Below are 115,343 nucleotides of genomic sequence, written 5' to 3'. Positions count from 1 at the left end.
CCGGGCCGCGCTCCTCTTCGGAGGGGCGCGGCCCTTCGCATGCGACGGCACGTCCGCGCGCCTACACCCAGCCGCGCTGCGCCGCCCGCATCCCCAGCTGGAAGCGGCTCGCCGCGCCCAGCCGCTCCTGCAGATCGCTCACCCGGCGGCGCAGTGTCCGCAGGCTCACCCCCAGGTGACGGGCGACCGCCTCGTCCTTCATCCCGGCGGCCAGCAGCCGGGTCAACGTCCGCTCCCCCTCGGTGAGTTCACCGTCCGCGACCGGCTGGCCGAGCGGCGTCGCCTGCTGCCAGGCCAGCTCGAAGAGCCGCTGCAGGGCGTCGGTCACCGCCGAGTGCCGGATGAGCACCGCACAGTAGCCGCCCGCGTCCGCGGCGGTGAGCGGCAGCATCGCGGTATGCCCGTCGACCACCAGCAGCTTCACAGGCACAGTGGGCAACACCCGTGCCTGTTCGCCGAGTTCGACCATCCGTAACGCGTGCCACAGGACGTCCGGATCCTCCAGCGCGGTGGCCGCGTAGACCGCGCGGTAGGACACGCCGCGGCTCAGCACATCGGCCTGCAGGTCCAACTGCGGGGTGCGTGGGGCGAGATAGGGCGGGGAATCGAAGAGACACACCTCGTGTTCGGCGCGGGCGTACAACTCCTCCAGCCGCGCGGCGTTGGCGCCCTCGCCGTCCACCACCTCGACCAGCCGGGCGGGCCGTTCGCGCAGCAGCCCCGCGTCGTACGCCGTGGACATCTCCTGCGCAGTGGCGGCCAGCAGCTCGGACTCGGTCTCGCGGCGCCGGATCAGGGCACGGATCGCCACCCGCGGGTCGACGGCCCGCAGCCCGCCGACCGAGTCCGGAGGCTGCAGCAGACCCAGGGCCAGCAGCCGTTCGCAGGCGTCCCGGACCTGGGACCGGGAGCCGCCGGTCAGCAGAGCCCAGCCCGCCGTACCCGCGTCGGGCTGGTGCAGGACCGCCCGGTAGAGGCGTTCGTCGAAGGCGGAAACCCCCACCGCGGCCCAGGGGCTCGCGACAGGGGTTCGTCCGAGTGCCGGTTCATAAGCCGTGTTCGCCATGGCCCGGCACGGTAGAGGATCTTTGTTAAGCCTGTTGCACCACTGTGAGCAGTGGTCCTGACCCAGGCCTACTTCAGGCCATACGCCCGCAGCACGGTCTGGTCGACCTGGTTTCCGACGGCGTCGGAGGCCAGCACCCGCACCGACACGAACCGAGCGCCCTTCGGGTGCCTGATCTCCGCCTTGCCGTGCTTGACCCTCACCTCTTTCCAGGACGAGCCGTCGTCGTACGAGACCCAGGCCTTGAGAGCACTGGGCGTGACGCGCCCCTCCTGGTTCCGGACGGTGAGGGAGAGTTCCGAGGTCCGCCTGGCGCCGGCACGGTTGAGGAGGTCGAGTCCGTCCAGGTCATAACCGAGGGAGAGCACCGGCAGCGCGGTCTCCTTGTCCGTGTGTGCCGAGGCGAAGGTCCATTCGGTGTGGGTACTGGTGGAGTACGTCGCCCAGTCGGTCGTGTGCCGCGTGTCGAGCACGAAGCGGTACGCGCCCTTGGCGGCCGGGACGCCGAAGGCGCCGTAGCCGCCGAGTGTGGTGTCGCCGACCAGCTGCCCGTCCGCGTACAGCGTGCCCTTCGCGGTGTCCTGGACACCGTCCACCGACGCGTAGTGGCCCACCGCCTCGTCGCTCAACTCCGGTATCCGGAAGGTGAGTTTGTCCCCGGTGCGGGCGGACAGGCCGTACTGCCCACTGGCCGCCGGGCGGACGACCTGGCGCAGCCAGTCCTCGGCGGGCAGCTTGCCGGCCTCGGTGAAGGTCCGCACGGAATTCCACTGTGGCCTGTTCGCCTGCCAGTCCGGATAGACGGCGTGCCAGATGCGTGTGTCGGCGGAGACGTTGTAGTACTCGGTGCGCACCGTGCCGAGCTGCACCTCGTTGGCGGTCTCGATGTCGGCCGACTGCCGGGGACGGTACCTGTACACGGTGTCCTTGGCGATCTGACCGGCCCGGTTCCCGTGGTACCGGACCGTCTGCCGCACCGTGGTGGAGCTGTCCAGGGGATACGTCTGGTTCTGCGAGACGGCGCCGGTCTGCGGGAACATCACGGTGTAGACGTACGGGCTGACCGGAGTCCCGTCCAGCCTCAGTTTCACCGTCCTGCCGGTCCCCAGCAGACCGGCGAGCCCGGCGCCGTCCTCGCCGGTGGCGATCATCAGCGGGATCGTCGCGCTCTTCACGGAGGCGATCCAGTACCCGGGCGTCTTGCGGTACGCGATGACGTATGTGGCCCCTGCCTTGGTCGCGTTGGCCAGTGCCTCGTCCGGCGTGTCACCGGCGCCCAGCCCGACGACCGCCGCCTTGCCCCGGACGTCGAGCCCCGCGAAGTCGGCCGCGGTGCCGCCGCCCGCGTCCACAGCCCGCACCGTGTGGTCACCGCTGATCTTCATCGGGAAGCCGGTGGAGGTCTGCGCGTAGTCGAGGGGCAGTGCGTACTTCTCCGGGCTGGTGACGCGCGCCGTCAGTTCCTTGGCGTAGAGACGGAACTTGGACGAGAACTCGAAGGTGCCCTCCGTGACCTTCTCGGTCGGCGCGACATAGATGTGGTCGGTCCAAAAACCCTGGCTGTAGGTCAGTCCCCAGGCGCTGCCCGGACCTTCGCGGTGCCAGTTGGTGCTGAATCCCCGGAACTCGGAGTTCTCCTTGGTCTTCGGCTTGATCTCGACGGCCTTGCGGGCGTCGAGGACGACCTCGGTGTCCTTGTCGACCTTGATCTCCGGATCACCGACGACCGAGGTGTTCACCTCCAGCCCGCCCGCGTCCCGGCCCGGGATCCAGGCCGCCGTGGAGTACGTACCGGCCGGCACCTGGAAGGTCCAGCCGCTGCCGATGAACCCGTAGGTGTCCGGATAGGCGCCGTTCAGCTCCTGCAGCATGTAGATCGATGCCGAAGTGGACGGCTTGCCGTCGCGGCCCACCAGCGAGACCTTGAGGTCGTACGTCTTCGGCAGCTTCTCGAAGCCGACGCCCGTGGTGACCAGGACGCCGTCGGCGCTCGCCGTGATGTGGCCCGTGTACCGGCCCTGCGCCTGACCGGCCGGGTCGACCTTGACCGCGACGGTGGCGCTGCCCTTCGCCGGGACGGTCACGGTGTCCGCACCGAGAGCGGCCGCGGTGAGGGTCGAGGCGAGCTTCAACTCCACCGCGTTGTCCGTGGTGTTGGTGTAGGTGATGTCCTTGCTGTCGGCCTCGGTGCCGCCGTCCTCGAACTTGCCGAAGCTCAGCGTCGGCGTCGCGAAAACACCCTGGCCGACCGCCCGCACGGCGTCGACCCGGCCGTCGCCCTGCTGGTAGACATCGGCGTCCGGCTGTGTCTTGGCGGTGCTCGCCAGATCCGCCCTGATCTGTTCGCCGGTCCAGTCCGGATGCGCCTGCGCGACCAGTGCCGCCGCGCCCGCCACGTGCGGGGTCGCCATCGACGTACCGCTCGCGGTGGTGTACTCGTCGTCGACCGGCGTGCCCATGGTGGTGCCGGAGGCGCGGGCCGCGGTGATGTTCACGCCCGGGGCGGTGATCTCCGGCTTGACGGCCGAGTCGCCGAGCCGGGGACCGCGGCTCGAGAACGAGGCCAGCTTGTCGGACTTGTCCACCGCGCCCACGGTCAGCGCCGAGTCGGCGATACCCGGGGTGCCGACGGTCTGGTCGGAGGGGCCGGTGTTACCGGCCGCGATCACGAAGAGGGTGCCTGTGGACGCGGACAGTTCGTCCACGGTCTCGCTGAGTACGTCGGAGGGACCCGACGCCGTACCGCCCAGCGACATCGACACGATCTTCGCGCCGGAGTGTGCCGCCCAGTCCATGCCCGCGAGGATCCAGGAGTCCTGGCCGTAGCCGGTGTTGTCCAGCACCTTGCCGACGAGCAGCTCCGCGCCGGGCGCCACCCCCTTGTACCGGCCGTCCGAGGCCGCGCCCGAGCCGACGATCGTGGACGCCACATGGGTGCCGTGGCCGTGGCCGTCCTGCACCGTCTCGTCAGGCACGAAACTCCTGGACTCCGCGACCTTCCCGGCGAGGTCCGGATGCCCGGCGTCCACGCCCGTGTCCAGGACCGCCACCTTGACGCCCTTGCCGTCATAGCCCGACTTCCACACCTCGGGCGCGCCGATCTGCGGCACGCTCACGTCGAGCGACACCCGCACCTTGGCATCGAGCCAGATCTTGTCGATACCGTCGCCCAACCGCTTCGCGGCCTTGGGGGTGGGCTCGGTGCCGAGGGGCGGGGCGACATCCGCCCAGAAGGCGGTCGACTTCTTCGCGCTCAGCGCGGCGGCGTCGATCCCGGGCAGCGCGAGCGTCCGACGCGCGCCCTCGGGGGTCTCACCGCCCTTCGTGTACGTGGCGATCACCGGGGTGGCACCGGTCTTCGTGTCCGCGTACCCCTGCTCCACCAACTGGGTGACGTTGAACAGGGCCGGATCCAGACGACCCGCCTTCAGTAGGGGGATCGCGTCCGTCGGCAGGACGCTCACCTCGCCGTTGCGCTCGCTCGACAGGAAAGTGGCGGCCTCGCGGCCCTTGCCGCGCTGGACGTCGACGGCGTACTTCCCGTCCGGTCCGGCGGTGAGGGACACGGTGTCGCCGGTGATGAGGGTGACGGTCCGGGTGCTGCCCTGCGCCGTGCCCGGTGGGGCGTCGGGCGAGGGGGTCGGGGCCGCTGCCGAGGGGGCGACCGCACCCGCGAGCAGAGCGGCGGCGCCTGCCATGGCCCAGAGGGCGTGGAGTCTTCGCATCTGTGGGCTTTCCCTTCTCTTGAGAGACCTGGTGAGGTCTGGACCACTGTGCGGGCCGGGGGAGAAGAGGCTCAAGGGATTCCTGTGGCCGGGCCGTGCCAATGCCCCCTTCGGCCACGGGAGTTGGCGAATGGGGCGCCGCTCGGACGGCTGCGGCACCAGCAGTCGCGGGTCCGGCAGAGGCGTCCGTCGAAGGCGAAGACCCCCACCGCGAACCAGGGGCTCGCGGCAGGGGTCCATCGCGTCAGGCCTGTTGCACCGGTGTGAGCGGTGGTCTACTTCAGGCCATAGGCCCGCAGCACGGTCTGGTCGATCCGGTTTCCGGCACTGTCGGAGGCCAGCACCCGCAGCGACACGAACTCCGCTCCCTTCGGGTGCTTGATCTCCGCCCGGCCGTGGCGGACCTTCACCTCCTTCCAGGACGCGCCGTCGTCGTACGACACCCAGGCCTTCAGCGAACCGGCCTTGACGCTCCCCGCCTGGTCCCGGACGGAGAGTCCGAGCTTCGTCTTCTTGTTGGCCTCGGCGCGGTTGAGCAGATCGAGCCCGTGCAGGTCGTAGTCGACGGAGAGCAGGGGCAGCGCCGTCGCCGCGTCGGTGTGTGCCGAGGCGAAGGACCACTCCGTGTGTGTGCTGGTCGAGTACCGCGACCACTCCGCCCGGCGCTGGGCGTCGAGCACGAAGCGGTACGAGGTCTTCGCCGCCGGGACGCCGAAGGTGCCGTAGCCACCGAGCGCCGAGTCGCCGACCAGCTGCCCGTCCGCGTACAGCTTGCCCTTCGCCGTGTCCTGCGTACCGTCCACCTGCCCGTAGTGGCCGGTCATGGAGTCGTTCAACTCCGGTACGGACAAGGCGAGTGTGTCGCCGGTGCGGACGGAGGGGCCGTGCTCCTCGCTGCTCGCCGGGCGGACGACCTGGCGCAGCCAGTCCTCGGCGGGTTCCGTGCCCGCCTTGTCGAAGGTCCGCAGGGGACTCCACTGGCCCTGGTTCGCCCGCCAGTCGGGGTAGACGACGTGCCAGGTGCGGGTGTCGGGGTCGACGTTGTAGTACTCGGTGCGCGCCGTGCCGAGCCGCATGTACTCGCCGGTTTCGAAGCCGTAGATCTGCCAGGGACGGAACGAGTACGCGGTGTCGTAGCCCATCGTGCCGGCCTGGGACCCGTAGTAACGGGCCGTGTGCTTGACCGTGTTGGAGCCGTCGAGGCGGTACGTCTGGTTCGCGGAGATGGCGTCCTTCTGCGCGAACAGCGCGTTGTAGACGTACGGACTGACCGGCGTGCCGCCCAGCTTCAGCGTCACCTTCTTGCCGGTCTGCAGCAGGCTGGTGAGCTTGGCGCCCTCCTCGCCGGTGGCGATCATCAGCGGGACGGTGGTCGCGTGGTCCACGGCTTCGAGCCAGAAACCGGGGGTCTTGCGGTAGGTGATGAGGTAACTCACCCCGGCTGCCGTCGCGTTGGCCAGGGCGCTGTCCGACCGCTCGGTGGCGCCGAGCGCGACCACCGCGACCTTGCCCTTGACGTCGAGCCCCGCGAAGTCGGCCTCCGTGCCGCCGCCCGCGTCCACCGCCCGTACCGTGTGCTCTCCGCTGATCTTCGTCGGGAAGCCGTTGTACGTCTGCGAGTAGTACATCGACAGCGGCAGTTTCTCCGGGCCGACGACGCTCGACGTCAACTCCTTCGCGTACAGGCGGAACTTGGAGTAGAACTCAAAACTTCCCTGAGTGACCTTCTTGAGCGGCGCCACATAGACGTGTTTGTTCCACCAGCCCTGGCTGTAGGACATCCCGAAGGTGCTGCCTGGCCCCTCGCGGTGCCAGGAGGTGGTGAAGCCCTTGAACTCGGAGTCCTCCTTGGTCTTCGGCTTGATCTCCACCGCCTTGCGGGCGTCGAGAGTGATCTCGGTGTCCCCGTCGACCTTGATCTCGGGGTTGCCGACGACCGAGGTACCGACGGGCATGTCGCCCGCGTCGCGGTCGTAGATCCAGGAGACGATGGAGTACGTGCCGGCCGGGACCTGCCAGGTCGAATCGGCGGTCAGGTTTCCGAACTCATTGGGGATCGCGCCGTTCAGCTCCTGCAGGGCGTACCGCCCTATCCCGGAGATCGGCTGCCCGTCGCGGCCCACCAGGTGCACCTTCAGGTTGTACGTCTTCGGCGCCTTCTCGAAGCCGATGCCCGTGGTGACCAGGATGCCGTCGGCGCGCGCCGTGATGTCGCCCGAGTACCGGCCGTCCGTGTCCTTCGACGGGTCGATGGAGACCAGGACCGTGGCGGTGCCGTGCGCCGGTACCGTGACGGTGCCGGCGCCCGGGGTCGCCTCGGAGAGGGTCGATGCGAGCGTCAACTCCACAGCCTTGTCAGTGGTGTTGGTGTACGTGATGTCCTTGCTGTCGACCGCGGTGTCGCCGTCGGCGTACGTGCCGCAGCTCAGGGTCGAGGTGCCGAAGACGCCCTGCTCGACCGCCCGCACGGCGTCCACCCGGCCGTCGCCCTGCTGGAAGACATCCGCGTCCGGCTGCGTCTTGGCGGTACTGGCCAGGGACTCCTTGATCTGCTCGCCCGTCCAGTCCGGATGCGCCTGCGCCACCAGCGCCGCCGCGCCCGCCACGTGCGGGGTCGCCATCGACGTACCGCTCGCGGTGGTGTAGTAGTCGTCGACCGGCGTGCCCATGGTGGTGCCGGCGGCGCGGGCCGCGGTGATGTTCACGCCCGGCGCGGTGATCTCGGGCTTGACCGCCATGTCGCCGAGCCGGGGGCCGCGACTGGAGAAGGGGGCCAGTTTGTCAGACTTGTCCACCGCGCCCACGGTCAGCGCTGAGTCGGCGATACCCGGGGTGCCGACGGTCTGGTCGGAGGGGCCCGCGTTGCCGGCCGCGATGACGAAGAGGGTTCCGGTGGAGGCGGAGAGCCGGTCCACCGTCTCGCTCAGCGGATCCGAGGGGCCGGACGCCGTACCGCCCAGGGACATGGAGACGATCTTCGCACCGGAGTCGGCGGCCCATTCCATGCCGGCGATGATCCAGGATTCCTGGCCGTGTCCGGTGTCGTCGAGGACTTTGCCGATGGCGAGTTCCGCGCCGGGTGCGACGCCCTTGTAGCGGCCGCCGGAGGCTGCGCCGGAGCCGACGATGGTGGAGGCCACGTGTGTTCCGTGGCCGAATCCGTCTTGTATTCCTTCGTCGGGTACGAAGCTCTGGGACTCCGCGATCTTGCCGGCGAGGTCGGGGTGTCCGGTGTCGACGCCGGTGTCGAGGACGGCGATCTTGACGCCCTTGCCGTCGAAGCCGGCCTTCCACACGTCGGGGGCGCCGATCTGCGGGACGCTGACGTCGAGGGACGCCGAGACCTTGGCGTCCAGCCACAGCTTGTCGAGGCCGTCACCGAGCTGCCGGGCCGCCTTCGCGGTGGGCGGGGTGTCGGAGGCCGGGGCGATGTCCGCCCAGAACGTGGTCGCCGCGGTCGACTTCTTCGCGCTCAGCGCGGCGCCGCCGATACCGGGCAGGGCGCGCGTCCGGAGCGCGCCCTCGGGGGTCTCGGTGCCCTTGCGGTAGGTGGCGATCAGCGGGATGGCGCCGGTCTTCTCGTCGGCGTACCCCTGCTTCACCAGCTGGCTGACGTTGAAGAGGGCCGGGTCCAGGCGGCCGGCTTGGACGAGCGGGATCGCGTCGTCGGGGACGACGCTGACTTCGCCCTTCTGCTCGGTGGTCACGAAGTTGACGCCTTCGCGGCCCTTGCCGGGCCGGGCGTCGACGGCGCTCTTCCCGTCGGGGCCCGCGGTGAGGGACACGGTGTCCCCGGTGATGAGGGTGACGGTCCGGGTGCTGCCCTGCGCCGTGCCCGATGGGGCGTCCGGCGAGGGGGTCGGGGCCGCCGCCGAGGGCGCGACCGCACCCGCGAGCAGAGCGGCGGAGCCTGCTACGGCCCAGAGGGCGTGGAGTCTTCGCATCTGTGGGCTTTCCTCCCCTTGAGAGACCTGGTGAGGTCTGGACCACTGTGCGGGCCGGGGGAGAAGGGGCTCAAGGGATTCCTGTGGCCGGGCCGTGCCAATGCCCCCTTCGGTCACGGGGGTTGAGAACCGCCGGGTCCTCCCGCGAGGCCCTTCGCACGGCTGCGGCAAAGTCGGAACACAGGGTTCTCCCAGCGAACCGGGACAGGATCGTCATATGTCTGGCACCCGAAGCGAACGTCTCCGCGGCACACACGCCTCAAGCGAACGTGTCTCCGGCGACGGCGTCCGCGCCGACCGTGCCCGCGAGGCCCGCGTACGCGGCGACGGCGTCGGCGGCGACCACGTACACGACGAGCGTGTGCGCGGCGAGCGTGCACGCGATCGCGGCGACCGCGTTCGCGTGCTGATCGTCGACGACGAGCCCGCGCTCACCGAGCTGCTGTCCGTGGCTGTCACCGAGGCGGGCTGGCGGCCCTACCCGGTCGCCGACGGGCACAGCGCGCTGCGCGCCGCCCGCGGCTGCGCCCCGCACGCGGTCGTCCTCGACGGGATGCTGCCCGACCTCGACGGACTCCAGGTGCTGCGCAGGCTGCGCTACGAGAATCCGAGACTGCCCGTTCTCATGCTGACCGCGCGCGACGCGTTGGAGCACCGCATCGACGGCCTGTCCTCGGGCGCCGACGACTACGTGACCAAGCCCTTCTCCCTGGAGGAGGTCGTCCTGCGGCTGCGCGGACTGCTGCGCAGGGCCGGAGCCGAGCCGATCCGGACCGACGGCTCCGTCCTGGTGCTCGGCGATCTCGTTCTGACCGAGGAGACCCGCGAAGTGCGCCGCGACGGCACATTGGTCCAGCTCACCGCCAAGGAGTTCGACCTGCTCGACCTGCTGCTGAGCCACCCGCGACAGGTGCTGAGCAAGGCCCAGATCCTCGACCACGTGTGGAGCAGCTCCTTCGACGGCGGCGGCAATCTCGTCGAGGTCTACATCTCCAGTCTGCGCCGGAAGATCGACAAGGGGCGGGCGCCGGTGATCCACACCGTGCGTGGGGTGGGGTACGCGATCCGGCCGGTGGAGGACGGGAGATGAGCCTCCGCACCACCCCGCGCACCGGTTCCGCGCGCCCACGTTCCCCGCGCGGCCGGTCCCTGCGTACCCGCCTCCTCCTCTTCATCGGCGCCATCCTCGTCGCCGTCTGCGCCGCGATGGCCCTCACCACCGTCTTCGCCCAACGCTCCTACCTGCTCGGCAACCTGGACCAGCGCGTCACCGACGCCGCCGAGCGCAGCCAGGGCGGCCTCCAGCGCCGCAGCGGCGACGACACGGACCTGGGGTTCCTCAACGAACGGGGACAGGCCGTCGGCACGCTCGCCGCCCGGTTCGACGAGGACGGGGACATCCTCGCCGCCGAAGTCGTCACCCACGACGGCGGCCAGCAGACCCTCACCGCCGTCCAGCGCGCCGCCCTCGACGGCATCACCACCGACGGCTCCCTGCACACCCGCACCGTCCCGGGCCTCGGCAGCTACCGCGTGACCGCCCTCGGCGGCGACGGCGTCCCCGTGCTCACCGGGCTCCCCATGGGCGACGTACAGGACATGATCGGCCGGCTGGTCGCGGTCGAGGGCGTGGTGGCCGCCGTCGGCCTCACCGCCGCGGGCTGTGTCTGCGCGGTCGTCATACGGCGCCAACTGCGCCCTCTCGGACGGGTCGCCGCCACCGCCGTCGAGGTCTCCCGCTCCCCGCTGGGCCACGGCGAGGTCACCAGACTGACCCGGGTACCCGAACGCGACACCGACCCCGGCAGCGAGGCCGGCCAGGTCGGCGCCGCCCTCAACCGCATGATCGACCACGTGGAGTCCTCGCTCGCCGAACGCCAGCGTGGCGAGGAGGAGATGCGCCGCAGCGAGGAACGCATGCGCCGCTTCCTCGCCGACGCCAGCCATGAACTCCGTACGCCTCTCGCCTCCATCGCCGGATACGCGGAACTGATGAACCGCGGCACCGAGATGATCGAACCGACCCTCGCCTGGCGCCGGGTCTCCGCCGAGTCGGCCCGGATGACCGGCCTCGTCGAGGACCTGCTGCTGCTCGCCCGGCTCGACGAGGGCCGGCCGCTGCACGCGGCCGAGGTGGACCTCGCGGCACTGGTCGCCGAGGCGGTGTGGGACGCGCGGGCCGCCGGGGACACCCACAACTGGCAGCTGGCGCTGCTGCTGGACTCCTCGGCCCTGGTCGTCGGCGACGAGGCACGGCTGCACCAGGTGGTGGCCAACCTGTTGGCCAACGCCCGTGTGCACACACCCGTGGGCGCGACCGTGGTCGCCTCGGTGGAGGCCACGGAAGCGGCGTGCGTGATCCGTGTCCGCGACGACGGCCCCGGTATCCCCCAGCACTTGCTCCCGTCGGTCTTCGAACGCTTCACACGGGGCGATGTCTCGCGCGCCCGCGGCGGCCCCACGGAGAGCGGCTCCGGCCTCGGACTCGCCATCGTCGAGGCGGTCACCGTCGCCCACGGCGGTCGCATCCGCGTGGAGAGCGCCCCGGGCTGTACGGAGTTCACGCTCGAACTGCCCCCGGCCGAAGGCGCCAGGACCCCGGACCCGGTGTCCGCCCCGGCACCCGCGTCGGCCTGACCCTCGGCGCCTTCTTCCTCGCGCCTGTGTACCCACCATGAACGTCAACGGAATTGTTGACACTTTCTTCGGCGGCGGCATACGTTCACAGGCGTCGGATCGAGGTGCGCGCCATGCGCGGGTGACGTGACAGTGGTCCGCCCCGGTGCCGGGAAGGGAGCGGTTCGTTGTCCTCGAGCCGGACCCTTCCCCGTCGCACTTCAGCGAATCCTTGCGAGAAACCCCAGGTGTTTACGCCCGGGAGGAATCGCATCCCCGTGACTGCGGCGCGGAGCGCCGCAGTATCACTGTGTCTGCTCGGCCGCGGAGCGGCCGGGTGCCTTCTCCGGCGGAGCCGGGTGGTGCGAACGCATGGCCGGTCGGTTCGCTCAATGTGATGAACGGACCCGAACGTGTGGTGGTGTCTCGTACGGGTGCCTACGATCGGTGATCGTGAAGCTGGTCGTGCAGGTCAAGCTGGAGCCGACACCGAACCAGGCGGCGGCACTCGAGGCGACCCTGCACGCCTGTAACGAGGCCGCGACCTGGGTGAGTGAGGTCGCTTTCGAGCGTGGGGAGTTCAAGAACTTCGCCTTGCGCAAGCACACCTACGATGCTGTCAAATCCCGCTGGAATCTGGGTGCGCAGGCCGCGCAACATTCGATCAAGAAAGTGTGTGACGCCTACACCACGCTGAAGGCGAACCTGAGGGCCGGGAACCTCGGCAGGCCTGGCTCGCGCCGTTACCGCAAGGTCGCCGAGAAGCCGATCGCCTTCCGCCCTCAAGGCGCGCAGCCCTACTACTACACCCTCTACTTCACCGCCCGCTTCGACCGCGACTTCAAGTCGACCGGCACCTGGCAGGACGAGAAGCTGAGCCCGGGGTCCACGGAGGCGAGCGGCGGCACCGGCGGCTTCGCGAACGGCGGCCGTCCTGCCGCGGGCAAGGGCGCCGGCGGCTATGTGGAGTTCGAACCCGGTGCCGACGCCGTGAACGTCAAGGTCGGCATCTCGTACGTCAGCCAGGCGGGCGCCGCCGCCAACCTCGCGGCCGAGAACCCGCCGTCCCGCTCCTTCGCCTCGGTCCAGGACGCCGCCCACCGCGCCTGGCGCGACCAGCTCGGTGCGATCAGGGTCGGCGGCGGCAGCGACACCGACCGCACCACCTTCTACACCGCGCTCTACCACGCGCTCCTGCACCCGAACGTCATCAGTGACGCCGACCGCAGATACCGGGGCCCCGACGACAAGATCCATGTCGTCGGCCGCGGCCACCACGCCCAGTACGGCACCTTCTCCGGCTGGGACGTCTACCGTTCCCAGGTCCAGCTGCTGACCCTGCTCAGCCCGGACACCGGATCCGACATCGCGCAGTCGCTGCTCGAACTCGCCCGGCAGAACGGCGGCGTCTGGGACCGCTGGCTGCACGGGGCGAGCGGCACCCACGTCATGAACGGCGACCCGTCCCCGACCGCGCTCGCCGGCATCCGGGCCTTCGGCGGCACCGACTTCGACCTGCGCGGCGCGCTGGACTCACTGGTCAAGGCGGCGACCGTGCCGACCGAGGGCGACCTCTCCTCCTCGGGTAAGCCGGTCCTGTCCGTCGGGCAGCGGCCGTCGCTCGACAAGTACCTCGAGCAGCACTACATGCCGTCCGTGTCCAACGCCTGGGGCGGTGCCGCCGAGACCCTCGAGATGTCCGGCGCGGACTTCGCGCTCTCCCAACTCGCCACGGCGGCGGGGAAGAAGCAGACGGCCGCCGACTTCGCCGAGCGCTCCCAGTGGTGGCAGAACAACTTCAACATCGCGGCCGACCCGAGCGGTGGCTACATCGCGGGCCGGAAGGCGGACGGCAGCTGGGTCACCGGCTTCACCCCGGCGACCGGCAACGGATTCGTGGAGGGTACGGCCGCTCAGTACACCTGGATGGTGCAGCACAACCCGGCCGGGCTCTTCGCCGCGATGGGCGGCCGGGACAAGGCGCTCGACCGTCTCGACTTCCACGACTCCGACGGCAGCTGGGCCTTCACGGGCAGCGGCGGCGACAAGTCCGAGCTGGACAACGAGCCGTCGATCAACGTGCCCTACCTGTACGCCTACGCGGGCGCGCCCTACAAGACGCAGGAGACCGTCCGCGCCGCGATGACGGGGTTGTGGTCGACCCAGCCGGGTGGCATCCCCGGGAACGACGACCTCGGGGAGATGTCGTCCTGGTACGTCTTCTCGGCGCTCGGCATGTATCCGCAGGTCCCCTCCCGCGCCGAACTCATACTCGCCTCACCGTTGTTCACCCGGGTGGAGATCGACAGGCCCGGCGGCAACGACATCGAGATCCGTGCGACGGGCGCCGCCGCCGACGCCCCGTACGTCCAGTCCCTGAAGGTCAACGGCCGTACCAGCGACCGGCCTTGGCTGCCCGCCTCCTTCCTCCGCAACGGCGGCACGCTCGACTACACCCTCTCGGGTACCCCGAACCGCACCTGGGGCAGTGACCCGGCGGACGCCCCGCCGTCCTTCCGGGAGGGTGAGCAGCCGTATCAGATCGGGGTCGGCCCGACCGCGGCGACGCTCGCCCCCGGCGGCAACACGAAGCTCGACATCCGGGCTCTCGCGCTGAGCGGTGGCACGGGTCCCGAGGTCCGCTTCAAGGTGGACGCCCCGGCCGGAGTGACCGCGACCCCCGCCGAGGGCACCGTGACCGACGGCTCCCAGGAGATCACCCTGTCCGCCGGTGACACCGCCCGGCAGGGCTTCTACGACGTCAAGGTCACCGTGACGTCCGGCGCCACCTCATACGAGCAGCCGGTGGCCCTGACCGTCGCGGCGCCCGGCTCCCTCCTGGCCGCCTACAACAACACCGGTGTCTCCGACGACACCGGCGACCACGACGAGGCCGACTACGACGGCGGCGGCTGGAGCTACTCCCGTCAGGCCCTCGCAGCCGCCGGCCTGGCTCCCGGCACCCAGGGCACCGTGGACGGCCTCACGTACACCTGGCCCGACTCGCCCACCGGCCGCCCCGACAACGCATCGGCGACCACCCAGACGATCGAACTGGGCCGTCCAGCAGCCGAGTTGTCCTTCATCGGCAGTGCCGTCAACGGTAATCAGCAGACCCGCGCGACCGTCACCTACACCGACGGCAGCACGGACTCCGTCGACCTCTCCTTCACCGACTGGACCGTCGGCGGCGGAGGCGGCACCGTCCAGTACGGCAACGAGGTCGTCGCCAGGACCGCGTACCGGAATGTCGCGGGCGCCGACAAGGACCCGGTGGCCACGTACGTCTTCGCGACGAAGCCCTTCCAGGCCCCGTCCGGCAAGACCGTCAAGAGCGTCAAGCTGCCGGACAACGCCGACCTGCACGTGTTCACCCTCGCGGTGAGCTGAGACCCCGGCCGCACAGCAGAGCGGTCGCGGAGAGTGATCTCCGCGCCCGCCCCGTCCACGTGAGGGCGTCAGCCCAGCAGTTCCACCTCCGCGAGGGTCGCCTCGCTGTCGAGGACCAGGCGGTAGTGCGTGTACGAGCCAGGATGCGCGACCGAGAACACCCGGGTCTGCTTGTCCCAGGTGAAGGACTCCCCGGAGCGCTTGTCGAGGTCGGTCCACGTGGTGCCGTCGGAGGAGCCCTGCAGGACCCAGCCGCCCGGAGCCTTGGTGTGGTCCGAGGATGAGGTCAGGGTGTACTGAACTCCCTTGGCCGCGGCGGACGTCGGCAGGTCGACCGAGGTGACCGTGGCGTCCGTCGCCGAGGTGTTGTCGAAGAGCGCGCCGTCACCCTTGAGGACGTCCGCGCGGGGCGTGGGCACCTTGTCGTCCTGGGTGATCGACACGGGCGCCGCGTTCTTGCCCGTACCCCACGACGACGGCTTGGAGCCCATGTCGAACTCCAGCACGCCGCCACGGGAGAGGAGCGAGTGGGGGAGCGACGTCGACGTCCAGCGCTCGCCGTTGAACTTCACGCCCTGCACGTACACGTTCTTCGCGCTGTTCTTCGGGGCCTTGACGACCAGGTCCTTGCCGTTCTCCAGGTGCACGGTCGCCTTGGTGAACAGCGGGGAGCCGATGGCGTATTCGCCGCTGCCCATCACCAGCGGGTAGAAGCCGAGCGAGGAGAAGAGATACCAGGCGGACTGCTCGCCGTTGTCCTCGTCGCCGTGGTAGCCCTGCCCGATCTCGCTGCCGGTGTAGAGGCGGGAGAAGACCTCGCGGACGTTCTTCTGCGTCTTCCAGGGCTGGCCCGCCGCGTCGTACATGTAGTTCACGTGGTGGGCGACCTGGTTGGAGTGCCCGTACATGCCCATCCGTACGTCACGGGCCTCGGTCATCTCATGGATGACCCCGCCGTAGGAGCCCACGAAGTCCGGCGAGGCCGTCTCGGGGGTGGCGAAGTACGTGTCGAGCTTCTGGGCCAGCCCGCTCTGACCGCCGTACAGGTTGGCCAGGCCTCGCGAGTCCTGCGGCGCGGTGAAGGCGTACCCCCAGCCGTTCGTCTCGGTGTAGTCGTAGCCCCACACGCGCGGGTCGTACTTCGAGGAGTCGAGCCGCCAGTTGCCCTGCGCGTCGCGGCCCTGGAAGAACCCGGCCTTGGAGTCGAAGAGGTTCACATAGTCCTGGGCCCGGTTGAGGAAGTAGGCGGACTCCTCCTTGTAGCGCTTCTTGCCGGTCTTCTTGTAGAGGGCCTGGCCCATCTCGGCGATGCCGTAGTCGTTGACGTATCCCTCCATCGCCCACGACAGGCCCTCGCCGGTGGCGGTGCTGGTGTAGCCGAGGAAGGGGGAGGTCGACATGCCCTTGCGGCCCACGCCGGAGGCCGGCGGGACGACGGTCGCGTTCTTGAGGGCAGCGTCGTAGGCCGCCTCCGCGTCGAAGTCCACGCCCTTGACGTACGCGTCGGCGAACGCCACGTCCGAGGAGGTGCCGGTCATCAGGTCCGCGTAGCCGGGGGAGGACCAGCGCGAGGTCCAGCCGCCGTCCTTGTACTGCTGCACGAACCCGTCGACCATCTCGCCCGCCTGAGAGGGCGTCAGGAAGGAATACGCCGGCCAGGTCGTCCGATAGGTGTCCCAGAAGCCGTTGTTGACGTACACCTTGCCGTCGACGATCTTCGCCCCCGTGTGCGTGGGGGTGTCAGGACCGGGCATCGCGGAGAACGGCGAGGCGTACTGGTACTTCGAACCGACCTTCTCGAAGCCGGAGTTGGGGTACAGGTACAGCCGGTACATGCTGGAGTACAGCGTGGTCAGCTGGTCCGTTGTCGCGCCCTCGACCTCGACCTTGCCGAACAGCTTGTCCCACGTCTTGCGCGCCCGCTCCTTGACCGTCCCGAACGACGTGCCGTCGGGGATCTCCTGGCGCAGGTTGTCCTTGGCCTGGTCGACGCTGATGAGGGAGGTCGCCAGGCGCAGGGTGACCGTGTGGTCGGCGCCGGGCTTGAACTTCAGATACCCCTTGACGCCGGACGAGCCGCCGTCCGTCACCGGCGCGTCGAACACCCCGTACACGAAGAGCCGGGTCGCGCCCGTCGACAGCCCGGACTTGACGTCCGAGTACCCGGTGACGATCCCGTTGTCCTTGTCCAGCGTGAGCCCCGCCTGCTCGGTCACGTTGTCGAAGAGCACGCTCGCGTCCTCACCCGGATAGGTGAAGCGCAGGGCCGCCGCGTGGTCGGTGGGCGCCATCTCCGCCTTGAGACCGTTCTCGAAGGTCACCCCGTAGTAGTACGGGCGCGCGGTCTCGTTCTCGTGCCGGAAGGCGAGCTCGCGGGCGTTGCGGTCGGTGTCGGGGGTACCGGAGGCGGCCGAGGGCATCACCTGGAAGGTCTGCCGGTCACCCATCCAGGGGCTCGGCTCGTGGCTCGCGCTGAACGCCTGGATCGTCGGCAGATTGTCCGCGTTGTTCGCGCGCGCGTAGTCGTACAGCCAGCTCAGCGAGCCCGCGTTGGTCACCGGCGTCCAGAAGTTGAAGCCGTGGGGGAGGGCCGTCGCCGGGAAGTTGTTGCCGCGCGAGAAGCCGCCGCTGGAGTTGGTGCCGCGGGTCGTCAGCGCGTAGTCGGCCAGATGCGCCTTGGGCTTCTCGGGCGCCACGGTCTTCAGCGCCACGTCGTCCAGCCAGCCGCGGAACTTCGCCGGGCCCTTGGGGGAGTCGTAGGCGAGGAGAATCCGGTCGACGGTCTTGCCGGCCGCGACCGAACCGATCCGCGAGGCGACGTTGTTCCACTGGTTGACGTAGAGCACCTTGGCCGCGCCCTGGCCCTGCGGGGTCAGCGCGAACCCGTGCTGGTCGACCGCGTTCAGGTCACTCAGATAGGTGCCGTCCGTGAACGCCAGGTCCACCGACACGTTCGTGGCGTCGTAGTCCCGGTCGCCGTCCGCCATCGAGGGGAAGATCCGGTACGACAGCTCGGTGTCGCGCCCGACGCCCACGTTCACGTCGAAGACCTTGTTGTACGAGTAGGCCCGGCCGTCCCCCTTGTGCGTACCGGCGTAGCGCAGGGCCCGCTTGCCCGTGAAGCCCGCGCCCGCCTTCGCGGTGGGGGAGCCGCTCGGGCCCCGGTCCACCAGCGAGAGCATGTCCTTGGGGGTCGGGTCGTCGCTCTGGCCCGTCGAGAACTGCGCGTCGGCGAGCTGGAGGATGTCACCGCCGTTGTTCTTGGTGACGTCGAGCCGGAAGTGCTGGTACTCGACGGGGCTCGCGATGTCGTACGACTTCGTCTGGAACCGCTCGCCGAAGGACTCGCCGGAGCGGGTGTCCAGGGTCTTCCAGCCCTTGCCGTCCGTGGAGCCCTGGAGGGTCCAGTCCTGGGGGTCGCGCTCGTCGTGGTCGTTGGCCGACGTCAGCGCGTACGTGACCACCTTGACCGGGGTGTCGAAGTCGAACTCCGCCCAGCCGGTGGGCTCGAAGGTCAGCCACTTGGTGCTCGACTCGCCGTCGACGAGGTTCTCCTTCACCTCCCCCGCGCCGGTGTTCTCGCCGCTCGCGCGGACGTCCGTGACGTGGTCGGTGACATTGCCGGGGATGCCGGTGCTGTAGTCGCCGTCGACACCGGACGAGCGCTTTGCCCCGTCCGCTCCCGTGTCGACGGTATTGATCCAGGTGGGTGCCGGATCACCCGATTCGAACGAGGAGGCGAACTCGCGGTCGGCGGACGGCGCTTGGGCCGGAAGGGCAATCGCGGTGCCCTGTGAGGCCACGACCAGAGAAAGCGCTACCACCCCCATTATCGTTGAGGAACTCCAACTGAACCGAGCCGAAGAACTCCGTCTGCACCGAGCTCTGTGCTGCATGCGCGAGCACCCTCCCATTTCTTCGGCTCGCTCACCTCCGGGGTGCTGCGGCTGGTGTCGGGAGGGCGACCGCGCTCAACCCTTCGGGCCTCCGCGCGCTCGCAACTCCTGGCACGGGCGCGCCCTTGAGGCTCACTCACCTAGCCCTGGACAACGTTGTCAGATTTGCTGCGCAAGGACCAGTAGGGAGTCAAGTTGTCAGTGGTGTCAAGGGTGTTGGATGTGGCGTCCGGGATGAATATCGTGCGACGAGCTGCGCATTACTCCCATGGTGGGAGATTGGCACCCTGTTGATCTTCCCCCTGGGAAGTCGCGGACGCCCCATATTTCCGTGAGGTCTCAACTCGGAAAAGACCCGCGGGTAAACCCGCTTTCGATCTTGCTCCGTTGACGGGAAATGGACTATACCTGTCGGCGTCCGCCCAGCCGTTCGACGGCCGCGGACAGGCACGTCCCGGGGGAAATCGGACGTCGGCGGCCAGTGTGACGGGCAGGGATCGCCGCGTTGACCAACTGAACCCCTCACGCACGACCCCAGCTTGACCTAACCGCGGTGCCGGGGAGGATCCGGTTCACCGCCTGAGTCCTGGAGAAGGCGAGGACTTGAGCATGGGATCCACTTCCGCCGAGCACAGCAACACCGAGGGTGTCGGACGCCGTGACCTGATCAAGCGGTCCGCGGCGCTCGGCCTGATTTCCGTACCGACGATGAGCTTCTTGTCCGCTTGTGCGAGCAGCGACAGCGGTTCGGGCGACAAGGCCAAGGCCGGCAAGAAGACCACGAAGAACCCGCTGGGCGTCAACGAGACGGCCCCGCTCTCCGTCGTCATCTTCGACGGCGGATTCGGTACGAAGTACGCGACCGACGCCAACGCCCAATACAAGGCGGCGTACCCCAAGGTCAAGGTCAACTTCCATGCGACCCAGAAGATCCAGTCCGAACTGCAGCCCAAGTTCAACGGCGGCACCCCGCCGGACCTGATCGACAACTCAGGCGCCCAGCAGATGGACATGGGCGTGCTCGTCGGCAAGAAGCAGCTCACCGACCTGACCCCGCTCCTCGACGCGCCGTCCATCGACGACCCGTCGAAGAAGGTCCGCGACACGCTGCGCCCCGGCATCGTCGAGATGGGCCAGTTCGACGGTGCGCCGGTCTGGATCATGTACTACGCCTACACCGTCTACGGCGTCTGGTACTCGCAGACCGCCCTCGACAAGCTCGACGCGACGTACCCCGAGGACTGGGACGCGATGCTCGCGCTGTGCGAGAAGGCGAAGAAGAAGGGCATCGCCGGCTGGACGTACGCGGGCAAGTACCCGTACTACCTGCCGTTCTCGCTCTACCCCTTCATCGCCAAGATCGGTGGCCGCGAGGTTCTCGACAAGATCGACAACCTGGAGCCCAACGCCTGGAAGGACCCGGCCGTCAAGTCCGCCTTCGAGGCGTACTACGAGCTCTACAAGAAGGGCTACATCCTCAAGGGCACCCCGGGCATCGACCACATCCAGTCGCAGACCGCCTGGGCCAAGGGCAAGGCGCTCTTCATCCCGAACGGTTCCTGGGTGGAGAACGAGTCCGCGAGCGTGATCCCGAAGGACTTCAACCTGGCCGTCAGCGGCCCGACCGGCCTGGACAGCTCCGACAAGATGCCGTTCGGCACCATCTGGGCCTCTGGCGGCGAGCCGTTCATCGTGCCGGCCAAGGCGAGCAACGCCGAGGGCGGCATGGAGCAGCTGCGCATCATGCTCAGCGAGGCCTCCTCGAAGAACTTCACCAGCCAGGTGAAGTCGCTGACCGCCTTCAATGGAGGCACCGACGGGATCACCCTGACCCCGGGCCTCAAGTCCGGTGTCGCGGCCCTGGAGAAGGCCGGGACCAACGTGGTCAACCCGCGGCTGCAGGACTGGTACGTGAAGCTGCAGAAGGAGCAGATCGGTGTCGCCGGTCTCGGCGAGATGATGGCAGGGCGGCTGACCCCGGCCGAGGCCATCAAGAAGATCCAGGGCTACGCGGACGCGGCGGCCAAGGACCAGTCCATCAAGCACTACAAGCACCAGTAGCGGCGCGTGTCCACGCGTCGCCGGCGGCGGCATCCGCGAAACGATCGGGGTCGGTAACCATGCAACACGGCAAGTACCGGTTCATTGTGGGGTTCTTGGTGGCCCCCTTGGCGTTGTACGCGATCTTCGTGATCTGGCCCTTCGTCCAGGCCATCTACTACTCGTTCACGGACTGGACCGGTCTGAGCCCCGACTTCAAGATGGTCGGTTTCGCCAACTACACCAGAATGCTGGACGACGACATCTTCTGGAAGTCGTTGCAGCACAGTCTGCTGTTCGCGTTGCTGCTGCCGCTGGTGACGCTGGGCCTCGCGCTGTTCTTCGCGTTCATGCTCAATGTCGGTGGGCGGCGCCGGAAAGGCGCCGCCATCACCGGAGTGCGCGGTTCGGGTTTCTACAAAATCGCCTACTTCTTCCCGCAGGTGCTGTCGATCGCGATCGTCTCCCTGCTTTTTCAGTTCGCCTACAACCCCAACGACGGCGTCATCAACGGGACGTTGAAGGCCATCGGCCTCGGCAGTGTCCAGCCGGACTGGCTGGGCGACCCGAACCTCGCCCTGTGGTGTGTGATGGCGGTGCTGCTGTGGAGCACGGTGGGGTTCTTCGTCGTGCTGTTCTCGGCGGGCATGGCGTCGATTCCGAAGGACTTCTACGAGGCCGCGCTGCTCGACGGCGCGAGCCGCGCCACCACCTTCTTCAAGATCACCCTTCCGCTGCTCTGGGACACCGTGCAGTCGGGCTGGGTGTACATGGGGATCCTGGCGCTCGGCGCCGAGGCGTTCGCCGCCGTGCAGATCATGACCGTGGGTCCCGGCGGCCCCGACTACTCGACCACGGTCCTTCCGCTGTACGTGTACCAATCGGCGTTCCGTGACGCGAACGCCGCCTACGCCACCACGATCGGTGTCGCGCTCCTCATCGTCACGCTGCTGTTCGCGGCGATCGTGATGCGGCTGGGCCGGCGCGAGCGGCTGGAGTTCTAGATGAAGACCACTGACACCCCGCCGCCCGTGGAGCCGGTCGAGGACCGTCCTCAGCAGGTGACGAAGGAGAAGGCGCCGCCGGAGAAGGCGAAGAGCAGTGAGGGCGGCGTTCTCAACGCCTTCTCGCACGGCATTCTCGTCATCTGGGCGATCATGGTCGTGCTGCCCCTGCTGTGGGCGGTGATGACGTCTTTCAAGGACGACGACTCCATTTTCAGCTCGCCCTGGTCGCTGCCGGACAAACTGCACTTCGACAACTGGTCGCGCGCCTGGTCGCAGGCGCACATGAGCGACTACTTCGGCAATACGCTCATCGTGGTGGGCTTCTCGCTGGCCGGTACACTCGTGCTCGGCTCGATGGCGGCGTACGTCCTCGCCCGATTCGAGTTTCCGGGCAACCGTTTCATCTACTTCCTCTTCGTCGGAGGAATGAGTTTCCCGATCATGCTGGCCCTGGTGCCGTTGTTCTACGTGCTGAACAACATGCGTCTGCTGAACACGCTGCCGGGTCTGATCCTCGTCTACATCGCGTACTCGCTGCCGTTCACGGTCTTCTTCCTGACCTCGTTCTTCAGGACTCTGCCGACCTCGATCGCCGAGGCGGCGTTCGTCGACGGCGCCTCGCACACCCGGACGTTCTTCCAGATCATGCTGCCGATGGCCAAACCGGGCCTGATCAGCGTCGGGATCTTCAATTTCCTGGGCCAGTGGAACCAGTACATGCTCCCGACGGTGCTGAACACCGACCCCGACAAGAAGGTCCTCTCCCAGGGCCTTGTCGAGCTGGCGACCAGCCAGGGCTACAAGGGCGACTGGTCGGGCCTCTTCGCGGGCCTGGTGATGGCCATGCTCCCCGTGCTGGCCGCGTACATCATCTTCCAGCGACAGGTGGTCCAGGGGCTGACAGCGGGGGCTCTCAAGTAGGCCGAGTGAGGTCACGGCCCAATCCGCCGGACACCGGGAACTCCCCGGAATACGTAATCCTGAGTACGTGATCCCCTCCGAATGCGCGGAGGGGATCACGCGTACTCGGTCCCGCCATTCGGCTCCCTCTATTCGGTCCCGCCCGGTCGGTCCCGTATTACCCGTTCCCCCTGAACGGGTCCACCCGTCCGCAGGGATTCCGCGGGAGCCCATGCCCGGCCCATCGGCTCGCGAGGTCTTGATCTTGTACGGCCGGAACGGTGACAACTTGTAATCAGTCCGGGTGTGACCTGCGCCATAGAAGGATCTACGCCACGGTCTGTACCGCACACGTGTGCTCGTCCGCGTCGGATGCAGCTCAACCTCTTGACGGGAGGTAACCCAAACAGCTCAGCTTAGAGTTCACTAGTTGGACATAGGCGGGGCCACATTGTGGCGGCCTCGTACGCGGGAGGTCGTCGTGGAGACTCCGGGGTCGCAGTCGTCGCTGCACCGAGCCAATCTGGAGCGCGTCGTACGTGCGGTGCGCCTTGCCGGTTCGCTCACGCAGGCGGAGATCGCGAGGACGACGGGCCTGTCCGCCGCGACCGTTTCCAATATCGTCCGGGAGCTCAAGGACGGCGGAACGGTCGAGGTCACCCCCACTTCGGCGGGTGGCCGCAGGGCCCGCAGCGTGTCCCTGAGCGGTGACGCCGGCATCGTCATCGGTGTCGACTTCGGCCATACGCATCTGCGCGTCGCGGTAGGGAACCTCGCCCACCAGGTGCTGGCCGAGGAAGCCGAACCACTGGACGTGGACGCGAGCGCCGCGCAGGGCTTCGACCGGGCGGAAGAGCTGGTCAGCCGCCTGATCGCGGCGACCGGGGTGGACCGGTCCAAGATCGCGGGCGTGGGTCTCGGCGTGCCGGGCCCGATCGACGTGGAGTCGGGGACCCTGGGGTCCACCGCGATCCTGCCGGGCTGGACCGGCGCGAAGCCCGCCGAGGAGCTGCGGGGGCGGCTCGGCGTGCCCGTACACGTGGACAACGACGCCAACCTCGGCGCGCTCGGCGAGCTGGTCTGGGGCAGTGGGCGCGGAGTCAAGGACCTGGCGTACATCAAGGTCGCGAGTGGTGTCGGCGCCGGGCTGGTGATCGACGGCAAGATCTATCGCGGGCCCGGCGGCACAGCGGGCGAAATCGGGCATATCACTCTCGATGAATCCGGTCCCGTCTGTCGCTGTGGCAATCGGGGCTGCCTGGAGACCTTTACGGCGGCGCGCTATGTGCTGCCGCTCCTGCAGTCCAGTCATGGCACGGACCTGACCATGGAAGGCGTCGTCAGGCTGGCTCGGGACGGCGATCCGGGCTGCCGTCGGGTGGTCGCCGACGTCGGCCGTCACATCGGCAGCGGGGTCGCCAATCTGTGCAACCTGCTGAACCCGAGCCGGGTGGTTCTCGGCGGCGACCTCGCCGAGGCCGGGGAGCTCGTTCTCGGGCCCATCAGGGAGTCGGTCGGGCGGTACGCGATCCCCAGCGCCGCACGTCAACTCTCGGTGCTCCCAGGGGCACTTGGCGGTCGTGCGGAGGTGCTCGGGGCACTCGCCCTCGCGCTCAGCGAGATGGGCGATTCGACCCTTTTGGACGGCTCGCTGGCCGCGGTCACCCCTGCCTTCACTTAGAGAACGCATGGCACCGTTGCCATCTCGTTAAGTATTTACTTCTTGACGTCGCACGCGTGGCCGAGTTGACTTCCAGCCACCTCGGCCGCAACGACGCGGCCTCGTCAGGGAGGTTTCTGAAGTGAACACGCGTATGCGTCGTGCCGCGTTTGCCGTTGCCGCTGGTGCGATGGCCGTTTCGCTGGCCGCTTGTGGCAGTGCCAAGGAGTCCGGCGACAAGAGCGACAGCTCGAGCTCCGCCAAGAAGGGCGACGCGATCAAGGTCGGTCTGCTCCTTCCCGAGAACCAGACCGCGCGTTACGAGAAGTTCGACCGGCCCTTGATCGAGAAGAAGGTCAAGGAGCTCACGAACGGCAAGGGCACGCTCCAGTACGCCAACGCCAAGCAGGACGCCACCACGCAGGCGCAGCAGGTCGAGACGATGATCACCGACAAGGTGGACGTCCTGATCGTCGACGCTGTGGACTCCGCGGCCATCAAGAACTCGGTCCAGAAGGCCAAGGACGCCGGCATCCCCGTCGTCGCCTACGACCGTCTCGCGCAGGGCCCGATCAGCGGTTACACCTCGTTCGACAACACGACCGTCGGCAAGACCCAGGGCCAGGCGCTCCTCACCGCGCTCGGCTCCAAGGCCAAGTCCGGCAAGATCGTGATGATGAACGGGTCGTCCACCGACCCGAACGCCGCCCAGTTCAAGGCCGGTGCCCACTCCGTCCTCGACGGCAAGGTGAACATCGGCAAGGAGTACGACACCAAGGACTGGAAGCCGGAGAACGCCAACGCCAACATGGAGGGCGCCATCTCCGCCCTCGGCAAGAAGAACGTCATCGGCGTCTACTCCGCCAACGACGGCATGGCCGGCGGTATCATCACCGCCCTCAAGGCCGCCGGCATCTCCGTCCCGGTCACCGGCCAGGACGCCGAGCTCGCGGGTGTGCAGCGCATCATCGCCGGTGAGCAGTTCATGAGCGTCTACAAGCCGTACGCCCCCGAGGCCGACGCCGCCGCCGAGATGGCCGTCGCGCTCGCCCAGGGCAAGTCGCTCGACACCGTCGCCAAGGACAAGGTCGACAGCCCGACCGACAAGGCGATCCCCTCGGTCATCGTCGCGGTCGTCTCGCTGACCAAGGACAACATCAAGGACACCGTCCTCAAGGACGGCGTCTACACGGTGAGCGACATCTGCACGGGCGCCTACAAGGCCAAGTGCGACGCGCTCGGCATCAAGTAGTCCGAGCAGCTGAAGTAGCCGCCGCAAGTCTCTATCCACGTACGGGAATTCGTTCTTGAATTTCCGTACGGGACTTGCGTCATAGAAGCCCCTCCGGCGCCTCGCATCCATCAGCCCCGCAAAGCTAGGGCGGGGCGCCGGACGGAACACCCCCCTCCACAAACTTCTGCACAACCTCCCGCCGGGTCAGGCGGCGAAGGAGATGGTTCACGTGTCCGCTACGCCTGTTCTGGCGTTGCGCGGGGTCTCCAAGCGATTCGGTGCCGTCCAGGCGCTCACCGATGTAGAGCTTGAGGTCCACGCCGGTGAAGTGGTCGCCCTGGTGGGCGACAACGGCGCCGGAAAGTCCACGCTGGTGAAGACGATCGCCGGCGTGCACCCCATCGATGAGGGCGCGATCGAGTGGGACGGCAAGACCGTCCACATCAACAAGCCGCAAGACGCCCAGGGCCTCGGTATCGCGACCGTGTACCAGGACCTGTCGCTGTGCGACAACATCGACGTCGTCGGCAACCTCTACCTGGGCCGGGAGCTGAAGAAGCGCGGCATCCTGGACGAGGTCGAGATGGAGCGCCGCTCCCGCGAGCTGCTGGACACGCTGTCCATCCGGATCCCCAGCGTCCGCATCCCGATCGCCTCGCTCTCCGGCGGTCAGCGCCAGACCGTGGCGATCGCCCGTTCGATGCTCGGCGAGCCCAAGCTCGTCATCCTCGACGAGCCCACCGCGGCCCTCGGTGTCGAGCAGACCGCCCAGGTCCTCGACCTGGTCGAGCGGCTGCGTGAGCGCGGCCACGCGGTCATCCTCATCAGCCACAACATGGCGGACGTGAAGGCCGTGGCCGACAAGGTCGCCGTCCTGCGCCTGGGGCGCAACAACGGCATCTTCGAGGTCAAGTCGACCTCGCAGGAAGAGATCATCTCCGCCATCACGGGCGCCACGGAGAACGCCGTGACCCGTCGTGCGGCGCGCAGCAATGGGGAGGCTCAGAAGTGAGCATCGACAAGACCTCTGAGACCCCCGAGGACCACGTCGTGGAGAACCCCGAGGCGGCCGCCGCGGCGGTCACCGCGGTCGACCCCCGGCTCCTCGTCCGCGAGCAGGGTTTCGCGGGCTACGCCTCGGAGTTCAAGCGCAAGATGAAGGCCGGCGACCTGGGTTCGATCCCGGTCGTCCTCGGTCTGGTCATCATCTGGATCATCTTCCAGAGCCTGAACTCCAACTTCCTCACGGCGGGCAACCTGTCCGACATCTCCGTCGCCATGGTCGGCACGGGCATGATCGCCGTCGGTATCGTCTTCGTGCTGCTGCTCGGTGAGATCGACCTGTCGGTGGGTTCGGTCTCCGGTGTGGCGGGCGCCGCGTTCGCGGTGCTGAACGTCACGCACGGCATGAACGAGTGGCTGGCCTTCGTGCTGGCCATCCTCACGGGCACGGTCGCTGGCGCGATCCACGGTTTCGTGTTCGCTCGCATCGGTGTGCCGGCCTTCGCCGTCACCCTGGCCGGTCTGCTCTTCTGGAACGGCTTCATGCTCCGGATCCTGGGCGACAACGGCACCATCAACCTGGACAGCAACGGCCTCGTCGCCAAGCTGACCAGCTACTACTTCACCGATGTCGCCGCCGCCTACGCGCTCGCCATCGGCGTCACCGCCGTGTTCTTCCTCACCTCCTTCTACGGCAACAAGCGCCGCGAGGCCGCGGGTGTGCCGTCCCGGCCGCTGAGCGAGACCATCCTGCGCACCGCGCTGCTGGCGATCGTCTCCTTCGCCGTGGCGATCACCTACAACCAGTACAAGGGCCTGCCGTTGGCCGTGGTGATCTTCATCGCGGTGCTGCTGATCACGGACTTCGTGCTGCGCCGTACCGCGTACGGCCGGAAGATCTTCGCGCTCGGTGGCAGCGTCGAGGCCTCCCGGCGTGCCGGTATCAACGTGGAGATGGTCCGGATCTCGGTCTTCGCGATCTCCGGTACGTTCGCCGCCATCGGCGGTCTGTTCATCGCATCGAAGATCGCCTCCGCCAACCAGGGCGCGGGCGCCGGTGACCTCCTGATGAACGCGATCGCCGCCGCGGTCATCGGTGGTACGAGCCTCTTCGGTGGTCGTGGGCGTACGTGGAACGCGCTGCTGGGTGTGCTGGTGATCGTGTCCATCCAGTACGGTCTGGCGCTGCAGGGCATCGCGTCGCCGATCCAGTACATGATCACCGGTGGTGTGCTTCTCGCCACGGTCGTCATCGACGCCGTCACCCGCAAGACGCAGAAAACGGCCGGCCGCGCGTAGCGGAGCCGTCGGGGCGCTACTCAGGCCCCTTTGATCCTGTGCCCGGCGCCAATGGCGGTGCCGGGCACAGTCATGTCCGGGCGGAACATTAGACTCGACAGGCCCGGCAAAGCTCGAACAGCTCTACTGCAAGGAGGCACGGGTGCCGCTGCTGACCCGCATCAGGGGACCGCGCGATCTGGACCGGCTCAGCCTGGAGCAGCTGGACCAGCTGGCCGAGGAGATCAGGACCTTTCTCGTCGACGAGGTCTCCAAGACCGGCGGCCACCTCGGCCCGAATCTCGGTGTCGTGGAGCTCACCATCGCGCTCCACCGTGTCTTCGAGTCGCCCAAGGACAGGGTGCTGTGGGACACCGGCCACCAGTCCTACGTCCACAAGCTGCTCACCGGCCGTCAGGACTTCTCGAAGCTGAAGATGAAGGGCGGCCTGTCCGGTTACCCCTCGCGGGCCGAGTCCGAGCACGACGTGATCGAGAACTCGCACGCCTCCACGGTCCTCGGCTGGGCCGACGGCCTGGCGAAGGCCAACGAGGTGCTGGACAAGAGCGACCACGTGGTCGCCGTCATCGGTGACGGCGCTCTCACCGGCGGCATGGCCTGGGAGGCGCTCAACAACATCGCGGAGGCCAAGGACCGCCAGCTGGTCATCGTCGTCAACGACAACGAGCGTTCCTACGCCCCCACCATCGGCGGCCTCGCGAACCACCTGGCGACCCTGCGTACCACGGACGGCTACGAGCGCTTCCTCGCCCGGGGGAAGGACCTCCTGGAGCGCACTCCGGTCGTCGGCAAGCCGCTCTACGAGACCCTGCACGGCGCCAAGAAGGGCCTCAAGGACTTCATCGCCCCGCAGGGCATGTTCGAGGACCTGGGCCTGAAGTACGTCGGCCCGATCGACGGCCACGACATCGAGGCCCTGGAGTCGGCGCTCACCCGTGCCAAGCGCTTCGGCGGCCCGGTCATCGTGCACTGCCTCACCGAGAAGGGCCGCGGCTACCAGCCCGCCCTGCAGGACGAGACCGACCGTTTCCACTCCGTCGGAAAGATCCATCCGGACACGGGCCTGTCGATCGCCTCCTCCGGCGCCGACTGGACCTCCGTCTTCGGCGAGGAGATGATCAAGCTCGGCCAGGAGCGCAAGGACGTCGTGGCCATCACGGCCGCGATGCTCCAGCCGGTCGGCCTCGAGAAGTTCGCCAAGGCCTTCCCCAAACGGGTGTACGACGTCGGCATCGCGGAGCAGCACGGCGCCGTGTCGGCGGCGGGCCTGGCGACCGGCGGACTGCACCCCGTCTTCGCCGTCTACGCGACCTTCCTCAACCGCGCCTTCGACCAGGTCCTGATGGACGTGGCGCTGCACAAGTGCGGTGTGACCTTCGTGCTCGACCGTGCGGGCGTCACCGGGACCGACGGCGCCTCGCACAACGGCATGTGGGACATGTCGATCCTTCAGGTCGTGCCGGGCCTCAGGCTCGCCGCGCCGCGTGACGCCGACCAGGTCCGCGCCCAGCTGCGCGAGGCCGTCGACGTGACCGACGCGCCGACCGTGGTCCGCTTCTCCAAGGGCGCGGTCGGTCCGGCGGTGCCCGCGGTGGGCCGCATCGGCGGCATGGACGTGCTGCGCGAGCCGGGCACCGACGCGCCCGACGTGCTCCTCGTCTCCGTGGGCGCCCTCGCGCCGATGTGCCTGGAGATCGCCGTCCTCCTCGACCGGCAGGGCATCTCCACGACCGTCGTCGACCCGCGCTGGGTCAAGCCGGTCGACGAGGCCATGGCCCCGCTCGCCGAGCAGCACCGCGTGGTCGTCACCGTCGAGGACAACTCCCGGGTGGGCGGTGTCGGCTCGACGATCGCACAGGCCCTGCGCGACGCCGGCGTCGACGTCCCGCTGCGCGACTTCGGCATCCCGCCGCGCTTCCTCGACCACGCCACCCGCGCCGAGATCCTGACGGAGATCGGCCTGACCGCACCGGACATCGCCCGCCAGGTCACCGGTCTCGTCTCCAAGCTCGACGGCCGCTTCCCGGGGGCCGCCGCGCAGACGGTGGACTCGGTGGAGCCCGCGCGCGACTGACGTACCTCGATCGAACGCAGGTCCATTGGGCCGGTTCCGGCACCCCGCACGGGTGGCGAAACCGGCCCATTTGCGTGAACCCGACCGCCTCGGGGCATGCGCGGTACACGCCCCCTCGATCATGTCGAGGACGCCAAGCGTGGAGGTAGGCCCGTGAGCAGGACCCTCTTCAGGACGAAGAAGGTCGAGCAGTCGATCTTGGACACTGAGGAGCCGGAGCACGCACTCAAGAAGTCGCTGTCGGCTCTGGATCTCACCGTCTTCGGCGTCGGTGTCATCATCGGTACCGGCATCTTCGTCCTCACCGGCAAGGTCGCCAAGGAGAACGCGGGCCCCGCGGTCTCGCTGGCGTTCGTCGCCGCGGGTGTCGTCTGCGCCCTCGCGGCGCTGTGCTACGCGGAGTTCGCGTCCACGGTCCCGGTGGCGGGATCCGCGTACACCTTCGCGTACGCCTCGCTCGGTGAGCTGCCCGCCTGGATCATCGGCTGGGACCTGGTGCTGGAGTTCGCGCTCGGTACGGCGGTGGTGGCCGTCGGCTGGTCGGGGTACGTGCGCTCGCTCCTGGACAACGCGGGCTGGCATCTGCCGGACTATCTCAGCGGGCGGGAGGGGACCTCCGGATTCGGCTTCGACATCCTCGCCGCGGCGCTGGTGCTGGTGCTCACCGCCATCCTGGTCATCGGTGTGAAGCTCTCCGCCCGCGTCACCTCGGTCGTCGTCGCCATCAAGGTCACCGTCGTGATGATCGTGATCATCGCGGGTGCCTTCTTCATCGTGGGCGACAACTACGAGCCCTTCATCCCCAAGGCGCAGGCGCAGACGGCGGGCAGCAACCTCCAAGCCCCCCTCGTCCAGCTCATGTTCGGCTACACGCCCACCAACTTCGGCGTGATGGGCATCTTCACCGCCGCCTCCGTCGTCTTTTTCGCCTTCATCGGCTTCGACGTGGTGGCGACGGCCGCCGAGGAGACCAAGAACCCGCAGCGGGACATGCCGCGCGGCATCCTGGGCTCGCTCTTCATCTGCACCGCGCTCTACGTGGCCGTGTCGATCGTCGTCACGGGCATGCAGAGGTACGACCGGCTGTCCATCGACGCGCCGCTCGCCGACGCCTTCAAGGCGACCGGGCACCCCTGGTACGCGGGCGTCATCAGCTTCGGCGCCGCCGTCGGTCTGACCACGGTCTGCATGATCCTGCTGCTCGGCCAGACCCGGGTCTTCTTCGCGATGAGCCGCGACGGGCTGCTGCCGCGGTTCTTCTCCCGGGTCCACCCGAGGTTCCGCACCCCGCACCGGCCGACCATCCTGCTCGGCGTGATCATCGCGATCCTGGCGGGTTTCACCAGCCTCAGCGAACTGGCCGAACTGGTCAACATCGGCACGCTCTTCGCCTTCGTCGTCGTCGCGATCGGCGTCGTCATCCTCCGCCACACCCGCCCCGACCTGCCCCGCTCCTTCCGCACCCCGCTCGTCCCGTTCGTCCCGATCCTCTCCGTCCTCGCCTCGCTCTGGCTGATGCTCAATCTGCCCGCCGAGACCTGGCTGCGGTTCGCGGTCTGGATGGTGATCGGCTTCGTCGTCTACTTCCTGTACGGCCGCTCGCACAGCCGTCTCGAACGGCACGAGGAGGCGACCGGCACCCGCTGATGCCGCCGCCGCGCCCCAACGCCCGGTGATCGGCCCGTATTGATGCTCCGGCCCCGTATGTCCCGCTTCGGTGGAGACCGCGGGGCCCGATAGCGTGCACCGTATGCTCGCCGGGCTCCTGGAAACACCACGTTCCGTAGTCGCGTCACGGGTGTCGGGCCCCGGCTACTGGAGACGGCTGCTGCCCGTCCTCGGGGCGCTGGTCTGTCTCACCCGGGCTCCCTCCTTCGTAGGGCCGCTGTGGAACCCCGACGAGGGCTATCTCGCCGTACAGGCGCGGATACTGGCGGACGGGGGAGAGCTGTACGAGACCGTCGTGGACCGCAAGCCGCCGCTCGTGCCGTGGCTGTACGAGGCGGCGTTCGCGGTGTTCGGCTCCGGTTCGCTGACGTCGGTACGCGTCCTCGCGATCGTGGCCCAGCTGTCGACCGCCGTGCTGCTGGCCTCGCTGGCCCGGCGCCGCTGGGGCGATCGGGCCGGGCGCACGGCCGGGGTGCTGTACGTGCTGGTCTCGATCGGGCTCAACCCCGAGGACGCGCAGGCGGCGACCTTCGAGATCTTCATACTGCCCTGCACGACGGCCGCGATGTGGTGTGCCGACCGGCGTCGTTGGGACGCCGCGGGGGTCGCCGTGGCCTGCTCCCTCCTGACCAAGCAGACCGGCGGAGTGGTGCTCGTGCCGGTGCTCTGGATGCTGTGGCGACAGGCGACGGCATCCAGAAGAGCCCTGCTGCGGCTGGGAGTTGGCCTGGTCGTCCCGGTCCTCGGCGCGGCGCTGCTCACCTCCCCGGCGGGGTTCCTGTTCTGGACGGTCACCGGTTCGGGCTCCTACGCCTCCTTTACGGGCTCCGAACTACACGTCCTGTCACGGGGGTTGACCAACGCGGGGATCCTCGCGGCGGCCTGCGCGGGCCTGATCCCGCCGGTCCTGCGGGCGCTGCGCGTGGCCCGCACCGGCGCGGCCGAACTCTGGCTGTGGCTCGGCTCGTCGGCGGTGGCGGTCCTGGTCGGCTTCCACTTCTTCGGCCACTACTACCTGCAACTCATCCCGTCTGTCGCCCTGTTGGCGACGGCCGCGCTGCAGATCCTGCCCCGTGCACGCCTGGTGACCGCCGTCCTCGCCTCGGTCTGCTGCTGCACGCTGTTCCTGGCCTGGGGTCTGCTCGTGCCGCGCCCCGAACTCGGGCACGCCCAGCGCCTCGCCGCCGCCCTGGACCACCGTACGGATCCAGGGGACCGCGTCCTGGTCTGGGGCATACACCCGGAGACGTACTGGCTGGCGCACCGGACCCCCGCCAGCCGCTATCTGACCGCCGGGCTCCTCACCAACTACAGCGGCGGCCGCGACGGTCCCCAGGTCGGCGAGAAGTACGCCGTCGAGGGCACCTGGCCGGTGTTCCGCGCGGAACTGACGGCCCACCCCCCAGCCCTCGTCGTCGACGACTCCCGCGGCAAGCCGTACGCCCCCGACCGGGTCCGCTCGCTGCGCCGGCTGCTGGACGCGGGGTACGAGGAGGCGGGCACGGTGGACGGTGCGGTGCTGTACACCCGCACGGGGCCGCCGGACTGACCCCGGGGTCGCGCGCGGCCGGGCTCGCCCCGCTCGCTCACCCACTCCGGCCCACCGATCGCGCGCCCGCTCAGGACGGTCCCCGAACCGTCCGCGGGCCCGCCACCTCCGCGCCCGACCCGGTCACCCTGCGCCGCAGTTCACGGTCCGCCGTGACGACCAGTACGGGCCGGTCGCCCGCCTCGGCCACCACCTCGACGATGCGGTCGTCGCCGCTGCCGGGTGCCTCCACGATCCGTACACCGGGGACGGACTCCACACCCTTGGCCGCGCCCTCCACCACGAGGACCAGCTCCACCGGACCCTCGTGCCCGGGCAGTCCGTCCCGGGCGAGCCGGTCCCGCAGCCGTTCAGCGGCACCCCGGCGGTCGCGCCACCAGCCGTCGGGGACGGAGCCGACGACGTTGGCGGCGTCGATGATCACGAGCAGAGGCTGGTCGGTCATCCGGCCAGCGTCGCATGAATGGCCGTTTGGACATCCGTTTGAACGGCCATCACACGAGTTTCAGGAAACGTTCATCCTGTGATGGGGCTCGCGGCTCCCCTGCCGCCTCCGCGTGCGGGCACGCGGGAGGCCGAGCGGCCGCAACGGGGTCCAGCGCACCGTCCCGAGCGACGCGCTCAGCATCGAGGTCGGACTCGACCGGCTCTCCGGCTACCGGGATTCATTGGCAGTGCATCGGGTTTCAGCCCGGTGGAAGCGAATCTTGTCGTGGCGACGCGGAGCGTCGCGGATTCCTGTTCGGTGGAGCCGGACGTCCCGTGTTCACCACCCGTGGCGCGGAGCGCCGTGATGGCCGGTCCTGGCGGAGCCGAGTGATGCTCACACCGGCCGGTTTTGTTGCTCGATGTACTCCTTGACCACGGAGAGTGGGGCGCCGCCGACGGTTCCTGCGAAGTAGGAACCGGACCAGAGCTTGTTGGCCCGCCAGTAGTGCCGTACCAGGTCGGGGAACTCGTGGCGCAGGCGGCGGGAGGAGACGCCCTTGAGGGAGTTGACGAGCTTGGTGACGGCGACCTTGGGCGGGAAGTTCACCAGGAGGCGGACGTGGTTGTCCTCGCCGTTGAACTCCACCAGTTCGCACTCGAAGTCCGCGCACACCGACCGCATGATCTCCTCCATCCGCGTCAGATGAGCGTCCGTGAACACCTTGTGCCGGAACTTGGCACGAAGACCACGTGCACATGCATCACGAAAGCACAGTGGCGGCCAGTTCTGATCTTCTGCATCTCACCCATAACCCACGTATGTAGCGTTGCCGCCGTGCAGCTTCGGTACAGCTTCCGCCTGTACCCGGACACGGCCCAGCGCACCGCCCTGGCCCGGGCGTTCGGGTGCGCCCGCGTCGTGTTCAACGACGCGGTGCGCGCCCGTGAGGACGCCCGGAAGGCGGGCGCAGCTTTCCCGACGGCCGGTGAGCTGTCCAGGAAACTGATCACCGAGGCGAAGCGGACGGTGGAGCGGGCCTGGCTGGGAGAGGTTTCCGCCGTGGTGCTCCAGCAGGCTCTGCGCGACGCCGAGGCCGCTTACCGTAACTTCTTCGCCTCCCTCAAGGGGGCCCGTAAGGGCGTGAAGACCGGTGCGCCCCGGTTCAAGTCCCGCAAGGACAACCGTGAGTCGATCCGGTTCACCGCCAATGCCCGCTGGTCGATCACCGGTAGCGGGCGGCTGAACCTGCCGAAGATCGGTGCGGTGAAGGTGAAGTGGCCCAGGACCCTGCCCACCGCCCCCTCCTCCGTCACGGTGATCAAGGACGCGGCCGGACGGTACTTCGCGTCCTTCGTCATCGACACGGACCCGGCCGCCGACGCCCACCGGATGCCCGACAGCGACCAGATGGTCGGCATCGACCTGGGCCTGACGCATTTCGCGGTCCTTTCGGACGGCCGCGTGATCGACTCGCCGCGGTTCTTGCGCCGCGCCGAGAAGAAGCTGAAGAAGGCCCAGCGGGACCTGTCCCGTAAGCAGAAGGGATCGAAGAACCGGGAGAAGGCCCGCCTGAAGGTCGCCCGCGCCCACGCGCAAGTGGCCGACGCGCGCCGCGAGTTCCACCACCAGCTCTCCACGCAGCTGATCCGCGAGAATCAAGCGATCGGTGTGGAGGACTTGGCGGTCAAGGGGCTGGCGCGCACCAGGCTGGCCAAGAGCCTGCATGACGCGGGCTGGGCACAGTTCGTGGCCATGCTGGAGTACAAGGCGGTCAGGTACGGGCGCACCCTGGTGAAGATCGGCAGGTTCGATCCGACCTCCCAGACTTGTTCCGCCTGCGGCGTCAAGGACGGCCCCAAACCTCTCCACATCAGGGAGTGGACCTGCCCCGCGTGCGGCACGGTCCATGACCGGGACCACAATGCCGCGAAGAACGTGAAAACGGCCGCCGGACTGGCGGTCGCAGCCTGTGGAGCGCAGGTAGGACCAGGACTCGTCCTGGCACAGCGCGATGAAGCAGGAAGCCACGGATTCTCTCCCGAACCCCGTGCCGCGTAGCGGCACGGCAACGGACGAGAAGGCCAGAATCCTCGGGCTTCAGCCCGAGAAGCAAGTCAATTCCCCGTCGCCTCCGCTTTCGAGCACGGGGAACCCGAAGACCCGGACACGCATTCGTGAGCATTGGCAACCCCGAGGCATCCGCCGCGGTCGGGGTGTACCGCACCCTGGTCCCCACGGGCCTCAGACGCCGGATCGCGCGGCGCGTGCCGATGCGGCTGCGCATGGCGCTCAAGCAGCTGCTGCGCCGGCTCCAGTCTGTCACCCTGGGGGCCCGGTTCTTCCGCGGCCTGCGGGCCCGCCGCCGCTGGCCGCACCTGTTCGGCGAGGGCGAGCGGCTCGCGGTGCTCCCCGGCCAGGGCGCGCAGATCGCCCTCGTACGCCCCACGGTGTCGCCGCTCGGGCTGCGCGAGGCGAACCTCGAACTGGTGGCGACCCTGCTGGAGGAGGCGGGCGTCGACTACTTCGCGATCCGCGGGAACTCCGACTTCCGCTCCAGCCTGGCCGTCGCCGAAGCCGACCGCGACCGGGTCCGCCGGGCCCTGGACCGCTCCGCCGGCACCGGACCCGTCTACGTGAGCGCCTGCCACGGCGACAAGGCGACGGGCCGCACGGCACTGTGCGGCTCCCGGCGCGGCCGGCACGTCACCCACGCGTCGCGGGTGCTGCGCGTCGGCATGGTGTGGAGCGATCCGGCGGGCTCCCTGGTCCTCGGCCTGGAGTACGGCTGCGACATCGAGTTCTGGCAGCCGAGCGAAGGGCGCCTGGTGGCCCCCCGCCCCAACCGGATCACCGAGGACGTCGCCCTCGACGAGCCCCGGGTCACCATCCCGGTCAGCCGGCTCACGAGCTTCGCCGCCCTGCACACCCGCCGCACCCGCTCGGTGCGCACCATCCGGCCGTGCGCCGACGCGCTTCCCGAGGACGTCCGCTTCCCGATCGACGTCGTCTACACCTGAGTGGACGGCAACGACCCCGCCTGGCAGCACCGGCGCGCCGCGTTCGGACACGCCGGCTACCACACCGAGTCCGCGAACGCGGCCCGCTACATCAGCCGCGACGAACTGCGCGCCTACGCCAACCGCTTCTGGGGCTACAACCTCGACTCGGCGGCGGTCTCGGAGAAGGCCGAGTACCTCGCCACCTACGCGGGCCTCGACGCCCCGCAGTCCTGCCCCCACGGCACCTGCGAGCGCTGCGGGGACCGCCAGCTGGGGCCGAACCCCTTCCGCAGCACACACATGAGAAGCGCCGCCTACCGCTACTCGCCCACGACCGACTGGCTGCGCCTGGGCCCCGACGGCCGGCTGAACGCCTTCGGGGTGCTCGCCGGACGCCTCGCCTTCTGGACGGAGACCGCCCCCGCGAGCGGCGAGTGGAAGGGCCCCTTCGTCCTCGGCGACGGCTGGCTCGCCCCCACCCTCGCCGTCACCGGCGTACCCGGCGGCCCCGCCGAACTCGTCGGCCTGCGCCGCCAGTCGGTGGTCGGCAGCGGGGTCACCGTCGACGTCGTGCACACCGTGCAGGACCCCGACGGCAACGGCTTCAGCGGCTGGCGGACCCAGGAGAACCCGGACTGGTCCCACGGCGACGGCCGCCGCCAGCGCGAGGTGGGCGTGCCGTCCGCCGCCGTCGACGGCATGGGCCGACTCCACGTGTTCGTACGTGACTTCGCCCAGGGCATCAGCCTGCGCCGCCGTGACACCACGGGCGCCTGGACCCCCTGGGAGAACCTCGGCGGCTCCTTCGTCCAGGACGCGGGCACGGCACTGACCACCCAGCACGGCACGGTGGAGCTCTACGTCCCCGGCAAGAACACCGTATGGCGCTGGTACCAGCCCGAACCCGGCGGCCCCTTCACCCTCGACGACACCCTCAAGACCGGCCGCCCCGCGACCGGCGGCATCACCGCCGTCGACTCGGGCGCGGGCCGCACCTGCTTGTACTACCGGGAGGCCGGCACCCAGCAGGTCATGGCCTACCGTCAACACGCCGACGGCCGGTGGCCCGGATCCGGCGCCGGGCTCGGCGGCCACGGCGGTACGGGCGCCGTCGCCGCGCTGTGGGCACCCGAACGCGGCGCCCGGGAAGCCTTCCTGGCCCACCGGGGCAGCCGCGGCCGCCCCGTCGTGTCGCTGCCCGACCGTGACAAGGACATCTCCGGCACCCACTGGCGCGAGTCGGGCGACATGTTCGCCCACGCCCCCGCGATGGCACGCGACGCCGCGGGTGCCGTCGTCCTGGCGGTCATCGGCACCGACGGGCACCTGCACGTCCGCCGCCAGCTGTCACCGGCCGCGGGCAGCCCCTTGGGCCCCTGGCGATGACGGCCGGGCTCCGGATTAAAGTGAACCGGTGAACGGCGAATGGCTCAGACGCGGTCGTGACGGCAGGCTCAGTGCGTACCTGCTGTCGGGCACCGCCGTCCACTGCCGGGCGGAGCGCGGGCCCGGCGGCCCCTGGGACCCACCGCGCACCATCGGCGGCGCGCAGCGCCTGCACCCCGTCCTCGCCGTCGGCCAGGGCGCCGACGGCTACACCCATCTCGTCTCGTGGCGCCCCACGGTGCCCGGTGAGTCCGGGCTCGTCCACACCACGCACTTCCGGCCGCGGCTCGCCGCGCTCGACTGGCACCCGATCGGGCACCCCAACAAGACGGGTGACCGCACCGGTCCACCGGCCGTCGCCGTCGACGCCCAGGGGCGTGCCCACGTCTTCGTGCGGAACAAGGGCGGCGGGGTCAGCATGGTCGCCCAGAAGGAGAAGGGCGGCTGGGATCCCTGGCGCGACCTCAAGGGCAGTGACGTACGGGAGGATCTGGCGGCCGTGACGGGGGAGTCCGGGCTCGTCGAGCTGTACGCGGCACTGCCCGACGGGATCGCCCACTGGCGCCAGGAGGAGCCGGGCAAGCAGCCGGTGCTGCAGGAGTCCCTGGAGACATCGGTACGCCCCGGCACCCTCCGTGCCCTCGCCACCTCCCCCTCCGCCACCACCCTCTTCTTCACCGACGAGGCGGGTGACGTGTGCGCGTGGCGCCCGGGCACCAAGTCCGTCCCCGTGCTCGCGTCGGCCGGTCCCGGCCCCGTCTCGGCGATCCGCTGCGAACTCGACGGCTACGACTGCACGTTGCTCGCGCAGCGCTCGGCGAGCGGTCGGATCGTCTTCGCCGCGTATCCCACCGAGCAGGAGGCGGCGGGGGCGTGGTGGACCGAGTCGGGTCCCGGGCTTCCCGTCGGGGCCGAGGTGTCTCTCGCCGAGGACGAGGACGGGCGGGTGGTGGCGGCGACCCTGGCCCCGGGCAGCGAGGAGCTCCTCCTCACCCGACGCAAGGACGAACCGGGCTTGGCACTGGAGGCGTGGCGCCCGGTGTGACAGAAAGCCGGGGTGTGTTCTTCGGCTGCGGGCGGGTGTGGGCTGGTCGCGCAGTTCCCCGCGCCCCTGAAAGCGGGGCTCCGCCCCGCGTCTTCAGCCCGTCCGGCGTTTGAGGACGAGGCCGTTCAGGCCGATGCGGGGGCGAGGAAACGCCGGGTGCCCCGTACGCCACGTCGGCATACAGGGCACCCGTCAGACACAGCGGAGCGCTTACGCGGGGACGGAAGCCACCCCGACCTCCAGGAACCGCTTGCCGGTCACCCGCTCGGAGACGCCCTCACGGTCCAGGTACGGAGTGATCCCGCCCAGGTGGAAGGGCCAGCCCGCACCGGTGATCAGGCAGAGGTCGATGTCCTGGGCCTCGGCGACGACACCCTCGTCGAGCATCAGACGGATCTCCTGGGCGACCGCGTCCAGGACACGGGCGCGCACCTGCTCCTCCGTGAGGACCACGTCGCCCTGCTTCAGCAGCGCCGCGACCTCGGGGTCCAGCTCCGGCTTCCCGGAGTCGTACACGTAGAAGCCGCGCTTGCCCGCCTTGACGACGGCGGCGAGGTTCGGGGAGACCGTGAAGCGGTCCGGGAAGGCCCGGTTGAGGGTCTCCGAGACATGCAGACCGATCGCGGGGCCGACCAGCTCCAGCAGGACGAGGGGAGACATCGGCAGGCCCAGGGGCTCGACCGCCTTCTCCGCGACCTCGACCGGCGTGCCCTCGTCGATGACGTTCTGGATCTCGCCCATGAAGCGGGTGAGGATGCGGTTGACGACGAACGCCGGGGCGTCCTTCACCAGGACCGCGGTCTTCTTCAGCTTCTTGGCGACGGCGAACGCCGTGGCGAGCGAGGCGTCGTCCGTCTGCTCACCGCGCACGATCTCCAGCAGCGGCAGGATCGCGACCGGGTTGAAGAAGTGGAAGCCCACGACCCGCTCGGGGTTCTTCAGCTTCGACGCCATCTCCGTCACCGACAGCGAAGAGGTGTTCGTCGCGAGGATCGCGTGCGCCGGGGCGACCGCCTCGACCTCCGCGAACACCTGCTGCTTGACGCCGATCTCCTCGAAGACGGCCTCGATGATGAAGTCGGCGTCGGAGAAGCCCTCGGCCTTGTCCAGCACACCGGTCACCAGCGCCTTGAGGCGGTTGGCCTTGTCCTGGTTGATGCGGGACTTCGACAGCAGCTTGTCGATCTCGGCGTGGACATAGCCCACGCCCTTGTCGACGCGCTCCTGGTCGATGTCCGTCAGGACGACGGGCACTTCGAGGCGGCGCAGGAAGAGGAGGGCGAGCTGCGAGGCCATCAGGCCCGCGCCCACGACGCCCACCTTGGTGACCGGACGGGCCAGGCTCTTGTCCGGGGCGCCCGCCGGGCGCTTGCCGCGCTTCTGCACCAGGTTGAAGGCGTAGATGCCGGAACGCAGTTCGCCGCCCATGATCAGGTCGGCGAGGGCGATGTCCTCGGCGTCGTAGCCCTTCTGGAGGTCGCCGTCCTTGGCCGCCTCGATGATGTCGAGGGCGCGGTACGCGGCCGGAGCCGCCCCGTGCACCTTGCTGTCGGCGATGAACCGGCCCTTGGCGACGGCCTGGTCCCAGGCCTCCCCGCGGTCGATCTCGGGACGCTCGACCGTGATGTCGCCCTTGAGGACGGACGCGGTCCAGATCAGCGACTGCTCCAGGAAGTCGGCGCCCTCGAAGATGGCGTCGGCGATGCCGAGGTCGAAGACCTGCTTGCCCTTGAGCTGCTTGTTCTGGTTGAGCGAGTTCTCGATGATGACCGAGACGGCCTTGTCGGCGCCGATCAGGTTCGGGAGCAGCGTGCAGCCGCCCCAGCCCGGAACCAGGCCGAGGAAGACCTCGGGGAGGGAGAAGGCGGCGATCGCCTTCGAGACGGTCCGGTACGCGCAGTGCAGACCGACCTCGACGCCGCCGCCCATGGCCGCGCCGTTGTAGTACGCGAAGGTCGGCACCGCGATGCCCGCGAGGCGCTTGAAGACCTCGTGGCCGCCCTTGCCGATGGCGAGCGCGTCGTCGTGGTTCTTGAGGAGCTCGACGCCCTTCAGGTCCGCGCCGACCGCGAAGATGAACGGCTTGCCGGTGACGCCGACACCGACGATCTCGCCGGCCGCGGCCTCCTTCTCGACCTGGTCGATCGCGGCGCCCAGGTTCGCCAGCGAGGCCGGGCCGAAGGTGGTCGGCTTGGTGTGGTCGAAGCCGTTGTCCAGCGTGATGAGGGCGAAGCGCCCGGCGCCGAACGGCAGGTCGAGGTGACGTACGTTGGCCGACGTCACGACCTCGTCGGGGAACAGCTCGGCCGCACCCTTCAGGAGTTCAGCGGTGCTCACTTGTTGCCTCCGGCGTCCTTGTGGTGCGGGTTCTCCCAGATCACCGTGGCGCCCATGCCGAAGCCGACGCACATGGTGGTGAGGCCGTAACGGACCTCCGGCTGCTCCTCGAACTGGCGGGCCAGCTGCGTCATCAGACGCACGCCGGAGGAGGCGAGGGGGTGGCCGTAGGCGATCGCGCCGCCGTACTGGTTGACGCGCGCGTCGTCGTCGGCGATGCCGTAGTGCTCCAGGAAGGCCAGCACCTGGACGGCGAAGGCCTCGTTGATCTCGAAGAGGTTGATGTCCTCGATCGACAGGCCGGCCTGGGCGAGGGCCTTCTCGGTGGCCGGGATCGGGCCGTAGCCCATGACCTCCGGCTCGACGCCCGCGAAGGCGTACGAGACCAGGCGCATCTTGACCGGCAGGCCGTTCTCGCGGGCGAAGTCCTCGGAGGCGAGGATCGACGCGGTCGCACCGTCGTTCAGACCGGCGGCGTTACCGGCGGTGACCCGGCCGTGGACGCGGAACGGCGTCTTGAGCCCGGCCAGGTTCTCCAGCGTGGTGCCCGGGCGCATCGGCTCGTCGGCGGTGACCAGGCCCCAGCCGGTCTCACCGACCTCCGCGTTGGTGTTGCGCACCGAGATCGGCACCAGGTCCTGCTGGATCTTGCCGTTGGCGTACGCCTTGGCGGCCTTCTCCTGCGAGCGCACGGCGTACTCGTCGGCGCGCTGCTTGGTGATCGTGGGGTAGCGGTCGTGCAGGTTCTCGGCGGTCATGCCCATGAACAGGGCGGACTCGTCGACCAGCTTCTCGCTGACGAACCGCGGGTTGGGGTCCACGCCCTCGCCCATGGGGTGGCGGCCCATGTGCTCGACACCACCGGCGATGACGGCGTCGTACGCACCGAAGGCGATGGAGCCCGCGGTGGTGGTGACGGCGGTCAGCGCGCCCGCGCACATGCGGTCGATGGAGTAGCCGGGGACCGACTGGGGGAGACCGGCGAGGATGCCCGCCGTGCGGCCCAGCGTCAGACCCTGGTCACCGATCTGCGTGGTCGCGGCGATGGCAACCTCGTCGATCTTCTTCGGGTCGAGGCCCGGGTTGCGGCGCAGCAGCTCCCGGATGGCCTTCACGACGAGGTCGTCGGCGCGGGTCTCGTGGTAGATGCCCTTCGGGCCCGCCTTGCCGAACGGGGTGCGGACGCCGTCGACGAAGACGACGTCCCTGACGGTACGAGGCACGATGGCTCTCCTCCAGATGCGGGATGGCACTGCTGCGCGACGCACACGCCCTGAGCGCGCGCTCACCCCTCATGCTACTTGCGAGTAACCACCCTGCCCACCCCCGACGGCGGGAGCGGCGAACGTCACACGAAAGCCGTCCGAGGATCTTGGCGTGATCTCGACGTCGCTCTTTCGCTTCAAGGGCCCCGAAAGGGGCGCGGGGAACTGCGCGAGCAGCCCAGAACAACCCGCAGTCGCCGTACGACAGAACCACGTACGGCGACTAGGCCCCCTTCGCCGCCAGCGCCTCCACCAATGCCGGTGTGACCAACTCCACCTGCCACGCCCGCGCCCCGTACCCGGCAAGCGCGGCCGAGACCGACTCGGTGTCGGCGCCGACCGGCGGCTCCCAGCACACCCGCCGCACCGTGTCCGGGGTGATCAGATTCTCCTGCGGCATGTTGAGCTGCTCGGCCAGCGCCGACACGGCCGCGCGCGCCGCGGAGAGCCGGGCTGCGGCGGCCGGGTCCTTGTCGGCCCAGGCGCGTGGCGGGGGAGGTCCGGTGACGGGCTGCCCCGGCTGCGGCAGCTCGGCTTCCGGCAGCGCCTTCGCGCGATCCACGGCGGCCTGCCACTGCTCCAGCTGGCGCCGCCCCATCCGGTGCCCGAACCCGTTCAGCGCGGCCAGCGCGTGCACGTTGGCCGGAAGGGAGAGCGCGGCCTCCACGATGGCCGCGTCCCCCAGCACCTTGCCCGGCGAGATGTCCCGGCGCTGGGCGATCCGGTCCCGGGTCTCCCACAGGTCCTGTACGACGGCCATCTGCCGACGGCGGCGCACCTTGTGCATCCCGGACGTGCGACGCCAGGGGTCCTTGCGCGGCGGCGCGGGCTCGGCCTGCGCGATCGCGTCGAACTCCTGCCGGGCCCACTCCAGCTTGCCCTGCCGGTCGAGCTCCTTCTCCAGGGCGTCGCGCAGGTCGACGAGCAGTTCCACGTCGAGCGCGGCGTAGCGCAGCCACGGCTCCGGGAGCGGACGCGTGGACCAGTCGACCGCGGAGTGCCCCTTCTCCAGTACGAAGCCGAGCACGCTCTCGACCATCGCGCCCAGGCCCACTCGGGGGAACCCGGCCAGGCGGCCGGCCAGCTCGGTGTCGAAGAGCCGCGTCGGCACCATGCCTATCTCGCGCAGACACGGCAGGTCCTGGGTGGCGGCGTGCAGCACCCATTCGACGCCGGAGATGGCCTCGCCGAGCCCAGAGAGGTCGGGACAGGCGATGGGGTCGATCAGCGCCGTACCCGCGCCCTCACGGCGCAGCTGCACCAGATAGGCGCGCTGGCCGTATCGGTATCCGGACGCGCGTTCGGCGTCCACGGCCACGGGGCCGGAGCCGGCGGCGAAGGCCGCGATCACCTCGGCGAGCGAGGTCTCGTCGGCGACGACGGGCGGAATGCCCTCTCGGGGCTCAAGCAAAGGGGTCGGCGCCGATTCGACGTCGTCCGGAGGGCCGCCTCCGGTGGTTCGCAGTGAGCTGTCTTCTGCGGTCTCTTGGGCGTCGGTCACCTGTCAAGGGTATCCGTGTATGGACTACACCCGCCGACGGAACGTTCCGTCGGCGGGTGCAGGGGGGTCGTAAACCAGTCAGGTCGGTGAAAGATCCGGTCCGGTGGGGGGTGTGCCCCCGCTTCAGTGGATGATCCCCGTCCGCAGGGCGACCGCCACCATCCCGGCGCGGTCGCCCGTGCCGAGCTTGCGGGCGATGCGGGCGAGGTGGCTCTTGACGGTCAGCGCGGACAGGCCCATCGAGACGCCGATGGCTTTGTTCGACTGGCCCTCGGCGACGAGCCGGAGCACCTCGACCTCGCGGCCGGAGAGCTCGCGGTAGCCGCCCGGGTGGCTCGGGGCACCCGGGGGGCGGCGGTGCATACGGGCGGCGGCCGAGCCGATGGGCGCGACACCGGGTCGGGTGGGGAGCCCGACGTTCGTACGGGTGCCGGTGACGACATAGCCCTTGACGCCGCCCGCGAGGGCGTTGCGCACGGCGCCGATGTCGTCGGCCGCGGAGAGGGCGAGGCCGTTGGGCCAGCCCGCGGCTCGGGTCTCGGACAGCAGGGTGAGCCCGCTGCCGTCGGGCAGGTGGACGTCGGCGACACAGATGTCGCGCGGGTTGCCGATTCGGGGACGGGCCTCCGCGACGGACGACGCCTCGATGACGTCGCGTACTCCGAGCGCCCAGAGGTGGCGGGTGACGGTGGATCGGACCCGTGGGTCGGCCACGACCACCATGGCGGTCGGCTTGTTCGGGCGGTAGGCGACCAGGCTTGCGGGCTGCTCGAGGAGAACGGACACCAGGCCTCCTGGGGGTGCGGGACGGAACCGGCTGTGGGGATGGTGCCGGGGCGAACCGTGCTTTCAAGGTCACAGACGTCTTCGGCATCAAACCCGTCCGCCTTTAGAGAATGATCACGATTTGGTGAGTAACAATCCGTGCAATTCAGACACATGATCGATCGTCCGAAGATCGAACCGAGTCATTCCATGTCGCGACACGGCTGAAAGTGGCCGTATCGACAAAGCCTCGGCAAGGAACTCGGTAAAGGGCGCGGCGTTCCGCGCGATCGGAAAGGGCGCCCGTTCGACGTGACACGGGCGCCCCGGAGGACGGAGAAGACGGAATCCGGGTGTTCAGCGGGACTGCGGCCCCCGGCGCTGCGGGAGGGTCACCACCGAGGCGTCGCCCGGCCCCGCCGGGGGCAGGCCCGCGATCTGGCAGAGCAGATCGCACCAGGCGGCGAGGTGCGTGGCCGTGTCCGGTACGCCGCCCAGGCCCTCGCGAGGCGTCCAGGAGGCGCGGATCTCGATCTGCGACGCGGAGGGCCGCTCGGACAGCCCCCCGAAGTAGTGCGAGCTCGCCCGGGTGACGGTGCCGCTCGGTTCGCCGTACGACAGGCCGCGGGCCTGCAGCGCGCCGGTCAGCCACGACCAGGAGACGTCCGGGAGCAGCGGGTCGGCCGCCATCTCCGGCTCCAGCTCCGCACGGACCAGCGTCACCAGCCGGAAGGAGCCCTGCCAGGCGTCGTGACCCGCCGGGTCGTGCAGCAGGATGAGCCTGCCGTCCGCCAGGTCCTCGTCGTCGGCGACGACCGCGGCCTCCAGCGCATACGCGTACGGGGCCAGGCGCTGCGGTGGCCGCGTCGGGTCGATCTCGATCTCGGGCCGCAGCCGCGCGGCCCTCAGTGCGTCGACGGCAGCCCGGAAGGGCGGCGGACCCGTCTCCCTCGCATCACCGTCCCCCTCCTTGGCATCGTCCATTTCGCCAGCGCCGTCCGACAGTCGTCCCTGAGCCGCAGCCATGCGGGGAAGATTAAGGGGAACGGAGCCCGCGCGCAGGGAGAGACACCCGTGCGCCGGACCACTGTCCGGATCGCGGCCCGCGAAACGCGCAGACGGGAGGGGCCCGGTCCGGGCGCCGGAGCCCGGCACTCGTGGGGCTGTGGGGCGTGCGAGACTTTCCGTCGTGAGTGCCAATGACCGCCCCGCCACGGGCCAGCCGCCGACAGCCACGTACGAGTCCGCCTTCCTGAAGGCGTGCAGGCGCGAGCCCGTGCCGCACACGCCGGTGTGGTTCATGCGGCAGGCCGGTCGCTCGCTGCCCGAGTACCTCAAGGTGCGCGAGGGCATCGCCATGCTGGACTCCTGCATGCGGCCCGAGCTGGTCGCCGAGATCACGCTCCAGCCCGTACGCCGGCACAACGTGGACGCGGCGATCTACTTCAGCGACATCGTCGTCCCGCTGAAGGCCATCGGCATCGACCTCGACATCAAGCCGGGCGTCGGCCCGGTCGTCGCGAACCCGATCCGCACCCGCGCCGACCTGGCCCAGCTGCGCGATCTGACCCCTGAGGATGTTTGGTACGTCACCGAGGCGATCAAGCTCCTGACGGCCGAGCTCGGCGAGACCCCGCTCATCGGTTTCGCGGGCGCGCCTTTCACTCTCGCGAGTTACCTCGTGGAGGGCGGCCCGTCCAAGAACCACGAGCACACCAAGGCGCTCATGTACGGCGACCCGCAGCTGTGGGCCGACCTGCTCGACCGTCTCGCCGAGATCACCTCCGCCTTCCTGAAGGTGCAGATCGAGGCGGGCGCGAGCGCCGTCCAGCTCTTCGACTCCTGGGTCGGCGCCCTGGCACCCGCCGACTACCGGCGCTCGGTGATGCCCGCGTCCACCAAGGTCTTCGAGTCCGTGGCCGGATACGGCGTGCCGCGCATCCACTTCGGCGTCGGCACCGGCGAGCTGCTCGGCCTCATGGGCGAGGCGGGCGCGGACGTCGTCGGCGTCGACTGGCGCGTCCCGCTCGACGAGGCCGCACGCCGTGTCGGCCCCGGCAAGGCGCTCCAGGGCAACCTCGACCCCGCCGTCCTGTTCTCCACCACCGAGGCCGTCGAGACCAAGACCCGTGAGGTGCTGGACGCCGCCGCCGGTCTCGAGGGCCATGTCTTCAACCTCGGCCACGGCGTCCCGCCGAGCACCGACCCGGACGCGCTGACCCGCCTCGTGGAGTACGTCCACCAGCAGACCGCGCGCTGACCTCGTACGGGGGACGCCGCACGGCTCAGCACCGCATGCCTCCTCGCCGCACGCCTCACCAGCTGTGCCGCGCCTGTCTGCCGAACAGCAGGCTGCGCGGTTCCGGCGGTGGCGGGGTGCCCGGGCGCAGCGGCCAGGCCAGCAGCATCCCCACGAGGAAGCCGACCACGTGGGCCTCGTACGCCACGGTTCCGGCGGTGGAGACGCCGCCGCCGGACGAGTACACCGCCTGCAGCGCGAACCAGAAGCCCAGCACCAGCCACGCGGGCAGCCGCAGCGGCAGGAAGACCAGGAACGGGACGAGCACCCAGACCCTGGCCCTCGGATAGAGCACCAGATAGGCGCCGAGGACTCCGGCGATCGCTCCGGAGGCGCCGATCAGCGGGTCGGCCGAGTCGGCGTTGAGGTACGCGAAGCCGTACGCGGCCGCGTAACCGCACGCCACGTAGAACACCGCGAACCGCACATGTCCGAGGCGGTCTTCGATGTTGTTGCCGAAGATCAGCAGGAAGAGCATGTTGCCGAGCAGGTGCAGCCAGCTGCCGTGCAGGAACATCGCGGTGAGGACCGAGAGCGGCGGCGACTTGTCGTACGTCGGCGGGCCCACCAGACACCCGGGTCCCCCCGCCCCGACGCCGACCTCACCGGTCGGTACGAGGCGGGGCGCATGGTGGTGGATCAACTCCTGCGGTACCGCGGCGTAGTGCTCCAGGAACGCGTGCAGATGGCACAGTTGGGAGAGCCCGCTGTCACCCGCCACGGATCCGGCGAGGCCGGGCGTGTAGAGGAATACCAGGACATTGGCGGCGATCAGTGCATACGTCACATAGGGCGTGCGGCGCACCGGGTTCACGTCATGGACGGGGATGACCACGAGGAACTAGTGCCCGGGATACGCCGGGTGAATCCGTGAACGCCCCCGCCGCCGTGTCCGTATGTCTCCTCAACCGCCCGCGCCGCGACGAAGACGCGACGCGAGGAAGACGTGAGGACACAGGCGATGAACGACCGAGTTACTCCTCCGATGCATGCCCTGCCCGACGGCGAGGCGGAAATCGCCCTGGTGCTGCACCTCCCCTGGGAGGACGTCGCCGCGCTCGGCCAGGAGGCCGGACGGCTCGCGGCGCGGATGCAGCGGCCGGTGACCCTGGACGAGGCCGTCAGCCACCGGTTGCGCTCCGCGCGGCCGGCCGCCCATGCCAAGCCGCCCACCACGCAGCCCGCGGCCGTCACCGCCTCGGCGTCGGTGTCCTCGTTGCCGGCGCGGCCGCCGGCCGAGCAGGCGCGGCAGGCGATAGACCGCATCAACGGGAACGCGGGGCACGAGTCCGCGTAGGCGCGCGGCCTCGCCCCCCTTTGGGGCGCTCCACTTACACGGCGTTTCTGCGTACCGCCGTCACCGCCTTGCGTGCCGCCACCAGGATGGGGTCCCACACGGGTGAGAACGGGGGCGCGTATCCCAGGTCCAGGGATGTCATCTGTTCCACCGTCATGCCCGCGGTCAGCGCCACCGCGGCGATGTCGACCCGCTTCGCCGCGCCTTCCCCGCCGACGATCTGCACGCCGAGCAGCCGCCCCGTGCGGCGCTCGGCGAGCATCTTCACCGTCATGAGGTCCGCGTCCGGGTAGTAGCCCGCGCGGGCGGTCGACTCGATGGTGACGGTCTCGAACCGCAGGCCCGCCCGGTGCGCGTCCTTCTCGCGCAGCCCGGTGCGGGCGATCTCCAGGTCGCAGACCTTGCTCACGGCCGTGCCGACGACACCGGGGAAGGTCGCGTACCCGCCGCCCACGTTGGTGCCGATGACCTGCCCGTGCTTGTTGGCGTGCGTGCCCAGCGCGATGTGCCGTTCGCGTCCCGAGAGCAGGTCGAGCACCTCGACACAGTCGCCGCCGGCCCAGACGTTCTCCTGCCCGCGCACCCGCATCGCCAGGTCCGTGAGCAGCCCGCCGTGGTCGCCGAGGGGGAGTCCCGCGGCCCGTGCGAGCGTGGTCTCGGGGCGTACGCCGATGCCGAGCACGACCACGTCCGCCGGGTACTCGGCGTCCTCGGTGGCCACCGCGCGCACCCGACCGTCCTCCCCGGTGCGGAGCTCGGTGATCTCGGCGTCGTTGACCATGGTGATGCCCAGGTTCTCCATGGCCGTGTGGACCAGTCGGCCCATGTCGGGATCGAGCGTGGACATCGGCTCCTTGCCGCGGTTGACGACGGTCACCTCGTACCCGCGGTTGATGAGCGCCTCGGCCATCTCCACGCCGATGTAGCCCGCGCCGACGACCACCGCGCGCCGACCCTCGGTCGAGGCCAGTGTGTCCAGGAGGGCCTGGCCGTCGTCCAGGGTCTGCACGCCGTGCACACCCGGAGCGTCGACGCCCGGCAGGTCGGGGCGGATCGGGCGGGCGCCGGTCGCGATCACGAGTTTGTCGTACGAGGTCCACTCCTCGGCCCCGGTCTCGAGGTCGAGCGAGCGGACGCGACTGCCCGCCAGGTCGATTTCGGTGACCTCGGTGCGCATCCGCAGGTCGATCGCGCGCTCCCGGTGTTCCGCCGGGCTCCGCGCGATCAGCCGGTCCCGCTCGGGGACGTCGCCGCCCACCCAGTACGGGATGCCGCAGGCCGAGTAGGAGCTGAAGTGGCCGCGTTCGAACGCCACGATCTCCAGCTCGTCGGGCCCGCGCATCCGGCGTGCCTGTGACGCGGCGGACATGCCCGCCGCGTCACCCCCGATCACGACCAGTCGCTCCGTACGGCTCATGCTCATGCGAACACGCTACGGGGGCCCGGCATTTCAGTCCTCTTCGCCACCCTCTTCTCAGTCCTCTTCGCCACCCTCTTCGCGCACCGGCGGCGCCACCGGCAGCGACCCCGCGCTCGCGGGAGCCGTCTCGGCCGCGGGCCGGCGCGGCCGCCCCGTGCGGGCGAGGCGCAGCCACAGCGCCACGAGGAGCCCCGCGCTCAGCAGGAACGGGAGCACCGCGCCGAACGCCACCGCGATCCAGCGCAGCATCGTGACGAACGCGTCCCAGCCGCCCGTCAGCGCGTCCACGAAGCCCGTGGAGTCGGACTTCTTCCCGGCGTCCTTCAGCGGCGTCTCGGAGAGGGAGAGCGTGATGGTGGCCAGGCTGGTGCGGTCCTTCAGGGACGCCTGCTGGGCGAGCAGGGCGTCCAGGTCGGACTCGCGGGTGCTCAACTCCCCTTCCAGGGCGACCACATCGCTGAGCTTGGTGGCCCGGTCCATCAGCTCACGGACCCGCGCCACGCTGACGCGCTGCGACTTGACGCGGCTCTCCACGTCGACGACCTGGTCGGTGACGTCCTGCGCCTTGGCCGTCCGCTCGACGACCTTCCCGGTGCCCTCCAGGGAGGAGAGCACCGCGTCGTACCGGTCGGTGGGCACACGCAGTACGGCTCGGGTGCGCTCGCGGCCACCGCCGTCCCGGGTGGTCGTCTCGTTGCCGACGTAGCCGCCCGCGTCGACGGCCGCGGTGCGGGCCTCGTCCAGCGCCTTGGGCACGTCCTTGACCCGCAGGGTCAGCGAGGCGGTGCGGATGATGTGGCTGCCGGCCGGGACGGACGTGCCGGTGGCCTTGGACGGGGTGGTGGACTTGGCGCCGCCCGCGCCCGAGGCGGCGTCGGCCGCGGCGCCCGAGTGGGCGTTCCCGGCGCCCGGCGCGGCCGCCTTGTCGGCGGTGGAGTCGGAGCCACCGCCGGCGGCGCCACAGCCGGTCACCGCGAGGGCAGCGGCGAGGAGTATCCCGGCCAGGACCGGGCCGGTTCGAGCGGAACGTCGTGTGTACATGTGGGCGTACCCCCGTGGCTGGTGACTGCTGACCCTCCTTCGACGCCGGGACCGGGCGCGACGTTGGCGGGATCAGGTCCCGATGCGGTCACGGTCGGGACTCGCGCGGGACACCGCCGTACCCGACGACGGCACTGGGGCCCGGCGGGCCTGTCAGCGGGGTCTGAGAAGGTGGAGTCATGCGCGCACAGGACAGTCGTACGGGTACGGGACAGGTCGTCGTCATCGGGGGCGGGATCGCCGGTCTGGCCGCCGCCCACCGCCTGCTGGACCGCGGCGCGCGGGTGACCGTCCTGGAGGCGTCGGACCGCGTCGGCGGCAAGCTGCTGCCCGGCGAGATCGCGGGCGCACGGGTCGATCTCGGCGCCGAGTCGATGCTCGCCCGCCGCCCGGAAGCGGTCGCCCTCGCCCGCGAGGTGGGCCTCGCCGACCGCCTCCAGCCGCCCGCCACCGCGACCGCCTCCCTGTGGACGCGCGGCGCGCTGCGCCCCATGCCCAAGGGCCACGTCATGGGCGTGCCCGGCACCGCGGCCGCCCTCTCCGGCGTCCTCTCCGAGGAGGGCCTGGCCCGCATCGAGCGCGACGCCGACCTGCCCCGCACGGAGGTCGGCGACGACGTGGCGGTGGGGGAGTACGTGGCGGCACGCCTCGGCCGCGAGGTCGTCGACCGCCTGGTCGAGCCCCTCCTGGGCGGCGTCTACGCGGGCGACGCGTACCGCATCTCGATGCGCCTGGCCGTTCCCCAGCTCTTCGCCGCCGTCCGCACCCATGTCTCCCTGACCGAGGCGGTCCGCGAGATCCAGGCGAAGGCGGCCACGGCCCAGCAGACCGGGCCGGTGTTCATGGGCATCGAGGGCGGCGTGGGCCAACTTCCGCTCGCGGTCGCGCGGTCGGTGCGGGCGCGGGGCGGCGAGATCGTCACCGGCGCCCCGGTCACGGAGCTGCGCCGCACCGAGGACGGCGGCTGGCGAGTGGTGGCCGGGGGCCGCGTCCTGCACGCGGACGGGGTCGTCGTCGCGGTGCCCGCCGGCGCGGCCGCCGCCCTGCTGCGGGCCGAGACGCCCGCCGCGGCCACCGAGCTGGCCGGTGTGGAGTACGCCTCCATGGCGCTGGTGACACTCGCCTACCGGCGCGCCGACACCGCCCTCCCCGAAGGGAGCGGTTTCCTGGTGCCGCCGGTGGACGGCCACACCATCAAGGCATCCACCTTCGCCTCCCAGAAGTGGGGCTGGATCGCCGAGGAGAACCCCGACCTGCTCGTCCTGCGCACCTCCGTCGGGCGGTACGGCGAGACGGAGGTACTGGGCCGCGACGACGCCGACCTCGTGGACGTCTCCAGGAACGACCTGCGCGAGGCCACCGGCCTGGCCGCCGAGCCCGTGGCGACCCGGGTGACCCGGTGGGACGACGGCCTGCCGCAGTACCCCGTCGGTCACCACACGCGTGTGGCCCGCGTCCGTGAGCACGTGGCCAAGCTCCCGGGGCTCGCCGTCTGCGGCGCGGCGTACGACGGGGTCGGCATCCCCGCGTGCGTCGCGAGCGCGTACGCCGCCGTGGACCAGCTCGGCGGCGACCACGCGGGACTGGACGCGCTGAGGGCGAACCCGGTGCAGAGCCTGCACGGCGGAGCGGGAGAATAGCCTCATGAGTGACGACGCCCCCACCACCGGCCCCGCGAAGATCCCGAACATCGGCAAGAAGGCCAAGGACCTCAACGAGGTCATCCGCTACACCCTGTGGTCCGTCTTCAAGCTGAAGGACGTGCTGCCCGAGGACCGTGCCGGCTTCGCCGACGAGGTCCAGGAGCTCTTCGACCAGCTCGCAGCGAAGGACGTCACCGTCCGCGGCACCTACGACGTGTCGGGGCTGCGCGCCGACGCCGACCTGATGATCTGGTGGCACGCCGAGACCAGCGACCAGCTCCAGGAGGCGTACAACCTCTTCCGCCGCACCCGGCTGGGCCGCGCCCTGGAGCCGGTCTGGTCGAACATGGCACTGCACCGCCCCGCCGAGTTCAACCGCTCCCACATCCCGGCGTTCCTCGCCGATGAGACGCCCCGCAACTACATCAGCGTCTACCCGTTCGTGCGTTCCTACGACTGGTACCTGCTGCCCGACGAGGACCGCCGCCGCATGCTCGCCGACCACGGCAAGATGGCCCGCGGCTACCCGGACGTGCGCGCCAACACGGTCGCCTCGTTCTCCCTCGGCGACTACGAGTGGATGCTGGCCTTCGAGGCCGACGAGCTGTACCGCATCGTCGACCTCATGCGCCACCTGCGCGCCTCCGAGGCCCGCATGCACGTCCGCGAGGAGGTCCCGTTCTACACCGGCCGCCGTAAGTCCGTGGCCGAGCTGGTCGCCGGTCTCGCCTGATCAGGGGGCCTGACGGGTCGTCTTCGGGTCCTCCGGGTCCTCCGTGTCGTGCCGGGTGGTCTTGTCACCATCCGGCGCCGTCGGCTTCGGCTCCGCGTGCGGCGCGCACGCCGCGCGCCGCTTCGGGAGCCGGCCCTCCAGCAGATACGCGTCCAAGTAGCCGTTGACGCAACTGTTGGGCCCGCCCGCGATCCCGTGCGTCCCGGCCCCGTTCTCGGTCACCAGGACCGAGCCGGACAGCCGCCGCTGCAGCTCCACCGCTCCCTCGTACGGCGTCGCCGCGTCCCGCTCGGCCGCCAGGATCAGGACCGGCGCGAGCGCCCCGGGCAGCGTCCGCACATCGAGGGGCTTGTGCCGCGGCACCGGCCAGTACGCGCAGGGCAGGTTCATCCACACGTTGTCCCAGGTCTCGAACGGCGCCACGCGCGCGAGCCGCGTGTTGTCCCGGTCCCAGGTACGCCAGTCCGTGGGCCAGGCCGCGTCGTTGCACTCCACGGCCGTGTACACCGCGTTGCCGTTCTCGGCCTCGGCCGACGCCTCCGGATGCGGCCCGGCCTGCTGGATCAGCGGCTTCGGGTCGCCCTTCAGATAGGCGGACAGCGCCTGGGCACGCTGCGGCCAGTAGTCGTCGAAGTACCCCGCCTCCAGGAACGCGCCCTGCAACTGGCGCGGCCCCACCTTGCCGCCCGCGGGTGTCGCGGCGAGCCGCGCCCGCGCCCTCTCGTAGTTGTGCAGCACCGCCTCGGGCGTGGTGCCGAGCCCGTACTCCTTGTCGTGCTTGGCGATCCACGCGCGGAAGTCCGCCCAGCGGGCCTCGAACGCGGCCGACTGGTCGAGGTTGTTCCGGTACCAGATCTGTCGGGGATCGGGGTTCACCGCGGAGTCGAACACCATCCGGCGTACGTGCGAGGGGAAGAGCGTCGCGTACAGGGCGCCGAAGTACGTGCCGTACGAGGCCCCCATGAACGTCAGTTTCCGCTCGCCCAGCGCGGCGCGCAGCACGTCGAGGTCGCGGGCGTTGTTGAGCGAGGTGTAGTGCCGGATGTCCTGCCCGGAGCGCTTGAGACAGCCGCGCGCGTACGTCCGTGCCTCCGCGATGCGCTCCTTCTTGTACGTCTCCGAGGGGTACGTCGGCGACTGCGCGGGCCCCTTCAGGAAGTGTTTCGGGTCCTCGCAGGACAGCGGGGCCGAGCGGTCCACGCCGCGCGGGGCGTAGCCCACGAGGTCGTACGCGGCGGCGACGCGCTTCCACTCGGGAAGGAAGCCGATCAGCGGGAAGTACATGCCGGACGCGCCCGGGCCGCCCGGGTTGTAGACGAGGGAGCCCTGACGCGGCACCTTGTGCTTGGAGTTGCGCAGGTCCTTGCCGGTGGCGCCGGCGTGGCTGACGGTCAGTTTGATCTTCTTGCCGTCGGGGTGCGCGTAGTCCAGCGGCACGGTGACCGTGCCGCAGCGCATCTCGACCGGGAAGTCGTTCTTCTTGGGGCACGTGCCCCAGTGGATGCCGGCCGTCGCGGCGCGGGAGGCGGCGACGGTGGTGCCGCGCGCCTCGAGGGAGGCCGCGGGGTCCGGCCAGGCCGCCGCACCACCGGCGGGAGAGGCGACGAGGCCGCTCAGAAGCAAGGACCCGGTGGTTCCGTACAGGACGGCAGCTCTCATCGCGTATCCCTTCGGCGCACGGCAGCAACAAAAGGGATGTTTGGTTCGTCAGTTGATGAAGTAAAGCACCTGGTGCCGGTGTCGGCCCCAATGACCCCTATGCGCCCCCTCGGGCGCCGTCAGCGCTGCCGCTCGGGGCTGCGGTCGCGGTGCGCGAAGGCCGCGCGCAGCTCCGGCTCGCCGACCGCGCGGATGCCGCGTACGGCGACCGAGGTGAGATACGTGCGGTCGTCCCCGGCGGCGTCGGGGTGCCGGGCGAGGGTGCCGAGCAGCCGCTGCCCGGCCGGGGAGGCCCAGCGTGTGTACGGGTGGACCTCGATGCGGGCGACGGCGAGGCAGCTCAGTGTGAGGATGAGCGGGAGCGAGAACCACACGGCGATCGGTACGTCGTTCCCGCTCGCCCGGGCCTGAGAGGGCATCAGTACGGCGACGGCGCCGAGCGTGAGGACGGCCGCGGCGGCGGCCTGGACCTGACGGACGGCGCCCGCGACGGTGGTACGGGCGCCGTCGGGCACGGCGAGGCCCGCGGCGACGAGACGGTCGGCGAGGCGACGCACGGAGTCCGCGGTGGCCGCGCTCGCCCGTACGGGCGCTATCCGGGACTGCCCCTGCGGGCCTATGGCCCCTATCACCGAGCGTTCCATCTCGTCGCGACCGCGCCGGTCCACGACGGTCGCCCAGCCCGTGTGCGCGAGCAGCAGCCGGCGCTGACGGGCCATCGACACCATGGTCAGATCGGCGACCCGGGCGGGGCCGCCGGACAGGAACGCGGCCTCGTACAGCGTGAGGTGGTGCCAGCGCGTCGCGTCGGTGTCGACCGCCGCCGCGCGCACGGCGGCCAGGCACAGCCGAGTGCAGGAGATACCGGCCGCGGCCCAGGCCAGGAGCAGGAGAAGGACCCAGAACATGGCGTGTTTCTACGCGAAGAGTCCAGGCCGGCGCCACGGTCTGCCCCCGATATGGAGGGAGCGTTGTGGCTCTGTGACGTTCCGGTGTCCATCAAGGGGTGCCGCTCGGCTGGTCCTTGGCGCGGGATGCGGCCGGGGGTAGCGGATAGGACCCGGACGGGGTGACGGGGACGGGGCTGTCCGGGGACTGGACGGGACCCGGCGGGGCGGGGGAAGCCGTGAGCGGCGGCGGGCTCGCGGTCGCGGCGTCCTGCGCGAGGGCGTCGAAGTCCACGTACCCGGTGGCTTCGAGGACCTTGATGTGGTCGAGCACCGTGGTGTTCGCGTCGTCGGCGAGGTCCCGTACGAGGGAGTTGCGGGTGTTCGCGCGGACCTGGGCGACGACGGAGAAGACCTTGCCGTGGGCCCTGCGCAGGATGTTCGCGAACTTCCGGTCGTAGTCCGTGCCGTGGGCGGCGTCGAGCGTGGCCAGCCAGCCGCGCTGCTGGGGATTGGGCTGGTTCGGGAGCTCGAGTCCGAGCCGTGCGGCGACGTTCCGGACGCGCGCGTCGAGGAACGTGTGGCCCTCGACGAGGTGCGCGCCCGCCGTCTTCACGGCCTGGTTGGTGCCGCGCTCCTCGGCCTGCTGGCCGGCGGGCAGCTCCCAGAGCCCGGCGAGCCGGACCTTGGTGATGAACTCCCGGTCCAGTGCGGACAGCGGACCGAACTGGGTCGACACGGACTGGGCTTTCAGGGTGTCCAGGCCGGTGCCGGCGCGGTCCGCGTACGACCAGATAGGGAAGACCAGCGCGACGAGGGTCGCGGTGAGGGCCGCGATGATGAGTCCTGTCCCACTGACCAATCCGGTGCGGTTGATGGATCGCATGGTGCCTCCTGTTGCGGCACCGCACGCTAGTGCGCTACGGGTGCGGGTTGGCATATTAGTTCGGGCACTACGCCAACTGCCGTACGAGGAGGAAGGGTTAGCGGGTGGGGGGAAGGCGCCGAATGGGGTAGTTCGACCGGAGTCCAGACCGTCAGGAAACCGCGGAAACCGGACGTGGAATCCGGCGGGGCGGGCCCTGGTGTTAACCCCGGCACACTCTGCCGGGGTGAGGGACTACGGCGCGCGTAGGAGGGCGCGTCGGCGCCTGCCGGGCGGGCGGGATCAGCGGCGCAGCAGGACCCGTCGGGTCGCGCGGGCCAGCCGGGCCGTGGGCCGCTGCGACGGCGGAGTCGGGCCGGACCGCTCCAGCCACCACTCCCGCAACCGCCGCCGCGTCTCCGCGTCCTCGGGGTGCCCCGCGAGCAGCATGTACTCGGCGAAGTCCAACGCGTCGCGCCGGTACCCACCGCTCATCGGATGCCCTTGCGCATACGCGAGAAACGCCGACCGGTACGCGTCCTTGAGGATCTCCGGCAGCTCCGCCGCCACCTTCGCCACGACATCCGCCCGCTTGGCCGCGAGCGCCCGCGCCTGCACACCGAGCCGCCCCCGATCGAACCCCTCGGGCACGGGGGTGCCCGCGACGAGCGCGGACAACAGAGCGGCCTGCCCCAGAGCGAGCCGCTGCCGAGCATCCTGGGTCACGTCGGGCGCGCGGCTCCCGGCTGCCCCGGGGGTGCCGTTTGGAGTGGCGGCGGCCTCACCCGAGTCCGGGCGTGCCGGGGTGCGGGACGGCGTCGCGACCCGCGCCCGCGCCTTCGTCAGGGTGACCCTGATCGCTCCGAGCTCCCTCTCCAGCTCGCTCGGGTCCGGGAAGTTCTCGTCGCGTTCCAGGAGGACCCCCGGTGGGCTCACACGGGCGGCGAGGTCGGCCAGGATGTCGAGGACCGGCTGGGGGACGGGGTGGGCGTGGCTGTCGTGCCAGACGCCGTCCCGTTCGAAGCCGCCGGCGACGTGGACGTAGGCGATCGCCTCGACGGGGAGCTCGGCGAGGGCCTTCGAGGGATCCTCGGCCCGGTTGACGTGGTTCGTGTGGAGGTTGGCCACGTCGATGAGGAGGCGTACGCCGGTGCGGTCCACCAGGTCGTACAGGAACTGCCCCTCGGTCATCTCCTCCCCGGGCCAGGAGATCAGCGCGGCGATGTTCTCGACCGCGAGCGGGACGGGAAGGGCCTCCTGCGCGATACGGACGTTCTCGCACAGCACGTCGAGGGCGTCCCGGGTGCGGGGGACCGGCAGCAGGTGCCCGGCCTCCAGGAGCGGCGACGCGGTGAGCGCGCCCCCGGCCCGTACGAACGCGATGTGCTCCGTGACGAGCGGCGAGCCCAGCGCCTCGGCCCGCTCCGCGAGGGCGGTGAGACGGGACTCGTCGGGCCGGTCCGCGCCACCGAGGCCGAGCGAGACCCCGTGCGGTACCACCGTGACGCCCCGCGCGCGCAGCCGCAGCAGCGACTCGGGGATATGCCCGGGGCACAGGTTCTCCGCCACGGCCTCGACCCAGTCGATGCCGGGCATGCGCTCCACGGCCTCGGCGATCTCCGGCCGCCACCCGATTCCTGTTCCCAGCCGCCTCGGCTGTGTCATGTCGCCTCCTCCATCGCCGCTCGAACCCTGTCTGCTGTCTCCTGACGACGGACCCGTGTTCCGGCGTGACGGAGTCATGGCCCCGGGATCCAGGGCCGAACCCACCTCGGCGGACGTTCAGAGCAATATTTGAGGTTCCGCCGGGCTGCCCGAGCACCGGCCGCCGCACCGGCTATCGCAGCACGTTGTCCGGATCCGAGGGCTCCGGCCGGGCGGTGTTGACCTGGCCGGGCGGCGCGGGTGAGGGACTCGACGTGGCGACGACGCCGTCCCCGGGCTGCACCGGCGGTGCGGAGGGCGCCGTGACTCCGGCGGCCGGCGCCGGGGGACCGGTCGGGCTCGCGGTCGACAGGGCCGCCGTGTCGTTGGCGATGGCGTCGAAGTCGACGGCCCCGGTCTTCTCCAGGATGGTGATGTGGTCGAGCACGGTCTGGTTGGCGTCCGAGGCCAGCTGCCGGACCAGTGAGTTGCGGGTGGAGTTACGGACCGCGCCGATCGCCGGGAAGATCTTGCCGTGCGCGGCCCGCAGCAGGTTCACGAACTTCCGTTCGTATTCCGTGCCTGTCGCCGCGGTCATCTCCTGCAGCCAGCCCTGTTGCTGCGCGTTCGGCTGGTTCGGCAGTTCGACGTTGAGCTGGGCCGCGACGACCCGCACCCGTTTGTCGAGGTCGGTGTGGCCGACGATCAGGTGGTCCCCCGCCTCCTTGATCGCCTTGTTGGGGGCTCGCTCGATCGCCTGCTGTCCCGCCGGAAGTTCCCAGAGCCCGGCCAGCCGCACCCGAACGATCAGATCACGGTCGGAGGCGGACAGGGGCCCCCACTGTGTGTTCACCGTCCCTGCCGCGAGATTCGCCTGTCCAGTGCCCGCGCGGTCGGCGTACGACCACACCGGGAACGCGAGCGCGCCGACGGTGGCGGCGAGCGCCGCGATGACAAAGGCAGAACCATTGATACGCCGCAAAACGAGCCTCCCGGGGGAAACCAACTGGTCGTTGGAAACCTGTACTTGGCCAGCGACGTGAGGTACGTGCGGGGCGCCGGGAATGTTCAAGCGCGACTAAAGCGAATCCTCTGTTCTGGTCAAATCCGCTGCTCCCGAGCGTCGTCGGCCGGCAGCGGCCACTTCTTCGGCGTACGTCCGAGCAGCCGCAGTGCCTCGTCCAGAGGGGCCGCCCCCACGGGCACGTCGACCGGCGGCGCGAACGCGAACCCCGGCCCGCGACCGGCCGGGTCGTGCACGGGCCCCGGCCGGGCGTCGAACTCGGCGATGACCTCGTAGAAGAAGCAGCCGCCGGGGAAGACCCTGCCCTGGGAGTAGTCGAGCCAGAGTTCGCACAGCCGCCCCACCCGGGCAACACCGGCGCGGGTCTCGGACGCGGGCCGGATCACCTGCTCGACGTAGATGCGCGTGCGCGCCGCCTCCCGCACGGTGGCCAGTTGCAGTTCCTGCTTGGAGCCGAAGAGTGCGAAGACCCCGCTCTTGCTGAGCTGGAGCTCGGTGGCGAGACGGCCCACGGACAACGCCTCCAGCCCCTCGACCGAGGCGATGTCGACCGTGCGGCGGAGCACCAACTGCCGCGTACGGTTGCCGCGTTCGACCCTGCCGTCCAGCCGGGCCTCGGCCATCGCGCCTCCTCGGGTCCGTAGGTCACTCGGGGTCGGTCAGGAGCGCAGCGCGGGATGGTCGGCCACCACCGTGCACGACCCCGGCGCGATCTCCGTGAAGCCCGCGTCGCGCACCAACGGCAGCCCGGAGGTGGTCAGTCCACTCCAGCGTGCCGGGTCGGCGGTGCGGACGGCGAGGGGGAAACCGGCGTCGCGCCAGGCCGCCCGCTCGTCGTCCGACAGCTCCCACCAGGCCAGCTGCGCGCCGTGCCCGGCCTGCGCCATCGTCTTGCCGGCGGACATGTCGAGGTCGGGGTTGAGCCACAGCACCGGCGCGGTCGGGTCGGCGTCGACCGGGGGCTCCGGGTCGTCGAGATCGGTGCCCGAGACCTGGAGTTTGGCCAGGTCCTTCGGCCAGCCGTCCAGGGGGACCGGCGGGAAGACGCGCACCTCGGCGGACTTCCCGGTCACCGTGATGCCGGGCAGCGCATCGGCCCGCCGCCACTCGGCGCCGCGCGCCCGTCGTACGACCTTGCGAATCCGGGCGTCCTGCCAGTCCCGCACGGCCTGCGCCCACTCGCCGTCCCCGAGGGCCCGCTCATCGCTGAGGATCGTCAGCACGGCGCGGGCGGCGGTCTCCAGCGCGTCCGTACGCGCCGGGGGAGCGGCCTTCTCGATACGCACGACCAGCGGCAGCACGAACTGCGGAGCCTCGTCGCGCGCGGTGCGCTCGGATCGGAAGGGGCTGTCCTCGGCCGAGCCGGGTGTGTCGGGTCGGCCGGGTGCGTCGGCTACGGTCGGGTCGCTGCTCACGCCCTCCAGTGTGCCAGGCGGAAGATCGGTTCTTCGGCGGCGGTCGCCGTCACCCGGAACAGGCGGTCCGCTGTGCCTCCTGCCACTCGCAGACGGGACACAGCGTGATCCCCTTGTACGACTCCGGGTACTCGGTCGGCTTCCGGCACAGCACGCACTCGGCGAACGGCGGCCCGGCGTCGGTCGGGTCCGGTGCCGGGGCGGGGGCGGGGGCGGGGAGCGCCGGGGTGGCGCAGTAGTCGTCGCTCATGGGTCCCAGCGTAGGCCGGGACCGGAGCGCGCCTACGTGGTGCCGTGCCGCTCGCCCTGCGTCGCCGAGCCGATCATCTCGGAGACCTTCACGAAGCGGAAACCCTGCTTCCGAAGCTCGGGGACGATCGTCCGCAGGGCCTGTTCGGTCACCGGAGCCGCGCTGCGCGTGCAGTGCATGACGACGACGGAGCCGGGCTTCACGCCCTCCAGTACCTGACGGGCCACGGCGTCGGCGTCAGTGGCGAAGGCGTCCCCGCTGACGACGTCCCACTGCACGGCGGTCACGCCCACCGCGCTCAGCGTGCGCAGTGCCTGCTGGTCGTAGCACCCGCCGGGGAACCGGAAGTAGGGCATCGCGTGGGGCACGCCCGCCTTCTTGAAGGCGGTGTAGGCCTCCTCCACTTCGGCCCGCATCCGCTCCTGGGGCACGGTGGGCAGGCCGTAGCAGCTGTCGGTGAAGGCGTAGTGGCTGTACGAGTGATTGGCGACCTCGAAGAGCGGGTCCTGCCCGATGTCCTTGGCCTCCTTCGGGTACTCGTCGGCCCAGCGCCCCGTCATGAACACGGTCGCCGGCACCTTGAACGCGCGCAGTGTGGCGATCAGTTGGGGGTTGTCGAAGTGCTCCCCGGCCGCCGCGCGTGGCCCCTCGTTCGCGGTCATGTCCGCGTCGAAGGTCAGCGCGACGGTCTTGCCCGCCGTCCGCGGACCGTTGGTGAAGACGGGGGTGATACCGCTGGAGCCGGGGGCGAGCGTGGGGGGTCGCGAGGGTGGGGTGCTGGTACTGCCCGAGGCCGACGCGGGGTATCCCGGTCGGGCGGCGTGCGGGGTTCCCGGTGTCCCGCAGGCGGTGAGTGCGACCCCGAGTGCGCTGAGGGCGCAGGTCGCGGCGAATCGTCGTACTGGAATGATCATCACATGAAGATATATGGGCAAGTCTGACTATTCGCCCATTGTCTTCCTGTGCCCGGTGACGGTGGCACGGAAGTCACCCGGCTGGACCCGGCGAATACCGGACGGCCTTGTGCGTCGGTTCCCTTTCCCCTTGTCCGCTCCCCTTGTCCGCCTCCCTTGTCCGCGCGCAGGATCGAACCGTTCCTAGAGACTGAGCGGGAGTGAGTCCTGTTGCCAGGACTGTTGCTCAGCCGCGTGTCCCGAACGGTGTTGGGCACGCTGGTCGCCCGCTTTCGTGCCACTGCCGGGCGGCGCGCATCTGGTGCGTGGTCCGGGTAGGTGGGGGCGGGTTTCCTCACGCCGTCGGGTTTCCCGTCGGGCCTGGACACTCCGATGCCCCGCACGATCACTCTGGTCGTGCGGGGGCGGTGGTGTCCGTCGCCGGATCGGATGCCCGAGGGCGCGCCGTCCGATCGCCACGGCTGCCGCGTCGTGGCGGGTGGTGGTACGGGTGGGAGCGGTGAGGGGCTGCTGCCAGTGCTGGGCACCCCACCGGGAGGTGTAGGCCGGGTCCACCGCGACGATCGCGAGGTCCTGCTCGGCGGCCATGGACACCAGCCGGGCCTTCAGCCGGGCAGTGGGGAAGCGGGAGATGAGACGGCGGAAACGCTTGTTGCGGCCGTGCTTCTCCCTGGACGTGCCGTCGGTGAAGTCCAGGTCCTCGATGGCGATCGCGGCGGCCCCGCTGCGGCGGGTGTGGTGCAGCAGCCGGGTCAGGGCGTGGCGGATCTGGGCGTCCCGGTGCGCGGCGCCGCCCGTCAGGTCGTAGAAGAAGCGCCGGGGTTCGCCGACCGGGTTGCCGTGCACGTCGAGGTGCCAGGCGGCGAGGTGGTCGTCGTTCATGTCCACCGCGACCACGCCCTTGGCGAGGGCCGCCTGAAGCGGCAGGACCGGGACAGCGGCGCGCTGCCAGGACGCCGTCACATACCAGTGGCCCCGCAGCGGGTCGTGGTGGATGCGGTAGGCGACCGCCCGGTTCGCGGTGACCCGGTCCAGCCACTCCTGGCCCCGGTGCTTGAACGCCACGGTCGCGTTAAGGGCGTAGCGGCCGTGCGGGGCGTTGGCCAGATGGGCCAGGGCGGCCGGGAGGCGGAGGGAGATCCGTCCGCTGGTGGTGACGCGGATGGTCTCGTTGCCGCAGCGTTTGCCGGACTCGCCGTCGGCGGACAGGAACATCCGCGCTGCCCGCCACCGCTCCCGCCACCCCGGCTCCTCCAGCCCGGCCTCGCCGAGGTGGTGGCGCAGATGCGCGAGCCGTTTCCCGCCGCGCACCACGCGCACCAGGCCCGCCGACCAGTCCGCCTCCACCGCCGCCAGCCGGCCTTTCAACGCGTGCAGGCGGCGGAACTTGGCATGCCACTGGGACCGCGAGGCATACCCGCGCACCAGCCCCTCACGCCTGCTCGCCTTCGCGCCCAGCGGGCGGGCCAGCCGCGCCTGGATCTGTCCGATCTGCCCGCGCAGCCACGTCATCTCCGCCGCCTGGCCGCGCCGGGCCAGCGCCCACTGATCGTGCGTGGCCTTGGTGATACTCCCCGCCCACCGCGCGGACGAGCCACCGGTCAGCTCCCGCTTACGCGCCGCCCACCCGGCCGCGTCATGCGCCAGCCCCTGCCGGGAACGGACCGCGAGATCCCCCGCGGCCAGCGACCCCAGAAACACACCCACCTCACGCAGCACCGCCGCATCCGCCTCCGAGATCCGCAGCCGGTCCCGCACCGCCACCCCCGAAGGACCCGGCACCACGAACGACGGCCTCAGCTCCCGTAGCCCGCCCACCCCGTCACCCCCCCCGCGACGCCGAAATCCCGACGCCGTATCCAACGAGCACCACCCACAGAGGTCACCCATTCGACACAAGAACTTCCGTTCCCTCCCCAAAGAGCCCCCCCCCACGCACCATCACAGCCAGACCGCTGACACTCACTCCCGCTCACCAGAACGCACTCAAACCCCCTTCCGGCCGTGTGCCTCGATGGTGCGATGCGTGCCGGGTACCCGCGAGTCGTGCTCAGGCCTCTTCGAGGGTGACCAGGACGGCCGGTTCCGGACGGTTGTCGGGGTCGTGTTCGCGATGAGGCGCGGACCGTACGTGGCAATCGGGCGGGCGATCAGTCGGGGCTGGGGCGAGGGCCCGCGTCGGGGTTGTCGAGCGGGAACTCGTCGTCCTCGGCCTCGTCGCGCCTGAACTTGGCACCCTTGGGTTCGTCGAGCACGAACTCGTCGTCCCTGTGCCCGTCGCCCCTGTGCTCGTCGGGCCGTGGACGCGTCGGTATCTGTTCCACCGTCGGCGCCCCCGGCTGGGCCTGTGCCCGTTCCAGGAACCGCAGCAGTTCCACCGGGAAGGGCAGGACGAGGGTGGAGTTCTTCTCGGCGGCGACCGCCACCACGGTCTGCAGCAGGCGCAGTTGGAGTGCGGCGGGCTGTTCGGACATCACCCCGGCGGCCTCCGCCAGCTTCTTCGACGCCTGGAGCTCGGCGTCCGCGTTGATGATGCGGGCCCGCCGTTCACGGTCGGCCTCGGCCTGCCGGGCCATCGACCGTTTCATCGTCTCCGGCAGTGACACGTCCTTGATCTCGACCCGGTCGATCTGCACACCCCAGCCCATGGCCGGGCTGTCGATCATCAACTCCAGGCCCTGGTTGAGCTTCTCCCGGTTGGAGAGGAGATCGTCCAGGTCGCTCTTGCCGATGATCGAGCGCAGTGAGGTCTGCGCCATCTGCGAGACCGCGAAGCGGTAGTCCTCGACCTGGATGACCGCGTCGGCCGCGTCGACCACCTTGAAGTAGATGACCGCGTCGACCCGCACCGTGACGTTGTCCCGCGTGATGCCGTCCTGCGCGGGCACCGGCATCGTCACGATCTGCATGTTGACCTTACGCAGCCGGTCCACGCCCGGGATGATCATGGTGAACCCGGGCGGCCTGATGCCACCCCTGAGCCGCCCGAGCCGGAGCACCACGCCCCGCTCGTACTGTTTGACGACCCGGGCCGCCGCGACGATGTACACCACCCCGGCGGTACCGACCACCGCGGCCGTGGCCAACAGCTCATCGAGCATGACGACCCCCTTTCGAGCCGCCGCATACCACCACTAATTCCACGATATGCCTCACGCGGGCTCGCGGTCGAGGATCTCCGACCGCGAGCCCCCGGTGGTCAGGCGGTGGTCAGCAGGGGGTCACCTTCACCGGTTCCGTCCCCGCCTCACTGTGCCGCGCCGACCAGTTCTCCAGCGCGGTGCGGCAGGCGTGATCGAGGTGGTGCAGACCGGAGAGGTCCAGCTCGACCGGGCGGTCCTGGGGCAGCGCCTCGAGGCTGTCGAGGATCTTCGGCAGCCTCAGAAAGGTCGCGTTGCCCGACAGATACGCCTGGACGGGGCCCGCACCCTTGTCTATGACCTCCAGGCGGACGTGCGAGGCCTCCCACGCCGTCTTGACGACGGCCAGGGCGAGCCCGATGAGCACCCCCTCGAACATGCTGACGGCGACGATCGACACCGCCGTGACGACGAGGATCAGCGCCTCACCCCGATGCTCGCGCCACAACGAGGCGATCTCGCGCAGCGGGATCAGCTTCCAGCCCGCGTGCACCAGGATGCCGGCGAGGGCGGGCAGCGGGATGACACCGAGCGCGGCGGGCAGCAGCGCCGCGAACAGCAGCAGCCAGACGCCGTGCAGCACGCGGGACGCCTTCGTCCGCGCGCCCGCCTGGACGTTCGCCGCGCTGCGCACGATCACCGCGGTCATCGGCAGCGCGCCGAGCAGTCCGCAGACCGTGTTGCCCGCGCCCTGCGCCATCAGTTCCCTGTCGTACTCGGTCCGCGGGCCGTTGTGCAGCCGGTCCACGGCCGCCGCGCTGAACAGCGACTCGGCGGAGGCGATCAGGGTGAAGGCGAGCACGGTACCGAGCACGCCCACGCTCGCGAGCTCGCCGAAGGCATCCAGGCTCGGCAGCTGGATCGAGCCCACCAGCCCCCGCACCTCGACCTTGGCCACCGGCAGCCCGAACCCCGAGGCCACCAGCGTGGCCAGTACGACCGCGCCGAGCGCCCCCGGCACCGTACGCACCCGTCGCGGCAGCCGCCGCCACAGGACGAGCACGGCGATCGTGCCCGCCCCGAGTCCGACCGAGGCCAGCGCCTCGGTGCCGCGGGCCGCGTCGACGACGGCCTCCGGCAGCCCGGCGAGCTTGTCGAGTCCGGAGGCGGGCGCCTTGAGCCCGGCCATCGAGTAGAGCTGGCCCGCGATCAGCACGAGGCCGATCCCGGCGAGCATGCCCTCGACGACGGCCACCGAGATGGCCCGGAAGTAGCGCCCCAGCTTCAGGGCGCCCATGAGGAGTTGGAGCACACCCGTGGCGAGCACGACGACTCCGAGGACGGCGAGCCCGTACTCCCGCACGGCCTCGAAGACCAGCACGGTCAGTCCGGCCGCCGGGCCCGACACCTGCAGGCTGCTGCCGCGCATCAGGCCGGTGACGAGACCGCCCACGATGCCGGTGACCAGGCCGAGTTCGGCCGGGACGCCGGAGGCGACGGCGACACCCACGCACAACGGCAGGGCGACCAGGAACACGACGATCGAGGCGGCGAAGTCCTGCCGCAGGTGGGGGAGTTTGCTCATGAGGCTCGAAGTGTTCATGGCGCCGCTCACAGCGCTTCGAAGGTGTCGGTGTGCGCACGGTGTTCGCGCACGGCTCCGGTGTGGACCTCGTAGTACCAGCCGTGCAGACGCAGCCGGCCCGCCGTCAGGGCCCTTTCCACACAGGGGTATCCGCGGAGCCTGAGCAGTTGCGCGAGGACGTGGTTCTGTACCGCGTCGGCGACGGTGGGGTCGTCGTCCGGCGCGTGGGACGGGCGTTTTGCCTGTGCGAGCCAGTCGCGTACGGCGGGTACGGCCGTCAGGTCCTCGCCGCGCACCAGCGCGCCGACGGCGCCGCAGTGCGAGTGGCCGCAGACCACGATCTCGGACACGCCGAGCACGTCCACCGCGTACTCGACGGTGGCCGCCTCGGAGGTCGGCCGGCCGGGGACGTACGGCGGGACGATGTTGCCCGCGGTGCGCAGCTCGAAGAGCTCGCCCGGGCGGGCGCCGGTGATCAGGGCCGGAACGACCCGGGAGTCGGAGCAGGTGATGAACAGGACCTGCGGGGACTGGCCGTCGGCGAGCGAGGCGAAATCCTCGGGCCGCCGGCCGAAGGAGCGGGCATGGTCGATGAGGGGTTGCATGTCAGTTCCTCCTGGCGCGCCCTGAGGGCGCGTCGGCTTACAAGACGGAGCGTGGGGGGACGCGCTCCGCTCAGCAGCGGAAGACCTGAAGTGCGGCGGGGGAGTGGGCGGTCGAGGATCTCGACGTGCGCGGGTGCGCCGGGACGAGCGCGAGCGGCGGGTACGAGGCCGCGGGGTCGCTCGCCAGCAGGGCGCGCGCGGGCGTGTCGGGGACGAGATCCTCGTCGCGGGTCCGCTGACGGGCGCCCAGTGGGGGTGCCACCTTGTGCGGATGCTCCGCTTCGGCGCACGAGACGACTTCGCCCCTGTGCGCGGACGCGAACGCCTCGGTGGGGGCGAAGAGTTGCAGGCTGATCAGGACGGCGGCGAGGACCATGTACAGGGGTCGGGCCGTCGTACCTCGCACCATGCGCCCCCTCCCGGCGTCTCGTCCCCCATGTCAATACATATGTTAACGCGGCAAGTTGTTTGCAGGGTTAACTCGACGTTTCACAGTGAAGAGGGCCGAAAACGTCGTGGAGGGGCCGAAAACTATGCCTCGACGAGGCCCTTGGCGTCGCGGGCCAGCGCGGTGAGCCGGGAGATCGCGCGGAAGTACTTCTTCCGGTAGCCGCCGTTCAGCATCTCCTCGCTGAAGAGCTGGTCGAAGGGCATTCCGGAGGCGAGGACGGGCACCTCGCGGTCGTATAGCCGGTCGGCGAGCACCACGAGTCGCAGCGCTGTCGACTGGTCCGGCACCGGCTGGACGTCGGTGAGGCAGACGGCCTTCAGGTCGTCGGTCAGGGCGCCGTAGCGGCTGGGGTGCACGCGCGCGAGGTGGTCGAGCAGATGCGGGAAGTCGTCGAGGGAGGCCCCGGCGGTGGCGTACGCGGCCTTCGTGACCTGCTCGTCGGTGAACGGGGCCGGGGCCTCGGGCAGTCCGCGGTGGCGGTAGTCCTCGCCGTCGATGCGCAGCGGCCGGAAGTGCGCGGACAGCCCCTGGATCTCGCGCAGGAAGTCGGCGGCCGCGAACCGGCCCTCGCCGAGCTTGCCGGGCAGCGTGTTCGAGGTGGCCGCGAGCGCGACCCCCGCGTCGACCAGCTTGCCCAGCAGGGTGGAGACCAGGACGGTGTCGCCCGGGTCGTCGAGTTCGAACTCGTCGATGCACAGGAGGCGGTGCCCGGAGAGCGTCTGCACGGTCTTCTGGAAGCCGAGCGCGCCGACCAGGTTCGTCAGCTCCACGAAGGTGCCGAAGGCCTTGAGCGCGGGCTCGGCTGCGGTGGCGTGCCACAGGGAGGCGAGCAGGTGGGTCTTGCCGACGCCGTAGCCGCCGTCCAGGTAGACGCCGCGGGGGCCGGCCGGGGTCTTCGGTGCCTTGGCCTTGCCGAAGCCGAAGAAGCCCCGCTTGCCGCCGCCGAGGGCGTGTGCCCCGCCGAGACCGGCCGCGAAGCCGGCGAGGACCCGCACGGCCTCGGTCTGGCTCGGCTGGTTCGGGTCCGGAATGTACGTTTCGAAGCGCACCGAGTCGAAGCGCGGGGGCGGCACCATCTCGGCGACCAGCCGGTCCGCGGGGACGTGCGGCTCGCGGGCGCACAGGGACGAGGGGGCTGCTTCGGGTATCGGTTCGATCCCGGAAGCGGCGGTGGAGGACGACACGGTTACCCACTCTAAGGGCCGTGCCACACTGCACGACATGCGACGCCTGTTCCCTGTGACCTACGAAACAGCAGCCCAGGCCACCGCCGGGCGCCCCGATGGCCCTGGTGCGGCGGTGACGGACACGGCAGACCGTGAGTGGGAGCTGCTGGAGCTGGCGGAGGCGTACGCCTACCCCGAGGACCGCTCCGCCGGTGCCCGGGAGCCCTGGCTGCGCGCCAACATGGTCTCCACGCTCGACGGCGCGGCCCAGCACGACGGGAAGTCCCAGGGCATCTCCAGCGCCGCCGACATGCGGATCTTCGGAGTGCTGCGGGCTCTCGCGGACGTCGTGGTCGTCGGCGCGGAAACGGTACGCCAGGAGGGTTACCGCCCCGCACGCGCGCGTGCCGAGTTCGCGGCGCTGCGGGAGGCGGCGGGACAGGGCCCGGCGCCCGCGATCGCCGTCGTCACCGCGCGCCTCGACCTCGACTTCTCGTTGCCGCTGTTCACCTCGCCCCTGGTGCCCACGCTGGTCCTGACGGGCGCGGCGGCGGCCCCCGAGCGGGTGGCGGCGGCCGAGAAGGCGGGCGCCCGGGTGGTGATCGCCGGGGACGGCATGGGCGTGGACCCGGTACGGGCCGTACGTGCCCTCGCCGAGCGCGGCATGACCCGGCTGCTGACGGAGGGCGGCCCGAGGCTGCTGGGTCAGATGGCCGCGGCGGGTGTCCTCGACGAACTCTGTCTGACCCTTTCGCCGACACTCACGGCGGGCGACGCGCAGCGGATCGTCGGGGGGCCCTCGATGGCTGTTCCCCAGCGGTTCGAACTGGCGTCCCTCCTGGAGGAGGCCGGATTCCTCTTCGCCCGATACCGTCGCCCCTGACCGTCGGTCCCGGCCGTCGACCCCGGTGTCGACCCCGACACCGGTACCGGCAAGACTGACCCCGGTCCCGGCAAGACGGCGGAACAGATCGTTCCGATTATCTTCCGCCGGGCACACTAAAACTCGCAGTCCCCGTGCGATCACGGGGCAGGATGGTTTCCGCAGGGGGCCAGGGAGGCCCACGGAGGAGAAGGGCGCCTGTCGTGTTCACAAGCGTATTGATGATCGAGAAGGCCCTGACGTCCGCCGACGTGGAGTTCGTCACTACCTTGCACGGTGACGAGGTGGTCGCCTTCCATGTACTGCTCCAGCCGCGCGGCGACCAGGCCGACCGGCTGCTGCGGGCCATCGACGACGTCGCGCTCGGGGAGCTGGACGAGGCGGCCCATGAGCGTGAGACGCCGGAGGGCGCGGACGCGGCCGGTCAGGGGCAGCAGGCCCTCGATGTGTCGCTGGTGGCCCTGCACTCGGCCGGCAGCGAGGCCGAGGGGCGGCTCATCGAGGACCACCCGCTGGACGCGCTGAAGGCGCTGGTCGACGAGATCCACGCCGACGAGGTCATCGTGCTGACCGACCCGCACTACGTGGAGGAGTTCTTCCACCGCGACTGGGCCTCGCGGGCCCGCCACAAGGTCGGCGTGCCGGTGCTGAAGCTGTTCTCGCACAGCAAGGTGTAGGCGCCGCTGGACTTGGCCGTGGGGGTGTGGGGGTTCGGCGGTTCTCGCGACGCGGGCACGTTGTGGCTGGTCGCGGCCGCGCGGCGGAGCCGCGCATGTCACAGCCCCGCGCCCCTTACAGAGCGCCTGCCGCCGCACGCAATAGGCTGGGGGCGCGTGCTTTCGCTTGGGCGCGCTCATCGTCGTACCGGATCTTGGGAGATACACGCATGGCAGCCGGCCTTCCTACCGCCATGGACCGACCGCACTTCATCGGCATCGGCGGCGCCGGAATGTCGGGCATCGCCAAGATCCTGGCGCAGCGCGGGGCGAACGTGGCGGGCAGTGACGCGAAGGAGTCCGCCACCGCCGAGGCGCTGCGGGCGCTGGGCGCGACCGTGCACATCGGTCACGCGGCGGACCACCTGGCGTCCGACGCCACCTGCGTGGTCGTGTCCTCGGCGATCCACGCGGACAACCCGGAGCTGGCCCGCGCGGCCGAGCTCGGCATCCCCGTGGTCCACCGCTCGGACGCCCTCGCCCGGTTGATGGACGGCCTGCGTCCGATCGCGGTCGCGGGCACGCACGGCAAGACCACGACCACGTCGATGCTCGCGGTGTCCCTCTCGGAACTGGGGCTGAACCCCTCGTACGCGATCGGCGGCGACCTGGACGCCCCCGGCTCGAACGCCCTGCACGGCGACGGCGAGATCTTCGTCGCCGAGGCCGACGAATCGGACCGCAGCTTCCACAAGTACGCCCCCGAGGTCGCGATCGTCCTCAACGTCGAGCTCGACCACCACGCCAACTACGCCTCCATCGACGAGATCTACGAGTCCTTCGAGACCTTCGCGGGCAAGATCGTGCCGGGCGGCACGCTGGTGATCTCCGCGGACCACGAGGGCGCGCGCGAACTGACCCGCCGCCTGCCGGCGGACGTACGGGTGGTGACGTACGGCGACGCGCCGGACGCGGACGTACGGGTCCTGTCCGTGGTCCCCCAGGGCCTGAAGAGCGAGGTGACGGTGGTCCTCGACGGCACGGAGCTGACCTTCACCGTCTCCGTCCCCGGCCGCCACTACGCCCACAACGCGGTGGCCGCGCTGGCGGCGGGCGCGGCGCTGGGCGTGCCGGCCGCTGAGCTGGCCCCCGCGATCGCCGCCTACACGGGCGTGAAGCGGCGTCTGCAGCTGAAGGGCGAGGAGGCGGGCGTCCAGGTCGTCGACTCCTACGCGCACCACCCGACCGAGATGACGGCCGACCTGGAGGCCATGCGCGCCGGCGCCGACGGCCGCATCCTGGTGGTCTTCCAGCCCCACCTGTTCTCCCGCACCCAGGAGCTGTCCAAGGAGATGGGCGAGTCCCTGGCCCTGGCCGACGCCTCGATCGTGCTGGACATCTACCCGGCCCGCGAGGACCCGATCCCGGGCGTCACCAGCGAGCTGATCATCGAGGCGGCGCGGGCGGCGGGCGCGGACGTGACACCGGTGCACGACAAGGCGGAGGTGCCCTCGGTCGTCGCGGGAATGGCGAAGCCCGGTGATCTCGTTCTCACCATGGGCGCGGGAGACGTGACGGACCTCGGTCCCGAGATCCTGGCCCGCCTGTCGAAGTAGCCGTGACGTTTGTGAGGGGTTGAGCTCATGTCGTACGACATCGAAAAGCCGGACGAGCAGTGGCGCGCGGAGCTGACCCCTGCCGAGTACACCGTCCTGCGGAAGGCGGGCACCGAGCCCGCCTTCACGGGCGAGTACACCGACACCAAGACCAAGGGTGTCTACTCCTGTCGGGCCTGCGGTGCCGAACTCTTCACCTCGAACGAGAAGTTCGAGTCCCACTGTGGCTGGCCGTCCTTCTTCGATGCACGCAACTCGGATGCGGTGGAACTTGTGTCCGACCGTTCTCACGGGATGGTGCGGACCGAGGTTCGGTGTGCGCGGTGCGGGTCGCATCTTGGGCATGTCTTCGAGGGCGAGGGGTATCCGACGCCGACGGATCAGCGGTACTGCATCAACTCGATCTCCTTGCGACTGACGCCTGAGGAGAGCTGAGATACGGCAGCCCGTAATCGGGGCGGCTCATGCTGTACCCGGCGTACAGCCCGACTTGTCTGCCATTGGGGCCCTGACCAGGGGAAACGTCCCGGCCAGGGCCCCAATGCGTGCTAGGAGTGTTCCCGCCCGTACCTGCGGTTTCCCGGGAGTTCCCGCGTTGGAGTGGGCGGCCGCCAGGAAACGCGTCGGCAACGCGTCGGCGATCAGTACGCGGCGACCGGCCGGAGCGCCGCCACTTCCGTCCGCGCGTTGCGGTTCTCGTGTCTTGTCGACAACGGCCACTTGCTCTTTCAGGCGCCCGGGGCCCGTAGGTGTCCAGACCTTTCGGTCGAGGCACGTACGCGGAGTGGCGGTCGCGCGCCGAGAAAGGCGCCGTACTCCGCGCTCGTCAGCCGCCTCCGGACGGTGCACTGTGGAAGATGTGGGTTTGCGGCAGCGCTTTGTTGGTCTGAGGCAGCCGTGGCAATCGGGCCATGCGCTGCTCGTGATCCCGGTTGTGCTCATCGTGGTGATCACGGTGGTGGACATCCTGGTCCCGGCCGACGTACATCTCGGTCCGCTGCTGGTCATCGCGTCGGCGATCACCGCCTCGTTCGCCGGGCCCCTGCTGACCGGGGTGATCGGAGCCCTGGCCGTGGCGGCCCAGGCGTTCATCGGGTGGCACTTCGGCGTGCTGTTCTCCCGGAACGTGATGGTGCATGTCCTTGCCCTCGCGGTGCTCTCCTCACTGATCGTGTTCTTCTGCGTGGTCCGCACGCAGCACAGGCGCCAGCCGGCCCAGGTGCGGTCGGTCGCCGAGGCCGCTCAGCACGTGCCGCTGTGGCCGCTGCCGGACCGGCCCGGCCCACTTCAGGTGGCCTGCCTGTACCTGGTGGACAAGGACGAGGCCCAGATCGGCGGCGACCTGTACCCCGCACCCCCGCTGGGGATCGGCTTGGGCCCTGCCGACCACACCCTCGACCTGTCTTCCTTCGAAGCCGGGGACACCGCGAGCGAGCTGCGGAGTTGGAATCGGATGTGAAGCTCTTCGGTGGTCCCGCAGAGTCCGCCGCGCCGCTTGCGCCTGGCTCGGCCGCCGGTAAGAAGGGGCTGAAAACCGACGCCCTGGGGCTGTTCTCCTCTGTAGTCATCGGACTGGCTTCCGCCGCCCCGGCGTACAGCCTGGCGGCCACACTCGGCCTCATTGTGGCGGGGGTCGGGCTGCAGGCCCCGATCATCACGATGCTGGCCTTCATCCCCATGCTGCTGATCGCCTACGCCTACAAGGAGCTCAACACGAGCGACGCCGACTGCGGGACGGCCTTCACCTGGGCTACCCGCGCCTTCGGTCCGCGCACGGGCTGGATGGGCGGCTGGGGCATCATCGTCGCCGACGTCATCGTCATGGCGAACCTCGCAGAGATCGCCGGCATCTACGGCTTCCGGCTCCTGGGCTTCGACTCACTCGCGGACAGCAGGATGTGGACCACCGTCGCGGGCGTCATCTGGATCATCGTGACGACCGCGGTCTGCTACGTCGGCATCGAGGTCTCGGCCACCGTTCAGCGCTGGCTGCTGTGCACCGAGGTGGCGATGCTGGTCCTGTTTGCCGTCACGGCCCTGGTCAGGGTCTACGTCAGCCCGCCTCCGACCGCGATCCACGTCTCCGCTTCCTGGTTCAACCCCCTCCACGTAGACTCGGCCAGAGCACTGACCGCAGGCGTCCTCGCCGCCGTCTTCATCTACTGGGGCTGGGACACCGCTGTCACCGTCAACGAGGAGACCGCCGACAGTACGCGCACCCCCGGACGTGCGGCGGTCATCTCCACCGTGCTACTGCTGATCGTCTACGGCCTGGTCTCCACCTCGGCGCAAGCGTTCGCCGGAGTCGGCACCGAGGGCATCGGGCTGGGCAACACGAACAACTCCGGGGATGTGCTCTCGGGCCTGGGCAACGCCGTCTTCGGCAGCCAGGGCCCGGGCTGGGTCTTCAGCAAGCTGCTGATCTTCATGGTGCTGACCTCCGCGGTCGCCTCCACCCAGACCACGATCCTGCCCCTGGCCCGGACCGTCTTCTCCATGGCCGCGCACAAGGCCATCCCCTCCCGCCTCGCCCGGGTCCACCGCAGATTCCTCACCCCGACCTGGTCGACGGTCGGCGTGGGCCTGGTCTCCATCGGCTTCCTCATCCTGCTGACGACGATCAGCCGCAACGTCCTGGCCGACTCCATCGAATCGGTCGGCCTCGCGATCGCGTTCTACTACGGCCTCACCGGTTTCGCCTGCGTCTGGTACTACCGCAAGGTGCTCACCCGCAGTTCCCGGGACTTCCTGTTCAAGGGCCTGCTGCCGGGTCTGGGCGGGCTGTTGATGTTCTACTTCTTCTACTACGCCGCCTTCGTCGTCTATGCCGACCCCGACTACGGCGCCACCTCCATCGACCTGCCCTTCATCGGACGGACGGGCGGAGTGACCGTCGTGGGGCTCGGAGCCCTGCTGCTCGGCGTCGTGCTGATGGGGGTCAGTACGCGTGGTTACGCCGCTTCCCTCAGGCTCCAACGAAGCCTGCTGCCCCGTAGCCTGCCGCCGCAGACGGCTGTCGAGCCGACGAGCCGCTATGTGCCCGCCGACAGCCGGTCCGGGGTCGGCGGTGACTGGTTCGATCTCATTCCGTTGTCGGGTTCCCGTGTCGGCCTGGTCGTCGGCGAGGTGCTCGGCCACGGATTGCACGCTGCCGTCACCATGGGACGTCTCCGTACGAGCGTCCGCGTCCTCGCCCGGCTGGACTTTCCTCCGGACGAGCTCCTCGCGCACCTGGACGACGTGGTCGGGCAGAACGCCAAGGAACAAGCGAGTGTGCACGGCGGGGACAGCACCGGCTCCGAGGGCGCCGAGGCCCTCGGGGTGACCTGCCTGTACGTGGTGTACAACCCGGTGTCCGGGCTGTGCAGCATGGCGCGTGCGGGCCACTTGCCACCCGCCGTCGTGAGCCCGGACAACGGCGCCGTCACCTATCCGGAACTCCCGCCGGGCCCACCCCTGGGGCTGGGTGGCCCGCCCTTCCAGAGCGCAGAACTCCAGCTACCCGCGGGCAGCCTCATCGCCCTCTTCACCGACGGCCTTGTCCAAGCCCCCGACAACGACACCGACGTGGGGCTCGGCCTGCTCGCCGGCATTCTCGCCCAGCACCGGCTTCCCCTGGAGGAGCTCTGCGACCGTGCGGTGGCGACGTTGCTGCCCGGGCCCGTGGGCGATGACGCCGCCCTGCTCCTCGTACGCACGCAGATGCTCGATGAGCACCGGACGGCGGTGTGGGAGCTGGACGCCGACCCGGCAACGGTCCGCGACGCCCGTACGGCGACCACGGGCCAACTGGTCGAGTGGGGACTCGAAGACCTGTCGTTCACCACCGAACTGATCGTCAGCGAGCTGGTCACCAATGCCATCCGTCACGCAGCCGGACGGATCCATGTCCGGCTCATCCGCGACCAGAGCCTCATCTGCGAGGTCTCCGACACCGGGCACACCTCACCCCACCTTCGCCACGCCGCCAACGATGACGAGGGCGGCCGCGGCCTTTTCATCGTCGCCCAGATCACCGAGCAGTGGGGAACACGCTACACGCCCTCCGGCAAGACCATCTGGGCAGAGCAGGCCCTGTCGTGAACGTTTGTTCAGCTGTTCAGCAAACGGGGACCCAGCCAGTCGGAGCGGTCCTTCACGCCCGGCAGGGCGAAGAAGTAGCCGCCGCCGGGGGAGCGTGCATCAACGGGCCCAGCAGGCCGAGGAGTTTCTTGGTGTCGTTGATGTTGGCCTCGGTGGTGGCCAGCTAGGTTCCGCTGCCGTAGTCGGCGGCGCCGGTGAGTTCCTGGTGCAGGGTGTTTTCGAGGATCTCGTGGGTGCGCAGCGGGAGGTCGTTCGGGTCGAAGTCCTGGTGGCAGAAGTCCTCTTCGGCGCGGCGACGTCGTCAACCAGCTGCTGGGCATGCGAGGCAAGCGAGGCGGCGTCCGTCCGTTGATCTTCGCGTCGAAGTCGCCGAACGTGAAACGGTGTGCACTCCTCGGGGAACCCCCATCTGTCCGAGCGGGACAGGGTCGGCGTCCGGCCTTGGCCGCGTGTCCGGCAGCGGTCCGGTGTCGGCCTCATCCCCGGCGCCGCACCCGAGCGGCCCCCGGCATCGGTGCGGGCATCGGGAGCGCCTCGAGCACCAGCACCGCGAGGTCGTCGTCGACCGGCCCAGTGTCGAAGTCGTGCGCCACCTGTCGTACGCGTTCCGCGACGGCCTTGGCGCCCAGCCCCACGCAGCCCCGCAGCAGCTCGGACAGGCCGTCGTCATCGTCCAACTGCCGGTTCCCGTTGCGGCGTTCGGTCACGCCGTCGGTCACGCAGAGCAGCGTCTCGCCCGGCACGAGGTCGAAGGAGCTGGCGTGGAACCGGATGTCCTCGCCGACTCCGAGCAGCATCTGCGGGTCCGCTACGGGCGCCACCGAGCCGTCGACGGACAGCCGCAGCGGCAGGGGGTGCCCGGCGCTGGCGAGCGTACAGTGCGCGCCGCCCGCGACCGGGTCGGGCTCCAGCTCCCCGTAGAGCAGGCTCAGGAAGCGGGGCCGGGCCTGCTCGCCGCTGAGCGCCACGGCCTCAGCGCTCTCCTCCGCCATCGCGGCGTTCAGCCTGCCGAGCACCGATGCGACGCCGTGGCCCTCGCGTGCCAGCAGCCGCACCTGGTGCCGGGCCAGTCCGGTGACGGACATCGCCTCCGGGTCGTGGCCGCACACGTCGCCGAGCAGGAAGCCCCAGCGGCCGTCTCCCATCGGGAACAGGTCGTAGAAGTCGCCGCCGACGCTCTGGCCCTGGCCGTGCGGCTCGTAGACGATCGCCGTGTCGACGCCCGGGATGCTGGCGAGGGAGGCGGGCAGCTGCCTGCGCTGGAGCGCCCGGCTGATGTTGGTCTGCCGGGTGTACCGGCGGGCCGTGACCACCGCCTGGGCGACACGCCGCGCCACGTCCTCCGCGAGCCGCACGACACCGTCGGTCATCTGCAGCAGTCCCGCCCGGCCGAGCAGCAGCACGCCGTGGCAGCGGTTACCCGTGACCAGGGGGAAGGCGATCGCGGAGCCGCCCGCGCCGCCCGTGTCCGGGCCCTTTGGCCAGGGCCAGGGGATACCGGTCGTGCCGAGCCTGGCGGGCGGCGGGTCCTTCTCCAGCACGAGGCGTAGCGCCTCGATGCGCCGTTCGTCCGCGTGCCAGACGCAGGAGAGCCGCATCCCGCCGTTCTCAGTGGACAGCCACACGCCGCACCAGTCGGCGAGCCTGGGCACCAGCAGCTGCCCGGCCAGAGCGGCGACCATGTCCTGGTCGAGCTGGCCGGCGAGGAGCTCGCTGACCTCGGCGAGGAATGACGGCCCTCCGCGGTCGACCCACTCGGCGGTGCCGTCGCGGCGGTCGTGCGGCGGGGCGGTCGCGAGGATCTCTTCGACGTACGGCCCGCGGTGGGATGCCCCGTCGAAGGGGTCGCCGGCCGTCTCGGGCTCCTCGGCCGTGGTCTCCAGCCGGAACCACACGGTCTTCTGGGCGCGCCGGTACGTCACGCCCCACGATTCGGCCCGTGCGCCGACGACCTGGAGTCCACGGCCGTACCGCTCGCGCCATGCGTCCTTCCCGCCGCGCACCACGCGGGAGGGGTGGCGGTCCGCCACCTCGATGACGACCCCGACAGACTCGTCCACGTCGAGGGGGGACGAGGCGGGCGGGCCGTGCCCCGCCTCTAGGCGGCAGACGACCTCGATCGTGGTACCGGCGTGCACGACGGCGTTGGTGACGAGCTCGCTGACCAGCAGCACGGCGTCATCGACGAGCCGGCCGGTGATCTTCGGTGAGGCGGGAATCGCCGGGTCGGTCCATTCCGCGAGCACGGCGCGCACGAACGTGCGTGCCGCGGAGGCCGCGGAGCCGTCGGCGGGCAGGGTCGTCCGCGAGACGAACTCACGCGGATGAGAGGGCAACGACCCCACGGGCGACTCCATGACGTTTCCAGTGACGATAAACTCCAGCTATATGGCGTATTTTACGACAAAGCGCCCATGCGCTCCGATTACTGAGAGTGGGCTGCCATGACACTTGACTCGGCCCCGCCTCCCGCTTCCCCCGCCCCACACTCCCCGGAATCCGCCGACCGGCCGGGCTCCGCCCCGGACGGGCAGTGGGTGCGCACCGCCGAGCTGTGGCCGTTGCTCGGGGCGATGAATTCGTTGTGTGACGGCGATTTCACCGTACGTGTGGAGGGTGTGCATGAAGGCGTCCTGGCCGAGATGGCGGGGGTGCTCAACCAGATCGGCGCGCGGAACGCGCATCTGGCTGCGGAGCTCCAGCGGGTGCGACGCGAGGTCGTGCGGCAGGGCAGACTGGACGAGCGGATCGCAGCGAGCCCCGGGCAGGGGGCATGGGCGACCAGCGTGGACGCGACGAACCAGCTCTTGGAGGCGTTGGTGGCTCCGGTCGCGAACGCGACGCGGGTGCTGGACGCGGTCGCGGCCGGTGATCTGACGCAGCGGGTGGATCTGCGCGACGGCAACCGCCAACTCCGCGGTGACCTGCGGCGCCTGGGGCGCGTGGTGAACCGGATGGTCGACCAGCTGTCCCTGTTCACGGGCGAGGTGACCCGGGTCGCACGTGAGGTCGGGACCGAGGGGCGGCTCGGCGGACGGGCCAAGGTGCAGGGCCTGTCGGGCGACTGGCGTTACGTCACTGAGGCCGTCAATACCATGGCCGCGCGGTTGACGGCACAGGTGCGCGACATCGCGGTAGTGACGACGGCGGTGGCGCGCGGCGACCTGACCCAGCAGGTGACGGTCGAGGCGACCGGCGAGCTGCTGGAGCTGAAGCTCACCGTGAACACGATGGTGGACCAGCTTCGGGCGTTTGCGGACGAGGTCACGCGCGTCGCCCGCGAGGTCGGCACGGAAGGGCAACTGGGCGGACGTGCTCAGGTGCCTGGCGTCTCCGGGGTGTGGAAGGACCTCACCGACAACGTCAACTTCATGGCCTCGAACCTCACCTCGCAGGTCCGCAACATCGCCCAGGTGACCACCGCCGTCGCCAACGGCGATCTCAGCCAGAAGATCACCGTGGACGCAATGGGCGAGATCCTGCAGCTCAAGAGCACCGTGAACACCATGGTCGACCAGCTGTTGGCGTTTGCGGACGAGGTCACGCGCGTCGCCCGCGAGGTTGGCACCGAGGGACGGCTTGGCGGACGCGCGCAGGTCCGCGGCGTCTCCGGGGTGTGGAAGGACCTCACCGACAACGTCAACTTCATGGCTGACAACCTGACCTCCCAGGTCCGCAACATTGCCCAGGTCGCCACCGCCGTCGCACAGGGCGACCTCGGCAAGACGATCACGGTGGAGGCGAAGGGCGAGATCCTGGAGTTGAAATCGACGATCAACACGATGGTCGACCAGCTCTCGGCGTTCGCGGACGAGGTCACCCGCGTCGCCCGCGAGGTCGGCACCGAGGGGAACCTGGGCGGCCAGGCTCAGGTCCGCGGCGTCTCCGGGGTGTGGAAGGACCTCACCGACAACGTCAACTTCATGGCGCTGAACCTCACCTCGCAGGTCCGCAACATCGCCCAGGTGACCACGGCCGTTGCGAACGGCGACCTGTCGAAGAAGATCGATGTCGACGCCCGCGGCGAGATCCTGGAACTGAAGGACACCGTCAACACGATGGTCCAGCAACTGCGGGCGTTCGCGGACGAGGTCACGCGCGTGGCCCGCGAGGTTGGCACCGAGGGGCGGCTTGGCGGACGCGCGCAGGTCCGCGGCGTCTCCGGGGTGTGGAAGGACCTCACCGACAACGTCAACTTCATGGCCGACAACCTGACGTCGCAGGTGCGCAACATCGCCCAGGTCGCCACCTCCGTCGCGCAGGGCGATCTGTCGAAGAAGATCGACGTCGACGCGCGCGGCGAGATCCTGGAGCTGAAGACCACCATCAACACGATGGTCGACACGCTCTCCTCGTTCTCCTCCGAGGTCACCCGTGTCGCCCGCGAGGTCGGCAGCGAGGGGCAACTGGGCGGCCAGGCCCGCGTCGAGGGCGTCTACGGAACGTGGAAGCGGCTGACCACCAGCGTCAACGAACTCGCCTCGAACCTCACCACCCAGGTCCGCGCGATCGCCGAGGTCGCCAGCGCCGTCACCCAGGGAGACATGTCCCGCGCCATCTCGGTCGAGGCACAGGGCGAGGTCGCCGAGCTGAAGAACAACGTCAACCTCATGGTGGCCAACCTCCGCGAGACCACCCGCGCCAAGGACTGGCTGGAGTCCAACCTCGCCCGCATCGCCGGCCTCATGCAGGGCCACCGCGATCTCGTCGAGGTCGCCGACCTGATCCTGCGCGAGCTGACGCCCCTGGTGAACGCGCAGTTCGGGGCGTTCTTCCTGACCGAGGCGGCCGCCAGGCCGGGCGAGGGGCTTCAGTTCATCGCCGGCTACGGCACCGACGCGGCCAGCGGGAGCGGCCCGCTGCTCGACTCCGGGACGCCGGGCCGCGGGCTGATCACCCAGGCCGCCCTGGAGAAGAAGCGCATCCTCATCGCCGACGTCCCCGCGGACTACATCACCATCAACTCCGGGCTCGGCGCCTCACTCCCGGCAAACGTCGTCATCCTGCCGATCGTCTTCGAGGACCAGGTACTCGGAGTGATCGAGCTGGCCTCGTTCAGTAGATTCAGCGACGTACACCTCGCCTTCATCGACCAGTTCGTCACCACCATCGGCGTCTCCATCAACACCATCATCGCCAACTCCCGTACCGAGTCCCTGCTCTCGGAGTCCCAACGCCTCACCACCGAGCTGCGCAAGCGCTCGGATGAGCTCCAGCGGTCCAATGCCGCGCTGGAGGAGAAGGCCGCCCTGCTCGCCACCTCCTCGCAGTACAAGTCCGAGTTCCTGGCCAACATGTCGCACGAGCTGCGCACCCCGCTCAACTCGCTCCTGATCCTGGCGCAGCTGCTCGCCGACAACCCGGACGGCAGACTGTCCGACCAGGAGGTGCAGTTCGCGGCCACCATCCACCGTGCAGGCTCCGACCTGCTCCAGCTGATCAACGACATCCTCGACCTGTCGAAGATCGAGGCGGGCCGGATGGATGTGCGCCCGAAGGCCTTGCCGCTGGTCAAGCTGCTGGAATACGTGCAGGCCACGTTCCGCCCGCTGACCCTCGACAAAGGCCTGACCTTCGAGGTCACGGTCGGCGAGAACGTGCCGAGTGAGCTGCTCTCGGACGAGCAGCGCCTGCAGCAGATCCTGCGCAACCTGCTGTCCAACGCCGTGAAGTTCACCTCGTCCGGCGGCGTGGAACTGCGCGTCGAGCGCGTGCCGGGAACGAAGTTCGAGGACCGGGCCCTGCGGAACGCCGAGACCGTCATCGCGTTCTCGGTCAAGGACACCGGCATCGGCATCCCGCCCGAGAAGCTATCGGTGATCTTCGACGCGTTCCAACAGACCGACGGGACTACCAGCCGCAAGTACGGGGGCACCGGGCTCGGGCTGTCCATCAGCCGCGAGATCGCTGGGCTGCTCGGCGGCCGGATCGTCGCCGAGAGCGAACTGGGCGTCGGATCCCGCTTCACCCTCTACGTTCCGTCGCGCCACCCCGGCGTCCCCCCCGAGCCCGACCCGGTGGCGCCGCGGAACACGGGCTCCACCACCCCTGCTGCGCTCCTCGGAGAGGCCGGACCGTCGCCGTCCGCTGCCGACTACGCGCCGAGCGGCGTCTTCGGCAGCGCGGACAGTCTGATCGGCAGGGGAACTCCGGAGGCCGCCGACGGCCGAGACGACACCTGGCCGGAGACGACACGGCTCAAGGAGTGGTTGAGCGGGCGCCCCGGCCGCGTGCTGGCAGGGCGCCGCATCCTCATCGTCGACGACGACATCCGGAACGTCTTCGCGCTCACACATGTGCTGGGCCGCGTCGGCATCACCGTGAAGTACGCCGAGAACGGCCGCGAAGGCATCGAGGTCCTCGACCGGTCTCCCGACATGTCGCTGGTCCTGATGGACATCATGATGCCGGAAATGGACGGATGTGAGGCGATACGGGCCATCCGGCACACGCCCCGCCTCGCCGAACTGCCGATCATCGCGCTCACCGCCAAGGCCATGCCGGGCGACCGCGAGAAGGCGATCGACAGCGGCGCCTCCGACTACGTCCCCAAGCCCGTCGACGTGGACCGCTTGCTGACGGTCATCTGCGACCTGCTCGACCCGCAGGACGCCCTCCCGGCACCGGAGCCAACAACCGCGGAGGAACCACACACCGTCGAGAGAGACGAAAAAATCCCGCCGAGGCAGAAGCCATGAGCCTGACCCCGCCCGAGAAGGCCAACATCCTGATCGTCGACGACATGGAGGAGAACCTCGTAGCGCTGGAGGCCGTACTCGGCTCACTCGACCAGCAGCTGGTACGCGCCCACTCAGGAGAGGAGGCCCTCAAGGCGATGCTGCGCCAGGATTTCGCGGTCGTGCTGCTCGATGTCTTGATGCCCGGCATGGATGGCTTCGAGACCGCCGCCAGCATCAAGCGCCTGGACCAGACCAAGGACGTTCCCATCATCTTGCTGACCGGGACCGACGCCGACACGGACTACATCTACCGGGGATACGCGATCGGCGCCGCCGACTTCCTGACCAAACCCTTCGACCCGTGGCTGCTGCGCACCAAGGTCAACGTCTTCCTGGACCTGCACCGCAAGAACCGTCAGCTTGCCGCACAAGCGGAGCAGCTGCGGCGGCTGCTGGTCGGCGAGAGGACGCCAGCGGAATCGACGGGACCAGCGGAATCCCCAGAACCCGTGGAATCCACGGGAGATGCCCTGGACAAGCCGCGAGGAGGGATCACTGGCACCGGTGCGGCGGCGGACAGCGGCGAGCGGCTGGCGGAGATCACCGAGCGGCTCGCCCAGATCGAGCTGCAACTGCGCGACGCCGAAGGAACCGAGTCAGCCGAGCTCGCCAACCGCATCGCCGACCTGGAACGTGCCGTCAGCACCCTGCGGGTGAGCCGGGACACCTAACCTGCGTATGCGCGTACCTGCCGGGGCCTCGCCGCCGATCACGGTCCCGCCCCGGCCGTCGGCCGCCGCAGGCACGATGGCAGAGAGCGATGCCCTGGAGGAGCAGTTCGCCGGAGTGGACGCGCTGATTGCTCAGGCCGAGGCGGAGGCCCTGCAGTTGCCGGAAAAGCCGGCTGCAACGGCTGAGGAGGTGACGGAGCAGGAGCGCCGCGAGGTCGAGTCGGCCATCGGGCTCATCTATGGCGAGGACCGGCGGGGTGTCCGCCCGGGCATGCCGCGTGAGCACACGGGTTCCCGTCTACGGCACCGGCATGCTCATCGCCCTCGCTGACCGCAAAGCCAAGGCAGTGAGCCCGCACGAGGGGCTGCGGGCGGCCCCGCACCGGGCGGTGGTGCTCGGTCCGGTGCTGGCCCAGGTCTGGCGACCACGCCCTGCTCTGGTACACGTGCTTGCCGGCGTACTCAAAGGCTGCGCGGTTTCGCAGGCCCGCTCCTCGCAGCCGCCGATGCGGGAGACGAGGCCCGGCAGACCGGAGTGCATCGCCTGCGCGACGGGCCCTGACCTGGACGACTGGCGGCGCATCGGCACAGCGCTGGGGCAGGCGGCGCTGCTCTCGAAGGAACGGCCGGACGCAGTGGACGCCTGGGTGGCACTGGCTGCGGTCCGGCACAGCAGTGCAGTGATCTTCACCAGAGACCCGGACGACATCAATGCCTACCTCGCGGTGCTGAACCCGACGGACGTGCACGTCGTGACAGTCTGAGCCCGTGGGACGCGAGGTGCTGTTGTTACGGGACGGATCGTGTGGGGCTGTTGGGGTGCATGAGGCGCGGCTGGCCGTCCTTCTACGACCCGAAGGACTCCGACGCGGTCGAACTGATCGCGGACCGCTCGCACGGGATGGTCCGCACGGAGGTGCGGTGCGCTCGCTGCGGATCGCACCTCGGCCATGTGTTCGAGGGTGAGGGCTACCCGACCCCGACCGACCAGCGGTACTGCATCAACAGCATCTCGCTGCGGCTGGCTACCGACGAGGGCTGAGAGTTCGGCTTTCCGGGATCGGCCGGCCCGGCGCCCTCGGTGATTCCGAGGGCGCCGATCTCATGGCACAGGCCCCCCTGCGCCCTTACCCTCGAGGTCTTGTGTCCTTCCCGCAGGAGGGTTCATGCCACCTCACAGATCGCGCCGCCTTGCCGGGTTGGGGATCCTCAGGCTCTGGTTCCATGTGATGCCGGCACTCGCCGGGGAGAAGCGCCTGCCTGGATTTCTGGAGGGCGGGGAAACGCTGTGGGTGGTCGGCGGGAAGTGCTGCTGCGGAACGATGAGCAGTGAAGCACCGTTTCGACCCTGCGGGCACTCGAGGAACGACTGGGAGCAGATCAGCGAACGCGACCCGGACACCAGGGTCAAATGCTTCACCCGGGGCTGTTCCACGGTGGTGATGATCGAAAGCTATTCGACCCATCGACATTCCGCCGACTCGATCAGGTGTCGGCGCCACGGGGGGAGTGATGTGCTGTGAGTCAAATCAGTTCGCTGGGATTCACCGATGCCGACCTCACGCCACGGTTGAAATTCGTCAATATTCTGCCGTCGCTCGTCTTCATGGTCACCGTGGGTTCCCTTTGGCTCAGCGGAGCCCCGGAAAATCCGCCCGACTTTTCCGTCCTGATGAAAAGGGCGGGACATTACGGATGGCCCGGAGCGGTCCTGATCACGGCAGGTTCTCTCATCGTCGGCCTGTTGTTGCAGCCCCTGGAGCTGGCTTCCATCAGATTCCTGGAGGGTTACTGGAGGCCGTCCGGTCCCCTTGGCCGCCTGGGGGAATTCGGGCGGTGGGTCCAGGAGCGTCGCAAGACGCGCCTGACGTGGCTGCGTGATCACTTGAGTGACGGCCCGCACGCGGAGTTCGCCAAACATGTGCCCGGAGAACTGGCCCTGCTCCCGGACAAGCAGGAGGTCCTGCCCACAGCGCTGGGCAACCGTCTTCGTGCCGCCGAGGAGCGGGCGGGGCGGCCCTACTCGCTCGACGCGATCCTCACCTGGCCGCGACTGTACGCGCAGGGGGACGGGGGAGAGATTCCCGCCCGGTGTGACGGCGCGGTGTCCGGGAGGGGAAGGCGCACCAGCGGCTGGGCGACACGGCCGCGGCCCCCTTGTTGGGGCCCCAGGTGTGGTGGGGACCCCTTCGTCGGCGCGCTCAGAGGGGGCGCTGTACGGGGTACGACGCCTGGAAGGCCAGCCGCCGGTCGGCGCCCTCGCCGATGGATGCCAGCAGGTCGTCGAGGGCGAGAAACTCCTCCCAGGCCGTCCGACCGCTCGCCTCGGTCAGCCGCACGACGACCAGGTCCTCCAGTTCCGGGACGCGCTTGTTCTTCCAGATCTTGTCGGCCACGCTCACCAGCAGATCCTCGAACCCGACGTCAGGACCGGTCCACGTCGCGTGGGTCCCGGCGAAGCGGGCCAGTTCGGCGCTGATGCCCTGGGCGAGCAGCAGTTCGCGTCCGGCCTCTTCGTGCGCGGAGCCGGGGCCGGACAGTTCGGCGGGGTGCACCGCCTTTCCCACGTCGTGCGTGGCCGCCCCGAAGAGCACGGCGTCCCGGTCGAAGCGCGGTGCCGAGTGCCGTCGCGCCGTCCAGTCGACGAGTCGGTGGGCGACATCGTGCACGGCGCGCAGGTGGGCGGCGAGGCGTGGCGGGGCGTCGAGGTCGCGCAGGAGCCGAGCCACCTGATCCGGCAGCGGGCGCAAGGGCGGTTCCCCGGGGTCGGTCAGGGCCCGCAGCAGGAGATCGACGGTCACGGCGTCAGCGTACTGAGGGGCGTGTCGGCCTCTGCGGCTCTTTGTCCTTTATGGACAGGGCAGTTGGCGCTTCGGCCGTCGGAGGGGGGAGAGTGGGTGTGCGCTCGGAACGCATCCGCCATGGGGAGCCGGGCGCAACGGAAGAGGCGGACGAGACGGATGAGACACCGGAGGACCTTATGACGACTCTGCCCGATCGGCCGAACACCGCGCTGCTCGTCATCGACGTGCAGAACGGTGTGGTGGCCGGCGCGCACCGGCGCGACGAGGTGGTCGCCAACATCAACACCCTGGTCGGCAAGGCTCGCGCGCATGACGTGCCGGTGGTCTGGGTGCAGCACTCGGACGACCGGCTCGAGCGGGACAGCGAGAGCTGGCAGTACGTGCCGGAACTGGTCCGCCGCGACGCGGAACCCGTCGTCCACAAGAACTACGGCGACTCGTTCGAGGACACCGACCTCGAGGCGCTGCTCGCCGAGCGCGGGGTGGGCCGGCTCGTCGTCACGGGCGCCCAGACCGACGCGTGCATCCGCGCCACCCTGCACGGGGGCTTGGTACGCGGGTACGACGTGACGTTGGTCGGTGACGCACACACGACGGAGGATCTCAGCGCGTACGGCGCGCCGCCGCCGGAGCAGGTGATCGCGCACACCAACCTCTACTGGAAGTGGTCGAGCGCACCCGGGCGCCGCGGGGGCACCGTCGACACGGCGGACGTGTCCTACGCGGCGGTCGTCGAGGACTGAGCCGCCCCGACCGGCGGCCCCTGGCGGGTCACAGGGGCACCGGCGAACAGGCCTTTCCCCTACGTCAGTTGTGGCTGGACGAAGCGATCAACTCGTCGATCAGAGTCATCAGTACGTCCCGGCACGAGCCGCGCTCCCGGGCGTCGCAGAGCAGCACGGGAGTCCGTTTCGGCAGGGCCAGGGCGTCGCGGATCTCCTCGGGGGTGTACGGGTGCTGCCCGTGAAAGCCGTTGACGCCGACGACGAAGGGGATGGCGCGCCGCTCGAAGAAGTCGATGGCGGCGAAGCTGGACTCCGGCCTGCGGACGTCGATGAGGACCACGGCTCCCAGGGCGCCGATGGCGAGGTCGTTCCACATGAACCAGAAGCGCTGCTGGCCCGGGGTGCCGAAGAGGTACAGGACCAGTTCGGGACTGAGGGTGATCCGCCCGAAGTCCAGGGCCACGGTGGTGGCCCGCTTCTCCTCGATGCCGTCGAGGTCGTCGACGTTCAGACCGGCGGAGGTGAGGGGTTCTTCGGTGCGCAGCGGGACGATCTCGCTGACCGCCCCGACCATGGTCGTCTTGCCGACGCCGAACCCTCCGGCGATCAGGATCTTGACCGCGTCGGGAGCGGAGGGTGTGGCGGGTGCCGAAGTTCCGCGCACGGCGGGGTCAGAGCCGGCCAAGGCCGTCCCTCACTTTCTGCAGCAGGTCCAGGTCCGGGGTACGGGAGAGGAGACGAGGCGCTCGGACGGTGATGCGGCCCGTCTCCAGCAGATCGCAGAGCAGGATCACGACCACGCTCACCGGCAGGTCGAGTTCGGCGGCGAGTTCCGCCACCACGATCGGCTTGGCGCACAGCCGCAGGATCCGGGAGTGCTCGGGTTGCGGCCGGGTGGCGCCCTCGGGCGGCGGATCCACCGCGGTCACCGACGTGATGAGGGTGAAGTCGGCGCGGCTGGGCCGGGTGCGGCCTCCGGTCAGCGTGAACGGCCGTACCAGCCGGCCGGCCGCGTCGCCTTCGCTCACCTCACTCGCCGTTGTCGGCCGCGGCGGCGACGCCCGCGCGAGGTGCGGCCCTGAGGTGCTCGCCGATCTTCTTCACCAGCATGTTCATCTGGTACGCCACGACGCCGACGTCCGCGCCCTGGTTGGTGAGCACGGCGAGATGGGCGCCGGGGCCCGCGGCGGTGAGGATCAGATAGCTGTCGCGCATCTCGATCAGCGCCTGGCGCACCGGGCCGCCGCGGAAGTCCATGCTGACGCCCTTGCTGAGGCTCATCAGGCCGGACGCGGTCGCCGCCAGCCGCTCGGCGTCGTCGCGGACGAACGCCGTGGACTTGCTGACGACCAGTCCGTCCTCGGAGAGCACGACGGCGTGGTTCACATCGGCGACCCGTTCCACCAGTCCGGTGAGCAGCTGGTCGAGCTGGCTGTGTGTGGCGGTGCTGGGGCGTGTCATTTCTCTGTCCTTCACGAGCGGTCGGCGGGCGGAGTCCACGAGCGGTCTGCGGGCTGGGTCGGGGCCTGGTCGTCCCCGTGGTCGTACGACGGTTCCTCGCCCCCGTCGCCGTACGGCATCTCCTCGTCGTCACGGGCCCGGAGCGTCCCGCGCTGGAAGCCGGCGAGGGAGGAGGCGGCGCGCTCCGCGGTGAAGTCGTCGGCGTCGGCGGCGTCCTTGTCGTCGGCCTCGGAAGGCGCGGCCTCCTCCCGCAGCTCCGTGGCCAGGCTGGTCTGCGGCACTCGGCGCGGCAGCGGAACGAGTCCGTCGCAGCGGGCGGCACCGGGCGCGGGACGGGGCGCGGCGGAGTCGGCCGTGCGGGCCCGGGCGGCGGGGTGCGCCTCCTCCGTACGTTCATGGGTCTGCCGCTCCGCGGCCGCGGCCTCGTCGGAGCCCCTCGCGGCCACGACCGCGGCCGGTACCGCGGCGTCCCTGTCCGTGGCGGGGGAGTCGGGGCTCTCGCGGACCACGATGTCGTGCGGGATCAGCACGATCGCGGTGGTGCCGCCGTACGGCGAGGAGCGCAGGGTGACGGCGATGCCGTGCCGGGTGGCGAGCCGGGCGATCACGAACATGCCGAGCCGCAGGTCGTCGGCGAGCGCAACCACGTCGAACTGCGGGGCCACCGCCAACTGGGCGTTGAACGCGGCGTAGTCCTCCTCGGCCAGGCCGAGGCCCCGGTCCTCGATCTCGACGGCCAGGCCCTTGGCCACCATCGCGGCCCGCACCCCGACCGGGCTGGGCGCGGGGGAGTAGGCGGTCGCGTTGTCGATGAGCTCGGCCAGCAGATGGATGACGTCGGCCACCGCGGGCGGGCTCAGGTACACCTCGTCGTCGGTGTGCACCTCCACCCGCTGGTACTGGGCGACCTCACCGACGGCACTGTGCAGGATGTCGATCAGCGCGACCGGTTCGGTCCAGCTGCGCCGGGGCTGCTCGCCGCTGATGATGACGAGGTTCTCCTCGTAGCGGCGGAGCTGGCTCGCGGTGGAGTCGAGTTCGTACAGGCCCTTGAGGATCCCCGGGTCCTGGTGCTCGCGTTCCAGCGCGTCGAGCTTGCTGAGCTGCAGGTTGACCAGGTTCTGGCTCTGCCGGGCGATGCCCAGGATCACCTTCTGGAAGCCGCGTCTGGTGTCGGCGAGTTCCACCGCGGTGTGCACCGCCGTGCGCTGCGCGGTGTTGAACGCCTTGGCCACCTGCCCGAGTTCGTCCTCGCCGTAGTCCAGCGGAGGGGTGGCGGATTCCACGTCGACCTTCTCGCCCCGGTTCAGCCGGGCGACCACGTCGGGCAGCCGCTCCTCGGCCAGGCTGAGCGTGGCCATCCTGAGACCGCGCAGCCGCCGGGAGAGGGAGCGGGTGATGCGCCAGGACATCACGACGCACACCAGCAGGGCGACGAGTCCGCCGGCGCTCAGCGCGGCCGCCTTGATCAGCAGGCCGTGCGCCTTGTCGGCGCTGCGGTCGAGGAGTTGCGTGGTCTGCTGCTGGATCAGGTCCGTGTACTGGGCGGAGATTCTGGCGAACGCGGCGTTCCAGCGGGCCTGCGCGTGGGGCAGTTCGACCGTCCTGGCCACCTGGCCGTGCGCCGTCCGGGCCGCGATGACCTGGTCCTCGACGGTCTCCAGGGTCTTCCAGTCCTGGCCCTGGAGGACCCGTTCGACCTGGTCCTTCACCGTGCCGTGCAGCGAGTTGAGGACCTGGTTCTGGACGACCCAGCGGCGTACGTCGACCCGCTGGGCGAACTCCTGCCACGACTGCTGGTCGAGCTTGCCCGAGGGCCAGGCGAGGCCGAGCTGGGCGTCCTCCTGCGCGACCAGCTCCGCCGCGTTCCCCAGTGTGATCAGCGGCCCTGCCTGCGAAGTGAGGTCGCCGTCGTCGACCTGGGAGAGTTCCTGGAAGGCGTGGATCTGGTCGCCGATGATCGAGGTGTACTGGTCCAGGGCCTGCTGGGCGGTGATGTCGGTGGGGTGGTCCACCTGGCCCCGGTAGTACTCGAGGCTGCCCACCGAGGCGATGACCGAGTACATCCGGTCCCCGATCCGGGCGGGCGCGTTCCTGAAGTCCTCGGACCGGCGCACCAGCTTCGCGACCTCGGTGTCCGTGCGCATGCGCTGCTGGTCCAGGGCGGCCCGGGAACCGTGCGGCGAGGCCAGCCAGGCGGCCGACAGACTGCGTTCCCGCTGCAGCGCGAGCGTCGCCTCGGTGCCCATGGCGCCGGTCGACCGGCTCAGCCCCGTCTGTTCGCGCAGGCGCAGCCCCTCCGAGAAGATCTGCGTCGTCGTCACACCCCACATGGCGGCGAGAGTGACGCTGGGGACCAGCGCCAGCAGGATCAGGGAGAGACGTATGGAGCCGAGACGGCGCCGGGCACCGGTCCGTGGAGACATCGTCGTCCTAGAGCGATCAGCGAAGAGAGGAAGGGTTCTGACGAGGGCAAGAGGGGTGGTCCTGCCGAAGCACATGGGGTGCGCAGGATGCTATCCGTACAAGTGATCGTACGCACCGTGAGGGACGGAAAACCTTGGTGCCGCCTGTGCGGGCGGCGGCAGATCAGCGGGTCCCGTTCGCCGCGAACTTCGCGACCGAGGAGACGTTCTCCTTGGTGACGAACGCGGGTCCGGTGAGCACGGGAGCGGTCCCGCCGCCGCTGAAGTTGCCGTTGGAGTGGTAGAGCCAGAGCGAGTCCACGGCCAGATAGCCCTGGAGGTAGGGCTGCTGATCCACCGCGAACTGCACGTCCCCGCTCTGCACGGACTTCACCAGCCCGTTGTTGAGGTCGAAGCTGGCGACCTGGGCCTTGCTGCCCGCGGCCTTCACCGACTTCACCGCGGCGAGCGCGAACTGTGCGCCCAGCGTGACGACTTCGTCGACGCTCGGGTCCGCGCGCAGTTTGGCCGTGACGGCGGCGCCCACCGCGTCCATGTCGGTGCCGTTCACATAGAGCAGGTCGGTCTCGCCGCCGAACGTCTTCTTCACCCCGGCGCAGCGGGCCTCCAGCGCGATGTTGCCCTGTTCGTGGATGACACAGAGGGCGTGCTTGGCCTTGAGCTCGTCCAGTTTGTCGCCGGTGGCCCGGCCCGCGACGCTCTCGTCCTGGCCGAAGTACTCCAGCAGGCCCTCGGACTTCCAGGCGTCGATCCCGGAGTTGAGGCCGACCACGGGTATCCCCGCCGCCTTGGCCGCGCTGACCGCGCTCTGCATCGCCTCCGGCTTGGCCAGCGTCAGCGCGATGCCGTCCACCCGGTCGCGGATCGCGTCCCGTACCAGGCTCGCCTGGGCGGCGGCCTCGGAGTCGCTCGCGTACGTCAGGTCGATGTTGTCCTTGGCGGCCGCCGCCTGTGCGCCCTTGCGCACCAGTTCCCAGAACGCGTCTCCGCGGGCGCCGTGGGTGATCAGGGCGACCTTGATCCGGCCGGTGCCCGCCTTCCCCGCCGAGCCGTCGCTCGTTTCGTTCGATCCGCCGGAGGCGGAGCAGCCGGCCGCGAGCAGACAGCCCGCGGCGAGGATGGCGACGAGGGCGGCGCGGTGCGGGGATCCGGGGAAGTGGTGAGAAGTGGGGGACATGTTCATGGGTGCGGCACCTTGCTGTGCGGCCCAGCGGCGGGACGGGGAGGGTGAGAGCGGTGCGACGTCGGGACGTTGTGCACCGACTGTCGTACTTTCGTTGGGCCGGAGCCAACCGTGTGTCACACTCGGCCGTCAAGTGAGCGGGCATATGCCGGAGATGGCCTGCGGCGGTGCGTCGTCGTCGCATCGTCACTAGTTGGAGACGTGACGGGCGAGTTGGGCGGTATCGCACCTTCCGCATGGGGCGCGGATGTTCAATGATGGGGCGCGGACCCGCCGTTGGCGGGGTGTTGCGTTCACATGGGGGAGGACGAGATGACGCGTGAGGTTTCCGCTGCCCGTGCCATGCTGCGTACGGGAGTGACGGGCGCCGTAGTTGTCGGCCTGTCGGCCATGTCGCTGGTCGCCGGGACCGCGTACGCTACTCCTCCCGGCGCCGGTGTCACCGCGAAGCTGCTGTATCAGACCACCGTGGGGAACACGGACTACACCCTCCGCGAGATCACCGTCCCATCCGGCCAGAGCACCGGCTGGCACTACCACGACGGGCCCTTGTACGGCTTCGTGAAGCAGGGCACCCTGAGCCACTTCGACGCGGGCTGTGAGCCGGACGGCACCTACCCGGCCGGCCGTACGATCACCGAGCCCCCGGGCCCCGGTCATGTGCACATCGGCCGCAACGAGGGCTCGGTCCCCGTCGTCCTGGACGTGCTGTACGTCCTGCCCCACGGCTCGCCGTTCTCGGAGGACGCGCCCAACCCCGGCTGCGACTTCCAGTAGCGACCGCGAGGCCGCGTCACTCGAACGGCAGCGCCTGTTCGGCCCAGATCGTCTTTCCGGCGCTGGTGGTGCGGCTGCCCCAGCGGTCGGTGAGCTGGGCGACGAGGAGCAGCCCGCGGCCGCCCTCGTCGAAGGTGTGGGCCCGGCGCAGATGGGGAGAGGTGCTGCTGGCGTCGGAGACCTCGCAGATGAGGGCGCGGTCGCGGATGAGCCGGAGCTGGATGGGGGCGCCGCCGTAGCGGATGGCGTTGGTGACCAGTTCGCTGACGACGAGTTCGGTGACGAACGCGACCTCGTCGAGCCCCCAGCGGGTCAGCTGCTCGGTGGCGTACTGCCGGGCGGAGGCGACCTCCGCCGGATCGGCGGGCAGGTCCCACACCGCCACCTCGTCGCTGTCCAGAGTGCGGGTGCGGGCCAGCAGCAGGGCCACGTCGTCGGTGGGGTGCTGCGGGAGCAGCACCTGGAGCACGTTGTCGCAGGCGTCGTCCAGATTTCCGGCGGGGACCGTCAGCGCGCTGCACAGCACGGCCGTACCCGCGTCCGCGTCGAGGTGGCGGGCCGCGAAGAGACCGTCGGTGTAGAGGGCGAGGACGGAGCCTTCCGGCAGGTGCAGCTCGGTGGCCTCGAAGGGGAGGCCGCCCACGCCGAGCATCGGTCCCGCGCTCACCTCGACGACCTTCACGGTGCCGTCCGGGAACAGCACCGCGGGCGGCGGGTGCCCCGCGGCGGCGATCGCGCAGTGCCCGGACACCGGGTCGTACACCGCGTACAGACAGGTGGCGCCGATCTCCGCGCCCGTCGGGCTCTCGTCGTCCGCCAGATGTCCGACCAGGTCGTCGAGGTGGGTGAGCAGCTCGTCCGGGGGCAGGTCGACGTCGGCCAGAGTCCATACCGCCGTACGGAGCCGGCCCATGGTGACCGAGGCATGGATGCCGTGCCCGACGACATCGCCGACGACGAGCGCCACCCGCGTCCCGGACAGCGGGATCACATCGAACCAGTCGCCGCCGACGCCCGCCCGCGACAGCGCCGGAAGGTAGCGGGAGGCGAACTCGACCGCCGCCTGACCGGCCATGGCCTGGGGCAGCAGACTGCGCTGCAGGGCCAGCGCGGTCGTACGCTCCTTGCCGTACCGGCGGGCGTTGTCCACGCAGACGGCCGTGCGGCTGGCGAGCTCCTGGGCCAGCGACACGTCGTCGTGGTCGAATGCGTCCGGGCGCTCGGCGGTGAGCAGCCGTACGAAGACCGCCACCCCCATGGTCGTACCGCGCGCCACCAGCGGTACTGCCATCATGGAGAGGTTCTGGCGGCGCGGCTGGTATGGCGTGGCGGCCCGGGTGCCGTGCCGGGCGAGCCACCCGTCGACGTCCGGGTCACCGGTCCTGGTGAGCACCGCGTGCCCGGTGACCAGAGCGCGGATCGGCGGGGAGGAGGACGGGTAGACCTCCGCCGCGCCCAGATCGATCACCGTCCCCGGCGCGTCGGCGGCACGGGAGCGGTGCGCGACCCGGCGCAGCTCCACATCGGCGTCCACCGGGCCGCCGACTGGCTCCTCGCCCGCGACCACCGCGTCCAGCAGGTCCACGCTCACGAAGTCGGCCAGCTCGGGTACGGCCAGCTGGGCCAGCTCGCGGGCGGTGTGGATCACGTCCAGCGTCGTACCGATGTCGGCGGCGGCCTTGCTCAGCAGGGCGAGCCGCCGCCGGGCCCGGTACTGCTCGGTGTTCTCGAAGCCGGCCAGCGAGACGCCGAGCAGCTGCCCGGAGGGGGACCGCAGCGGCCACATCTCGATGTTCCACGCGTTCATGCGCAGTCCGGAGGGGGCCCGGGTCCAGCTCTCGTAGTGGACGGGGCGGCCGGTCTCGACGACCTTGCGCAGATGGTTGAAGAAGCCGCGGCTGTGTTCCGCGTTCTCGACGGTGTCCGGGAAGTAGCGGTGCAGGACCTCGGCCTCCTGGACGCCCATGACCCGGCAGGCGGTGTCGTTCATCCGCAGGTAGCGCTGTTCGGTGTCGAACACCGACATCGACACCGACGCCTGTTTGAACGCCAGCTCTCCCAGGCCGCGGCCCTGCTCGTCCGGCGCCGCGGTGATCACGTATCCGCTCGGCTCCCCGTGCTCGTCCTGGAGCGGGCACGCCCGCAGGGCCAGCTCGGTCCGCCGGCCGTCCCCGTGCCGTACGGCGACCACGCCGTTGCCGCCGCTCGTCAGCAGCGCCCGCCAGGCCTCGCCCGGGTCCCCGTCCAGCAGCTCCGACACCGGGCGGCCGGTGATCTCCGCCGCGGCGTACCCGGTCAGCAGACGCGCGCCCTCACTCCAGCCGGTGACGATTCCGTGCGCGTCGACCACCACCATGGCGTCACCGGCCGTGGTCGCCCGCCCCGTATCGCCCGGGATTTTCACCATATGTACAAGGATGGTGTGATCCGGCAGTCCCATCAACCCGGGAGTGGGCCGGAACAGGGCCGGGCAAGGGTCGCTCGCGTCCCCACCGGCCCGTGGGCAACGGACCGCGGCGGCCGGGGACCGGGGGCGCGGCCCCGGCCCAGGGGTGCCGAGAGCAACGGCGTCACGGTCGCCGCCCCCCGGAGCGCATCTCCCGCGGACTCACCCCGTACCGCTGCCGAAACGCCGTACTCAGCGCGCTCGCCGAGGAGAATCCCGAGGTGAAGGCGAGGTCGGTGATGGTCAGGTGCTCGCAGTCGGTGCACTGGAGGCGCTCACGGACCAGCCGCAGCCGCTCCTCGCGGATGAGGTCGCGCGGGGTGGTGCCGGCGCGCTGCAGGGCCAGCTGGATCTGGCGCAGGGACCAGCCGAGGGCGTGCGCCATGGACGTACCGGTGAGGCCGGGGTCGGCGGCGTGTTCACGGACGTAGCGGCGAACCATCGTCTCCACGTCGGTGAGTTGGCCCGCCCCGTCGGGGCGGTCGTCGCCGAGGACGAGCATGCACAGCAGCTCGACGACGCGGTCGGAGACGGCGTTGAAGTGGGGGTCGGTGAGGTGGTCGCGCTCCGCGTGCAGGTCGTTGATCATGGAGCTCACCACCCGGCCGAGGCCCCTGCTCAGGTCGAGCCCGGTGGCCAGCGGGGACTTGCGGTTCAGCGGGCCGTCCACCTCGCAGGCGGGGATGGTGAGGACGAACGCGTGCGTCGAGGCGTCCTGGAGACACTCGAAGGGCGCCCCGAAGCTGACGAGGGTGCCGGTGCCCGGTGTCAGCCGGGCCTCCTGGCCGTCCTGCCGCAGCACCATCTCCCCGCTGAGCGGCAGCAGTAATCGGTAGTCCTCGTCGGGGTCCTGGCGGACCTGGTGGGCGGTCCTGCTGTACGTGATCTCGTCCGACCAGAACTTGACGAGCTGATACCGCTCGGTGCGCTGGCGGACCGTCGCGCCACGGAAGTCGTCGGTGCGCGCGTACCGGTAGCCCATGGTGGACTGGTAGGACCCGACGTGCTCGCTCCAGAAGTCGGCCCGCTCGCGCGGATCCACCTCCGCGGTCGTCTGTGATTCCACGATGTAGCTTTCCGCGGGCAACGGCACTCTCAACTCCCGTGCAGCTAGCGGTAGTTACTCCTCGTCAGCCTAGTGCATACAGTCCGTGCGCCCCACGGCAACTTCCTTGCGCGCGAGGGCAAGCGCTTGCGCCGGCGGACGGCTACGGTCGTGCGACCCGTCAACTTGCATATGCCATTGAGGACTTCATGACCGAACGGATACCGGAGGCGGCGTTCTGGTGCCTGGCCGTCGGCCTGCTCGCCGTCACCGTGCTGCTGGTGCGCCAGCGCGGGATCACCGGACGGCAGCGCGGCCGGAGCGCCGAGCTCGCGGACGCGCTACGGGCCCGGGACGAGGAGCTGCGCCACCTGGTCGCGGTCCGTCTGCCCGCGCTCGAGAGCGCCCCGCACCAGCCCGCACCGGCGACGGGCCGGCCACATCCTCCGGCGGGTCGATTCTCCTCGGCGGCCGGGGGACACCTTGCTGCGGAGGGGCAGACCTTCCCTGAGGCCGGTCGGCATCTCGCCGCGACGGGGCAACCCGCCACCGCGTCCGCACCGGCCCTGCCCGCCGTCGGACTGCTCGACGCGCGGCTGGCCGACACCGACTTCGCGAAGTGCCTCGACGGCCTCCTGGAGCGCTTCTCCGACGCCGTGCGGCATGCGCAGGCCCGCGCCGACCAGTCCGCGAAAGCCGCCCTCAAGGCGTCGATGCGCTCGATCCAGGCCCTCGCCAACGAGCAGCAGGTGTCCATCTCGGAGATGCAGGACCGGCACGACCACCCCGACGTACTGTGCGACCTGCTCGAGATCGACCACACCAACGCCCAGTTCGGCCGGCGCGCCCAGGCCATCGCCGTCCTGTGCGGCTCCTGGCCCGGACGCCAACGGGCCACCTCCCCGTTGATCGAGGTCGTCCGCGGCGCGACCTCCCGCATCCGCGACTACCGGCGCATCCGCATCAACGGGCAGGCCGACATCGCCGTCGAGAGCCGGGCCGTCGAGCCGGTCGTCCTCGCGGTCGCCGAACTGCTGGACAACGCCGCGCGCCACTCACAGCCGAACACCACGGTCGAGGTCAGCGTGCAGGCGGTGCACAACGGCGCCGTCGTGGTCATCGACGACGCGGGCGTCGGCATGGACAGCCGCGGGTCCGAGCACGCCGGCGCGCTGCTGACCGGCCGCCGGGCGGTCGACGTCACCCGTCTCGACGACCCGCCCCAGTTCGGCTTCGCCGTCATCGGCGTCCTCGCCACCCGCTACGGATTCGACGTCTCCGTGGACACCCGCTCCCCGTACGGCGGCGTCCGCGCCGTGGTCTTCGTACCGGCCGCGCTGCTCACCCACGCCGACCCGGTCCAGCCGCCCTCGCCGCCCGTGGAACCGGCGCGCGCGCCCCGGCGTACGGCCCGGACGAGCGCGCTCGCGGAGGCGACGACGGCCGGCGGACTGCCCAAGCGGCGCCGCCGCGCGCCCGTACCCGCGCCGGCCGCCGAACAGCCCCCGGCCGCAGTGGCAGCCCCGGCCGAGGAGGGCGGGGGCCGTTCCGCGGAGGAGAACGCTCGGCGCATGGGCGCCTTCGCGCGCGGCACCCGCTCCGCGCGGGCCGAGCGGGACATCGCACCCCCCGCACACACCCGGGCCGTGTCCCCCGAGAAAACCGAACCCCCCTACGACGCCCGAACCCCCTACGACATCGAAGCCCCCCACGAATCCGAAGGGAACACACAGGGATGATCGCGCCCATGACCAACGAGCTGGGGTGGATGCTCGACGAGGTCCTGAAGGTGCCGGAGGCGCGGCACGCCATCCTGCTGTCCGCCGACGGCATGCTCCGGGCCCACTCCGCGGACATCCACCGCGATGACGCCGAGCGGCTGGCCGCGGGCCTGTCCGGGGTGCAGTCGATCAGCCGCAGCACGGCCGAGTTCTGCGGCAGCGCGACCGCGCCGTGGCGGCAGACCCTGATCGAGTTCGCGCACGGGTACGTCTTCCTCGTCGCCGCCGGCGAGGGCGCCCATCTCGCGGTGTCCACCAGCGAGAACGTGGACATGGAGGCGGTCACGTACCGCATGCACAAGTTGGTCGACCGGCTCGGCAAGGAGCTGACCAGCCCGGCCCGGCAGGACACCGGCAGCCCGGCATGACGCCCGGGCGCCGGCCGGGAGGGAGGCTGGTGCGGTCGTACGTCGTCACGGACGGCCGCGCCCACCCCTCCCGCAACACCCTCGACCTCGTCACCCTGCTGATCGCCGCCGACGACCTGCCGCTGATGGGGCTGAGCCCGGAGAAGCGCCGAATGATGGAGCTGTGCCGGCCCGGAGCGCTGTCGGTCGCCGAGGTGGCCGGTCATCTGGAACTCCCGGTCAGCGTCACCAAAATACTGATCGCCGACCTGATGGACAGCGGTCACCTCGCCACCCGGGCGCCGATACCGGCCGCTCGTCTCTCCGACGCCCGCATCCTCCAGGAGGTACTGGATGGGCTCCGCGCCCGACTCTGACGACGTCCACCTCGGCCCCGGTGTGCGGACCGCGGTCAAACTGCTGGTCGTGGGCCACTTCGCGGTCGGCAAGACCACGTTCGTCGGCGCGCTCTCCGAGATCCGGCCGCTGCGCACCGAGGAGGTGATGACCGAGGCCGGCGCCCACGTCGACGACCTCGCCGGTTCGAGAGAGAAGACGACCACCACCGTCGCCCTCGACTTCGGCCGCCTCACCCTCAGCGACGCCCTGGTGCTCTACCTCTTCGGCACGCCCGGGCAGCACCGCTTCACCGGACTCTGGAGGGACCTGACCAGCGGAGCGCTCGGCGCGCTGGTACTGGCGGACACCCGGCGGCTGTCCGAGTCCTTCGACGTCATGGGCGTACTGGAGGAGCTGGGTCTGCCGTACGCCGTCGCCCTCAACGACTTCGACGACGCCTGCGCGTCGCACGACCTGGACGAGGTCCGCGAGGCTCTCGACCTGCTGCCCTCGACCCCGCTCGTGCGCTGCGACGCCCGCGACCGGGTCTCGTCCACCGAGGCGCTGATCGCCCTCGTCGAGTACCTCATGACCCGCAGCGGCGAACTGGAGCCCGTGTGACCTCCGAACCACCACCGCCCGGACCGCCACCTGGGTGCCCGGCGCACGAGCCTCTGTACGGGCCCGCGTTCGCGGCCGACCCCGCCGCCGTCTACCGGCGGCTGCGCGCGGCCGGACCGACCGCGCCCGTCGAGCTCGCACCCGGTGTCAGAGCCACCCTCGTCACCTCCTACGACGCCGCCCTGCACGTCCTGCGCAGCCCGGAGACCTTCTCCAAGGACCCCCGCCGCTGGCGCGACCTCGCCGACGGAACCGTCCCGCCGGGCAGTCCGGTCGTGCCGATGATGATGTACCGGCCCAACGCCCTGTTCACCGACGGCGAGCAGCACGAGAGGCTGCGCGGCGCGATCACCGACGGCCTCGCGCTCGTCGATCCGAACACCCTGCGCGGCTATGTGGAGCGCAGCGCCGACACCCTCATCGACCGCTTCGCGCCGCTCGGCACGGCGGATCTGCTCGGTGAGTACGCGCAGGTCCTTCCGCTGCTGGTCTTCAACCACCTCTTCGGCTGCCCGGCCGAGTACGGGGTCCGGCTGGTCGAGGGCATGTCCGGGATCTTCGACGGGGTGGACGCGGAGAAGGCCGACGAACTGCTGACCAGCACCCTGCTCGACCTGGTCGCGCTGAAGCGGGGCAACCCCGGTCAGGACATGACGTCCTGGCTGATGGCGCACCCCGCGGGCCTCACCGACGAGGAGATGATCCACACCCTCGTGGTGCTGATGGGCGCCGGTACCGAGCCCCAGCAGAACCTGATCGCGAACAGTCTGCGGCTGCTGCTGTCCGACGACCGGTTCGCGGGCGATCTGTCCGGCGGCAGCCTCCCGGTGGAGGACGCCCTCGACGAGGTGTTGTGGACCGATCCACCGATCGCCAACTACGCCGTGCACTATCCGCTGCACGACGTCGTGTACGAGGGAGCGGTGCTGCGCGCGGGTGATCCGCTGGTCGTCAGTCTCGCCGCCGCCAACACCGACCCCGCGCTGACGGCCGATCAGCGGGCGGGCAACCGTGCCCACCTGGCCTGGAGCGCGGGCCCGCACAACTGCCCGGCGCGGGGCCCGGCCCGGCTGATCGCGGCGGCCGCGGTGGAAAAGCTCCTCGATCGCCTCCCGGACATCGAACTGGACGTAGCAGTAGGTGAGTTGGCCTGGCGGCCAGGCCCGTTCCACCGTGCGCTGGCCGCGCTGCCCGTACGCTTCCCGCCCACCGCGACGGTCCAGCGACCCGAGAGCGAGCGGCAGTCGTCCGCGAGCCCCCTCCCGGCTCTCGCGACCGAGCCCCCCGTCTCGGAGCCCGACCACCGGCCAAGCGGCTGGAACCGGCTCCTGTCCTGGTGGCACGGGGAGTGAGCGCCGGACCCTGACGGCCCCTAATGGTCCCTAACGGACCCTGACGGCCCTAACGGATCCGGGCGGGCAGGGTGCGGTGGCCGTGCGAGATGAAGGAGTCCACCGGCTCCAACTCAGATGAATCCACGGCTAGTTGGAGACCAGGGAAGCGGTCGAAGAGGGCGGGCAGGGCGACGCGGGCCTCCAGACGGCCCAGCGGGGCGCCGAGGCAGCGGTGTACGCCGTGTCCGAAGGCGAGGTGCTCCTTGTCGGCCCGGGTGATGTCGAAGAGGTCCGCGTCCTTGCCGTGGCGCTCGGGATCGCGTCCGGCGGCGGCGTACGCGGCGAGGATCGCCTCGCCCCGGCCGATCACCGTGCCGTCCGGGCCGCCCAGTTCGGCGAGGTCGAGGTCCTCGACGGCGTAGCGCAGCGGCAGGCTCGCGACGGGGGCCTCGGCCCGCAGGGTCTCCTCGATCACGTCGTCCCAGGTGGCACGTCCGGCGCGGAGGTGCGCGAGCTGCTCGGGGTGGGTGAGCAGGGCGTGCACGGCGTTGTCGATGAGGTTGACCGTGGTCTCGTGACCCGCGCTGACCATCAGGACCAGCGTGTCGAGCAGCTCCTGCTCGCTCAGCCGGCCGTCGCCCTCGTCGCGGGCCGCGATGAGGCCGGACGTCAGGTCGTCGCCGGGTGACCTCCGCTTCTCGGTGACCAGTTCACCCAGTACGGCGTACAGCCTGGCGTAGTTGCTCGTCACCTCCTCGGGCTGCGCGGAGGTGTGGAAGACGCTGTCCACCAGGTCCCTGAGGTCGGCCCGTCCGTCCTCGGGCAGGCCGAAGAGTTCGCTGATCACCTGGATGGGGATCGGATAGCAGAACTCCTCCCGCAGATCGACGACTCCCCCGTGTTCTCCGGCCTCGGCGATGCGGTCGAGGAGGCCGGTGGTGATCTCCTCGATACGGGGTTGCAGCGCGGCCGTGCGGCGGGCGGTGAACGTCGTGGAGACCAGGGTCCGCAGCCGCTTGTGGTCGCCGCCGTACGCGGTGAACATGTTTTGCACCGCGACCCAGGTGAACAGCGGCCACTCGGGGGAGATCTCCCCGTTGATCCAGGCGGGCCAGTGCCGGCGCGGGTCCTTGGACACCCGTGGGTCCACGAGCAGTCGTTTGAGCAGCTCGGGGCTGCTGACCGCCCAGGCCTCGACACCACCGGGGAGAGCGACGCGGGTCGCGGGCCCGCGCGCGCGGATGCGGGTGGCTTCCGCGTGGATGTCACGGCCCGTCGCGTCCATCACCAGGGGACTCGGGTTTCCCGTCAAGGGACTTGGGGTTCCCATCGGGAGCCTCCCTGGCGCTCGGACGTCGGTGTATGGCGCGTCCACGCTATGCGAGGGTGGCGTTCCCGAGAGAGTTCGTCCGGCGTCCACTGCGTGGGAGGGCAAATTCCCTGCGCGTACAGGCAAGTCGGAGGCCGGCCCGCGTCCTGGGGTCGTCCCTTCGCAGCTCCCGCCCCGGCCGCCCATTGCCCTGGGCTCGGCCGGGGCGGGACCCCTTCCCTACCCCTTCTCTACGCCTCGGTCGCCATCTGCTGTCGACGGCGTCTGCGCAGCAGACGCCGCTTGCGCGGCTCCTGGTGCGGAAGCCAGCCGAAGGCCAGGCAGCTGCCGGTCGCTCCGAGGAGGAGGCCGATGAAGAAGCCGCCGAGGTTGGAGGTCAGCCAGGTACCGAGGGAGAGGAGGATGCCGAGCAGTGAGTAGAACAGGCGCTGCGCCGGGTTGAAGAGGATCAGCAGACCGCACAGGATCATGATGGTCGGCAGTAGATAGCCCGCCATGCCCTGCATCCCGATGTGCATGACGACCTTCAGGGACGCCTTCTCGGTGAGGAGGATCTCCGCTCCGCCCAGGGTGAGCAGCAGACCGCCCCAGAAGGGGCGGTCCGCACGCCACTGCCGGAAACCGGACCGCAGATCCCGGACGGCCGGCATCAGCAGCCCGAGTCGCTGAAGCGGAGCTTGAGACCGGGGAGCTTGAACACCGCGGCCGTGGTGGCGTAGTTGGTCTGCCGCAGGTTCCCGATGTGGACGGTGTCGGCCTGCTGGCTGAAGACGCCCTTGTTCCCCTGGACCCCGGCCTTGTCGAGCGTGCTCGCGTCGTTGCCGATCTCGATGTTGTTGAAGGCCGCGTCGCCCGACAGCTCGGTCGAGTCGGTCGTCAGGTTGGTCGCCTGCACCTTGTCCGTGCCGCCGCCCGCGGTGATGACCAGGTTCGTACCGCCCAGGTCGACGCTCTGGCACAGCTTGGTGAGCGTCGCGTTCTTGATCGCGGAGGTGATGACGAGGACCTGGCCGCCGGTGTCGCCGGCGTTCGGGCTGCCGTCGGCCATGTTGTCGAGGTTGCCGAACTGCTCGAAGCCGGTGCCGTTGAGCTCGGTGGCCGTGACCGTGAACGGCATGCCGGAGATGGCGAATTGCACTCCCAGGGCACCCTGGGCGGTGAGGATCATCAGTCCTGCGGCGACCGCGGTGGCAGGCACCGCCATCACCGCGGCGCGGCGCAGGCGGACCCGCCCACGTCTGCCGGAACCGCTTTCGGGGTTCTCGGGGGTCGAATCGGTGGACGCCGTGGCGTCCGAGGACGAGGCCATGTTCTGCTCCCTGGACATAGTCATGCAGGTGGGGCTTCAACGGGCACGTTGTCCTGGCGCGGACAGCGGCTGCCGCGCACGCCTCCTCACGACTCCCGGCGGTCGCAAGGGCTTTCTCGTTACGCGGCAGTAACCAAGTGGAAGTTACCGGGGGTTACATTCGCGGGTCAAGAGACTTGTGGCAAAGGGATGTTGATTGTGTAACACCTGTGGAGGCCGGGCCGTCCTGACCTCGCACTTGAGGCCGTGATGACCTTCAACTTCCTTACTACGCCTTGACGTTGACCATTTATGGGGTCTACAACTCTGCCTTGTTTCCCATGGATCCGTGGCGCCGGATCCGATGCGCGGCACGTATGCCACCTCCTGGACCCCCCGCTCCTCGCGGGGTGGCCGTGGCACGTCTGAACGTGCGGTGCGCTCCAACGCTGAATCCACCTCCCCCCGCGGCACCGGCACGGCACTTTCCCCCCTGGGCCGTGTCCGGTCGCCCGGCTTCCGCTGCCGGTCCGTGACGTAAGGAGAAGGCGTCACGGACCGGCAGCGGTCCGCCGTGGCGGCATGTCCGCGGCGGCGCCGTACACACCCGCACGCCCGTCTGAGAAAGAGGCACCCCCATGCGCACTCGATCCCTGCTCGCCCTCCTCGGCACCGCCGCCGCGCTCTCGGTCTCCGCGATCGCCCCCGCATCGGCGGACGACACCCCGGTGCTCACCGCCGGCGGCGCCGCCGTCGCCACCGGTGACGTCCTCACCGCCTCACTGGCGAGCGGCACCGCCGCCACGCTCTACTCCAGCGCGACCGGCACGAGCGGTGTCTCCTGTGCCGCGTCCGCCTTCACCGCCTCCGTCACCGACAATCCGACGGCCCCCGGCACGGCCACCGAGTCGCTCAGCGCCCACACCTTCGGCAGTTGCACCAGCAATGTCATCGGCGTGCTCGGCGTCACCAGCGTCACGGTCAACAATCTTCCGTACACCACCGCGGTCGCCTCGGCCGGCACGGTCACCGTGACCCCGGCCGCGGGCTCCACCATCCAGACCACCGTCGTCCTGCGCACCCTGCTGGGCAGCATCAACTGCGTCTACCAGGCGCCCAGCCTGACCGGCACGTCGAGCAACACCGACAACAGCATCACCTTCACCAACCAGGCGTTCACGAAGTCCTCGGGCTCGTCGCTCTGCTTCGCCAGCGGCTACTTCACCGCGAAGTACGCACCCGTCAGCGACACCACCCAGTCGGGCAGCCCGGCGGTCACCGTCAACTGACGGAACCCGGACGACCGCTCACCGGCGGCGGCGCAGCGTGATGGCGACGCCGGCGGTGAGCAGCAACGCGGCCGCTCCCCCCGCCCCTGCGACGAGGGGGAGCGTGTTGCTGGAGCCGGACGAGGTGTCCGCGGCCGGCGTGAGATGGTCGGGCGCGGTCACCACGGTCGTCGCCGCGCTGCTCTCCGGGGCGGGCGACGGTGACCGGTCGGCGGGGGCGGTGGTCGTCCGCGGGCTCTGCGGAGCCTTCCGGGTGGCCGTGGCTGTCGCACGCGCCGGGGACGAGGTCGTCGGCGCGGCGGCCCCGCCGCCACCGCTCGCGCTCGGGAAGACCACGTCCGAGCACGAGTAGTACGTGTCCGTCGTGCTCGTGTTCTGCCAGATGGTGTACAGCATCTGCCGGCCTGTCCGGTCGGAGGGCAGCGTGGCCTTGATCCGGTAGGCACCGTTCACCAGCGCGGGATCGGTGGCCGTGGCGAACGGTTTCGTCGGCAGATCGGACCACTTGAGGGGCTTGGTCGGGTCGTACCCGGGCTTGGACAGATACAGCTTGAAGGTTCCCGTGTGCGGAATCGTCGAACTGTAGGAGAGCGTGAAGGTCGCGCCCGGCGTCATCCGCGTCGAGGGCCAGTCGGCGCGGGCCAGGTTCAGTCCCTTGTAGGCGGGCAGGCCCCCGCTGCACAGCTGCCCGTCCGGGATTAGCCGGCGGTCCCGGCCGGCCACACCGGCGACCCGGAGGTTGTCCCAGGCGGTGAAGGGTGCGCCGTTCGCCGCGATCGCCGCCTTGCAGGCCGCCGTAGCGGTGTTGCTGCCGCCTTCCGGCGAGCACGCCACCACTCGACTGACCGGATCCGTCGGTGCGCCGTGCGCCTGGGCCGGACCCGCGGCCCACGTCATGAGGAGCAGCGGGGCCGCCACGGCGACAGCGGCCGCGGTGGCGGTGCGGTGTGCGGTCATCCGGTGGGTCTCCTCGCGGGGGTGGGGGCGGCGGGTGCGGCCGTACGGCATCGCGCGCAGACGCGGCCGCACAGTGAAGTACGGGGACACGGGGCCCCGCGTTCAGATCCGCCGGCCGGGTGAAACCGGGCACTCTCGGCCAACTGGGCTCGCTCGAGGGTCGGTTACCGGCCAGATCGAGGGTTTCCCCTGTATCCGTATTACCTGGGCTTTGCCTATCGTTCGGGCACAGCCGACCCACAGGCAACCCCTGACCGGTCGCTCGCGACGTATGGCCGGCCACCGCGCCGCTTCTGGACTGCACCCCCCGCCGCTTCGACGACGAAGCGATTCGACCGCTGCTCCGCCGCGTCTCGCACCGCCCGGAGCCGGCCACGAAAGGCAAGCCCTTGCGTCCCGCCCCCTCACGAGAAGTCCGACGGAAGCTGATATCCGTCGCCGCGGTCTCCGCGGCCCTGCTGGCCGGAATGACCACCACGGTCGCGGCCCAGCCGTCCACCGCGACCTCCACCGGCAAGGTGGCGGTCACCCCGGTGGCACAGGCCACCGCGCAGGCCGTCGCCGCTCCCGCCGAGCGCCTCATCGTCGGATACAAGTCCGGCGCCGCCGAGGCCACCTCCAACTCCGCCGCCTCCGCCGACGCCGAGACCAAGGGCAAGGAAGCGGGCGAAGACCTCGACTTCGCACGCCGCCTCGGCACCGGCGCGGCCCTCGTCGACCTCGGAGACAGGCTCGGCACGAAGGACGTCGCCGACGTCATCGCGCGGTACCGGTCCGACCCGCAGGTCGCGTACGCCGTGCCGGACCGGCTGAACACGCCGCAGGCCGAGCCGAACGACACCGAGTACACCAAGCAGTGGGACCTGTACGAGGCCAAGGCGGGCATGAACGTCCCCGGGGCCTGGTCCACCTCCACCGGCAGCGGGGTGACGGTCGCCGTCATCGACACCGGTTACGTGGCGCACACCGACGTCGCCGCGAACGTCGTCGCCGGCTACGACTTCATCTCCGACACGGCGGTCTCCGTCGACGGCGACGGACGCGACAGCAACCCGGCCGACCCGGGCGACCACTACGCGGCGAACGAGTGCGGCTCCGGCATCCCGGCGAGTGACTCGTCCTGGCACGGCACGCACGTGGCGGGCACCATCGCGGCGGTCACCAACAACAACAAGGGCATCGCGGGTATCGCCTACGGTGCGAAGATCTCCCCGTTGCGCGTCCTCGGCAAGTGCGGCGGCTACGACTCCGACATCATCGACGCCATCACCTGGGCCTCCGGCGGCACCGTTTCCGGCGTTCCGGCCAACGCCAACGTCGCCAAGGTCATCAACATGAGCCTCGGCGGCAGCGGCGCCTGCACCTCGGCCACCCAGAGCGCCATCACCGCCGCGGTGAACCGGGGCACGACGGTCGTCGTCGCGGCGGGCAACGACAACGACAACGCCGCCGACTACTCCCCGGCGAGCTGCAACAACGTCATCACCGTCGCCGCGACCGGCCGCAGCGGCTCCCGGGCCTCCTACTCCAACTACGGCTCGATCGTCGACATCTCCGCCCCCGGCGGCGACATGAGCACGGCCACCGCCAACGGCATCTACTCCACGCTGAACTCCGGTACGAAGACCCCCTCCTCGGAGTCGTACGCGTACTACCAGGGCACGAGCATGGCCACCCCGCACATCGTGGGCCTGGTCGCGCTGATGAAGTCGGCGAACGCCTCGCTCACCCCGGCCCAGATCGAGACCGCCATCAAGAACAACGCCCGTGCCCTGCCCGGCACCTGCTCCGGCGGCTGCGGCGCGGGCCTCGCGGACGCGACGAAGACCGTGCAGGCCGTGAGCGGTACGACCACGGGCACGACCTTCTCCAACACCACCGCCCTCTCGATCCCGGACAACGGGGCGGCCGTCGAGTCCTCGATCGCCGTCAGCGGCCGCACCGGCAACGCGCCCTCCGCCCTCCAGGTCGGCGTCGACATCACCCACACCTACCGCGGTGACCTGGTGCTCGACCTGGTCGCCCCGGACGGCTCGACGTATCGCCTGAAGTCCTCCAGCACCTCGGACTCCGCGGACGACGTCAACACCACCTACACGGTCGACGCGTCCAGCGAGACCGCCAACGGCACATGGAAGCTCCGCGTCCAGGACGTGGCCGCCTCGGACACCGGCAAGCTCAACAGCTGGAAACTGACCCTCTGAGCGCGGCCCACGGGGGGAGGGGCGGCCCACGCGCGGCGTGGGCCGCCCCTTTCGGCTCAGCCGGTAGCGTGAGCCACATGTCTGAACCCGCCGACGCGCCCGTGATCCTCAGCGACGAGCCGGGCTCGTTCCCCTGGAGCGTGCTGGCCGAGCGGCATCCGGCCCTCATCCGGAAGGTGCGGGACGCCTTCCCGTACGGCCCCGAGCAGCACCGAGCGCTCGACGCCCTGCTGAAGAACGCCACCGAGGGAGTCGTCGAACCGCTCGGCGAGCGGGCGGCGGACCGTGAACAGTGGGAGCGGTGGGGCGCCACGGAGTACTTCGGCCGCTCCTGGTTCGATGTGCCCTTCCTCTGGTCCGAGAGCTACTTCTACCGCCAACTCCTCGAAGCCGTCGGCTACTTCACTCCCGGTGCCTGGAAGGGCATCGACCCCTTCCGCCCTTTCAAACTCGCGGAACTCGACACCCCGGAGGCGGACGAGGAACTCGCCGCGCTCGACCCGCTCACCGAGCGGCCGGTCGAGGAGCGCGAGGGGGCGCTGCTGCACGGCTCGCTGTGGGGCAACCGCGCGGACCTCGGGTTCCGCCTCGTGGCCGCAGCGGGGGAAACAACCGTGGATGCCCAACTGGTGGCCGACGAAGGCGAGGTGCTGCAGTCCCTGTTCGCCGGCGGCACCCTCTGCCTGGTGGCGGACAACTCGGGCCGGGAACTCATCCCCGATCTGCTCCTGATCGACCACCTGCTCCACCACCGCCGCGTCGGCCGCGCCCTCTTGCAGGTGAAGCCGTACCCGTACTACGTCTCCGACGCCACGACCGCCGACGTGATCGACGCCCTGCGCCACCTCACCAGCGCGAAGGGGGCGGCGGGCGAGTCCGGCCACCGGCTGTGGGCGGCCATGACCGACGGGCGCCTCACCGTCCGGGCCCACCCCTTCTCCTGCGCCCCGCTACCATACGCCGACATGCCCGACGACCTCCGCCGGGAGTTCGCCGAGGCCGACGTCACCCTCATGAAGGGCGACCTGAACTACCGCCGTCTGGTCGGCGACCGGCTCTACCCCGCCGACACGCCCTTCGCCGAGCCCACCGCGTACTTCCCGGGCCCGGTCGCCGCGCTGCGCACCCTCAAGTCCGATGTGATCGTGGGCCTGGACTCCCGTACGGAGGCCGCCCTCGACGCGGCCGAGGGCCGGCGCTGGCGTACGAGCGGCACGCATGCGCTGATCCAGGTGCGGGTCTGATGGTCAAGCGGCCTCCAGGGGCAGCGACTTGATCCCGTTGATGAAGTTCGAGACGAGGCGTCGGGCAGGCGCGGCCGTGCGCAGTACGGGCAGGGCCCGCAACACCTCCTCGTACAGCACACGCAGCTGAAGACGGGCGAAGTGGGCGCCGAGACAGACGTGCGGGCCGTCGCCGAAGGAGACATGGGGGTTGGGGGAGCGCGTCAGGTCGAGCCGGTCCGGATCGCTGAAGACCCGCTCGTCGTGGTTGGCCGAGGCGTGGAAGACGACCACCTTGTCGCCCGCGTGGATGCGCTGCCCGGCCAGCTCGGTGTCCAGGGTCGCCGTACGGCGGAAGCTGAGCACCGGCGGATGCAGTCGCAGCAACTCTTCCACCGCTGGGCCGAGTTCGCTGCTCCCGGCACGCAGGGTGGCGTAGGCGTCCGGGTGGCGAGCGAGTGTCAGGATTCCACCGGGCGCCGCGCTGCGCACCGTGTCGTTGCCCGCGACCGTGAGAAGGAAGAAGAACATCTCCAGTTCGGTGGCGGTCAGTTCGGGGTCGGCGGCGAGGGTGGTCATGACGTCGTCGCTCGGATGGTTCTTCTTGTAGAGGGCCAGTTGGTGCGCGTATGCGAACATGTCCCGCAGCATCGCCGGGGAGCGTGGATCGACCGGACGGCCGTGCGCGTCGAGCACGGGCTCGCCCGCCTCGTCGGGGTCCTGGTAGCCGATGACGCGCTGGGTCCAGCGCAGCAGCAGGCCCCGGTCGCGCTCCGGAACGCCGAGCAGGTCGGCGAGGTTGAGCAGGGCGTACTCGTCGGTGACGGTGGCGACGAGATCGAAGACGCCGTCGCCCGCGCGGGCCTGTGCCACCGCATTCCCGAGCAGGTCCCGGGCCCGGGCGCGGACGGCCGACGCGAAGTGCTCGACACGGCGAGGAGTGAAGGCGCGGCTGACCAGCCTCCGCAACCTGCCATGGTCCGGGGGATCCTGATTGAGCATCATGCGCCGGATGAAGGGCAGGTCGTCCGGGTCGGGATCGCGGATCTGGGTCGCTCCGAGACACGAGGAGTACGTCGCCGAGTCCTTCAGCACCCGGACCACGTCGGCGTGCCGGGTCACCGCCCAGAAGCCGGGCCCGGCCGGCCAGCCCAGCACCTCGGACTCGTCCTGCCAGGCCACGGGGTGGTGGTCGCGCAGGGTGCGGTAGGCGGCGTACGGGACCCCGTCGGCGTACCGCCGGGGATCGAAGACGTCGGGGACGGGCGGGGCACTCTCGCGTACGCTCACGCCGGCTCGTCCTCCCGCTCGCTCGCGCCCACCCCCTCGTCGCGGCCCGTATCCACGTCCACCTCCTCGCCGCTGCCCCGGCCCGCGTCCTGCGAGCGCAGGAAGGCCTCCACGACGCGGATCAGGTCCAGCGGGCTCTCGTCCATCGCGTAATGGCCTGCCCCGGGCAGCTCGAACAGCTCCGCGTCCGGGTACCAGCACATCCAGGTCTCCCGCATCAGACCGGCGGACAGCGCGGGATCCAGCGCCCCGGTCACCGCGAGCGCGGGCACCGTCGCGCCCTCGACCTCGGTGTGGAAGTCGTCGCCGGCCCAGGAGTCCAGATAGGCGCGGAACGCCTTGGCGTCGCTGAGCTCCAGCGAGCGCGCCACCATCCGGTCGAGCCACGCGGCGGGCAGCCGGCCGCCGGTCGTGAAGTCGATGATGGCCCGCCGGTTCCCGGGCTTGTGCGCGGCGTCCGAGAACAGCTCCCACTGGTCGGCGGGCAGCGGCAGCCCGGACGCGGGCACCGGTGAGATCCCGACGAGTCGGCGCAGCCGGTCCGGGGCGAGCGCCAGCAGGCGCTGGGCGACGGCGGCGCCCATCGAGTGGCCGACCACCGAGAACCGCTCCCAGCCGAGCCGGTCCGCCAGCTCGACCACGTCGGCGGCGGCCTCGGCGGTGGTGTACGCGCCGACCGCGTCCCTCGCCTCCCCGTAGCCGCGCAGATCGACCAGCGCGTACTGGAACGCGGCGCGGTCGAGATCCGGGACCACCGCCGCGTAGGCGGACCGGTCGGCGAACCAGCCGTGCACGGCGATCACCTTGTGGGCGCCGTCGCCGTGCACTTCATGGGGAAGGACGAAGGAGGTCATGCGACCACCGTGGCCCGACGGGCGCGGGTCGGCAAGAGCGCGTGTCGGAGCGCCCTCGGGGCCCGTGCCGTTGACAGGAAAAGGGGTAAATTCACGCGATGGTGTGATCATGTCCCACCCTGCGGATGTCCCCGGAGGGCCCTGGGTAGGGCCCGGCCATGACGCAGCCGTTCGAACTCCCGCACTTCTACATGCCGTATCCCGCGCGGTTGAACCCGCACCTCGACGAGGCGCGCGCCCACACGGTCGAATGGGCCCGCGGGATGGGCATGTTGGAGGGCTCCGGCATCTGGGACCAGTCCGACCTCGACGCGCACGACTACGGACTGCTCTGTGCGTACACCCACCCCGACTGCGACGGCCCGGCACTCTCCCTCATCACCGACTGGTACGTATGGGTCTTCTTCTTCGACGACCACTTCCTGGAGACCTTCAAACGCACCCAGGACCGCGACGGCGGCAAGGCCTACCTGGACCGGCTGCCCCTCTTCATGCCACTGGACCTCTCGACCCCCCTACCAGAGCCGGAGAACCCGGTCGAGGCGGGGCTCGCCGACCTCTGGGCGCGCACGGTGCCGGCGATGTCGGTGGACTGGCGGGCGCGGTTCGCGGTGTCCACGGAGCACCTGCTCAACGAGTCGATGTGGGAGCTCTCCAACATCAACGAGGGGCGGATCGCCAACCCCGTCGAGTACATCGAGATGCGCCGCAAGGTGGGCGGCGCCCCCTGGTCGGCGGGGCTCGTGGAGTACGCGACCGCAGAGGTGCCCGCCTCCGTCGCGAGGACGCGGCCGCTGCGGGTGCTGATGGAGACGTTCTCCGACGGGGTCCATCTGCGCAACGACCTGTTCTCCTACCAGCGCGAGGTCGAGGAGGAGGGCGAGCTCAGCAACGGCATCCTCGTCCTGGAGACCTTCTTCGACTGCACCACCCAGGAGGCCGCCGAGACCGTCAACGACATCCTCACCTCACGCCTGCACCAGTTCGAGCACACGGCCCTCACCGAAGTGCCCGCGATCGCCGCGGAGAAGGGGCTCACCCCGGACCAGGTCGCCGCCGTCGCCGCCTACACCCAGGGGCTTCAGGACTGGCAGTCGGGTGGCCACGAGTGGCATCTGCGCTCCAGCCGCTACATGAACGAGGGCGCGGTGGAGGGCAGCCGGCCCCCTGGCCTCGCCGGGTTCGGTACGTCCGCCGTCGACATCGGCGCCCTGCTCTCCGCGGCCGGGGCGGAGCGGCTGCGCCGCTACACCCATGTCCCGTACCAGAAGGTCGGCCCCTCCCTGCTCCCCGACTTCCACATGCCCTTCGCACTCGAACTCAGCCCCCACCTGGACGGCGCCCGCGACCGCCTCACCGGCTGGATGCACGAGCAGGGCATGCTCCAGGAGGGCGTCTGGGACGAGGACAAGCTGGCGGCGTACGACCTTCCGCTGTGCGCCGCGGGCATCCACCCGGACGCGACCGAGGAAGCCCTCGACCTCGGCTCGCAGTGGCTGGCCTGGGGGACGTACGGCGACGACTATTACCCGCTGGTCTTCGGGCACCGCCGCGACCTGGCGTCGGCCAAGCTGACCACCGACCGTCTCTCGGCCTGCATGCCCATCGACGGCGAGACGACCCCGGTTCCGGCCAACGCCATGGAGCACGGCCTCCTCGACCTGTGGCGGCGCACGACGGCGAAGATGACCCCGGACGAGCGGCGCAAGCTGCGCGGCGACGTGGACAAGATGACGGAGAGCTGGGTGTGGGAGCTGTCGAACCAGCTCCAGCACCGCATCCCCGACCCGATCGACTACCTGGAGATGCGCCGCGCCACCTTCGGCTCCGACCTCACCCTGAACCTCTGCCGCCTGGGCCACGGCCCCAAGGTCCCGCCCGAGGTCTATCTGAGCGGCCCCGTCCGGTCGTTGGAGAACGCCGCCATCGACTACGCGATGCTGATCAACGACGTCTTCTCGTACCAGAAGGAGATCGAGTACGAGGGCGAGGTCCACAACGCGATCCTCGTCGTGCAGAACTTCTTCGGCTGCGACTACCCGACCGGTCTCGGCATCATCCACGACCTGATGACCCAGCGGATGCGGCAGTTCCAGCACGTCGCCGCCAACGAACTGCCCGTCCTGTACGAGGACTTCAAGCTCCCGCAGGAGGTGCGCGGGATCATGGACGGCTATGTGGCGCAACTCGAGCACTGGCTGTCCGGAATCCTGAAGTGGCACCAGGACTGCCACCGTTACGGCGCCGAGGACCTGGCCCGCCGCGCCCACGGCTTCGTACCGGACCGGGCCCCCGCGGTGCCGTTGCCCGCGGCGGAGGTCGTACCGGCGTTCAGCCCGCGGCCGGAGGCCGAAGCCGCGCCGGAACCCACTCCGCGGACCGCGGAAGGCGCCACTGCGTCGTTCACCCTGCCCAAGGGGGTGGGAGCGGCCGCGGAGTTCGGCCTGCCGAGGGCGGAGGCGGTGCCTGTTCCGCATTGATGTCCCTACGGGTGTCGGCATCGGTGTCCGTAGGGGCGCCCGTACGGACGCCCGTACCGGGGTCCGCGCCGATGTCCGTCGCCCCGGCGAGGCTCCGCTCCACACTCGTCCTCGCCGGCCGTCCCGGAGAGCCCCACGAGGAGCTCTCCGGCGGCCTCGGCGACCGGTACCGCGTCGTCGGCCGAGCTCCCGGAGTGACGACACGGTCGTAACCGGCTCGCGCCCGCTTCGGCAAAAGGGCAGGATGCTGCCCGTAGCCCCTGGGAAAGCTCCGGACAAGCGGAGGCATGGATGACCGTCACGCCCGCGCCCTTCACCGCCGGTGACTACGAGGCCCGTATGCGGCGCGCGGCCGAGGCCGCCGCGGACGCGGGGCTCGACGGCGTCCTGATCGCCCCTGGGCCCGATCTGGTGTGGCTGACCGGCTACCGGCCCGGGGAGACCGAGCGGCTCACCCTGCTGGTGCTCAGGGCCGGACAGGACCCCGTGCTGGTCGTGCCGACCCTGGAGGCCCCGGACGCGGCAGCGGCGGCCCCCATGCTGACCCTGCGCGACTGGACCGACGGCAAGGACCCGTACGAGGCGGCCGCGCCCCTGGTCGGGAGCGACGGACGCTTCGGCGTCAGCGACAACGCCTGGGCCATGCATCTGCTCGGCCTCCAGCAGCGGCTGCCGGACACGCGGTACGTGGCCCTCACCGCGGCCCTGCCGATGCTGCGGGCGGTCAAGGACGCGGCGGAGGTGGAGCGGTTGGCGGAGGCCGGGGCGGCCGCGGACGCCGCGTACGAGGAGATCCGGAAAGTACCCTTCGCGGGGCGCAGGGAGGCCGAGGTCGCCGCGGACCTCGCCGACCTGCTGCGGCACTTCGGACACTCCCAGGTCGACTTCACCATCGTCGCCTCGGGCCCGAACGGGGCCAACCCGCACCACGAGGCCGGTCAACGTGTCATCGAGCGCGGTGACATGGTCGTCCTCGACTTCGGCGGCCTCAAGCACGGCTACGGCTCCGACACCTCCCGCACGGTCCACGTCGGCGAGCCGGACATCGAGGAGCGCCGGGTGCACGACGTCGTGCGCGCTGCCCAGGAGGCGGGCGTCGCCGCGGTCCGGCCGGGGGCCGCCTGCCAGGACGTCGACCGGGCGGCCCGCGCCGTCATCACCGAGGCGGGATACGGCGAGTACTTCATCCACCGCACCGGGCACGGCATCGGCGTCACCACCCACGAACCGCCCTACATGATCGAGGGCGAGGAGCTGCCCCTCGTGCCCGGGATGTGCTTCTCCGTGGAGCCCGGCATCTATCTGCCCGGCCGCTTCGGAGTGCGCATCGAGGACATTGTGACGGTGACCGAGGAGGGCGGATGGCGCCTCAACACCACGTCCCGAGAGATGGCGATCGTCGACTGACCGGCCACCAGAAGTACTCCCCAGGGCCTCCCGGCAGTCCAAGGCCCCCGACGGCAACGGCGCGACCATGACCCAGGTACCGACACCGACCGCGGACACCGTCCGCCGACTGGTGCGTTCGCTGCCGGCCGCCGGTGAGGCGGCGGGCGCGGGCCCCGACGTCCGGCCCGTCACCGAGGGCGGTGAGCACTTCACCTGGTGGGTCGGCACCCGCCATGTGCTGCGCCTCGCCCCGGACGGCGAGGCCGCCGTGCGCCGGCGCCGCGAGCTGCGGCTGCGTGACCTGGTTCGCCCGCTCGTCGGGGTC

At 70.2% G+C, this 115,343-nt stretch carries 87 protein-coding genes and 2 pseudogenes (1 of these 89 running past the window's edge); 45 read left to right on the top strand and 44 right to left on the bottom strand.

The genetic code is table 11. From position 1 onward, the window contains the following. Positions 1 to 61: 61 nt before the first annotated feature. From OG819_RS01900 to OG819_RS01890, 3 genes are all read right to left on the bottom strand, one after another. On the bottom strand, positions 62 to 1,066 hold the full coding sequence (locus tag OG819_RS01900) for a LuxR C-terminal-related transcriptional regulator (RefSeq protein WP_266629790.1): 1,005 nt from the start codon (positions 1,064 to 1,066) through the stop codon (positions 62 to 64). Positions 1,067 to 1,134: 68 nt separating this feature from the next. Beyond that, positions 1,135 to 4,791 (bottom strand): S8 family serine peptidase, encoded by a 3,657-nt coding sequence (locus OG819_RS01895; protein ID WP_266647710.1) that lies wholly within the window; start codon positions 4,789 to 4,791, stop codon positions 1,135 to 1,137. A gap of 275 nt (positions 4,792 to 5,066) precedes the next feature. After that, on the bottom strand, positions 5,067 to 8,735 hold the full coding sequence (locus OG819_RS01890; RefSeq protein WP_266647708.1) for a S8 family serine peptidase: 3,669 nt from the start codon (positions 8,733 to 8,735) through the stop codon (positions 5,067 to 5,069). 217 nt (positions 8,736 to 8,952) lie between these two features. Between OG819_RS01890 and OG819_RS01885 the strand changes: the two genes are divergently transcribed. The 3 genes from OG819_RS01885 to OG819_RS01875 all read left to right on the top strand — a co-directional run bounded on the left by OG819_RS01885 (position 8,953) and on the right by OG819_RS01875 (position 14,741). Beyond that, positions 8,953 to 9,825, top strand: a complete 873-nt coding sequence (locus OG819_RS01885; protein WP_323138177.1) for a response regulator transcription factor — start codon at positions 8,953 to 8,955, stop codon at positions 9,823 to 9,825. Further along, the gene (locus OG819_RS01880) at positions 9,822 to 11,372 is read left to right on the top strand and encodes a HAMP domain-containing sensor histidine kinase (protein ID WP_266647707.1); all 1,551 of its coding nucleotides are present in this window, start codon (positions 9,822 to 9,824) and stop codon (positions 11,370 to 11,372) included. The genes OG819_RS01885 and OG819_RS01880 overlap by 4 nt, the downstream gene beginning before the upstream one ends. A gap of 432 nt (positions 11,373 to 11,804) precedes the next feature. After that, the gene (locus tag OG819_RS01875) at positions 11,805 to 14,741 is read left to right on the top strand and encodes a GH92 family glycosyl hydrolase (protein ID WP_266647705.1); all 2,937 of its coding nucleotides are present in this window, start codon (positions 11,805 to 11,807) and stop codon (positions 14,739 to 14,741) included. A gap of 68 nt (positions 14,742 to 14,809) precedes the next feature. Here OG819_RS01875 and OG819_RS01870 read toward each other — a convergent pair whose 3' ends face one another. Beyond that, on the bottom strand, positions 14,810 to 18,571 hold the full coding sequence (locus OG819_RS01870) for a GH92 family glycosyl hydrolase (RefSeq protein WP_266647703.1): 3,762 nt from the start codon (positions 18,569 to 18,571) through the stop codon (positions 14,810 to 14,812). Between the two features lie 675 nt (positions 18,572 to 19,246). On the opposite strand from OG819_RS01870, the gene ngcE reads away from it, so the two are divergent. From ngcE to OG819_RS01820, 10 genes are all read left to right on the top strand, one after another. Next, a complete protein-coding gene (gene ngcE, locus OG819_RS01865) occupies positions 19,247 to 20,698 on the top strand; it encodes an N-acetylglucosamine/diacetylchitobiose ABC transporter substrate-binding protein (protein WP_266629800.1) in 1,452 nt (483 codons plus the stop codon). 59 nt (positions 20,699 to 20,757) lie between these two features. Next, positions 20,758 to 21,681 (top strand): carbohydrate ABC transporter permease, encoded by a 924-nt coding sequence (locus tag OG819_RS01860; RefSeq protein WP_266629802.1) that lies wholly within the window; start codon positions 20,758 to 20,760, stop codon positions 21,679 to 21,681. Further along, positions 21,682 to 22,605, top strand: a complete 924-nt coding sequence (locus OG819_RS01855) for a carbohydrate ABC transporter permease (protein WP_266629804.1) — start codon at positions 21,682 to 21,684, stop codon at positions 22,603 to 22,605. A gap of 460 nt (positions 22,606 to 23,065) precedes the next feature. Beyond that, positions 23,066 to 24,265 carry an ROK family transcriptional regulator gene (locus tag OG819_RS01850; protein WP_266629806.1) on the top strand — a complete coding sequence of 400 codons (1,200 nt, stop codon included), beginning with the start codon at positions 23,066 to 23,068 and terminating at the stop codon, positions 24,263 to 24,265. A gap of 133 nt (positions 24,266 to 24,398) precedes the next feature. Further along, a complete protein-coding gene (locus OG819_RS01845; protein ID WP_266634765.1) occupies positions 24,399 to 25,496 on the top strand; it encodes a sugar ABC transporter substrate-binding protein in 1,098 nt (365 codons plus the stop codon). 202 nt (positions 25,497 to 25,698) lie between these two features. After that, positions 25,699 to 26,490, top strand: coding sequence for an ATP-binding cassette domain-containing protein (locus tag OG819_RS01840; protein WP_266629808.1), 792 nt, complete (start codon positions 25,699 to 25,701; stop codon positions 26,488 to 26,490). After that, positions 26,487 to 27,779, top strand: coding sequence for a sugar ABC transporter permease (locus OG819_RS01835; RefSeq protein WP_266629810.1), 1,293 nt, complete (start codon positions 26,487 to 26,489; stop codon positions 27,777 to 27,779). Before OG819_RS01840 ends, OG819_RS01835 begins: the two co-directional genes overlap by 4 nt. Before the next feature lie 142 nt (positions 27,780 to 27,921). Then, positions 27,922 to 29,853: a 1-deoxy-D-xylulose-5-phosphate synthase gene (dxs, locus tag OG819_RS01830; RefSeq protein WP_266629812.1), complete on the top strand. Its 1,932-nt coding sequence runs from the start codon at positions 27,922 to 27,924 to the stop codon at positions 29,851 to 29,853. Positions 29,854 to 30,006: 153 nt separating this feature from the next. Continuing rightward, positions 30,007 to 31,500, top strand: a complete 1,494-nt coding sequence (locus OG819_RS01825) for an amino acid permease (RefSeq protein ID WP_266629814.1) — start codon at positions 30,007 to 30,009, stop codon at positions 31,498 to 31,500. Positions 31,501 to 31,603: 103 nt separating this feature from the next. Beyond that, positions 31,604 to 33,070 (top strand): glycosyltransferase family 39 protein, encoded by a 1,467-nt coding sequence (locus OG819_RS01820; protein ID WP_266629816.1) that lies wholly within the window; start codon positions 31,604 to 31,606, stop codon positions 33,068 to 33,070. 70 nt (positions 33,071 to 33,140) lie between these two features. Here the strand turns inward: OG819_RS01820 and OG819_RS01815 are convergent, their stop codons facing one another. Together OG819_RS01815 and tnpA are read right to left on the bottom strand one after the other, a co-directional pair. Beyond that, the gene (locus tag OG819_RS01815) at positions 33,141 to 33,515 is read right to left on the bottom strand and encodes an NTP pyrophosphohydrolase (protein ID WP_266629818.1); all 375 of its coding nucleotides are present in this window, start codon (positions 33,513 to 33,515) and stop codon (positions 33,141 to 33,143) included. Positions 33,516 to 33,893: 378 nt separating this feature from the next. Beyond that, positions 33,894 to 34,309, bottom strand: a pseudogene (tnpA, locus tag OG819_RS01810) (IS200/IS605 family transposase). A gap of 25 nt (positions 34,310 to 34,334) precedes the next feature. On the opposite strand from tnpA, the gene OG819_RS01805 reads away from it, so the two are divergent. From OG819_RS01805 to OG819_RS01790, 4 genes are all read left to right on the top strand, one after another. Then, positions 34,335 to 35,558 (top strand): RNA-guided endonuclease TnpB family protein, encoded by a 1,224-nt coding sequence (locus OG819_RS01805; RefSeq protein WP_266647701.1) that lies wholly within the window; start codon positions 34,335 to 34,337, stop codon positions 35,556 to 35,558. 116 nt (positions 35,559 to 35,674) lie between these two features. Next, a complete protein-coding gene (locus OG819_RS01800; RefSeq protein WP_266647700.1) occupies positions 35,675 to 36,517 on the top strand; it encodes a hypothetical protein in 843 nt (280 codons plus the stop codon). Continuing rightward, positions 36,518 to 37,885 carry a hypothetical protein gene (locus tag OG819_RS01795; RefSeq protein ID WP_266647698.1) on the top strand — a complete coding sequence of 456 codons (1,368 nt, stop codon included), beginning with the start codon at positions 36,518 to 36,520 and terminating at the stop codon, positions 37,883 to 37,885. A 28-nt stretch (positions 37,886 to 37,913) separates the two neighbouring features. After that, complete coding sequence (locus tag OG819_RS01790; protein WP_266647696.1) at positions 37,914 to 38,930, top strand: hypothetical protein; 1,017 nt, start codon at positions 37,914 to 37,916, stop codon at positions 38,928 to 38,930. A 210-nt stretch (positions 38,931 to 39,140) separates the two neighbouring features. On the opposite strand, the gene OG819_RS01785 is transcribed toward OG819_RS01790, so the two are convergent. From OG819_RS01785 to OG819_RS01765, 5 genes are all read right to left on the bottom strand, one after another. Beyond that, positions 39,141 to 41,267 carry a 3-hydroxyacyl-CoA dehydrogenase NAD-binding domain-containing protein gene (locus OG819_RS01785; RefSeq protein ID WP_266629836.1) on the bottom strand — a complete coding sequence of 709 codons (2,127 nt, stop codon included), beginning with the start codon at positions 41,265 to 41,267 and terminating at the stop codon, positions 39,141 to 39,143. After that, positions 41,264 to 42,490 carry an acetyl-CoA C-acyltransferase gene (locus OG819_RS01780; RefSeq protein WP_099920196.1) on the bottom strand — a complete coding sequence of 409 codons (1,227 nt, stop codon included), beginning with the start codon at positions 42,488 to 42,490 and terminating at the stop codon, positions 41,264 to 41,266. Before OG819_RS01780 ends, OG819_RS01785 begins: the two co-directional genes overlap by 4 nt. Before the next feature lie 265 nt (positions 42,491 to 42,755). Then, positions 42,756 to 44,033: a ribonuclease D gene (locus OG819_RS01775; protein ID WP_266647694.1), complete on the bottom strand. Its 1,278-nt coding sequence runs from the start codon at positions 44,031 to 44,033 to the stop codon at positions 42,756 to 42,758. Positions 44,034 to 44,156: 123 nt separating this feature from the next. Continuing rightward, positions 44,157 to 44,819: a response regulator transcription factor gene (locus tag OG819_RS01770; protein ID WP_054234007.1), complete on the bottom strand. Its 663-nt coding sequence runs from the start codon at positions 44,817 to 44,819 to the stop codon at positions 44,157 to 44,159. A gap of 336 nt (positions 44,820 to 45,155) precedes the next feature. Continuing rightward, a complete protein-coding gene (locus OG819_RS01765; protein ID WP_266647692.1) occupies positions 45,156 to 45,824 on the bottom strand; it encodes a DUF3000 domain-containing protein in 669 nt (222 codons plus the stop codon). Between the two features lie 163 nt (positions 45,825 to 45,987). Here OG819_RS01765 and hemE point away from each other — a divergent pair, with 163 nt between their 5' ends. Continuing rightward, entirely contained in the window at positions 45,988 to 47,058 is a 1,071-nt protein-coding gene (gene hemE / locus OG819_RS01760) for a uroporphyrinogen decarboxylase (protein ID WP_266629841.1), read from the top strand. Between the two features lie 55 nt (positions 47,059 to 47,113). On the opposite strand, the gene OG819_RS01755 is transcribed toward hemE, so the two are convergent. Beyond that, complete coding sequence (locus OG819_RS01755; RefSeq protein WP_266629843.1) at positions 47,114 to 47,932, bottom strand: rhomboid family intramembrane serine protease; 819 nt, start codon at positions 47,930 to 47,932, stop codon at positions 47,114 to 47,116. Between the two features lie 126 nt (positions 47,933 to 48,058). Here OG819_RS01755 and OG819_RS01750 point away from each other — a divergent pair, with 126 nt between their 5' ends. Then, a complete protein-coding gene (locus OG819_RS01750) occupies positions 48,059 to 48,394 on the top strand; it encodes a hypothetical protein (RefSeq protein ID WP_266586731.1) in 336 nt (111 codons plus the stop codon). A gap of 34 nt (positions 48,395 to 48,428) precedes the next feature. Here the strand turns inward: OG819_RS01750 and OG819_RS01745 are convergent, their stop codons facing one another. Together OG819_RS01745 and OG819_RS01740 are read right to left on the bottom strand one after the other, a co-directional pair. After that, the gene (locus OG819_RS01745; protein WP_266629845.1) at positions 48,429 to 49,817 is read right to left on the bottom strand and encodes an FAD-dependent oxidoreductase; all 1,389 of its coding nucleotides are present in this window, start codon (positions 49,815 to 49,817) and stop codon (positions 48,429 to 48,431) included. Positions 49,818 to 49,868: 51 nt separating this feature from the next. Beyond that, the gene (locus OG819_RS01740; RefSeq protein WP_266629847.1) at positions 49,869 to 50,855 is read right to left on the bottom strand and encodes a DUF4349 domain-containing protein; all 987 of its coding nucleotides are present in this window, start codon (positions 50,853 to 50,855) and stop codon (positions 49,869 to 49,871) included. 179 nt (positions 50,856 to 51,034) lie between these two features. Between OG819_RS01740 and hemG the strand changes: the two genes are divergently transcribed. After that, positions 51,035 to 52,495, top strand: coding sequence for a protoporphyrinogen oxidase (gene hemG / locus OG819_RS01735; protein ID WP_266647690.1), 1,461 nt, complete (start codon positions 51,035 to 51,037; stop codon positions 52,493 to 52,495). A 4-nt stretch (positions 52,496 to 52,499) separates the two neighbouring features. Further along, on the top strand, positions 52,500 to 53,231 hold the full coding sequence (hemQ, locus tag OG819_RS01730; protein ID WP_266429793.1) for a hydrogen peroxide-dependent heme synthase: 732 nt from the start codon (positions 52,500 to 52,502) through the stop codon (positions 53,229 to 53,231). Here the strand turns inward: hemQ and OG819_RS01725 are convergent, their stop codons facing one another. From OG819_RS01725 to zapE, 15 genes are all read right to left on the bottom strand, one after another. Continuing rightward, the gene (locus tag OG819_RS01725) at positions 53,232 to 54,890 is read right to left on the bottom strand and encodes an alpha/beta hydrolase (protein ID WP_266647689.1); all 1,659 of its coding nucleotides are present in this window, start codon (positions 54,888 to 54,890) and stop codon (positions 53,232 to 53,234) included. A 119-nt stretch (positions 54,891 to 55,009) separates the two neighbouring features. Next, the gene (locus OG819_RS01720) at positions 55,010 to 55,798 is read right to left on the bottom strand and encodes a TIGR04222 domain-containing membrane protein (protein ID WP_266647688.1); all 789 of its coding nucleotides are present in this window, start codon (positions 55,796 to 55,798) and stop codon (positions 55,010 to 55,012) included. Between the two features lie 91 nt (positions 55,799 to 55,889). Further along, positions 55,890 to 56,663 carry a DUF4142 domain-containing protein gene (locus tag OG819_RS01715; RefSeq protein WP_266647686.1) on the bottom strand — a complete coding sequence of 258 codons (774 nt, stop codon included), beginning with the start codon at positions 56,661 to 56,663 and terminating at the stop codon, positions 55,890 to 55,892. A gap of 282 nt (positions 56,664 to 56,945) precedes the next feature. Then, entirely contained in the window at positions 56,946 to 58,307 is a 1,362-nt protein-coding gene (locus OG819_RS01710; protein ID WP_266647685.1) for a DUF692 domain-containing protein, read from the bottom strand. Positions 58,308 to 58,479: 172 nt separating this feature from the next. Then, complete coding sequence (locus OG819_RS01705) at positions 58,480 to 59,268, bottom strand: DUF4142 domain-containing protein (protein WP_266629859.1); 789 nt, start codon at positions 59,266 to 59,268, stop codon at positions 58,480 to 58,482. Between the two features lie 119 nt (positions 59,269 to 59,387). After that, positions 59,388 to 59,933: a TetR family transcriptional regulator gene (locus OG819_RS01700; protein WP_266647684.1), complete on the bottom strand. Its 546-nt coding sequence runs from the start codon at positions 59,931 to 59,933 to the stop codon at positions 59,388 to 59,390. A gap of 36 nt (positions 59,934 to 59,969) precedes the next feature. Next, a complete protein-coding gene (locus OG819_RS01695) occupies positions 59,970 to 60,725 on the bottom strand; it encodes a peptidyl-tRNA hydrolase (protein WP_266647683.1) in 756 nt (251 codons plus the stop codon). 49 nt (positions 60,726 to 60,774) lie between these two features. Continuing rightward, the gene (locus OG819_RS01690) at positions 60,775 to 60,975 is read right to left on the bottom strand and encodes a hypothetical protein (RefSeq protein WP_266647682.1); all 201 of its coding nucleotides are present in this window, start codon (positions 60,973 to 60,975) and stop codon (positions 60,775 to 60,777) included. Between the two features lie 32 nt (positions 60,976 to 61,007). Continuing rightward, the gene (locus OG819_RS01685) at positions 61,008 to 61,889 is read right to left on the bottom strand and encodes a polysaccharide deacetylase family protein (protein ID WP_266647680.1); all 882 of its coding nucleotides are present in this window, start codon (positions 61,887 to 61,889) and stop codon (positions 61,008 to 61,010) included. A 183-nt stretch (positions 61,890 to 62,072) separates the two neighbouring features. Further along, positions 62,073 to 63,707, bottom strand: a complete 1,635-nt coding sequence (locus OG819_RS01680; RefSeq protein ID WP_266647678.1) for a transposase — start codon at positions 63,705 to 63,707, stop codon at positions 62,073 to 62,075. 332 nt (positions 63,708 to 64,039) lie between these two features. Continuing rightward, the gene (locus OG819_RS01675; RefSeq protein ID WP_266647677.1) at positions 64,040 to 64,990 is read right to left on the bottom strand and encodes a slipin family protein; all 951 of its coding nucleotides are present in this window, start codon (positions 64,988 to 64,990) and stop codon (positions 64,040 to 64,042) included. A gap of 109 nt (positions 64,991 to 65,099) precedes the next feature. Next, on the bottom strand, positions 65,100 to 66,572 hold the full coding sequence (locus OG819_RS01670; protein WP_266647675.1) for a SulP family inorganic anion transporter: 1,473 nt from the start codon (positions 66,570 to 66,572) through the stop codon (positions 65,100 to 65,102). An 8-nt stretch (positions 66,573 to 66,580) separates the two neighbouring features. Next, positions 66,581 to 67,159 carry a carbonic anhydrase gene (locus OG819_RS01665; RefSeq protein WP_266647673.1) on the bottom strand — a complete coding sequence of 193 codons (579 nt, stop codon included), beginning with the start codon at positions 67,157 to 67,159 and terminating at the stop codon, positions 66,581 to 66,583. Between the two features lie 70 nt (positions 67,160 to 67,229). Beyond that, entirely contained in the window at positions 67,230 to 67,568 is a 339-nt protein-coding gene (locus OG819_RS01660) for a hypothetical protein (RefSeq protein WP_266429749.1), read from the bottom strand. Between the two features lie 122 nt (positions 67,569 to 67,690). Further along, positions 67,691 to 68,794 (bottom strand): cell division protein ZapE, encoded by a 1,104-nt coding sequence (gene zapE / locus OG819_RS01655; protein WP_266586768.1) that lies wholly within the window; start codon positions 68,792 to 68,794, stop codon positions 67,691 to 67,693. 37 nt (positions 68,795 to 68,831) lie between these two features. Here zapE and OG819_RS01650 point away from each other — a divergent pair, with 37 nt between their 5' ends. The 6 genes from OG819_RS01650 to OG819_RS01625 all read left to right on the top strand — a co-directional run bounded on the left by OG819_RS01650 (position 68,832) and on the right by OG819_RS01625 (position 76,014). Then, complete coding sequence (locus OG819_RS01650) at positions 68,832 to 69,659, top strand: pyrimidine reductase family protein (RefSeq protein ID WP_266647672.1); 828 nt, start codon at positions 68,832 to 68,834, stop codon at positions 69,657 to 69,659. A 203-nt stretch (positions 69,660 to 69,862) separates the two neighbouring features. Continuing rightward, on the top strand, positions 69,863 to 70,336 hold the full coding sequence (locus OG819_RS01645) for an indole-3-glycerol phosphate synthase (RefSeq protein WP_266629881.1): 474 nt from the start codon (positions 69,863 to 69,865) through the stop codon (positions 70,334 to 70,336). 209 nt (positions 70,337 to 70,545) lie between these two features. After that, the gene (gene murC / locus OG819_RS01640; RefSeq protein ID WP_266647671.1) at positions 70,546 to 71,931 is read left to right on the top strand and encodes a UDP-N-acetylmuramate--L-alanine ligase; all 1,386 of its coding nucleotides are present in this window, start codon (positions 70,546 to 70,548) and stop codon (positions 71,929 to 71,931) included. Between the two features lie 27 nt (positions 71,932 to 71,958). Further along, positions 71,959 to 72,366 (top strand): peptide-methionine (R)-S-oxide reductase MsrB, encoded by a 408-nt coding sequence (msrB, locus tag OG819_RS01635; RefSeq protein ID WP_266629885.1) that lies wholly within the window; start codon positions 71,959 to 71,961, stop codon positions 72,364 to 72,366. Between the two features lie 487 nt (positions 72,367 to 72,853). After that, positions 72,854 to 73,390 (top strand): hypothetical protein, encoded by a 537-nt coding sequence (locus tag OG819_RS01630; RefSeq protein ID WP_256258578.1) that lies wholly within the window; start codon positions 72,854 to 72,856, stop codon positions 73,388 to 73,390. Then, the gene (locus OG819_RS01625; protein ID WP_266647669.1) at positions 73,375 to 76,014 is read left to right on the top strand and encodes a SpoIIE family protein phosphatase; all 2,640 of its coding nucleotides are present in this window, start codon (positions 73,375 to 73,377) and stop codon (positions 76,012 to 76,014) included. Before OG819_RS01630 ends, OG819_RS01625 begins: the two co-directional genes overlap by 16 nt. 476 nt (positions 76,015 to 76,490) lie before the next feature. Here OG819_RS01625 and OG819_RS01620 read toward each other — a convergent pair whose 3' ends face one another. After that, on the bottom strand, positions 76,491 to 78,359 hold the full coding sequence (locus tag OG819_RS01620) for a SpoIIE family protein phosphatase (protein WP_266647667.1): 1,869 nt from the start codon (positions 78,357 to 78,359) through the stop codon (positions 76,491 to 76,493). Between the two features lie 228 nt (positions 78,360 to 78,587). Between OG819_RS01620 and OG819_RS01615 the strand changes: the two genes are divergently transcribed. The 5 genes and pseudogenes from OG819_RS01615 to OG819_RS01595 form a co-directional block, all read left to right on the top strand. Continuing rightward, positions 78,588 to 82,712: a HAMP domain-containing protein gene (locus tag OG819_RS01615; protein WP_266652536.1), complete on the top strand. Its 4,125-nt coding sequence runs from the start codon at positions 78,588 to 78,590 to the stop codon at positions 82,710 to 82,712. Beyond that, entirely contained in the window at positions 82,709 to 83,425 is a 717-nt protein-coding gene (locus OG819_RS01610; RefSeq protein ID WP_168496675.1) for a two-component system response regulator, read from the top strand. Before OG819_RS01615 ends, OG819_RS01610 begins: the two co-directional genes overlap by 4 nt. 76 nt (positions 83,426 to 83,501) lie before the next feature. Continuing rightward, complete coding sequence (locus tag OG819_RS01605; RefSeq protein WP_266647665.1) at positions 83,502 to 83,756, top strand: hypothetical protein; 255 nt, start codon at positions 83,502 to 83,504, stop codon at positions 83,754 to 83,756. Next, on the top strand, positions 83,704 to 84,189 hold the full coding sequence (locus OG819_RS01600) for a hypothetical protein (RefSeq protein ID WP_266647663.1): 486 nt from the start codon (positions 83,704 to 83,706) through the stop codon (positions 84,187 to 84,189). Before OG819_RS01605 ends, OG819_RS01600 begins: the two co-directional genes overlap by 53 nt. 68 nt (positions 84,190 to 84,257) lie before the next feature. Continuing rightward, positions 84,258 to 84,467: pseudogene (locus OG819_RS01595) on the top strand (peptide-methionine (R)-S-oxide reductase); the annotation flags it as partial. Positions 84,468 to 85,626: 1,159 nt separating this feature from the next. Here OG819_RS01595 and OG819_RS01590 read toward each other — a convergent pair. Then, positions 85,627 to 86,226 carry an HD domain-containing protein gene (locus OG819_RS01590; RefSeq protein ID WP_266629912.1) on the bottom strand — a complete coding sequence of 200 codons (600 nt, stop codon included), beginning with the start codon at positions 86,224 to 86,226 and terminating at the stop codon, positions 85,627 to 85,629. A 179-nt stretch (positions 86,227 to 86,405) separates the two neighbouring features. Between OG819_RS01590 and OG819_RS01585 the strand changes: the two genes are divergently transcribed. Continuing rightward, positions 86,406 to 86,972, top strand: a complete 567-nt coding sequence (locus OG819_RS01585; protein WP_266647662.1) for a cysteine hydrolase family protein — start codon at positions 86,406 to 86,408, stop codon at positions 86,970 to 86,972. Positions 86,973 to 87,036: 64 nt separating this feature from the next. On the opposite strand, the gene OG819_RS01580 is transcribed toward OG819_RS01585, so the two are convergent. From OG819_RS01580 to OG819_RS01560, 5 genes are all read right to left on the bottom strand, one after another. Then, a complete protein-coding gene (locus OG819_RS01580; protein WP_266586790.1) occupies positions 87,037 to 87,639 on the bottom strand; it encodes an ATP/GTP-binding protein in 603 nt (200 codons plus the stop codon). Further along, positions 87,626 to 87,982: a DUF742 domain-containing protein gene (locus OG819_RS01575; RefSeq protein WP_266647660.1), complete on the bottom strand. Its 357-nt coding sequence runs from the start codon at positions 87,980 to 87,982 to the stop codon at positions 87,626 to 87,628. Before OG819_RS01575 ends, OG819_RS01580 begins: the two co-directional genes overlap by 14 nt. A 1-nt stretch (position 87,983) precedes the next feature. Further along, positions 87,984 to 88,415, bottom strand: coding sequence for a roadblock/LC7 domain-containing protein (locus OG819_RS01570; RefSeq protein WP_054236774.1), 432 nt, complete (start codon positions 88,413 to 88,415; stop codon positions 87,984 to 87,986). An 11-nt stretch (positions 88,416 to 88,426) separates the two neighbouring features. Next, positions 88,427 to 90,841, bottom strand: a complete 2,415-nt coding sequence (locus tag OG819_RS01565; RefSeq protein WP_266647658.1) for a nitrate- and nitrite sensing domain-containing protein — start codon at positions 90,839 to 90,841, stop codon at positions 88,427 to 88,429. Positions 90,842 to 91,004: 163 nt separating this feature from the next. Further along, complete coding sequence (locus OG819_RS01560) at positions 91,005 to 92,024, bottom strand: substrate-binding domain-containing protein (RefSeq protein ID WP_266647656.1); 1,020 nt, start codon at positions 92,022 to 92,024, stop codon at positions 91,005 to 91,007. A 312-nt stretch (positions 92,025 to 92,336) separates the two neighbouring features. Here OG819_RS01560 and OG819_RS01555 point away from each other — a divergent pair, with 312 nt between their 5' ends. Beyond that, positions 92,337 to 92,801 carry a cupin domain-containing protein gene (locus OG819_RS01555; protein WP_266647654.1) on the top strand — a complete coding sequence of 155 codons (465 nt, stop codon included), beginning with the start codon at positions 92,337 to 92,339 and terminating at the stop codon, positions 92,799 to 92,801. Positions 92,802 to 92,817: 16 nt separating this feature from the next. On the opposite strand, the gene OG819_RS01550 is transcribed toward OG819_RS01555, so the two are convergent. Together OG819_RS01550 and OG819_RS01545 are read right to left on the bottom strand one after the other, a co-directional pair. Continuing rightward, a complete protein-coding gene (locus OG819_RS01550) occupies positions 92,818 to 95,208 on the bottom strand; it encodes a SpoIIE family protein phosphatase (RefSeq protein WP_266647653.1) in 2,391 nt (796 codons plus the stop codon). 163 nt (positions 95,209 to 95,371) lie between these two features. Next, complete coding sequence (locus tag OG819_RS01545; protein WP_266647652.1) at positions 95,372 to 96,313, bottom strand: AraC family transcriptional regulator; 942 nt, start codon at positions 96,311 to 96,313, stop codon at positions 95,372 to 95,374. 188 nt (positions 96,314 to 96,501) lie between these two features. On the opposite strand from OG819_RS01545, the gene OG819_RS01540 reads away from it, so the two are divergent. The 5 genes from OG819_RS01540 to OG819_RS01520 are packed head-to-tail and all read left to right on the top strand — an operon-like array spanning position 96,502 to position 100,732. Further along, positions 96,502 to 98,031, top strand: a complete 1,530-nt coding sequence (locus OG819_RS01540) for an ATP-binding protein (protein ID WP_266647645.1) — start codon at positions 96,502 to 96,504, stop codon at positions 98,029 to 98,031. Beyond that, positions 98,028 to 98,441: a roadblock/LC7 domain-containing protein gene (locus OG819_RS01535; protein ID WP_266647643.1), complete on the top strand. Its 414-nt coding sequence runs from the start codon at positions 98,028 to 98,030 to the stop codon at positions 98,439 to 98,441. Before OG819_RS01540 ends, OG819_RS01535 begins: the two co-directional genes overlap by 4 nt. After that, entirely contained in the window at positions 98,438 to 98,797 is a 360-nt protein-coding gene (locus OG819_RS01530; protein ID WP_266647641.1) for a DUF742 domain-containing protein, read from the top strand. The genes OG819_RS01535 and OG819_RS01530 overlap by 4 nt, the downstream gene beginning before the upstream one ends. Further along, complete coding sequence (locus OG819_RS01525; protein ID WP_266647639.1) at positions 98,775 to 99,380, top strand: ATP/GTP-binding protein; 606 nt, start codon at positions 98,775 to 98,777, stop codon at positions 99,378 to 99,380. Before OG819_RS01530 ends, OG819_RS01525 begins: the two co-directional genes overlap by 23 nt. After that, the gene (locus OG819_RS01520) at positions 99,377 to 100,732 is read left to right on the top strand and encodes a cytochrome P450 (protein WP_266647637.1); all 1,356 of its coding nucleotides are present in this window, start codon (positions 99,377 to 99,379) and stop codon (positions 100,730 to 100,732) included. Before OG819_RS01525 ends, OG819_RS01520 begins: the two co-directional genes overlap by 4 nt. Positions 100,733 to 100,781: 49 nt before the next feature. Here OG819_RS01520 and OG819_RS01515 read toward each other — a convergent pair whose 3' ends face one another. The 3 genes from OG819_RS01515 to OG819_RS01505 all read right to left on the bottom strand — a co-directional run bounded on the left by OG819_RS01515 (position 100,782) and on the right by OG819_RS01505 (position 103,353). Next, on the bottom strand, positions 100,782 to 102,044 hold the full coding sequence (locus tag OG819_RS01515; protein ID WP_266647635.1) for a cytochrome P450: 1,263 nt from the start codon (positions 102,042 to 102,044) through the stop codon (positions 100,782 to 100,784). Between the two features lie 230 nt (positions 102,045 to 102,274). Beyond that, positions 102,275 to 102,694 (bottom strand): DUF6114 domain-containing protein, encoded by a 420-nt coding sequence (locus OG819_RS01510; protein WP_266586816.1) that lies wholly within the window; start codon positions 102,692 to 102,694, stop codon positions 102,275 to 102,277. Further along, entirely contained in the window at positions 102,694 to 103,353 is a 660-nt protein-coding gene (locus tag OG819_RS01505) for a DUF6230 family protein (RefSeq protein ID WP_266591490.1), read from the bottom strand. The genes OG819_RS01510 and OG819_RS01505 overlap by 1 nt, the downstream gene beginning before the upstream one ends. A 617-nt stretch (positions 103,354 to 103,970) precedes the next feature. Here OG819_RS01505 and OG819_RS01500 point away from each other — a divergent pair. After that, entirely contained in the window at positions 103,971 to 104,621 is a 651-nt protein-coding gene (locus OG819_RS01500) for a Tat pathway signal sequence domain protein (RefSeq protein ID WP_266586818.1), read from the top strand. Between the two features lie 18 nt (positions 104,622 to 104,639). On the opposite strand, the gene OG819_RS01495 is transcribed toward OG819_RS01500, so the two are convergent. After that, complete coding sequence (locus OG819_RS01495; protein WP_266647633.1) at positions 104,640 to 105,578, bottom strand: lytic polysaccharide monooxygenase; 939 nt, start codon at positions 105,576 to 105,578, stop codon at positions 104,640 to 104,642. 389 nt (positions 105,579 to 105,967) lie between these two features. On the opposite strand from OG819_RS01495, the gene OG819_RS01490 reads away from it, so the two are divergent. Both OG819_RS01490 and OG819_RS01485 read left to right on the top strand, forming a co-directional pair. Further along, positions 105,968 to 107,782 (top strand): S8 family serine peptidase, encoded by a 1,815-nt coding sequence (locus tag OG819_RS01490; RefSeq protein WP_266647631.1) that lies wholly within the window; start codon positions 105,968 to 105,970, stop codon positions 107,780 to 107,782. A gap of 77 nt (positions 107,783 to 107,859) precedes the next feature. Continuing rightward, positions 107,860 to 109,026, top strand: a complete 1,167-nt coding sequence (locus OG819_RS01485) for a damage-control phosphatase ARMT1 family protein (RefSeq protein ID WP_266647629.1) — start codon at positions 107,860 to 107,862, stop codon at positions 109,024 to 109,026. Between the two features lie 3 nt (positions 109,027 to 109,029). Here OG819_RS01485 and OG819_RS01480 read toward each other — a convergent pair whose 3' ends face one another. Together OG819_RS01480 and OG819_RS01475 are read right to left on the bottom strand one after the other, a co-directional pair. Then, positions 109,030 to 110,295, bottom strand: a complete 1,266-nt coding sequence (locus OG819_RS01480; RefSeq protein WP_266647627.1) for a cytochrome P450 — start codon at positions 110,293 to 110,295, stop codon at positions 109,030 to 109,032. After that, on the bottom strand, positions 110,292 to 111,149 hold the full coding sequence (locus OG819_RS01475; protein WP_266629946.1) for an alpha/beta fold hydrolase: 858 nt from the start codon (positions 111,147 to 111,149) through the stop codon (positions 110,292 to 110,294). The genes OG819_RS01480 and OG819_RS01475 overlap by 4 nt, the downstream gene beginning before the upstream one ends. 158 nt (positions 111,150 to 111,307) lie before the next feature. Between OG819_RS01475 and cyc2 the strand changes: the two genes are divergently transcribed. From cyc2 to OG819_RS01460, 3 genes are all read left to right on the top strand, one after another. Further along, positions 111,308 to 113,629, top strand: coding sequence for a germacradienol/geosmin synthase Cyc2 (gene cyc2, locus OG819_RS01470; protein WP_266647625.1), 2,322 nt, complete (start codon positions 111,308 to 111,310; stop codon positions 113,627 to 113,629). Between the two features lie 291 nt (positions 113,630 to 113,920). After that, positions 113,921 to 115,036: an aminopeptidase P family protein gene (locus tag OG819_RS01465; RefSeq protein ID WP_266647624.1), complete on the top strand. Its 1,116-nt coding sequence runs from the start codon at positions 113,921 to 113,923 to the stop codon at positions 115,034 to 115,036. Between the two features lie 67 nt (positions 115,037 to 115,103). Next, a protein-coding gene (locus OG819_RS01460) for an aminoglycoside phosphotransferase family protein (protein ID WP_266647623.1) crosses the window boundary here: on the top strand, positions 115,104 to 115,343 show its 5' portion. 690 nt of this gene lie beyond the right edge of the window; 240 of the gene's 930 nt are visible here — the first part of the coding sequence; its start codon is at positions 115,104 to 115,106; the stop codon falls past the right edge of the window.

This window comes from Streptomyces sp. NBC_01549, from assembly GCF_026339955.1.
In the GTDB taxonomy this organism is placed as follows: Bacteria; Actinomycetota; Actinomycetes; order Streptomycetales; family Streptomycetaceae; genus Streptomyces.
The sequence above is the reverse complement of the archived record's forward strand: the minus strand, read 5'-3'. Positions and strand labels throughout refer to the sequence as shown.

What these genes read in the sequence shown, in the direction of transcription:
- OG819_RS01715 (WP_266647686.1), bottom strand. Translation starts at nt 56,663, where the DNA reads ATGCGATCCATCAACCGCACCGGATTGGTCAGTGGGACAGGACTCATC.
- OG819_RS01750 (WP_266586731.1), top strand. Translation starts at nt 48,059, where the DNA reads ATGAACGACCGAGTTACTCCTCCGATGCATGCCCTGCCCGACGGCGAG.
- OG819_RS01650 (WP_266647672.1), top strand. Translation starts at nt 68,832, where the DNA reads ATGCGACGCCTGTTCCCTGTGACCTACGAAACAGCAGCCCAGGCCACC.
- OG819_RS01855 (WP_266629804.1), top strand. Translation starts at nt 21,682, where the DNA reads ATGAAGACCACTGACACCCCGCCGCCCGTGGAGCCGGTCGAGGACCGT.
- OG819_RS01690 (WP_266647682.1), bottom strand. Translation starts at nt 60,975, where the DNA reads ATGAGCGACGACTACTGCGCCACCCCGGCGCTCCCCGCCCCCGCCCCC.
- OG819_RS01530 (WP_266647641.1), top strand. Translation starts at nt 98,438, where the DNA reads ATGACGCCCGGGCGCCGGCCGGGAGGGAGGCTGGTGCGGTCGTACGTC.
- OG819_RS01540 (WP_266647645.1), top strand. Translation starts at nt 96,502, where the DNA reads ATGACCGAACGGATACCGGAGGCGGCGTTCTGGTGCCTGGCCGTCGGC.
- OG819_RS01670 (WP_266647675.1), bottom strand. Translation starts at nt 66,572, where the DNA reads ATGAACACTTCGAGCCTCATGAGCAAACTCCCCCACCTGCGGCAGGAC.
- OG819_RS01765 (WP_266647692.1), bottom strand. Translation starts at nt 45,824, where the DNA reads ATGGCTGCGGCTCAGGGACGACTGTCGGACGGCGCTGGCGAAATGGAC.
- OG819_RS01860 (WP_266629802.1), top strand. Translation starts at nt 20,758, where the DNA reads ATGCAACACGGCAAGTACCGGTTCATTGTGGGGTTCTTGGTGGCCCCC.
- OG819_RS01570 (WP_054236774.1), bottom strand. Translation starts at nt 88,415, where the DNA reads ATGACACGCCCCAGCACCGCCACACACAGCCAGCTCGACCAGCTGCTC.
- OG819_RS01510 (WP_266586816.1), bottom strand. Translation starts at nt 102,694, where the DNA reads ATGCCGGCCGTCCGGGATCTGCGGTCCGGTTTCCGGCAGTGGCGTGCG.
- OG819_RS01900 (WP_266629790.1), bottom strand. Translation starts at nt 1,066, where the DNA reads ATGGCGAACACGGCTTATGAACCGGCACTCGGACGAACCCCTGTCGCG.
- OG819_RS01745 (WP_266629845.1), bottom strand. Translation starts at nt 49,817, where the DNA reads ATGAGCATGAGCCGTACGGAGCGACTGGTCGTGATCGGGGGTGACGCG.
- OG819_RS01885 (WP_323138177.1), top strand. Translation starts at nt 8,953, where the DNA reads ATGTCTGGCACCCGAAGCGAACGTCTCCGCGGCACACACGCCTCAAGC.
- OG819_RS01815 (WP_266629818.1), bottom strand. Translation starts at nt 33,515, where the DNA reads ATGACCGACCAGCCTCTGCTCGTGATCATCGACGCCGCCAACGTCGTC.
- OG819_RS01565 (WP_266647658.1), bottom strand. Translation starts at nt 90,841, where the DNA reads ATGTCTCCACGGACCGGTGCCCGGCGCCGTCTCGGCTCCATACGTCTC.
- msrB (WP_266629885.1), top strand. Translation starts at nt 71,959, where the DNA reads ATGTCGTACGACATCGAAAAGCCGGACGAGCAGTGGCGCGCGGAGCTG.
- OG819_RS01475 (WP_266629946.1), bottom strand. Translation starts at nt 111,149, where the DNA reads ATGACCTCCTTCGTCCTTCCCCATGAAGTGCACGGCGACGGCGCCCAC.
- OG819_RS01525 (WP_266647639.1), top strand. Translation starts at nt 98,775, where the DNA reads ATGGGCTCCGCGCCCGACTCTGACGACGTCCACCTCGGCCCCGGTGTG.
- OG819_RS01675 (WP_266647677.1), bottom strand. Translation starts at nt 64,990, where the DNA reads ATGCTCGATGAGCTGTTGGCCACGGCCGCGGTGGTCGGTACCGCCGGG.
- OG819_RS01535 (WP_266647643.1), top strand. Translation starts at nt 98,028, where the DNA reads ATGATCGCGCCCATGACCAACGAGCTGGGGTGGATGCTCGACGAGGTC.
- OG819_RS01740 (WP_266629847.1), bottom strand. Translation starts at nt 50,855, where the DNA reads ATGTACACACGACGTTCCGCTCGAACCGGCCCGGTCCTGGCCGGGATA.
- cyc2 (WP_266647625.1), top strand. Translation starts at nt 111,308, where the DNA reads ATGACGCAGCCGTTCGAACTCCCGCACTTCTACATGCCGTATCCCGCG.
- OG819_RS01840 (WP_266629808.1), top strand. Translation starts at nt 25,699, where the DNA reads ATGGTTCACGTGTCCGCTACGCCTGTTCTGGCGTTGCGCGGGGTCTCC.
- OG819_RS01665 (WP_266647673.1), bottom strand. Translation starts at nt 67,159, where the DNA reads ATGCAACCCCTCATCGACCATGCCCGCTCCTTCGGCCGGCGGCCCGAG.
- OG819_RS01895 (WP_266647710.1), bottom strand. Translation starts at nt 4,791, where the DNA reads ATGCGAAGACTCCACGCCCTCTGGGCCATGGCAGGCGCCGCCGCTCTG.
- OG819_RS01890 (WP_266647708.1), bottom strand. Translation starts at nt 8,735, where the DNA reads ATGCGAAGACTCCACGCCCTCTGGGCCGTAGCAGGCTCCGCCGCTCTG.
- OG819_RS01465 (WP_266647624.1), top strand. Translation starts at nt 113,921, where the DNA reads ATGACCGTCACGCCCGCGCCCTTCACCGCCGGTGACTACGAGGCCCGT.
- OG819_RS01555 (WP_266647654.1), top strand. Translation starts at nt 92,337, where the DNA reads ATGACGCGTGAGGTTTCCGCTGCCCGTGCCATGCTGCGTACGGGAGTG.
- OG819_RS01610 (WP_168496675.1), top strand. Translation starts at nt 82,709, where the DNA reads ATGAGCCTGACCCCGCCCGAGAAGGCCAACATCCTGATCGTCGACGAC.
- ngcE (WP_266629800.1), top strand. Translation starts at nt 19,247, where the DNA reads ATGGGATCCACTTCCGCCGAGCACAGCAACACCGAGGGTGTCGGACGC.
- OG819_RS01615 (WP_266652536.1), top strand. Translation starts at nt 78,588, where the DNA reads ATGAATTCGTTGTGTGACGGCGATTTCACCGTACGTGTGGAGGGTGTG.
- OG819_RS01485 (WP_266647629.1), top strand. Translation starts at nt 107,860, where the DNA reads ATGTCTGAACCCGCCGACGCGCCCGTGATCCTCAGCGACGAGCCGGGC.
- OG819_RS01845 (WP_266634765.1), top strand. Translation starts at nt 24,399, where the DNA reads ATGCGTCGTGCCGCGTTTGCCGTTGCCGCTGGTGCGATGGCCGTTTCG.
- OG819_RS01585 (WP_266647662.1), top strand. Translation starts at nt 86,406, where the DNA reads ATGACGACTCTGCCCGATCGGCCGAACACCGCGCTGCTCGTCATCGAC.
- OG819_RS01880 (WP_266647707.1), top strand. Translation starts at nt 9,822, where the DNA reads ATGAGCCTCCGCACCACCCCGCGCACCGGTTCCGCGCGCCCACGTTCC.
- OG819_RS01725 (WP_266647689.1), bottom strand. Translation starts at nt 54,890, where the DNA reads ATGAGAGCTGCCGTCCTGTACGGAACCACCGGGTCCTTGCTTCTGAGC.
- OG819_RS01720 (WP_266647688.1), bottom strand. Translation starts at nt 55,798, where the DNA reads ATGTTCTGGGTCCTTCTCCTGCTCCTGGCCTGGGCCGCGGCCGGTATC.
- OG819_RS01495 (WP_266647633.1), bottom strand. Translation starts at nt 105,578, where the DNA reads ATGACCGCACACCGCACCGCCACCGCGGCCGCTGTCGCCGTGGCGGCC.
- murC (WP_266647671.1), top strand. Translation starts at nt 70,546, where the DNA reads ATGGCAGCCGGCCTTCCTACCGCCATGGACCGACCGCACTTCATCGGC.
- OG819_RS01550 (WP_266647653.1), bottom strand. Translation starts at nt 95,208, where the DNA reads ATGGTGAAAATCCCGGGCGATACGGGGCGGGCGACCACGGCCGGTGAC.
- OG819_RS01500 (WP_266586818.1), top strand. Translation starts at nt 103,971, where the DNA reads ATGCGCACTCGATCCCTGCTCGCCCTCCTCGGCACCGCCGCCGCGCTC.
- OG819_RS01560 (WP_266647656.1), bottom strand. Translation starts at nt 92,024, where the DNA reads ATGAACATGTCCCCCACTTCTCACCACTTCCCCGGATCCCCGCACCGC.
- OG819_RS01660 (WP_266429749.1), bottom strand. Translation starts at nt 67,568, where the DNA reads ATGGTGCGAGGTACGACGGCCCGACCCCTGTACATGGTCCTCGCCGCC.
- OG819_RS01685 (WP_266647680.1), bottom strand. Translation starts at nt 61,889, where the DNA reads ATGATCATTCCAGTACGACGATTCGCCGCGACCTGCGCCCTCAGCGCA.
- hemG (WP_266647690.1), top strand. Translation starts at nt 51,035, where the DNA reads ATGCGCGCACAGGACAGTCGTACGGGTACGGGACAGGTCGTCGTCATC.
- OG819_RS01710 (WP_266647685.1), bottom strand. Translation starts at nt 58,307, where the DNA reads ATGACACAGCCGAGGCGGCTGGGAACAGGAATCGGGTGGCGGCCGGAG.
- hemQ (WP_266429793.1), top strand. Translation starts at nt 52,500, where the DNA reads ATGAGTGACGACGCCCCCACCACCGGCCCCGCGAAGATCCCGAACATC.
- OG819_RS01605 (WP_266647665.1), top strand. Translation starts at nt 83,502, where the DNA reads ATGGCAGAGAGCGATGCCCTGGAGGAGCAGTTCGCCGGAGTGGACGCG.
- OG819_RS01820 (WP_266629816.1), top strand. Translation starts at nt 31,604, where the DNA reads ATGCTCGCCGGGCTCCTGGAAACACCACGTTCCGTAGTCGCGTCACGG.
- OG819_RS01700 (WP_266647684.1), bottom strand. Translation starts at nt 59,933, where the DNA reads ATGGCCGAGGCCCGGCTGGACGGCAGGGTCGAACGCGGCAACCGTACG.
- OG819_RS01505 (WP_266591490.1), bottom strand. Translation starts at nt 103,353, where the DNA reads ATGGCCTCGTCCTCGGACGCCACGGCGTCCACCGATTCGACCCCCGAG.
- OG819_RS01515 (WP_266647635.1), bottom strand. Translation starts at nt 102,044, where the DNA reads ATGGGAACCCCAAGTCCCTTGACGGGAAACCCGAGTCCCCTGGTGATG.
- OG819_RS01870 (WP_266647703.1), bottom strand. Translation starts at nt 18,571, where the DNA reads ATGGGGGTGGTAGCGCTTTCTCTGGTCGTGGCCTCACAGGGCACCGCG.